The sequence below is a fragment of the Sinorhizobium sp. GQ132 genome, from assembly GCF_059758575.1.
Map to the genome: position 1 here is coordinate 1 of NZ_JCAXDX010000016.1, position 96,201 is coordinate 96,201.

The 96,201-nt window shown below is 59.2% G+C and carries 85 protein-coding genes, 6 pseudogenes and 1 riboswitch; of the genes and pseudogenes, 47 read left to right on the forward strand and 44 right to left on the reverse strand.

Translation table 11 applies throughout. From position 1 onward, the window contains the following. Positions 1-66: 66 nt before the first annotated feature. The 4 genes and pseudogenes from AC6CIG_RS26385 to AC6CIG_RS26400 all read left to right on the forward strand — a co-directional run. A complete protein-coding gene (locus AC6CIG_RS26385) occupies positions 67-480 on the forward strand; it encodes a ribbon-helix-helix domain-containing protein (RefSeq protein ID WP_440854605.1) in 414 nt (137 codons plus the stop codon). Positions 481-511: 31 nt separating this feature from the next. Continuing rightward, complete coding sequence (locus AC6CIG_RS26390; RefSeq protein WP_440854606.1) at positions 512-1,771, forward strand: extracellular catalytic domain type 1 short-chain-length polyhydroxyalkanoate depolymerase; 1,260 nt, start codon at positions 512-514, stop codon at positions 1,769-1,771. Positions 1,772-2,196: 425 nt separating this feature from the next. Beyond that, positions 2,197-3,240: a sensor histidine kinase gene (locus tag AC6CIG_RS26395; protein ID WP_498324096.1), complete on the forward strand. Its 1,044-nt coding sequence runs from the start codon at positions 2,197-2,199 to the stop codon at positions 3,238-3,240. Positions 3,241-3,302: 62 nt separating this feature from the next. Beyond that, positions 3,303-4,051 (forward strand): annotated as a pseudogene (locus AC6CIG_RS26400) (transposase); the annotation flags it as partial. A 179-nt stretch (positions 4,052-4,230) separates the two neighbouring features. Here the strand turns inward: AC6CIG_RS26400 and AC6CIG_RS26405 are convergent. Next, entirely contained in the window at positions 4,231-4,413 is a 183-nt protein-coding gene (locus tag AC6CIG_RS26405; protein WP_498324097.1) for a CsbD family protein, read from the reverse strand. Between AC6CIG_RS26405 and AC6CIG_RS26410 the strand changes: the two are divergent. Further along, positions 4,390-4,488 (forward strand): annotated as a pseudogene (locus AC6CIG_RS26410) (IS481 family transposase); the annotation flags it as partial. The gene AC6CIG_RS26405 and the pseudogene AC6CIG_RS26410 overlap by 24 nt on opposite strands. A gap of 1,247 nt (positions 4,489-5,735) precedes the next feature. Here AC6CIG_RS26410 and AC6CIG_RS26415 read toward each other — a convergent pair. Further along, a complete protein-coding gene (locus AC6CIG_RS26415) occupies positions 5,736-6,914 on the reverse strand; it encodes a low temperature requirement protein A (RefSeq protein WP_440854627.1) in 1,179 nt (392 codons plus the stop codon). A gap of 262 nt (positions 6,915-7,176) precedes the next feature. Here AC6CIG_RS26415 and AC6CIG_RS26420 point away from each other — a divergent pair. Next, positions 7,177-7,784 (forward strand): annotated as a pseudogene (locus tag AC6CIG_RS26420) (tyrosine-type recombinase/integrase); the annotation flags it as partial. Positions 7,785-7,976: 192 nt separating this feature from the next. On the opposite strand, the gene AC6CIG_RS26425 reads toward AC6CIG_RS26420, so the two are convergent. The 6 genes from AC6CIG_RS26425 to AC6CIG_RS26450 all read right to left on the reverse strand — a co-directional run bounded on the left by AC6CIG_RS26425 (position 7,977) and on the right by AC6CIG_RS26450 (position 13,209). Continuing rightward, entirely contained in the window at positions 7,977-8,276 is a 300-nt protein-coding gene (locus tag AC6CIG_RS26425) for a MurR/RpiR family transcriptional regulator (RefSeq protein WP_498324098.1), read from the reverse strand. Between the two features lie 22 nt (positions 8,277-8,298). Further along, the gene (locus AC6CIG_RS26430; RefSeq protein ID WP_498324099.1) at positions 8,299-9,315 is read right to left on the reverse strand and encodes a Gfo/Idh/MocA family oxidoreductase; all 1,017 of its coding nucleotides are present in this window, start codon (positions 9,313-9,315) and stop codon (positions 8,299-8,301) included. 27 nt (positions 9,316-9,342) lie between these two features. Beyond that, positions 9,343-10,137, reverse strand: coding sequence for a TIM barrel protein (locus tag AC6CIG_RS26435; RefSeq protein WP_498324100.1), 795 nt, complete (start codon positions 10,135-10,137; stop codon positions 9,343-9,345). Between the two features lie 82 nt (positions 10,138-10,219). Continuing rightward, positions 10,220-11,008: an ATP-binding cassette domain-containing protein gene (locus tag AC6CIG_RS26440; protein ID WP_440854612.1), complete on the reverse strand. Its 789-nt coding sequence runs from the start codon at positions 11,006-11,008 to the stop codon at positions 10,220-10,222. Next, positions 11,008-12,129: an ABC transporter permease gene (locus AC6CIG_RS26445; RefSeq protein WP_440854613.1), complete on the reverse strand. Its 1,122-nt coding sequence runs from the start codon at positions 12,127-12,129 to the stop codon at positions 11,008-11,010. Before AC6CIG_RS26445 ends, AC6CIG_RS26440 begins: the two co-directional genes overlap by 1 nt. Positions 12,130-12,258: 129 nt before the next feature. After that, the gene (locus AC6CIG_RS26450; protein ID WP_440854614.1) at positions 12,259-13,209 is read right to left on the reverse strand and encodes a sugar ABC transporter substrate-binding protein; all 951 of its coding nucleotides are present in this window, start codon (positions 13,207-13,209) and stop codon (positions 12,259-12,261) included. Between the two features lie 182 nt (positions 13,210-13,391). Here AC6CIG_RS26450 and AC6CIG_RS26455 point away from each other — a divergent pair, with 182 nt between their 5' ends. Both AC6CIG_RS26455 and iolE read left to right on the forward strand, forming a co-directional pair. Continuing rightward, positions 13,392-14,387, forward strand: coding sequence for a LacI family DNA-binding transcriptional regulator (locus AC6CIG_RS26455; RefSeq protein WP_069456430.1), 996 nt, complete (start codon positions 13,392-13,394; stop codon positions 14,385-14,387). Between the two features lie 84 nt (positions 14,388-14,471). Continuing rightward, on the forward strand, positions 14,472-15,386 hold the full coding sequence (gene iolE, locus AC6CIG_RS26460) for a myo-inosose-2 dehydratase (RefSeq protein ID WP_498324101.1): 915 nt from the start codon (positions 14,472-14,474) through the stop codon (positions 15,384-15,386). A 97-nt stretch (positions 15,387-15,483) separates the two neighbouring features. Here iolE and AC6CIG_RS26465 read toward each other — a convergent pair whose 3' ends face one another. From AC6CIG_RS26465 to AC6CIG_RS26510, 10 genes are all read right to left on the reverse strand, one after another. Further along, the gene (locus tag AC6CIG_RS26465; protein WP_498324102.1) at positions 15,484-16,629 is read right to left on the reverse strand and encodes an alpha-hydroxy acid oxidase; all 1,146 of its coding nucleotides are present in this window, start codon (positions 16,627-16,629) and stop codon (positions 15,484-15,486) included. Position 16,630: 1 nt separating this feature from the next. Further along, entirely contained in the window at positions 16,631-17,851 is a 1,221-nt protein-coding gene (locus tag AC6CIG_RS26470) for a hypothetical protein (protein WP_498324144.1), read from the reverse strand. A gap of 112 nt (positions 17,852-17,963) precedes the next feature. After that, a complete protein-coding gene (hutC, locus tag AC6CIG_RS26475) occupies positions 17,964-18,695 on the reverse strand; it encodes a histidine utilization transcriptional repressor HutC (RefSeq protein WP_498324103.1) in 732 nt (243 codons plus the stop codon). Positions 18,696-18,758: 63 nt separating this feature from the next. Continuing rightward, positions 18,759-19,772: a zinc-dependent alcohol dehydrogenase gene (locus AC6CIG_RS26480; RefSeq protein WP_498324104.1), complete on the reverse strand. Its 1,014-nt coding sequence runs from the start codon at positions 19,770-19,772 to the stop codon at positions 18,759-18,761. Positions 19,773-19,775: 3 nt separating this feature from the next. After that, entirely contained in the window at positions 19,776-21,104 is a 1,329-nt protein-coding gene (hisD, locus tag AC6CIG_RS26485; RefSeq protein WP_440854619.1) for a histidinol dehydrogenase, read from the reverse strand. 39 nt (positions 21,105-21,143) lie between these two features. Next, positions 21,144-21,944: an ABC transporter permease gene (locus AC6CIG_RS26490; protein ID WP_100674383.1), complete on the reverse strand. Its 801-nt coding sequence runs from the start codon at positions 21,942-21,944 to the stop codon at positions 21,144-21,146. Further along, a complete protein-coding gene (locus AC6CIG_RS26495; RefSeq protein WP_440854620.1) occupies positions 21,941-22,885 on the reverse strand; it encodes an ABC transporter permease in 945 nt (314 codons plus the stop codon). The genes AC6CIG_RS26490 and AC6CIG_RS26495 overlap by 4 nt, the downstream gene beginning before the upstream one ends. Positions 22,886-22,953: 68 nt before the next feature. Beyond that, complete coding sequence (locus tag AC6CIG_RS26500; protein ID WP_100674381.1) at positions 22,954-24,069, reverse strand: ABC transporter substrate-binding protein; 1,116 nt, start codon at positions 24,067-24,069, stop codon at positions 22,954-22,956. Between the two features lie 33 nt (positions 24,070-24,102). After that, positions 24,103-25,236 carry an ABC transporter ATP-binding protein gene (locus tag AC6CIG_RS26505; protein ID WP_440854621.1) on the reverse strand — a complete coding sequence of 378 codons (1,134 nt, stop codon included), beginning with the start codon at positions 25,234-25,236 and terminating at the stop codon, positions 24,103-24,105. Positions 25,237-25,543: 307 nt separating this feature from the next. Further along, a complete protein-coding gene (locus AC6CIG_RS26510) occupies positions 25,544-26,311 on the reverse strand; it encodes an SDR family NAD(P)-dependent oxidoreductase (protein WP_498324105.1) in 768 nt (255 codons plus the stop codon). A 128-nt stretch (positions 26,312-26,439) separates the two neighbouring features. Here AC6CIG_RS26510 and AC6CIG_RS26515 point away from each other — a divergent pair, with 128 nt between their 5' ends. The 4 genes from AC6CIG_RS26515 to AC6CIG_RS26530 all read left to right on the forward strand — a co-directional run bounded on the left by AC6CIG_RS26515 (position 26,440) and on the right by AC6CIG_RS26530 (position 30,071). Beyond that, positions 26,440-27,552: a histidinol-phosphate transaminase gene (locus AC6CIG_RS26515; RefSeq protein WP_498324106.1), complete on the forward strand. Its 1,113-nt coding sequence runs from the start codon at positions 26,440-26,442 to the stop codon at positions 27,550-27,552. 466 nt (positions 27,553-28,018) lie between these two features. Then, entirely contained in the window at positions 28,019-28,603 is a 585-nt protein-coding gene (locus tag AC6CIG_RS26520; protein ID WP_498324107.1) for a tyrosine phosphatase family protein, read from the forward strand. A gap of 807 nt (positions 28,604-29,410) precedes the next feature. Then, the gene (locus AC6CIG_RS26525) at positions 29,411-29,545 is read left to right on the forward strand and encodes a hypothetical protein (RefSeq protein ID WP_018099206.1); all 135 of its coding nucleotides are present in this window, start codon (positions 29,411-29,413) and stop codon (positions 29,543-29,545) included. 157 nt (positions 29,546-29,702) lie between these two features. Further along, the gene (locus AC6CIG_RS26530) at positions 29,703-30,071 is read left to right on the forward strand and encodes a lysozyme inhibitor LprI family protein (protein WP_498324108.1); all 369 of its coding nucleotides are present in this window, start codon (positions 29,703-29,705) and stop codon (positions 30,069-30,071) included. Positions 30,072-30,683: 612 nt separating this feature from the next. On the opposite strand, the gene AC6CIG_RS26535 is transcribed toward AC6CIG_RS26530, so the two are convergent. The 3 genes from AC6CIG_RS26535 to AC6CIG_RS26545 are packed head-to-tail and all read right to left on the reverse strand — an operon-like array spanning position 30,684 to position 33,553. Further along, positions 30,684-30,998, reverse strand: a complete 315-nt coding sequence (locus tag AC6CIG_RS26535) for an antibiotic biosynthesis monooxygenase (protein WP_018099208.1) — start codon at positions 30,996-30,998, stop codon at positions 30,684-30,686. 40 nt (positions 30,999-31,038) lie between these two features. Then, positions 31,039-32,601 (reverse strand): autoinducer-2 kinase, encoded by a 1,563-nt coding sequence (lsrK, locus tag AC6CIG_RS26540; RefSeq protein WP_498324109.1) that lies wholly within the window; start codon positions 32,599-32,601, stop codon positions 31,039-31,041. A 4-nt stretch (positions 32,602-32,605) separates the two neighbouring features. Further along, entirely contained in the window at positions 32,606-33,553 is a 948-nt protein-coding gene (locus AC6CIG_RS26545) for a sugar-binding transcriptional regulator (RefSeq protein WP_411923993.1), read from the reverse strand. 240 nt (positions 33,554-33,793) lie between these two features. Here AC6CIG_RS26545 and lsrA point away from each other — a divergent pair, with 240 nt between their 5' ends. The 15 genes and pseudogenes from lsrA to AC6CIG_RS26620 form a co-directional block, all read left to right on the forward strand. Then, positions 33,794-35,296 (forward strand): autoinducer 2 ABC transporter ATP-binding protein LsrA, encoded by a 1,503-nt coding sequence (lsrA, locus tag AC6CIG_RS26550; protein ID WP_411923992.1) that lies wholly within the window; start codon positions 33,794-33,796, stop codon positions 35,294-35,296. Then, a complete protein-coding gene (locus tag AC6CIG_RS26555; RefSeq protein ID WP_498324110.1) occupies positions 35,289-36,320 on the forward strand; it encodes an ABC transporter permease subunit in 1,032 nt (343 codons plus the stop codon). Before lsrA ends, AC6CIG_RS26555 begins: the two co-directional genes overlap by 8 nt. Beyond that, positions 36,317-37,330, forward strand: a complete 1,014-nt coding sequence (locus tag AC6CIG_RS26560; RefSeq protein WP_498324111.1) for an ABC transporter permease subunit — start codon at positions 36,317-36,319, stop codon at positions 37,328-37,330. The genes AC6CIG_RS26555 and AC6CIG_RS26560 overlap by 4 nt, the downstream gene beginning before the upstream one ends. 2 nt (positions 37,331-37,332) lie before the next feature. Further along, the gene (gene lsrB / locus AC6CIG_RS26565) at positions 37,333-38,364 is read left to right on the forward strand and encodes an autoinducer 2 ABC transporter substrate-binding protein LsrB (protein ID WP_498324112.1); all 1,032 of its coding nucleotides are present in this window, start codon (positions 37,333-37,335) and stop codon (positions 38,362-38,364) included. Positions 38,365-38,429: 65 nt separating this feature from the next. Further along, positions 38,430-39,680: a class II aldolase/adducin family protein gene (locus tag AC6CIG_RS26570; RefSeq protein WP_498324113.1), complete on the forward strand. Its 1,251-nt coding sequence runs from the start codon at positions 38,430-38,432 to the stop codon at positions 39,678-39,680. A gap of 955 nt (positions 39,681-40,635) precedes the next feature. Next, positions 40,636-41,553, forward strand: coding sequence for a nucleotidyltransferase and HEPN domain-containing protein (locus tag AC6CIG_RS26575; protein WP_498324145.1), 918 nt, complete (start codon positions 40,636-40,638; stop codon positions 41,551-41,553). A gap of 88 nt (positions 41,554-41,641) precedes the next feature. Further along, positions 41,642-41,983: pseudogene (locus AC6CIG_RS26580) on the forward strand (capsular polysaccharide export protein, LipB/KpsS family); the annotation flags it as partial. Positions 41,984-42,409: 426 nt separating this feature from the next. Beyond that, complete coding sequence (locus AC6CIG_RS26585) at positions 42,410-42,616, forward strand: hypothetical protein (RefSeq protein ID WP_498324114.1); 207 nt, start codon at positions 42,410-42,412, stop codon at positions 42,614-42,616. 106 nt (positions 42,617-42,722) lie between these two features. Beyond that, positions 42,723-43,370 (forward strand): class I SAM-dependent methyltransferase, encoded by a 648-nt coding sequence (locus tag AC6CIG_RS26590; RefSeq protein WP_498324115.1) that lies wholly within the window; start codon positions 42,723-42,725, stop codon positions 43,368-43,370. Between the two features lie 90 nt (positions 43,371-43,460). Next, the gene (locus AC6CIG_RS26595; protein ID WP_498324116.1) at positions 43,461-44,417 is read left to right on the forward strand and encodes a class I SAM-dependent methyltransferase; all 957 of its coding nucleotides are present in this window, start codon (positions 43,461-43,463) and stop codon (positions 44,415-44,417) included. Between the two features lie 701 nt (positions 44,418-45,118). Then, positions 45,119-46,417: a capsular polysaccharide export protein, LipB/KpsS family gene (locus tag AC6CIG_RS26600; RefSeq protein ID WP_498324117.1), complete on the forward strand. Its 1,299-nt coding sequence runs from the start codon at positions 45,119-45,121 to the stop codon at positions 46,415-46,417. Between the two features lie 5 nt (positions 46,418-46,422). Continuing rightward, complete coding sequence (locus AC6CIG_RS26605) at positions 46,423-47,193, forward strand: ABC transporter permease (RefSeq protein WP_498324118.1); 771 nt, start codon at positions 46,423-46,425, stop codon at positions 47,191-47,193. Next, the gene (locus AC6CIG_RS26610; RefSeq protein ID WP_498324119.1) at positions 47,190-47,849 is read left to right on the forward strand and encodes an ABC transporter ATP-binding protein; all 660 of its coding nucleotides are present in this window, start codon (positions 47,190-47,192) and stop codon (positions 47,847-47,849) included. The genes AC6CIG_RS26605 and AC6CIG_RS26610 overlap by 4 nt, the downstream gene beginning before the upstream one ends. Further along, complete coding sequence (locus AC6CIG_RS26615) at positions 47,850-49,181, forward strand: KpsE/RkpR family capsule polysaccharide export protein (RefSeq protein WP_498324120.1); 1,332 nt, start codon at positions 47,850-47,852, stop codon at positions 49,179-49,181. A 520-nt stretch (positions 49,182-49,701) separates the two neighbouring features. Continuing rightward, a pseudogene (locus AC6CIG_RS26620) lies at positions 49,702-49,818 on the forward strand (IS5-like element ISRhru5 family transposase); the annotation flags it as partial. An 8-nt stretch (positions 49,819-49,826) separates the two neighbouring features. Here AC6CIG_RS26620 and AC6CIG_RS26625 read toward each other — a convergent pair. Together AC6CIG_RS26625 and AC6CIG_RS26630 are read right to left on the reverse strand one after the other, a co-directional pair. Continuing rightward, positions 49,827-51,254 carry a mannose-1-phosphate guanylyltransferase/mannose-6-phosphate isomerase gene (locus tag AC6CIG_RS26625; protein WP_498324121.1) on the reverse strand — a complete coding sequence of 476 codons (1,428 nt, stop codon included), beginning with the start codon at positions 51,252-51,254 and terminating at the stop codon, positions 49,827-49,829. Then, positions 51,251-52,696 carry a phosphomannomutase gene (locus AC6CIG_RS26630; RefSeq protein WP_498324122.1) on the reverse strand — a complete coding sequence of 482 codons (1,446 nt, stop codon included), beginning with the start codon at positions 52,694-52,696 and terminating at the stop codon, positions 51,251-51,253. Before AC6CIG_RS26630 ends, AC6CIG_RS26625 begins: the two co-directional genes overlap by 4 nt. 230 nt (positions 52,697-52,926) lie before the next feature. Here AC6CIG_RS26630 and AC6CIG_RS26635 point away from each other — a divergent pair, with 230 nt between their 5' ends. Then, complete coding sequence (locus tag AC6CIG_RS26635; protein WP_498324123.1) at positions 52,927-54,489, forward strand: FkbM family methyltransferase; 1,563 nt, start codon at positions 52,927-52,929, stop codon at positions 54,487-54,489. 23 nt (positions 54,490-54,512) lie between these two features. Further along, positions 54,513-54,905, forward strand: a complete 393-nt coding sequence (locus AC6CIG_RS26640) for a hypothetical protein (RefSeq protein ID WP_431141050.1) — start codon at positions 54,513-54,515, stop codon at positions 54,903-54,905. Positions 54,906-54,942: 37 nt separating this feature from the next. On the opposite strand, the pseudogene AC6CIG_RS26645 reads toward AC6CIG_RS26640, so the two are convergent. The 9 genes and pseudogenes from AC6CIG_RS26645 to AC6CIG_RS26685 all read right to left on the reverse strand — a co-directional run. Then, positions 54,943-55,043 (reverse strand): annotated as a pseudogene (locus AC6CIG_RS26645) (transposase); the annotation flags it as partial. Between the two features lie 268 nt (positions 55,044-55,311). Next, complete coding sequence (locus AC6CIG_RS26650) at positions 55,312-56,823, reverse strand: glycosyltransferase family 4 protein (RefSeq protein WP_498324124.1); 1,512 nt, start codon at positions 56,821-56,823, stop codon at positions 55,312-55,314. After that, positions 56,820-58,019, reverse strand: a complete 1,200-nt coding sequence (locus AC6CIG_RS26655) for a glycosyltransferase family 4 protein (RefSeq protein ID WP_498324125.1) — start codon at positions 58,017-58,019, stop codon at positions 56,820-56,822. The genes AC6CIG_RS26650 and AC6CIG_RS26655 overlap by 4 nt, the downstream gene beginning before the upstream one ends. Before the next feature lie 57 nt (positions 58,020-58,076). Further along, a complete protein-coding gene (locus AC6CIG_RS26660; RefSeq protein WP_498324126.1) occupies positions 58,077-59,456 on the reverse strand; it encodes a glycosyltransferase in 1,380 nt (459 codons plus the stop codon). Between the two features lie 147 nt (positions 59,457-59,603). Continuing rightward, on the reverse strand, positions 59,604-60,380 hold the full coding sequence (locus AC6CIG_RS26665; RefSeq protein WP_498324127.1) for an ABC transporter permease: 777 nt from the start codon (positions 60,378-60,380) through the stop codon (positions 59,604-59,606). A gap of 291 nt (positions 60,381-60,671) precedes the next feature. Continuing rightward, the gene (locus tag AC6CIG_RS26670; RefSeq protein WP_498324128.1) at positions 60,672-61,472 is read right to left on the reverse strand and encodes a 3-methyl-2-oxobutanoate hydroxymethyltransferase; all 801 of its coding nucleotides are present in this window, start codon (positions 61,470-61,472) and stop codon (positions 60,672-60,674) included. A gap of 82 nt (positions 61,473-61,554) precedes the next feature. Further along, positions 61,555-62,781, reverse strand: a complete 1,227-nt coding sequence (locus AC6CIG_RS26675; protein WP_498324129.1) for an NAD(P)/FAD-dependent oxidoreductase — start codon at positions 62,779-62,781, stop codon at positions 61,555-61,557. A 290-nt stretch (positions 62,782-63,071) separates the two neighbouring features. Continuing rightward, complete coding sequence (locus AC6CIG_RS26680) at positions 63,072-63,389, reverse strand: MocE family 2Fe-2S type ferredoxin (protein WP_437406696.1); 318 nt, start codon at positions 63,387-63,389, stop codon at positions 63,072-63,074. Positions 63,390-63,433: 44 nt separating this feature from the next. Next, positions 63,434-64,525, reverse strand: coding sequence for a fatty acid desaturase family protein (locus tag AC6CIG_RS26685; protein WP_498324130.1), 1,092 nt, complete (start codon positions 64,523-64,525; stop codon positions 63,434-63,436). Positions 64,526-64,735: 210 nt separating this feature from the next. Here AC6CIG_RS26685 and AC6CIG_RS26690 point away from each other — a divergent pair, with 210 nt between their 5' ends. Together AC6CIG_RS26690 and AC6CIG_RS26695 are read left to right on the forward strand one after the other, a co-directional pair. Next, positions 64,736-65,767 carry a LacI family DNA-binding transcriptional regulator gene (locus tag AC6CIG_RS26690; RefSeq protein ID WP_498324131.1) on the forward strand — a complete coding sequence of 344 codons (1,032 nt, stop codon included), beginning with the start codon at positions 64,736-64,738 and terminating at the stop codon, positions 65,765-65,767. 84 nt (positions 65,768-65,851) lie between these two features. Further along, a complete protein-coding gene (locus tag AC6CIG_RS26695; protein ID WP_498324132.1) occupies positions 65,852-68,848 on the forward strand; it encodes an AsmA family protein in 2,997 nt (998 codons plus the stop codon). A 41-nt stretch (positions 68,849-68,889) separates the two neighbouring features. Here the strand turns inward: AC6CIG_RS26695 and AC6CIG_RS26700 are convergent, their stop codons facing one another. After that, positions 68,890-70,194 (reverse strand): IS110 family RNA-guided transposase, encoded by a 1,305-nt coding sequence (locus tag AC6CIG_RS26700; RefSeq protein ID WP_498324133.1) that lies wholly within the window; start codon positions 70,192-70,194, stop codon positions 68,890-68,892. Positions 70,195-70,912: 718 nt separating this feature from the next. On the opposite strand from AC6CIG_RS26700, the gene AC6CIG_RS26705 reads away from it, so the two are divergent. After that, positions 70,913-71,194, forward strand: a complete 282-nt coding sequence (locus AC6CIG_RS26705) for a type II toxin-antitoxin system RelB/DinJ family antitoxin (protein WP_100674400.1) — start codon at positions 70,913-70,915, stop codon at positions 71,192-71,194. Next, the gene (locus AC6CIG_RS26710) at positions 71,151-71,519 is read left to right on the forward strand and encodes a type II toxin-antitoxin system YafQ family toxin (RefSeq protein ID WP_498324146.1); all 369 of its coding nucleotides are present in this window, start codon (positions 71,151-71,153) and stop codon (positions 71,517-71,519) included. Before AC6CIG_RS26705 ends, AC6CIG_RS26710 begins: the two co-directional genes overlap by 44 nt. A 540-nt stretch (positions 71,520-72,059) precedes the next feature. Here the strand turns inward: AC6CIG_RS26710 and AC6CIG_RS26715 are convergent. Together AC6CIG_RS26715 and AC6CIG_RS26720 are read right to left on the reverse strand one after the other, a co-directional pair. Next, positions 72,060-72,800, reverse strand: coding sequence for a sulfotransferase family 2 domain-containing protein (locus AC6CIG_RS26715; protein ID WP_498324134.1), 741 nt, complete (start codon positions 72,798-72,800; stop codon positions 72,060-72,062). Next, positions 72,778-74,595 (reverse strand): ABC transporter ATP-binding protein, encoded by a 1,818-nt coding sequence (locus AC6CIG_RS26720; RefSeq protein WP_498324135.1) that lies wholly within the window; start codon positions 74,593-74,595, stop codon positions 72,778-72,780. The genes AC6CIG_RS26715 and AC6CIG_RS26720 overlap by 23 nt, the downstream gene beginning before the upstream one ends. Positions 74,596-74,774: 179 nt before the next feature. On the opposite strand from AC6CIG_RS26720, the gene AC6CIG_RS26725 reads away from it, so the two are divergent. Further along, the gene (locus AC6CIG_RS26725; RefSeq protein WP_498324147.1) at positions 74,775-76,106 is read left to right on the forward strand and encodes a polysaccharide pyruvyl transferase family protein; all 1,332 of its coding nucleotides are present in this window, start codon (positions 74,775-74,777) and stop codon (positions 76,104-76,106) included. A 62-nt stretch (positions 76,107-76,168) separates the two neighbouring features. On the opposite strand, the gene AC6CIG_RS26730 is transcribed toward AC6CIG_RS26725, so the two are convergent. The 3 genes from AC6CIG_RS26730 to AC6CIG_RS26740 form a co-directional block, all read right to left on the reverse strand. Further along, the gene (locus AC6CIG_RS26730) at positions 76,169-76,465 is read right to left on the reverse strand and encodes a hypothetical protein (RefSeq protein WP_026169002.1); all 297 of its coding nucleotides are present in this window, start codon (positions 76,463-76,465) and stop codon (positions 76,169-76,171) included. Positions 76,466-76,636: 171 nt separating this feature from the next. Beyond that, positions 76,637-78,670, reverse strand: a complete 2,034-nt coding sequence (locus AC6CIG_RS26735) for an acyltransferase family protein (protein ID WP_498324148.1) — start codon at positions 78,668-78,670, stop codon at positions 76,637-76,639. Between the two features lie 113 nt (positions 78,671-78,783). Beyond that, positions 78,784-79,773 (reverse strand): KpsF/GutQ family sugar-phosphate isomerase, encoded by a 990-nt coding sequence (locus tag AC6CIG_RS26740; protein ID WP_498324136.1) that lies wholly within the window; start codon positions 79,771-79,773, stop codon positions 78,784-78,786. A 278-nt stretch (positions 79,774-80,051) separates the two neighbouring features. Here AC6CIG_RS26740 and AC6CIG_RS26745 point away from each other — a divergent pair, with 278 nt between their 5' ends. Further along, positions 80,052-80,789: a hypothetical protein gene (locus tag AC6CIG_RS26745; protein ID WP_498324137.1), complete on the forward strand. Its 738-nt coding sequence runs from the start codon at positions 80,052-80,054 to the stop codon at positions 80,787-80,789. Here the strand turns inward: AC6CIG_RS26745 and AC6CIG_RS26750 are convergent. Next, complete coding sequence (locus AC6CIG_RS26750; protein ID WP_498324138.1) at positions 80,765-82,258, reverse strand: ArnT family glycosyltransferase; 1,494 nt, start codon at positions 82,256-82,258, stop codon at positions 80,765-80,767. The genes AC6CIG_RS26745 and AC6CIG_RS26750 overlap by 25 nt on opposite strands. Positions 82,259-82,574: 316 nt before the next feature. Here AC6CIG_RS26750 and AC6CIG_RS26755 point away from each other — a divergent pair, with 316 nt between their 5' ends. Beyond that, entirely contained in the window at positions 82,575-83,264 is a 690-nt protein-coding gene (locus tag AC6CIG_RS26755; RefSeq protein ID WP_018098610.1) for an LPS glycosyltransferase, read from the forward strand. Positions 83,265-83,397: 133 nt separating this feature from the next. On the opposite strand, the gene AC6CIG_RS26760 is transcribed toward AC6CIG_RS26755, so the two are convergent. From AC6CIG_RS26760 to AC6CIG_RS26770, 3 genes are all read right to left on the reverse strand, one after another. Then, positions 83,398-84,297, reverse strand: coding sequence for a glycosyl transferase (locus AC6CIG_RS26760; RefSeq protein WP_498324139.1), 900 nt, complete (start codon positions 84,295-84,297; stop codon positions 83,398-83,400). Between the two features lie 63 nt (positions 84,298-84,360). Next, positions 84,361-85,092: a membrane-anchored protein gene (locus tag AC6CIG_RS26765; RefSeq protein ID WP_498324140.1), complete on the reverse strand. Its 732-nt coding sequence runs from the start codon at positions 85,090-85,092 to the stop codon at positions 84,361-84,363. A 39-nt stretch (positions 85,093-85,131) separates the two neighbouring features. Beyond that, complete coding sequence (locus AC6CIG_RS26770) at positions 85,132-85,962, reverse strand: 3-deoxy-manno-octulosonate cytidylyltransferase (protein WP_102762744.1); 831 nt, start codon at positions 85,960-85,962, stop codon at positions 85,132-85,134. A gap of 150 nt (positions 85,963-86,112) precedes the next feature. Here AC6CIG_RS26770 and AC6CIG_RS26775 point away from each other — a divergent pair, with 150 nt between their 5' ends. Both AC6CIG_RS26775 and AC6CIG_RS26780 read left to right on the forward strand, forming a co-directional pair. Beyond that, positions 86,113-87,027, forward strand: coding sequence for a glycosyltransferase family 92 protein (locus AC6CIG_RS26775; protein WP_127711737.1), 915 nt, complete (start codon positions 86,113-86,115; stop codon positions 87,025-87,027). Between the two features lie 57 nt (positions 87,028-87,084). Further along, positions 87,085-88,056 (forward strand): mitochondrial fission ELM1 family protein, encoded by a 972-nt coding sequence (locus AC6CIG_RS26780; RefSeq protein WP_102762742.1) that lies wholly within the window; start codon positions 87,085-87,087, stop codon positions 88,054-88,056. A gap of 20 nt (positions 88,057-88,076) precedes the next feature. Here the strand turns inward: AC6CIG_RS26780 and AC6CIG_RS26785 are convergent, their stop codons facing one another. After that, positions 88,077-88,922, reverse strand: a complete 846-nt coding sequence (locus AC6CIG_RS26785) for a glycosyl transferase (protein ID WP_102762741.1) — start codon at positions 88,920-88,922, stop codon at positions 88,077-88,079. A gap of 556 nt (positions 88,923-89,478) precedes the next feature. Here AC6CIG_RS26785 and AC6CIG_RS26790 point away from each other — a divergent pair. The 7 genes from AC6CIG_RS26790 (at position 89,479) to AC6CIG_RS26820 (ending at position 92,458) form a co-directional block, all read left to right on the forward strand. After that, complete coding sequence (locus AC6CIG_RS26790; RefSeq protein WP_102762740.1) at positions 89,479-89,700, forward strand: heavy-metal-associated domain-containing protein; 222 nt, start codon at positions 89,479-89,481, stop codon at positions 89,698-89,700. A gap of 315 nt (positions 89,701-90,015) precedes the next feature. Then, on the forward strand, positions 90,016-90,213 hold the full coding sequence (locus AC6CIG_RS26795; protein WP_026168999.1) for a hypothetical protein: 198 nt from the start codon (positions 90,016-90,018) through the stop codon (positions 90,211-90,213). Positions 90,214-90,349: 136 nt separating this feature from the next. Beyond that, positions 90,350-90,739: a YbaN family protein gene (locus AC6CIG_RS26800; RefSeq protein WP_498324141.1), complete on the forward strand. Its 390-nt coding sequence runs from the start codon at positions 90,350-90,352 to the stop codon at positions 90,737-90,739. Between the two features lie 323 nt (positions 90,740-91,062). Then, on the forward strand, positions 91,063-91,191 hold the full coding sequence (locus AC6CIG_RS26805; protein WP_268815822.1) for a hypothetical protein: 129 nt from the start codon (positions 91,063-91,065) through the stop codon (positions 91,189-91,191). Beyond that, complete coding sequence (locus AC6CIG_RS26810) at positions 91,188-91,499, forward strand: hypothetical protein (protein WP_498324142.1); 312 nt, start codon at positions 91,188-91,190, stop codon at positions 91,497-91,499. Before AC6CIG_RS26805 ends, AC6CIG_RS26810 begins: the two co-directional genes overlap by 4 nt. A gap of 180 nt (positions 91,500-91,679) precedes the next feature. After that, positions 91,680-91,892 carry a hypothetical protein gene (locus AC6CIG_RS26815; RefSeq protein WP_127711739.1) on the forward strand — a complete coding sequence of 71 codons (213 nt, stop codon included), beginning with the start codon at positions 91,680-91,682 and terminating at the stop codon, positions 91,890-91,892. Positions 91,893-92,272: 380 nt separating this feature from the next. Continuing rightward, positions 92,273-92,458, forward strand: a complete 186-nt coding sequence (locus AC6CIG_RS26820) for an EsV-1-7 cysteine-rich motif-containing protein (protein ID WP_102762801.1) — start codon at positions 92,273-92,275, stop codon at positions 92,456-92,458. Positions 92,459-93,506: 1,048 nt separating this feature from the next. Here the strand turns inward: AC6CIG_RS26820 and AC6CIG_RS26825 are convergent. After that, entirely contained in the window at positions 93,507-94,187 is a 681-nt protein-coding gene (locus tag AC6CIG_RS26825; protein WP_102762736.1) for an energy-coupling factor ABC transporter permease, read from the reverse strand. 48 nt (positions 94,188-94,235) lie between these two features. Then, a riboswitch (cobalamin riboswitch) is annotated at positions 94,236-94,452 on the reverse strand. A 518-nt stretch (positions 94,453-94,970) separates the two neighbouring features. Here AC6CIG_RS26825 and AC6CIG_RS26830 point away from each other — a divergent pair. Together AC6CIG_RS26830 and AC6CIG_RS26835 are read left to right on the forward strand one after the other, a co-directional pair. Next, positions 94,971-95,192, forward strand: coding sequence for a hypothetical protein (locus AC6CIG_RS26830; protein WP_102762735.1), 222 nt, complete (start codon positions 94,971-94,973; stop codon positions 95,190-95,192). Between the two features lie 502 nt (positions 95,193-95,694). Further along, the gene (locus tag AC6CIG_RS26835) at positions 95,695-95,886 is read left to right on the forward strand and encodes a hypothetical protein (RefSeq protein ID WP_498324143.1); all 192 of its coding nucleotides are present in this window, start codon (positions 95,695-95,697) and stop codon (positions 95,884-95,886) included. Positions 95,887-96,201 lie beyond the last annotated feature (315 nt).

Genomic DNA, 96,201 nt, shown 5'->3' on the forward strand with positions numbered 1-96,201 from the left:
CACCAGCTCTTGCAACAGGGCGCAAGAACATCCATATACCATCCACGCAGATGGCAGTTGGATGGCATGAAGGACAATCTCCTACGCGACAAGGGCGGTGAATCGGAGAAGATCACCATCAATCTCGGTTATGTCGATCTCGGTCGCATCGACGTTCTCGTGCAGGAAGGATTCTATTCCAATCGCACCGACTTCATCCGCACGGCGATCCGCAACCAGCTCACGGCCGAGGCCGAGGCCGTCAAGCAGTCGATCGACCGGCACTCGCTGGAACTGGGTTTGCGCGACTACAGCAGAGCCGAACTGGAAGCGCTGAAGGCGGCCGGCGAAAGACTTCACATCAAGGTGGTCGGGCTTGCCCGCATCGCTTCCGACGTCACACCGGAACTTGCTCTGGCAACAATTGAGTCCATTACCGTGCTCGGCGCCCTCCAGGCCAGCACAGAGCTGAAGTCAGCGCTGGCCAAACGCATCCGATAGAAACTGCGACCGGACGAAAAAGGACAACTCCATGAATAACGATTTTGAAACGGCCATGCGCCGCGCCGTACGGTTCACGCGCGCCTTGAACGTCGCCGAGGCGACACGCGTGATCCGGGATGCGCTGGCCGGTCGATCGGTCTCCGATACTCGCACCTCGTCACCGGACATCGCGCCACCGCGTCCAATTCAGCGTTCCACCCCCTTCCCGGTCGATCCGGATGCGGAGATCATTGAGCCACCTACAAGGCCTGAGCCCGACGAGCCCGCCCAAAAGGTCGCCGGTGGTACGTCGTCGCTAAGGTTGCGGAAGCCCTTGCGAGAAACGGTACGGACCTTGCGCGAGGGTCGGTTGGCGCACGGCCTCTTCGGATCGCTACACGACGTCGGCCTGCCGGGCACGGCAAGACAGGTCCGCCAGCCCGTCATTCCCGATGGGGCACAGTTCCTGGCACGATCCTTCACCTGCACCGCGGGCTCGCGAAGCTACCGGCTCTACGTTCCCGCGTCCGCACCCGACCGGCCGCGCGGCCTTGTCGTCATGCTCCATGGCTGTAAGCAGGATCCCGAAGATTTTGCTGCAGGAACCGGTATGAACGCGGTCGCCGAGGCGTACGGTCTGGTGATTGCCTATCCCCGTCAAAGCGGCGCTGACAATGCGTCGTCCTGCTGGAATTGGTTCAGGCCCGCCGACCAGATGCGCGACCGAGGAGAGCCCTCGATAATCGCGGGGATTACCAAGGACATCATGTGGGACTTCGGCCTCGATCGCAGCCGAGTCTTCGTGGCAGGCCTATCGGCAGGGGGAGCAATGGCGGCCGTCATGGGCCAGACCTATCCCGATCTCTATTCAGCCGCGGGGATTCATTCCGGCCTGGCCTATGGATCGGCCAACGACGTCATGTCGGCTTTTTCCTCGATGCGCGGCGATGGCGGTCTTGCATCCGGCCCGAAGCGGCTTGCCAATGGTCACCGGCTCCGGACGATCGTCTTCCAGGGAAGTGCGGATCGGACGGTCCATCCCTCGAACGCCGATCGGATCGTCGCCGCGGCCGCGCCAACTGGCGCGGGATGCGCGGTCCGTAGGGAATCCGGCCGCTCCGCCGGCGGGCGGATCTATACAAGAACCATCGTAGCAGACCCCGGGGGGAACCCGGCGGTCGAATACTGGCTGGTGGAGGGTGCCGGCCATGCCTGGTCCGGCGGCCATCCCTCGGGAACCTATACGGACCCGCACGGTCCGGATGCGTCTTGTCAAATGGTGCGCTTCTTCCTCGATGTACAGGAATGAAGGCACCCGACCGCCGGACGATGAACCCCTGCCGGTATGCTGGTGTGCGGAGCAGTGCGTGACCCCGTCTCGTCTCTTGTTTGGGGACGCTTTGCAGGTGGTTGTGAGGGCCTTTCTGCAGGGCATTCTGAAGAAGTGCAGTCTGTCCGACGTTGCAGCCGTTGATCGCGAGGGTCAGCGGTCGCTTCATCAGCCGCTCGAGTATGAATGGCAAAGACGCCCGACCCCATTAGTGCAAGTCGGCTGTGAGGAGCAGTCATCCCAGGGTTCGTCGCGCACTGAAAATTCGTCAACCGAGAAATAACGCGGCCGGTTATCATCAGGCGTGCTATAGTCCTCTAGTCGAGCCTGCCCTGCTGGGCTTCTCGGCAGTGCTGCCGAGCAATGACTCGCTCCGTGAGTCTTCGGCCCCTGAGGGCCATTTCATGTCAACAACCCCGACTGTGCATTTCGAAGCGGCAAGTACTCTTGCCGTGGTGGTCTCGTCCCACGAACCTCTGCTTTTCCTGTCCGACGACCTGAAAATTATCGCTGCGAGCGCCTCGTTCTGCCGGGCCTTCGACGTCGACCCCACGGCAGTTCCTGGCAAAAAGCTCGGCGAACTCGGACACGGGGAATGGGCGATGCCCAAGCTTGAGTCGCTCCTAAAAGCTACCGCCTCGCGAAGTGCGGACATTCAAGCCTATGAAATAGACCTCAAGCGGCCGAACCACGGCATACGGCAGTTGGTCGTCAATGCACAGACGCTTGATGATGGTGACGTCGAACATATTCGCCTTCTTGTGGCCGTGACGGACGTGACCGATGCGCGCGCAGAAGCGCGACTGAAAGACGACCTGGCCCGCGACAAGGCGATCCTGCTGCAGGAAGTCCAGCACAGGGTCGCAAACAGTCTTCAGATCATTGCAAGCGTTCTGATGCAGAGCGCACGGCGTGTTCAATCGGAGGAAGCGCGCGGCCATCTCCACAACGCCCATCACCGGGTCATGTCGATAGCTGCCCTGCAGCGACAGCTTTCCACGTCTCCCGGCGGCAGCGTCGAACTCCGCACATATTTGAAGCAGCTTTGCCAAAGCCTCGGTGCATCAATGATAGCTGACCCTGGCCGGCTGTCCATTCACGTTTCGGCCGACGACAGCGCAGTGGATGCAGATGTTTCCGTCAGCTTGGGTCTTATCGTCACCGAGTTGGTCATCAATGCCTTGAAACACGCCTTTCCCGACGAGCGGCCCGGCAAAATCCAGATTGACTATCGATCCTCCGGCAGAGACTGGACCCTCGTAGTCGCCGACAACGGCATCGGCATGGCTGCAGGACGCGATGCACCCAAGGCGGGCTTGGGAACCGGCATTGTGGAGGCACTCGTCAAGAACCTGGAAGGCGAGATTACGTTGAGCGATGCAGGCCCCGGCACCATGGTCACAATCGACCATCAAGAAAGCGCTGATCGCCGCGCAGACCTGAATTAGCCCCCGAAAGGCCCGGACATGCTCCCCCACGTAACTAAGTGGGTAGGAGTAATGTCGGTATTATGACTAGCAGCAATTTTAAGATGGAAGTTCTCTCCGGGCCGGAACGTCGGCGGCGCTGGAGCACGGCAGAGAAGCTGGCGATCATCCACGAGACCTACGAGGCGGACGCGACGGTGAGCATCGTGGCCCGCCGTCATGGGATTCAGCCGAACCAGTTGTTCGCGTGGCGCAGGCTGGCGTCTCAAGGCGCGTTGACGGCGACGGCCGCCGAGGAGGAGGTCGTTCCGGCTTCCGAATACCGGGCGCTTCAGGCCCAGGTGAAGGAGTTGCAGCGCCTGCTGGGCAAGAAGACGATGGAGAGCGAAATCCTCAATGAAGCCCTCGAAATCGCCGGAGGCCCAAAAAAACGAATGTTGCGCTCGATCTCTCTTCCGAGGAGAATTTTGGAATGAAGGCCGTCTGCGAAACTCTAGGTGTCGCCCGGTCGAATATCGCTGCGCGTGCCGCAAATTCCCCTTCCAGAGCCAGAGGACGTCCACCACTCCCGGATCGGGAACTGGTGGAGGATATCAAGGCCATCATCGCCGACATGCCCACCTACGGCTATCGGCGTGTCCATGCCATCCTGCGCCGCAATGCCCGGAAAGACGGGCGTTCGTCGCCCAATGCCAAGCGCGTTTACCGGGTCATGAAGCTGCACAATCTGCTGCTGGTGCGCCACACCGGAGCGGCCGATGATCGCCTCCACGACGGTCAGGTCGCTGTCGAACGTTCGAACATCGGATGGTGCTCCGACGACTTCGAGATCGTTCAAGCGCCGGGTCTTCAAAACGCGGTGGACGAGCGTTTCTACCTTGTCGGTCGGCCAATTACATGAGCGATCGTCGAAATCGATGGATGTCTACGAAGGTCGCGCTCATCAGCCGATCGGCCCGAAACCTGTTCCGGCAAGAGCAGGAACAGGTCCTCATCAACCGCGCTTTAATGCTAAGTCTTGTCGACAGCGCGTTTAACAGCGTCCTTTAGCTTTCCCTTGGCTTGCTGGGCACCGCCCTTTGCCTCTTGCGCCGCGCCCTTGGTGCGGAGCGAGTTGTTGTTGGTTGCATCGCCTGCGGCCTGTTTGGCCTTACCAGCGAGCTCATTGGCCGCTACAATTGGCATCGCTCGCATGGCAGCCTAAAGTCCAATACACCAATCAGCAGACTCGGCCTGACCGACGACAACCTTTTGAGGCTCCACACCTAGATGTTTAATCCTGGCATGGGCGTCGCAGCCCGACGCTTCACCCTCAATCCGCTCCACCAGATGCCGGGACTAAACCTATAGAAAGCTTTGGTTACGGCCAAGGCGACCAACATGCTTGCTTGGCCACCTCTACTTCTCATTTTGTATCAACGCCCGTTGGATGCGCAATATAAATCCCACAGACGAAATTCCTCTAAAAGTAATACTTGAAAATAGACTAGACGCAAAGTCGTTCTCTGGTTCTATCTCCGCGCACTTTAGACGACAGGGCGTGCAAATGGCTTACGACTGGGATGGAAAGCGAACACGTCGGCTCCAAATGCTCCGGTTCATGGGAGCTCTGCCTGTACCTGCTCTGCTATTTGGCTCCGCCATTGGGGCACTCCAGTGGATTGATACGGACCGTCAGGCCGTAACGACGGCTCAATTTCGATAGATCTCAAGCGAAGCTGCACCCGTTCAGTTCAGGCTGAAAGGCAGAGGCACGAAGGATCTTCCGTCGCAGCGGCGGCGGAAGGAGGGGAATGATGAATTCAGCTCACACCCTTGATTTTCGACGTAATTTTAGCCGGGCGAGTTGGAGATAATCGGAAGGGCCTTCCTGGACGAACTCCAAAGGCGAGCTTTGCCAGGCAAGTCAGAAGAAGCTGAAGCGCTCACCGCAAAGCGCTGGGCTGTCTTGAGGCGCAGCACGCGTCGGCGAATACGCACTGGTCCTATTTGGGTGCCTGCTCAACAGGCTTCGCACCCATTCAATTGAATGGCGGCGAGGGCTTCCCGCCAAACGAAGAACGCAGGCGCGCTTATAGGAGTGCCGCCGAGTTCACGAAAGTTCAAATCGCTCGACTTCAGCCATCAGATGATCTCCTTCTGGAAGCGGACGTCTGCTTTCGGCCGAGCGGAAGACGGAGTCAAAAAAGCTGCCCTTGGTGCAGCGGCGCCCTGAACCTCGGGGCGAGGCCGTCTGGGATTTCCGCGATCCCAGAACTCGCGGGGGCTTACCCGCGTTACGCCGACGCGCATCGCGATGGCGCAGGCACTGAGCGCTGCGCTCGACTCCTGTCGGTCGGGAAGCTCATTGAAGACCGGCGCCTTGAAGACGGTGCCTGGGGCCGGCACCAATTTACCAAGCAGTAGCGGTAAAACGAAGGAGCTGTGGAGGATGCCCAAGCGTCCGTCTACACCTTCTACACGAAGAGGAAAGTGTGGCAAATTTTAGGGCGCAGCAGAAATGAAAGCCATGGCAATCAAGCGGCGCCGCGCCCCAGGTGCTTCAGCGCGACATACTCCCAGACGGCGACCACGAGCAAAATAGCACCTGATACCGCCTGGATGACGACGTTGGCGACGACAGGCACAAGCGGGAAACTGGCGGCGAGCAGGCCAACGCCAATGGCATGCGAATAGGGCAGGACACGCGAAGACACGCCTTTCATCCACATCGTCCCGGCCAAGAATAAGATCGGCCCGCCGAGCTGAGCCAGCGCGAAATCGTATGTTCCCAGTTGGTAAGGGTGCGCCAGGCTGAAATCTTCTCCGACCGCCGTGAAGACGATGCCGCCCACGATCGGAAGGTGGCCATAGGTGAAGAGATACTGCGCGGTGGTTTGCGGTTTGGACGTGACTTCTGCCTTGTCAGCGGCCCGTTGCTGGCCGTCGTGAAAATAGATCCACCACATGAGAACCGTGGTGAGAAAGGAAAAACAAAGGACCCAGGGCGTGCCCTCAGTCTCGAGGTTGCTGAACGTGTGTTTTCCAATTGTCAGGATGGTCTCGCCAAGTGCGATGATGACAAAAAGAGCGCTGCGTTCAGCTAGGTGTTCCCCGTCGATATCAAGGGTTTCCCGCGGCGAAGCTCCGATAAGTGGCACCCAGTAGCGGACCGTCGGACCTGTATATTCCACAACGAGCGCCACGATCCACAGGACGACGCGCAGATGCGGGTCCAACAGGCCTCCCGTAATCCAGAAGGTGCTCGAAATCGTAAGCCATGCGGTGATCCGGAAAAAGGTCATGAACGAGGCCGGGTCGCCTCTTCGGAATGCATAGAGTGCGAAAAGCGACCGACTGACCTGCATGGCTGAATAGGCGACGGCAAAGAGAAGGCCCATGCCTTTGAAGGCCTCGGGCAGCGCAATCGCCATCACGATGCCGCAGAACATGAGAGTGAAGAGCAGCAGGCGGACCGGTTCGATCTCGGTATCCAGAAGATCCATGACCCACGTCGTATGGATCCATACCCACCAAAGCGCGAAGATGAAGAGCACTGCTTCGGCGGCGATGCCAAGACTGAAATCATCCGAAAGGCTCTCGGAGAGCTGAATCAGGGCAAAAACAAAAACGAGATCGAAAAAGAGTTCAGGAAAGCTCGCCTTCGTCTGATCCGTATTTTCTTTCCGGAGCCAGTGCGGGTGGTTTTCAGCCATGGAACCCTCGTAAGGATGACAAGCAGAGATATATACCGTCTGACCTGCCACCGCCGAGCCTCTAATCGCCGCTGGATCAAAGTTCAGTGGCATGTATGTCCGCGACATTCCAGAAATCGTCTGCTGCTGGATGCGAAGCCGCCGTCCCGCAGCTTCGCATCGGACTTCGGCTGTCCACCCGATAAATCGCTTCCCGAAGTACCATCCGTCTGCTTGAAAGTTGAGCGCTGAGGTGTGGGGGGTGGCTTCTGGGCGGAAGGCTATATCTAGCTGGAACTCGGGCCGCATCATCGGTCAGAAGCCACCATTGAAGCCGAAGGAGGTCTGGGCCATCCGTACCCGCCCTCAGATGTTGAGCGAAGTACGCGACCTGGCGCTGTTCAACCTCGCGATCGACAGCAAATTGCGGGCGAGTGATCTCGTTGCGATCTCAGTTGGTGATGTTTCGATTTTCGGAAGGGTTCGTGACCGGGCGATCAGCATTCAGAAGAAGACCGGCCGACCCGTGCAATTCAAATTGACCGATCAAACGCGGGAGGCTGTCGGCGCATGGATTGAAAGTCGCAGACTCGGGGAACGGGATTACCTGTTTCCGAGCCGCGTGCACACAAAGCCGCATCTGTCGACGCGGCAATATAGCAGGGTTGTCGAGCAGTGGGTGTCGAGCAGTGGGTGTCGAGCATCGGGCTTGATCCGAAACGCTACGGCACGCATTCGATGAGGCGGACGAAGGCGGCACAAATCTACAAGAAGACAGGCAACCTACGCGCCGTCCAGCTCTTGCTAGGCCATAAGAAGCTGGAGAGCACCGTACAATACCTCGGAATCGGGGTGGACCACGCCCTGGCTATCTCTGAGCAAGTTGAATTGTATTGCTCAGTGGCGGCGCTTCGAACAGAGGCGCCGCCATCTGGCCACGCTGAAGGCCAAAGTTCGACCCAACGCTGTCATTCGCCTATAGCGCCCGCAATTTCCGGTGCTGACCCCACAGCGGCCGCTGACCGTTACTCGCGTCGACGAGACAACGTGGCCGCCACAGGGGCCGCGGATACCCAAAGCCCATCAAACACACCCCCTGGTATAGGAGTTCGCAGTTCTCCTTAGATGCTGTTGAAAGAACAACTTGAAATCCCGAAAACTGTCGAAGCCAAGGGCGGTAGCAAGGCGCGTGACCGAGGTGGGGGAGACGGAGCAAACGGCAGCGATCGAACGAGCGCTGCCGAAGGCGATGACATCCGGCCTTGCAAGCGCCAGACGAGCGACCTGCTCGAGTTGTTTGGGAAGCCTAAGGGACCTGGAAGCGAACATGCCCTTGAGCTCCATGACGTCGGTCGGAGGTTTTGTCACCTCGCTCGTTTTCATGACCGCCTCCATCTGCCCTTTATTACAGCGCGATGGCTGCCTTTCGTGAGAAAGACTCAATGCAGGCCAGCGCGATGCTCAGCGCATTGCGCGCATCGATCCCGGTCGGTCCTACGGTGATCTCGCGGCGACGAACGGCTGCTACGAAGGACGCGAGCTGCGCTGTGTAACCGTGGACGAAATGGTCGGTGTCGCGACGCCAGGTGTCGCTCGACACGCCGTTCTTATCGAACAGCGTCATGCTGGAACGACGGACGTCGCCCATGGTCACCATGCCGCCGGAGCCGAAGACCTCGCCGCGGATGTCGTAGCCGTACATCGCGCAGAAGTTCGCCTCCGCGACAGCGATCGAGCCATTGTCAAATCGGATCGTGACGACCGCCGTGTCGTGGAAGCCCTTGTCGGCGAAATCCGGACGAACCAGCGCGTCGGCAACTGCCGTAACCTCGACCGGCTTGGCATTCGGGTTCAGCCAAAGCAGCGTGTCGAAATCGTGGATCAGCGTTTCGTAGAAGATCGTCCACTGCGGAATCCTGGCGGGGTCGGCACCGAACGGACCGGGGTCGCGGGTCAGCGATCGGAGCAACTGAGGGGTACCGATCTTTCCGCCATCGATCGCGGCACGTCCTTCCGAGAAGGCCTGATCCCAGCGGCGGTTGAAACCGACCTGGAGGGGAACGCCGGCTGAGCGTGCCGCCGCGATTGCCCGGTCGGCGTCCTCCAGGGTCAACGCCATCGGCTTCTCGCAAAAGATCGCCTTGCCGGCTTCGGCGGCCTGCACGAGGATGTTCGTATGAAACCGCGCCGGCGTGGCGATGATCACGGCATCGAGTTCCGGATGGGCGAGCAGATCGGCGACATCGGTATAAGAGCTTTCGACTTCGAGCTTCCCGGAAAGAGCGTCCGCAGCCCCTGAGGCGGGATCGGCGATGGCGACGAGCTCGGCGTCGACGAGGCGACGTGCGACGGTCTCACCGTGGAAAGAACCGATGCGGCCGGCACCGATGAGACCGACATTGACGGGTTTGTTCTTGGGCATGGAATTGATCCTGTCACGTTGAAAATGTCAGATGGTGAATGCGGCGCGGAACGCTTCGAGCGCCGCTTCCGGGTCGCCGGCGGCCCAGGCTTCCATCCCGATCGGGCCGGAATAGCCCATCGCATTCAGCGCCTTGGCGATGCCGTTCCAGTTGACCTCGCCGGTACCGGGCTCACAGCGGCCGGGTACGTCGGCCACCTGGACCTCGCCGATCCAAGACAGGCACTTGCGGCAGAGTTCGATCAGGTTGCCCTCGCCAATCTGGGCATGGTAGAGATCGAGATTGAGGCGGAGCCGCGGATGATTGACGCTCGAGACAAGCGCCAGCGTGTCCTCGGCGCGGCCGAAGGGCACACCGGGGTGGTCGACCGGCAGGTTGAGGTTTTCGAGCGTGAAGGTGACGCCTTCGTATTCGGCCATATCCACGATACGGCACAGAGTATCGCGCGCCTTCAGCCACATCGCGCCGGTGACCACTTCGATGGGCTGGACCGGCAGTCCGCGGTCTCCGAGGCCCGTGCCGTGCAGGTTGAGTCGCTGTATGCCGAGCCGTTTTCCCACCTGCGCGGTCTCGCGCGCTGTCCTGAGGAGTTCTGCTGCACCGTCGTCGTCCGTCAGACGGCCGGTCAAATAGCCGTTCATGATCGTGAAGGTCGCGCCGGTCGCTTCCAACTTCTTGAGATCGTGCTCCGGCCAGTTCCAGAGACCGACCCCGAAACCCATTTCTTTCAGGCGCGCGGCGCGCCACTCGATCGGCTTGTCGCGCCAGAGCATTTCCGCGCAGGCTGCGAGGGGGAAGGGAGAAGTCTTGGGAGCACTCATTGGCGTTTTCCGAATTTTGGGTATGACGATGGGTGGAGCGGCGCAAAAGCGCCGCACCGAAAGGCATGCGAGCCGGTTTCGATCAGATCGTTCCGCCGAGCTCTTCCGACAGAGACTGCAGCTCCTTCCCGCCGGCCATCAGGTTTTGCAGTTCGTCGATGCCAATCTCGTTCTTTGCATAGGTTCCAAGCGTCTTGCCGCGATTGAGCACGGTGAAGCGGTTGCCGACGGCATAGGCGTGGCGAACGTTGTGCGTGATGAAGATCACCCCGAGGCCCTTGGCTCGGACCTGGTTGATATACTTCAGCACCATCGACGTCTGGGCGACGCCGAGCGCCGACGTCGGCTCGTCGAGGATCAGCACCTTGGCGCCGAAATAGACCGCGCGGGCGATCGCCACACATTGCCGCTCGCCGCCTGACAACGTGCCAACCGCCTGCTGCGGGTCGCGGACATCGATGCCGATCTTGTGCATCTCGTCGCGGGTCACGTTGTCGGCCTCATCCATGTCCATGCGCTTGAAGGGGCCAAAGCCGGTCAACGGTTCCCGCCCCATGAAGAAGTTGCGGGTCACCGACATCAGCGGGATCATCGCAAGATCCTGGTAGACCGTGGCAATGCCGGCATCGAGTGCGTCGCGAGGGCCGGAAAACACTCGAGGCTGACCCTCGACCAGGAAATCGCCCGAGGTCGGCTTGTGCACGCCGGCAAGTGCGTTGATCAGGGTCGATTTGCCCGCACCATTGTCGCCGAGCAGGCATAGAACCTCGTTGCGGTACACGTTCATGGACACGCCGTTGAGGGCGATGACGGAACCGAAATGCTTGACGAGGTTCCTGACCTCGACGAGGGGCGTCTGAGATGTGCTCATCAGCGTTCCCCCGTGACGCGTTTGCGGATGACGTTGTTGAAGACGACGGCGGTCAGCAGCATGCCGCCGAGGAAAACGAGGTACCAATCCTGGTCGATCGACGTGTAGGTCAGGCCGATTAGCACCATGCCGAAGACGATGGATCCAAAGAACGCGCCGATGGCGGAGCCGTAGCCGCCGGTCAGCAAGCAGCCGCCGATGACAGCCGCGATAATCGCCTCAAATTCTTTCTGAAAGCCGCGGCGGGCGTCCGTCGAGCCGGCATCGAGCACGGTGAGGATGGCGACCAGCGTGGCGCAAAGGGCGGTGACGACGAAGAGCGTTGTTTTGACTCTCGCCACCGGCACACCCGACTTGCGCGCAGCGCGCGGATCGCCACCGGATGCGAAGATCCAGTTGCCGAAGCGCGTTCTCAACAGAACCCAGGTGGCAAGGAGCGCGATGGCAATGAACCACAGGATCTCGACCGGGATGCCGGGCACCCTCGGTGCGCCGTTCGGGAAGGTGTCGATAATGCCGACCTCAGCAAGCCAGGTGAACAATCCGGGGAAGGCATCTCCTGAGAACAGGCGGGCAAGCGGGCTGCCGGCCACTGCTTCCTTCATGCCGCGAAGCTGGGTCGCGCCGCCGCTCGCCCACTTCAGGCCGACCAGCGTCAGGCCGCGCAGGATGAAGAGGAAGGCCAGCGTCACGATGAAGGACGGAAGGCCGGTGCGCATGGTGAGCTGAGCGTTGGTGATGCCGATGAATGCGGCAAAGGCGATGGCGACGAGAATGGCGACGCTGAGCGGCACCTGCCAGACGACCAGCGCCGTGCCGAAGACCAGCCCGGCAAAGGCGACCATCGAGCCGATCGAAAGGTCGAATTCGCCGCCGATCATCAAGAGGGCTGCGCCGATGGCGAGAATGCCGAGCTGGGCGGCCGGGGCCATGAAGTTCATCACACCCGCCAACGTGAACATGGCGGGATTGGCGGTGAGAAGGAAGAAGATCGTCACGAGCACCAGACCGGCTACAGCGCCGAGTTCGGGACGCCGTAGAATTGCGGTCAATGTCGAAACCTTTTTCAGCCGCTCATCGGATCTGGCTACAGACCCGTTCTGTTCGTTGGCTAGCGTCATGGTTCGTTCCTAAAATCTGGGTCGTTGTCCGTTCGCGCGACGACCGCCTGCGACTCGAAGTGTCGCGTTGGCCAAATGCGCGGCGACAGGGGCAGCCCCCGTTCAGGACGGGGGCTGCCAGGCTCCGCCTTAGCGGATACCCTGGGAGGATTTCTCGATTACTTGCGCAGCCGTCTCGGCGGTCACGAAGCTCGGACCAGACGCCACGTTGCCGGCCGGGATCGTTCCGTAGCGCGCATTGAGCGCCAGGAAAGTCACCGGCAGATAGCCCTGCAGAAAAGGCTGCTGATCGACCGCAAACAGCGCCTTACCGTCGACCACGGACTGAAGGAAGCTCGCTGAGAGGTCATAGGAGGCGACCTTCACCTTGTCGCCGGCACCCATCTTCTCCACCACCGCCACGGCCCGCTCGCCGACGAGCGGAGCCGAAAGGCCGAGCACGACATCGATCGACGGGTCGGACGTCAGCGCCGCCTGGATCTTCGATTCGATCTCGGCGGGATCGGAGGTCGTCGGCAGCACCGTGACCTTGCCACCCTCGAAGCCCTGCTCCGTACCGGCACAACGCTGGTCGAGAGCGGCGTTGCCGACTTCCTGGTTGACGCAGAGGACGTGCTTGAGGCCGAGCGACTTCAACTTCTCGCCGACCTTGACACCAGCCGGCGTCTCATCCTGGCCGACATGCAGCTTGATGCCGAGTTTTTCGGCTGCGGAGATGCCGGAGTTCATCGATATGACCGGAATGCCGGCGGCGACGGCCTTCTCGATCGCCGGGCCAAGCGCATCCGGGTCCGGGTTCGAAATGACGATGCCGGCAGGGCTCTGGTTTACGGCAGCTTCGATGAGCTGAGCCATCGCCACCATGTCGAAGGTCTCCGGCGCGCGGTAATCGACCTGGACGTTGCTGTCCTTACCGGCTTGCATGATGCCGTTCTTCACGATCGACCAGAAAGGGTCGGATGCCTGCCCGTGCGTCACGGCGATTATGGTGGGCTCCTGAGCTTTCGCGCTCACGGCCGCCGAGGTGGCGACGCCGAGTACGACCGCGCCGAATGCGAGCTTCTTCAAAAGGGATTTCATTTGTTCCTCCTCATTCGCCGTCCACTCCACAGGATGGCGAGAAAAACGAATGCTACCGGGTGCATTTCTGTTTGCTACCGGGTGCAAACAGGTGCATGTTATCCTCGGATGCCGTAAAAGCAAGCATTCATTTCATCCGAATCAAAAAATGGAATATCCGTTCCATTTCACAGGGAGGCTCTATGCGCAAGCGGGCGACGGCGAGGGAAGTGGCGGATGCCGCCGGTGTCTCGAAGTGGACGGTCATACGGGCTTTCACTCCGGGCGCATCTATCGCGGAGGAAAGCAAACGCAAAGTCCTCGAAGCGGCTGCGGCGCTCAACTACACTCCGAACCTGCTTGCCCGCAGCCTCGCGACCAACTCCACCCATCAGGTGGCTGTGTTCGTCGATGATTTCGCCAATCCTCAGAAATTGCCGTTCCTGGAGACATTGACCGAACGACTGCAGGCCGAGGGGCTGGTCGCCGTGCTCATCAATATCAACACGCACTTCGACCATGTGCACGCACTGCTCCACGCAGACCAGCGCCAGGTCGATGCCGTCATCCTGTTCGGAACGGCATTTCGCAGCGAGACACTGAACGATCTGCAATTCGGCCGGGGGACGCCACCCATGTTCGTGCTGGCGAGAGACAGTCAGATCGAAGGCGTGCCGGCGGTCACATGCGATGCCGAACTGGCGCTGCGGGAGATCGTCGATCATCTCTTCGAAAGAGGATACCGGCGTCCCGGCTTTATGACGGGAGCGACCGTCCTGTCGACGGCGCTGAGACGCCGGCAGCATTTCGTCGATTTCTGGGGGGAGAAGGGCGTGGACGACGTCGCGGTGTTCTCGGCTGAGAAATACAGCGCCGAAGCCGGAGCCGAAGCCGTCCGCGGCTACCTCAAGGAGACCGACCCCGCGGACCGAGTCGACGTCCTGATGTGCGAAAACGACATCTTGGCGCTCGGAGCGATGGATGAGATCCGCGACCGTTTTGGCTTGCGCGTCCCGGAAGACATGGCCGTCGTCGGCTTTGACAACTACGAGCTCTGTGGGTCGTCCGCCTACAGCCTCACTACCTACGAGCAGCCCCGCGACGAAATGGTTGAGGTGATCGTCGGGATTATCACGGGACGGCTGGAGCCCGAGACCGTGACACTGCCGGGCACCCTTGTCGTGCGCAATTCCACATAAGCGGGAGTCATCCGCGAGACCGTTATTTCTCGAATACGGGGAGCGCCCCACCGCTCAAAGAATCCAGCCCATGCGGAGAACAATATGATCCCTCGAAAAGCCATTGCCTTGCCCGCCGGCGTGCGTCTTGCCGTCAGTCCGCTGTCCTGGACCAATGACGTGCTTGAGGACCTTGGCGCCGACATCTCGCTCGAGAGATGCCTGAGCGACGCAGCCGAGACCGGTTACCAAGGCGTCGAACTCGGACGGAAATTCCCACGAGATGCCGCAACATTGCGACCGCTTCTTGCAAGCCATGGCCTCGCCTTGGCGTCCGGCTGGCATTCGGGAGAACTGGCTGAACGCGGCGTCGGCGAAGAAATGAAAGCCGTTGCCCGCCATGCCGAACTTCTGCGCGAGATGGAGTGCAAGGTCATGGTCTATGGCGAGGTCGCGATGATGACACCGGGATCGCCGCTCGATGCACCGATGTCTGAGCGCTTGACTATGCCGAAGACGGAGGTAGTCGCCTATGCCGCCCGGCTCACCGAGTTCGCCAAGCGTCTGGCGGGCGAGTACGATCTCAAACTTGCCTATCACCATCACCTGATGATGGTGGCAGAGACATTCGATGAGATTTCGGACATTTTTGGCAGCACGGGGGAGCAAGCCGGCCTGCTTCTCGACACTGGACATGCTGTCGCCGGCGGCTTTGATTATACCCGCTTGATCGAGCGCTTCGGGGATCGCATCGTCCACATCCATCTGAAGGACGTCCGTGGCCCGGTGCTCCAAAACGTTCAGGCGTGTGACCTGAGCTTCAATGACGGCGTGCGAAGCGGCATGTTCACTGTGCCCGGCGACGGCGTTGTCCATTTCGACCCGATTGCCCGGTTTGTCCGGGAAAATGGCTACCGCGGGTGGCTGGTGGTCGAAGCCGAGCAGGACCCTGCACTAGCCCCGTCGCGGCTGGCCGTCGCCCGCGCTTTCGACCATATCCGGGGCGTCTTTACTGGCTGAACGCATCTTGCCTACGGTGGGGGTTCGTCTCGGCGGCCCGACGACGGCATCCGGCGCTTTCTGCCGTTCGTCGCCGGCAAGCTGCGCAGCTCTCCCGTCATAATTTCGAGACGGCTTCCGCGCCGAGAGCCTTGAGCTGCTCGATCGAGGCAATCCCCATCAGTGCAAGGTTGATCGAAATCTCCCGCTCGAGGATGGCAATCACCTCGGCCACACCCGCCTGCCCCGCGGCCGAGAGGCCATAAGTATAAGCTCGGCCAAGCATCACGCCGTCTGCGCCGAGTGCGATCGCCTTGATGACGTCCGCGCCCCGGAGGATACCGCCGTCAAGCATAAGGCAGAAGTCGATTCCGACGGCGGCGCGAATGCTGGGCAGGGCGCGGATCGTGCTCGGGGCACCGTCGAGTTGACGTCCGCCGTGGTTGGAAATCACCACCCCATCGCAACCGAGATCGCGAGCGCGTACGGCATCAGCGGGCGTGAGAACGCCTTTAATTACGAGCTTGCCCGTCCAGCGTTCGCGTAGCGAGGCGATGTCCTTCCACGACAGCGTCTTGTCAATTCGGCGCGAGAGATTGGCCGCCTGCTCCAGCGCGCCGCGACCGAATTCCGGCCGGTGCTCGATTGCCCTGACCGACGGCATGCCGGCAAGGGCCACCTGTGCGAGCCAGCGCGGCTTCAGCGCGAGGCGGGCGAAGAGGTCCGGCGTCACCCGCGTCAGCGACCGGAAGCCGTTTCGCACGTCCCGTTCGCGAATGCCCGTGATGGCTGTGTCCACCGTTACGAACAGGGTATCGACGCCGGCGTGTTCTGCCGCTTGTAGCAATTCCTCGCAGAGCGAGCGATCCTCCAGCACATAGAGCTGGAAATGCAGCGGTCCGTCCGTGACGGTGCGAAGGTCGGCTAGTGAAGCGATGGAAAAGGTTGATAGGCAGAAGGGGATGCCCGCGGCATGCGCCGCCTGCGCGGCCTTGACCTCGCCCTTGCCGGCATAAAGGCCGAGGAAGCCGACCGGCCCAAGCATGAACGGCAGGGGATGACGTTGCCCAAGATAAGCCGTGGAAAGGTCCTGCGGCTGCGGCTCGACTAGTACCTTCTGGCGCAGGGTTATGCGTGAGAAGTCCGAGCGATTTGCCCGCATCGTCTCCTCCTCGAAGGAGCCGCCGTCTATATAGTCGAAGAAGATCTTCGGCAGCCGCCGTCGGGCGAGATCGCGAAAGTCGTGTATGTTGACCGGCGCCATGTCAGCCGTTGTCCGGATCGATTGTGTCGATGAATCTTGAAATCAAATCGTCTCCCGCAGCCGGCTCGCTTCCGGCCATCACCGCGACGGAGAAGCCTATCAGGGAGGAAATCGCGTTATGAGTCGTTGCGCCGGCCCGTAGGTTCATCACCAGCGTCGGGCAGAGGAAAAGGCCAAGCCGGATGACCCGGCGCCAGTCGGCTGGAAGCATGCCCCGCGCCTTGAGTTCGTGGAGCAGTGGACGCCATAGTGCCTCTGCCTTCACGTCGAGAAGCGCCCGCCTGGCGGGACTTGGCACGAAGTCGGTCGTTACGCGGAGCAGACTACCATCGAGCATTACGCTTGCCTTGTAGTGCTCAGCCGCCATGGCAGGATCGTAGAGCCACAGCGGATGGGCGAGGGTGTTATGGAAGGTCGTCTTCACTTCGGCGAGCAATGTCGGGATGTTCTCGCCGGCAAAGGCGGGATCGAAAAAAGACAAGCGTGCCCTGTCATCGCGCTCCTCGTACCAGACATTCGCGTTGTGGGCATCGCCATGCGCAACCACTCCCCCAGCATCGGTCAGCCGCGAGGGGTTCAGCCGCTCATGAGCGGCATCGAAGAGAGCACCAAGGCTGTCGCGGTATTCGATGCCGTTCACCACAAACCGGCAGCGCGAAAGCGTCTCCCAATCGATCGTTAGGTTCGGAAAGGTAAAGTCCTTGCCGACATAGAAGCTCGCCATTCGCCCGCCCGGATAGGTACCTGCCGACGGGTCGATGAGCCGTTCGTAAAAAAGCCGGTGGATCGGCTCGGCCGCAACCTCTCCGGCATTCACCGGATGCAGCGTATCGAGATAGACCTGAAGCACGGCTTCGCTCAGCCTGCGTTCGGCCTCAACAGCCCTTTCTCTCGCGGCAGCATCGTCATTCAGATCCAGCGCTCGCAGCACATCGGAAAAACGCGGGTCAGTGCGTCGGCGATAGACGAGGATCTGTTCGCCTGGAAGAGTCGACATCAGCAATGGCTGATCTACGGGAAGTCCGGCGCGGGCCAAGATGTCGGCGCGGTAATATTCGCCGCTCATGGCCTCCTCGCCTTCTTCCTGATGGAACTTGAAAAAGAACGCGCCATCTTCGGTATCGAAGAATCCATTGAGGGAATTGAGACTATACTGGTCGTGATTGATCGCGACGTTCTTTGCCTCGATCCTGAAAAGGTCGCGCAGCAGCTCGGCAAGCAACTGTTCCGCCATGCCGTCTCCGGCTTTGGCGATTTTCCTGATTTGCGCGGTGCGGCTCGTGGCCTGGCTCATAGCGTTCTTTCCGAATGGGTCTTTTGGATAGGAACGGCGGTCACTTGCCGCCGTGCAGATAGCGGCTGCCGAGCGAATAACGGCTGCCGACATAGGTGAAGGTATTGACAGTTGCGACGACCGGTCCTGTCCAGGTCTTGCGGTGCAGGACCAGGCAGCAGTCACCCGGGCGAATGTTCAGCAGGCGAGCCTGGTCAGCACTGGCCGGCAGAGCGCTGATGAGGTGCTCCACCTCGGTCAACGGCGTTGCGTTCTGCAGGTAGTCATAAGTGGCGACTGCGGCAAAGTCCTGGTCGACATAGCCAGAAACGAGGTTGGGATTGACGTAGCGCTCCTCGAGCTGGACCGGCAGGTCGTTTTCGAAATGAATGACGACGGAATGGTCGACGGGCTTCACCGCCTCAAACTCGAAGGCGAGCAGAAGCGATGGTTCCGGTCGTGCGATGCGCTCGAGCACGAACACCTCGGCCCGGTGCCGGCTACCGCGTGCTCTGATCTCGGCGATGATGTTGCTGATCTCGATCAACGTCGACTGGGGCCGCGGCGGAGCGACAAAGGTGCCGACGCCCTGAATGCGGCGCAGATGCCCCTCGGAAGTGAGTTCCCGCAGCGCCCGGTGAACGGTCATGCGGGACACGCCGAGTGCCAAGACGAGCTCGTTCTCGGACGGAAGCCGACTGTTGCGCGCCCACTTGCCGCTGCCGATGTTGCCAAGGACGAAGTCCTTCACTTTCGCGTAGAGCGGCGATGCAGAATCTGAAAGCGTATTCATGGTTCACTGCCTCCACCACCGCCTGGAATGAGCCGGCATCCGGAATGACATGACGGACCGGACTTAGCCCGCCACCTCGATGATCGTCTTGAGCGCCTTGCTGTCGCCCCGCAGCAGCCTTTCGTAAGCCTCGGGCACATCGTCGAGCGCCGGCAGCACCTCGATCAAACGTTGCAGCGCGGGTGCGAGATCGACGAGTAACCCGACGCTCTCGGGCAACTCGTCTGCAAAGGCATGGCAGCCGACGAGTGACATCTCCCGCTCCACTAGGATGTTCGGGTCGAAATCGAGCCTGCCGTGGCCAATGCCGACGAGCGCCAGCGCTCCGCCGGCCGACAGGATGTCGAGAGCCCGTGCGATCGCCTGAATGCTGCCGGTGGCATCCAGCGCATAGCGCACCCTTCCGCCGGAAAGTGCTTTTTCGATCACCGCCCTGTCGAGAGCAACGACCGCGCCGCCAGTCACCTCGGCGACAAGAGCGGCTTTGTCGGCGTTCAGATCGGCCAGCAGCAGCGGACCAGCGTGCAACCGGGAGAGAAGAAGGGCGCTCAACCCGCCGATCGTGCCGCAACCGATGACGAGAACCGGTTCGCCGGCCGGAATGGCGAGGCGACGCACGGCATGCAAGGCGACCGCCATCGGTTCGGCCATAGCGGCAACATGGGGCGAAAGCTCAGGATCATGGCGCACGACCAGTCGGGCTGGCAATTGCACCGCCTCGGCAAAACCACCGTCACAGATCTCGCCGACGAAACCCAAGGTCTCGCAGACATTTTTGCGGCCGCTCGTGCAAGCCGGGCAGGTGCCGCACCACATGCGCGAGTCCGCAGAGACGACGTCTCCCCGCACCACGTGGCTGACGCCCTCTCCGATCGCAGTCACGCGACCGCAAAATTCATGGCCTGCCGTCGAGGGTCGGCGCGAGATCCATTGGCCGGTACGGTAGTTGTGAAGGTCGGAACCGCAGATGCCGGCAGCCCTTACTTCAAGGTTGACGAAGCCTGGCGGCGGGGCCGACAGTTCGGCGACCTCCTCCACCCGCAAGTCCTTAGTGTCGTAGAGCCGCACAGCCTTCATAGTTCAGGCGCCCTGCTTCAGATAACGATCGCGCACCGGCGACACGGCAAGCGCATGCGAGGAGAAACCCTCGTAGATCGCCAGATTGTGCGAATGCTTGGCGAATTCCGGATAGGCCGGTGCCGTGACATAGCCGATTGAGCTGCGCTTGACGAAATCACTGACCGACAGCGGGCCGAACGTTCGGGCCCAGCGGCTGGTCGGCAATACGGCGTTCGGCCCAAGCGAAAAGTTGGCGATGCTGACCGGAGTATGGGGACCCATCAGGATTTCGGACGCTTCAGTGATGTGGCCGAGATGAATGAAGGGCTCTTCTGAGAGAAGCTCCAGATGCTCCGGCGCATAGGCGTTTACGAACTCGTAGCTTTCCTCGATGGAAGTGGTGAGAACGATGCCGCCGGTCTTTCCGCTCAGCACGGCCGTTGAGAAGGCGACGCGCTGTTCGGTCATCTTCGCCCAGTGTTCTGGAAGGGCTGCGAGCGCCTCCTCGGCGACGCGGCGGCTGTGGGTAACGAGATAGGCAGAGGAATCCGGGCCATGTTCCGCCTCGATCAGCAGGTCGAGCGCGGCAAGACCGCCATGGACCGTATCATCGGCGAGGATCATCACTTCGGACGGACCGGCGGGAAGACCGGTATCGATGACGCCGGAGAGCAAGCGCTTGGCGGCGACCACCCAAGGGCTGCCGGGACCGACGATCTTCAGCGCCGGCTTGATGGTTTCGGTGCCATAGGCGACGGCAGCAACGGCCTGCGCGCCGCCCACCTTGTAGACGGTTTCGACACCGGCGAGGCGTGCGGCAACCAGCGTCGCAGCATCGACGGAACCGTCCGGTGCCGGCGGCGTGACGATGGCCAGATTGGAGACGCCCGCAACAACGGCCGGGACCGATGTCATCATAGTCACCGACGGGAAGGAACCTTTGCCGCGCGGTACGTAGAGCGCGACCGACTGAATGGGTGTAAAGCGGTCTCCGGCAAATGCGCCGGGACGGATCTCCTTCAGCCACATGGCTTCAGGCTTCTGCTCCTCATGGAATTTGCGGATGTTGTCTATGCCGAATTGAACGGATTCGATCACGCTTGCATCGACCAGCTTGAAGGCCGCATCGAACTCGGCCGCGGTAACCTTCAGATTGGCTTCCGTGACGTCGGCCTTGTCGAGTTCGCGTCCAAATCGTGCAAGCGCCCTGTCACCCTCGGTGCGGACGGCTTCCAGGATCGGCGCGACCTTCTCGATGAAGGCCGATATGTCGGCTTCCGAACGGCGCAGCAGGGCGGCCTTTTCTTCGAGGTTCAGCTTGGAATATTCGTAGAAAGACACGTTGGTCATCGTCTTGTCCTTGTATCTAGCCCTCGCAGGGCCGAAGGGTCATTTCGATTTCAGGAAGATGTCGAGACCGACGAGCCGGTCGAGCAGCGCGATCGCAACACCCGCGCAGGCGATGAACACCACGGAGATGGCGGCCAGGTCGGGCGTGATGATCGAGCGGATGGAATTGTAGATCTGCACCGGCAGCGTCACGCTTCGAGCGTCGACCAGCAGGAGGCTGACCAGAAACTCGTTGAGCGCGAGGATGAACATCAGCAGCGATCCCGTGATCACGCCCGGTAAGACCGCAGGCAGCGTGATGTAGAGGAAGCGTTGCAGCGGCGGCGCTCCGCAATTGGCTGCAGCCAGTTCCAGGTCGGGCGATAGATTGCTGGCACTGGCCGTCACAGCCCAGACCATGAAGGGCAGGTTAATGACGGAGCAGGCGATACCCACCGGCCACAATCGCCCGAGAACGCCTATGTTGCCGAGAACCAGCATCATGCCGATGCCGGAACCGATCAGCGGGATGGTGAACGGCAACAGCAGATAGATCTGGATCGATCGCGCAAACCGCACCCGATATTTGGCCAACGCGATGCCGGCGAGCGTGCCGACCGGGATCGAGACCACGGTGCATATCGTGGCGACGATCAGCGAACGCAGGAACGCCTGCCTGAGGTCACTTGCCTGAGCGATCGCCCCGTACCATTTCAGCGATAGGCCGTCCGGCGGAAAGGTGATGATGTTTCCGGCCGTAAACGAGGCTCCGAGCACCACGACGGTGGGCGCAGACAACATCACAAGCGCAGTAGCAACGAAAGCCCATAGCACGAAGGATTTACTTTTGCTGCCCGTCATTTACGTTCTCCTGTCATGGCGAGCGTGCCTGCGCCGAATACCATGAAAACGACGCCGACGAGCATGGACCCGACCGCAACGAGCATCATTGACAGCGTAGCACCCATGCCCTGATCGGAGGTGCGGAAGAACTGGTCGTAGATCGCGTTGGCGATAAAGTCCTGCGTGCCGCCGCCGAGGATGGCGGGGATAGCGAAGTCGGTGAGCGACAGTGTCATCACGACCAGGCCGGCCCCCACGAGCCCCGGTCGGGAAAGCGGCAGAACGATGTGGCGAAAGGTGCGGGTCCAGCCCGCGCCGAGCGAGGCCGCTGCCGCCTCGAGGTCGCTGGGGATCGCGGTCAGAGCCGGTGCGAGCATCAGCACCGCGAAAGGCAGCATGTACTGAATGAGGCCGAACAGTACCGCAGGGTAGTTGTAGAGCAGCCGTATCGGCTGGACGCCTACGAGACCGAGCGCCTCGTTGACCATGCCCTGATTGCCGAGAATGATGAGCCAGCCATAGGCGCGCACAACCTGTCCGATGAAGAAGGGCAAAAACAACGCAACCAGCAGAAACTTGCGAAGCGTGGACGAGGGCGTGCGCACCATGAGATAAGCATATGGAAACGCGAAGACCAGCGTGATCACGGTCACGATCATCGAACCAATCAGGCTACGGCCTGCCACGGTCGCAAAGAAGCTCTCGGTCAGAACACGCTGATAATTGGTGAGCGTATAGCTTTCCGACATCAGGAAGGTATTGGTATCGAGCGTTCTCAGGCTCGTGTCGCCAATCTGGACGAGGCCGAGCACAAGCAGCCCCACGAGCACAATCGCGGGCATCAGCATGAGATAAGGTAAGCCTCGCTGGAAGCTCGAGGGCCAGACGAAAGCCGCAAGGCGTTCGAGCATATCCATGACGCGCCACGTCAGGGGATATGCGGCACGGGAAGCGCGCATGGCATCGATCCTGTTTCACGAGAGAACGTTGCCCGCCGTGAGAAGGGACGCGGCGGGCACACGAGGCATCAGCCCTGCATGATTTCCTTGAACTTGGCGAACCACTGGCTTTCGTTCTCGACCTGTACCTTGGACGAGATACGGATCAAGTGTTTGAAGTCCTCTTCCGTGGTCGGGTAGGACGGATCGCCCACGAGATCGGCCGGCGGAGTGATGCCGGGGATGACGCCGGGAAGGCCGAGACCGTCGAGCCAGATCTGCTGTGCTTCCTTGGTCAGGGCGTGATCGATGTACTTCTTGGCCCAGTAAAGCTCATTTTCGGGCAGACCCTTCGGGATCCAAAGGCCGTCGGTGTCGAACTTTGCGCCTTCCTCCGGCACGACCCAGGCGATCTCGATGCCGTTCTTCTTGGCTTCGCGCGCATTGGTCGAGATGGTGCAGGCGGCGTCGATCTCGCCCTTCTGGAACCAGGTGGTAAAATCCGGGTCCTCGCCGAGCAGGGGCTGCTGCTCCTTGATCTTCGAGATGAAATCCCAGGCCGGCTGCATGTTGGCCGGAATGTCCTCGAGCTTACCGCCGCCGGCGACCTGGGCCGGGAAGTGGAAGCCGATGCCGTCGTTATACAGCGCGATACGACCCTTGAGCTTGGGGTCGAGAAGATCCTTCCAGGACTTTGGTGCGCCGTTCGGGAAGGCCGACGGGCGATAGGCGAGCACGTAAACATAGCCGTAGGTATTGACGATCGGATAGCCGTCGAGACCGACCGGCTTCGCAAGATCCGTGGCGTTCTTGAGATTCGGCAGGTCCGACAGGTCCTCGGTGACCCCGCGCAGCGCCGACTTTGTCGCGTTCGTGGTCGTATCCCAGTTGATGTGGATCGGCGGGACACGCTTCTGGGCAACAGCGGCCCAGACCTTCGGCTGGATCTCGTTGTCCTCAGTCAGATCGTGACGGACGGCAATCCCGGTCATCTTGGTAAAGCTGTCGGACACGCCAGCCTTGAGCGCATCGACCCAGCTGCCGCCCCAGGCGCGAACGATGATCTCGGCCGGCTTTTCCGGCTCTTGGGCAAAGGCGCGACTGGCGCCGAGCGTCGAGAGGCCCGCCGAGGCGCCGGCCGCGGCGATCGACGCAAGCAGCGTCCGGCGGCGGATCTGCGCGGACAGAAATTTTTCATGCGGCATTAGACATTCTCCTCTGGCTGGACCTTCTCGGGGTCATTTTTGAAAGACATGCATATCCCTGGCATTCCAGCCGAGACGAACCTCGTCGCCCGGACCGAACTGCAAGTGAGATTCTGGATCGTGGTCGAAGACCCGCATCAGCACGCCGGCCAGCCTCGGAACCTGAATTTCGTAAACGACGCGTTCGCCTTCGAAAATGCAATCGACGACCTGGCCGTCGACCACCGTTTCGAGTCCCTCGAGCAGCCTGTCCTTCGGCGCGATGCGGATCTGTTCCGCACGAACAGCGCCGCTGCAGGATATGCCGGTCGCAAGGGCAGCATCGGCAGGGATCCCGACGAGACGCACACCGTTGGCTTCGAACACGGCTCGCGCCGACGTAAGTTCGACAACGTTGCCTTCAATGAAATTGGTCACGCCGATGAAGTTTGCGACGAAAGCATTCGACGGCGTGCGATACGCATCGACCGGCCGGGCCTTTTGCTGAATGGAGCCGCCATCCATGACGATGACCTCGTCGGAAACCACCAGCGCCTCTCGCTGGTCGTGAGTGACATTGATCGTGGTGACGCCGAGCTCTTTTTGGATGCGGCGAAACTCGAGCTGCATCTCCTCGCGCAGCTTGCGATCGAGCGCAGCAAGCGGTTCGTCAAGCAGAAGCAGGTCCGGCTCGAACACCAACGCACGGGCGATAGCGACACGCTGCTGCTGACCGCCGGACAACTCATTGATCCGACGGCCGCCATAGCCGCCGAGGCGCACGAGATCGAGATAGCGCGCGACCTTTTCCGGGATCGTGCGGGCGTCATGGCGTCGCATCTTGAGCGGAAAGGCGACGTTTTCGGCCGCCGTCATATGAGGAAAAAGTGCGAGCTTTTGGAACACCATACCGATGGCGCGCTTGTGCGCCGGCACGGCACTGACCGGCCGCCCATTGATGAAGATCTCACCGTGGGTCGGCCGGTCGAAACCGGCGATCATGCGCAGCAGTGTCGTCTTACCGGATCCGGACGGGCCGAGAATGGTCAGGAACCGCCCCTTCGGGAGGTCGAATGAGGCATTCCTGACAGCGTGAACATCGCCGAAAGCCATGCCGACGTCCTTGACGGAAACAGCGACCGGATTAACGGATCCGGTCGGACGGAGACCAGCAGCAACAACGCCCATTGAATTCCCCTGTCTTGCTCCAACCGATGAGGCCGCGGCGAAGCTTTATTCTATTCGACCCGGCGGGAAAGGCGCTCCACCGGCCCTTACGTCTAGTTGTCTATACATATTGGTACAAGTATCGTCAACCGACATTGCGCATTTTTTGCACTGCAATTCCATATGCCGATTATTTGTGCACATGCGAAAGAAAGGCGCAAAGCCGCTGACAGTTTGGCTAGCGACGGACAGAATGACAAGCAGTCAAGACGGGTCCGTCATACGGTTCGCACCCCACTTGGAGCATTCATGCTGGCTCGCGCACGGTTCAGATCGAGGCGAGATAGCCGCCGTCGACAGGGATACAATGCCCCGTGATATAGGCAGCCGCATCGCTGCAAAGGAAAACCGCGACACCGCCGATATCGCTTTCCCTACCGAAGCGCCGCTGAGGGATTTTTTCCAGCATGCGGGATTGCCAGTCTTCGTCCTCGTAGAAGCTCGCAGTCATGGCGGTACGGAAATAGCCGGGCGCAATGGCGTTGACCCGGATGTTGTGCGCTGCCCACTCGGCTGCCAGGGCACGCGTTACGCCGAGTAGGCCGGACTTCGAGGCGCCGTAGGGTACCGCCGTCGGAATGCCGACATAGGATGTCAGGGAGCAGAGATTGACGATTGCTCCGCCGTTTGCGTCCGCCATGATCCGGCCCGCCGACTGGGCACAGAAGAAGGCGCCCTTCAGATTGGTCGAGACGATCGCTTCCCAGAGCGCCTCGTCTACATCGAAGGAAGGCCGGACATTCTCGAACCCGGCATTGTTGACCAGGATGTCGAGACCGCCCAAACCCTCAGCCGCTGCTCTCGTGACGCTTGCGCAAGCCTCAACGTCGCGCACGTCCTGGGCAAGCGCCACGGCGCGTCTGCCGGCCTTTTCGATCAGGGCCCGGGTCTCAGCCAAGCCCTCTACCGTTCGCGCTGTCACCGCCACGTGCGCACCGGCCTCGGCCAGGGCGCAAGCGATAGACTGCCCTATGCCGCGGCTTGCTCCCGTAACGAGGGCGCGGCGGCCGGAAAGGTCGAAGATCGGGCGGGTCATGACGGGTCCTGTCCTGGTTCCAACCTGGATGACATCATTATCTCGACAACATGTCTATACATATATACAGATCATGAATCCCGGCTTATGAATAGCGCATAGCAAGGGTACCTCATGGAGACGGTAAAATGGCAAACCCTTCAACCCCCATACGGAAAGAAATCCGCTCGATCGCCCGCTATAATGCCGGGCTGACGCTCGAAGAGGTGCGGGCGAAGTACCATGTCGACGAAGTCGCCAAGCTCGGCTCCAACGAGAACCCTCTCGGCCCCTCGCCGGCCTTGCGCGGGCTTTTTCCCGACATCGGCGAACTAGCCCGGCTTTATCCCGATCCGCAGGGCCGCGCGCTCTGCGCCCGCCTGGCTGCCAGCTTCGATGTCGAGAACAATCAGGTTATCCTCGGCAACGGCTCGGAAGATCTGATCGCCGTGATTTGCCGCTCGGTGGTGCGTGCGGGCGACACTGTGGTGACGCTCTATCCATCCTTCCCCCTGCATGAAGACTATACGACCCTGATGGGCGGAAAAGTCGATCGCGTCACCGTGGCACCGGACCTCACCGTCGACATGGACGCGCTTCTCGCCGCGATTGCCCGCAAGCCGCGTATGCTGATGTTCTCGAACCCGATGAACCCGGTCGGCTCATGGCTGACACCGCGCCAACTGGAAAAGGTTGTCGCCGCGCTCGATCCGGAAACGCTCATCGTGGTGGACGAGGCCTATGCGGAATATGCAGCCGGCGTCGACTATCCAAGTGCGGCCGAAGTGCTGAAGGCGACGGGCTTGAACTGGGTCGTGCTACGTACCTTCTCGAAAGCCTACGGACTGGCAGGCCTGCGCATCGGCTATGGTATTGTCAGCGACGGCAGCCTTTGCGATTTTTTCAATCGTGCGCGCACTCCGTTCAACACCAATGCGATCGCCCAGGTATCCGCCCTCACCGCCTTTAATGACACCGATCACCTTCACCGTTCCGTCGAGCTTGCTCTGGTCGAACGCGAACGGATGAAGAATGAACTCGCAACGATGGGCTACCGGATTGCACCATCGAAATGCAATTTTCTGTTCTTCGACGCACGCACAGATGCAACCCGTATGGCCGAAGCACTGCTCCGCCGAGGCGTCATCGTCAAACCCTGGAAACAACCCGGCTTCGAGACGTATATTCGCGTCAGCATCGGCTCGCCTGCGGAAAACGATCACTTCATCGACGCGTTGAAGAAGGCCGAGGCCGCCGGGTGAGGCAGGCGTGAAGCGGAAGGCAAGCGCAGCTTGTCGTGCGGACAAGTGATTCGAACCTTTGTTGGCTTTCGCTCATGCCACATTTCGAGTGCGGTGCATTCAACCCCCCTGCCATATCTCCGCGCGGCCAGTTGGCGTTTCTTGAGCGTGGCCGCGGCGAGTTTTGGCTGGCAGTTCTGATCGCTGCGGCGCGGCGTGATGCCGAGGTAAGGCTGGCCACAGCCTGCACCGGCCTTAAATGGCGCGAGTATCTGGCGGAGCGTTTCGGCAAGTCCGTTCCTTATTTCTAAAGTCGCCGCGACACTGACGAGCGACAGGTCCGGCCGGACTGGATGCGCAAAACAGGTCGCGGTGGGGATTTGGATCCCGCTATCGCGCCGCCCAAACCGATGTATGTGAAATTCGTTGCTTGTCGCTCAGGAGCGCGATCGCGCTGATAGACCGCGGAAGACGGGATTGAACGGATATGGATGTCATTTTCACACCGGAGTTGACAGTTTGCGGGATTGAGGAACTGCCGTGCCAGAGCACACGCAACGTCACCCATGTCCTCTCGCTGATCGATCCCGAATATCCCGAGTTGGACGCCTCCCGGACCTACGGCAAACACCACCGTACCACGCTACGCTTCCACGACATCATTGCGGAGGCGCCTGGGCGGGTGATGCCCCATCCGGACCATGTGGCAGAGATCCTCCGCTTCGGAACGGATTTTCAGTCAAGGCAGGATGCAAATGGCTCAAGCCATCTGCTCGTCCATTGCCATATGGGCGTGTCGCGCTCGACGGCCGCCATGCTGTCACTGATGGCGCAGGCGAACTCAGATGAGTCTGCCGAGGACCTGTTTGCCCGTTTAATCGTGATCCGGCCGCAAGCATGGCCGAATTCGCAGATGATCCGTTTCGCCGACGAGCAACTTGGACGCAAAGGCGACCTGACAGCGGCGCTCGGCCGCCATTATGGCCGGCAAATCAAAAGCCGGCCGCAGTTCACCGAGTGGATGACAACGCTGGGTCGACAGGCCGAGTTGCAAATGGCGGTTCTGAACTGACCGCACATGCGGGGCCACTGGGAACAAGTTAGAGGTTGGAAGGAGCTTTCCTGCCGTTTGCCGGTGTTCCCAGTGAGGTACTGCTGGATATGCCAAGCCGCTGGTTGAGTACTACGACGCAGCTACGTGGGAGGTGCGCTTCAATGCGCGGCTATCTGCCTCATAGAGTTTGGCGCGGAACGAGAAACCGAGCCCCAGCCTGTTTGCGAGAGCAGTGAACCTGCCCCCTCACCCCCGCATCACCGTGATGACCTTGGATGCAGCAGCTGGCCCGCCAGGGCCGAGGCCAAGTGAAATGAGCGTACCAGGCGCAGACGCTTCAGCGTCGAAGCCCGTTCGCGCGCAACTTGACCGGTTAACAGCGCAGCCGCAGGAGGCTTAGCATAGCGCCCCCCGAAGGGCGGAAGCCGGGACCGACTGCGCCCGGCAAGTTGCTCCGTCTCCTCCGAGCTCATTGGCTAGGCTTTGCGTTTAATTGGGCGCTGCCTGAAATAGCTACGGGACGTGAGCATGGCCAAACCCACCCATGGATGGCCATGACCGAGAGGCCAATCGTGGCTTGCCGAGCGCACCAACGCCGTTGATTGGCAGATAGGCAGCAAGGCCCGCCTTTACCGACGCAAAGAAGTTCTGTGTCAGACGTGAACATTGATCCCGGTTAACACAGTCGTGATGCGGAGCCGTCCTGATCTTTCTCGGGAAGGAATGACCAGGCACGAGCCCCGATCTTCACGAACAACTGTCCGCCTTCCCGATCTTCGGGAGGCATTGCCTCGAATTGCTCACATTCGAAACTGCTAATAATGCATGGACAAAGCCGGCGTCGCCTTCCTCGTACTCATCTGCATCCTCGTCGCTCTGGTGGTGAGCATCCTGGGATTCGTCCCAGAAGAGGTGCCAACCGATGTACCGGAGGTGACCCCTCCGACGCCCCCGAGATGAACTAGCTTTCAGGGATGCATGAATCACTCCACTTTGGCGGTTACTCCGGCGGGAGACGGATAAATTTGGCCACTTGATTTGACTAAACTCGTGCGCGAACGTCCTATTCTAGTCACCATCGGTGGCTGTTACAACTGTCGAACGGGAGGAGCTTGCAATGCGTATCCTATTGATCCCCGCCGTGATGCTTATCGGCTCGTTTGGAACTGTTGCTGTCGCAGCCGAAGGCGACGAGGCGTTCGCTACGGCTGACAAGGAACTGAATTCGACGTTCAAGGAAATCGAGGCACGCATTGGCGACGACGCAGGCACGAAAAAGCTGCTTGTCTCCGCCCAAAAGGCGTGGATTTCCTTTCGCGACAACGAGTGTGCATTTCAGACATCAGCCAGTGCGGACGGTAGCGCCTACCCTATGCTCGTTGCTGCCTGCAGAACCGAACTGACGACAGATAGAACGAAGGCGCTGAAGGCTTACCTCAATTGCCAGGAAGGCGATCTTTCCTGCCCGGTACCGTCCGGGCAATAACGTTTAATAGGCGACCACCCTGCGGCATAGTCGGCGGTCATTGGGTAGTTGCGCGTGAGCGTTTGTAGGCGCGCAATGAACCCGGTCTTTCGTGGTTATGAGCTACGCGGCTTACCAGTTGCCCTGCCTGCGTTTGAAATTCGGCAATATGCGGCTACGGCGGGAGGTGGTGAACTCCTCCTCAGGGCCCGGCGAGTGTTCCTCTAATCGAGGTCCGCGATCACAACACCCTGCAAATCACCTATGATTGTAAAGAGCCTGGACTAAGCGACGCTATCGACTGTTCAAGCGGAACTTCGACGCGAGACAAGCCCTGAAAGCGTTTCCACAAGGGTCGTACCTGCTGGTGACGTCGAGAACGGTCGCGAGCATGCCACCGAGCCGGTGCGACGGCGGGATCGTTAGGTCCCGTTTATAATATTGACGGAGTTCGTGCCACCTGCTCCCTGGTGTAATGAAGAAGCGCAATCGCGTAGACCGGCAGAGCCCGCCCAAAACCTTCGGGGCAGTCTCTTCCGTGGAACGTCAGGCAAGTTCATGCCCTTTGGTCACGCTCAATCGCTGAACGAAGTAGTGTCAGCCGTCCGACGAGCTCTGCCGTGTTCCAACCCGCTAGGCTTGGCCCGCGCCGAGAAAATCGGCCATCTCGACATTATAAAAGGTCTTGGTTCGTGGGCCGGCGAGGATCGGGTCAATCCGGCGCACGCATTCCTGGTAGTGTTCGGTTTTGCGGTGCGCGTCCAGCGCCTCGGGCGACTTGAAGACTTCATAGATGACGAAGCTGTGGTCGTCGTCCGGATTGCGCAGGACATCAAAGCGCAGGTTACCGGGCTCCTGGCGCGTGCCTTCGTAGTTTATGCGGAACGCCTCCAGAAACTCTGGGACGTGGCCTTGCTTGACGTTGATGCTGACCATCTGGATGAGCATGTCGTAATTCCTGCTGTGTTGATTGACAGATCTATAAAAGTCAGAGGCCTGGTGCCTTCCACATGGCCGTGGTGACGCCCTCATCTACGAGCTGTCGCTGCAGCGCGTAGGCACGTGCCCAGCGCTCGCCCGCCGCGTCGTAGATAGCCTTATGCTCGAGATTTGGCTCGAAACGCTGGTCCCAGCGCACCCAGCTTTCCGCCGCCTCGACGAAGTTGCGGCGCAGGCCGATGCCGATTGCCGCCGCCGCAGCGCAGCCGAGCGCCGTCGCCTCTTTGATCACGGGCGTGACGACCGGAAGGCCGGTGGCGTTCGAGAGGATCTGCGACCAGTGGGCTGATTTCGACGCGCCGGCCGCAAAGACGATCTTATCCGGCGTTTTGCCGGAAAGCTTGTAGACAGCCGAAAGGTTGCGGGCCGCGACAATCGCCGCGTTCTCCTGAAGGGCGCGAAAGATCGCCGCTTTGCCCGATTTTTCCGGGTCGATGGAAAGGTTCAGAAGCGACGGCGCGGCGTGATACCAGTTGCCATAATGCATGACGTCGGAGAAGACCGGAATGATGCCGTAGGCGCCGACTGGCACGCCGGCTGCTTTCTCCTCCAGGAGCCTGTAGGCATCGCCGCCGGGTCCGGCCGCCGCGAGCTCTTCCGCGCCGAAACTGTCGCGGAACCAGCGCATAACGATGCCGACGAAGAAGCTGATCGCCTCGACCTGGTTGAGGCCCTTGACGACATGCGGATTGATGCGCAGGTTCATAGACGGATCGGAGGCGGACGGGCTGACATTTACCACCTGCTGCCAGAAAGTGCCCCCAAGCACGGCGCAGTCACCTTCATTCACGACACCGATTGCCGCTGCCCCGATCTGGCAGTCGCCACCGCCCATGATCACAGGCGTGCCCGCGGCAATGCCCGTCTCACTAGCCGCCTTTTCGGTGACCCGGCCGATCGCCGTGCCCGGCTCGACGCTTTCCGGGAAGATATCGTCGCGCATGCCGGCCTTGCTCAGCGCCTCAGGCATCCAATCGCGTTTCGTCAGGCTGTAAAGACCGGTCGTCCCGGCGTTGGATGGATCGCTCGCGATAACGCCGGAGAGACGCGCCAGAATCCAGTCGGACAGCATGCTAATCCTGTGGATGCGGTCATAAACGTCCGGTAGGTTGCGCTTCAGCCAGAGCAGGCGCGGCAGGGCGCCGAGCGCGAAGGTCTGCCCGCTCTCGGTATAAAGCGCCCGCTCCAGATCGGCAAAATCGCGCTTCAGGTCGCGCACCTCGCTCACGGCGCGGCTGTCGACGTTGGCGCAGGCCCAGATTTCCCGGCCACTGCGGTCATAGGCGACGATCGCCTCGCGCATACTGGTGGCACTGACTGCACGGATATCGGCGGGTGCAATGCGGGCTTCTGCGATCGCCTGGCGAATGGCGCGCGACAGCAGCGACCAGTTGCCCTCCACATCGAAGTCCATCGAGCCCGGAAAGCGCGGATCGGCCTGGTGCCACCATTCGTGTTGGGCGCTGGCGATCTGAGTGCCGTTTTCGTCGAAGATCACCGCGCGGCCGCTGCCGGTGCCGGCATCAACGGCCAGCATATAGGAAGTCGTCATGGTCTCAGTCCTCGATCTCGATGAGGCCATTCGCGGTCGTCTCGTCAGTTATGAGAATACCGACGAGCTTTCCGCGAAGCGCTGCATGGATGGCCTGTACCTTATGGATGCCACCCGCCGCCGCCACAACCTTTTCCGCGCGCGACAGCGCCGCGAGCTTCACGCCGATCACTCGATCGTGCAGCGGCAACTCGAGTGGCTCTCCGCATTCGTTGTAGAATTGGCAGAGGATATCGCCGACGGCGCCCTTGCGGCGCAGCGGCTCCACCTCGTCGGGGCTCACATAGCCGGAACGCACGACAGTGGAGATGGCCGAAAGTTCGCCGATGCCAACGAGCTGGTAACTCGCGTTGAGCGCCATTTCGAGCAAGTTGGCGACGGCGGGTTCGGATGAGAGGTTGCGCGCGACATCCGGGTCGCGCACGACGAGCGGCGCCGGTACGAGATGAACGCTACTGCCCCAGTTGGCCGTTCGCATGCCGTCAACATAGGTGCCGACGCCGCCGGTCAGGCTGACGAGGCCGATATTGCGCTCGTTGGCGAGATGGCCGAGCCGCTGGATGGTGTTGCTCACGGTCGCGCCCCAACCGACCGCTAGAAGGTCGTCCGGCTGAAGCCGTTGCATGAGAAACTGCGCGGCCGCCTGACCAAGCCGGTCACTCGGATCCTGATCGGGAAGCTGCGGCACCACGTAGGCTTCCAACAGCCCGTAGCGCTCCTTGATCTGCCGCTCGAGCGCCAGGCACCCCTGATATCGCGAGTTTATACGCACCTGGATAATGCCGGAGCGCCGGCCGCTCTCCAAAAGACGCGACACCTTGATGCGCGACATGTTGAGTTTTTCGCCGATCTCATTCTGCGTCAGACCGTCGTTGTAGTAATACCAGGCGATACGGGTGAGGATCTCCTCGTCCGTATCGGCATAGCTCCATTCCCCGTTGTCCGACGCCATGTAAGCGGCTCCCTCGGTCGATCTCTGATCATTTGAATACCAATAAAACTTTTGATACGTCAACGCATCAGGGTCGCGAAAAATTCTTCTTATCTGCAATCTATTGATTCCGACAGGAATTCTGCGGAATTCGCCAGAGAGTCGACCACCTACATGCGGTCATGATGTTGCGGGCATATTGACGACCACAGAGCCATGTGATCACATGACTTAGACAAGTTACATATGAACAGGTGCGGAATGAATGGGAGCACTGTGGCCGGGAGGGTCGCGAAGCTGACGGACATCTGGAAGTCCTACGGTGCCGTTCCGGTGCTGAAAGGCGTCTCGTTCGTTTTGCAGGCGGGAGAGGTTCATGCGCTTCTCGGCGGCAATGGCGCTGGCAAGTCGAGCCTCATGAAAATCATGTCGGGCGTCATTCCGGCCAATGCCGGCGCGATCGAGATCAACGGCCGGGTCCTCACCCATGCATCGCCGGCACTCGCGCAGGAACTCGGGCTCTACCTGGTGCCGCAAGAGGCGCATATCCTTCCCAACCAGAGCGTCCTGGAAAACATCTGCCTCGGCCTGGCCGCCTCTCCCCGCGCACTACGGCCGCGCGTCGAGCAGCTCGTCGCCGAGCTCTCCGTCTCGCTCGACCTCGACGTGCAGGCCGCCGCCCTTGAAATCGCGGAGCGGCAGATTGTCGAAATCCTGCGCGGGCTCGTGCGAGACGCCCGCGTGCTGATACTCGACGAACCGACCTCGGCGCTAACCCCCTTCGAGACCAGCACCCTCTTTCAGCGCGTACGCAAGCTTCAGAGCCAGGGCGTCGGCATCATCTTCATCTCGCACAAATTGCGCGAGATTCGCGAGATCTGCGGCACGATCAGCGTACTGCGCGACGGTGTGATCGTGCTCTGCGGGCCGCTCGACAGCTACAGCGATGCCGAGATTATCGACGCGATGAGCCGGGTGCAGATCGCCGATGATGCCGGCAAGAATCGTGTGGGCCGCAAGGTTTCGCAGATCGGCAAGCCGCGTCTCAGCGTGCGCGACCTCAGCGGCGAAGGGTTCCGCGATATCAGTCTCGACGTGCGGGCCGGCGAAATCCTCGGCCTTGCCGGCGTCGTTGGCGCCGGACGAACGGAGTTCGCCGAAACGCTCTTCGGCCTTCGGCCGCAGACAGCGGGCAGCGTCGTCTTTGATGGAGCGGAACTGAAAAAACGCTCGCCGCGCATATGCATCGACCTCGGCTTAGTCTACCTGCCGGAAGATCGCCAGCAGCACGGCCTTTTCCTTGAAGCACCGCTCTCCTGGAACGTTTCGTCCTACCTCGTGCACCGCCTGCCCTTCTTCCTGCGGCCCGGTGCCGAGAGGAAGGTCTTCGACGGGTTCCGCGCGAGCATGGGCATCAAGTGCACCGGCGCCGACCAGGAGGCGCGCGGTCTTTCGGGCGGCAACCAGCAGAAGGTGCTGCTCGCCAAGTGCCTTTCCGCCCGGCCCAAGGTGCTCATCCTCGATGAGCCCACGCGCGGCGTGGACGTCGCGGCCCGCAACGATATCTACGACCTCATCCGCCAGCTTGCCGCGGACGGCGTCGCCATCATTCTCATTTCATCCGACTTCGACGAAATCGAACAGCTTGCCGACCGGGTCGAGATCATGGCCTTCGGCCAGTCCGGCGGCGAACTCACTGACCAGATCTCGGTTGACGCCATCGCCCGCCTCGCCTTCGGCGCCTCGGAGGGTCGCCATGCTTGATCTCTTTGCCCGCAATCGCGTCGCAACGCTCATCCTGGTGCTCGCCGTCGCCTATGCCGCGATCGGCACGGTCGCTCCGGGCTACCTGTCCGGCGCCACGGCCTCGGTGGTTGTCTCCAACAGCCTCGTCCTGATGCTGATCTCACTCGGGACGATGATCGTCATCGTGACGCGCAATATCGATGTGTCGAGCGGTTCGGTGCTCGGCCTCAGCGCCGCCGTTCTCGGCCTTTCACTCACAGCCGGCGTGAGCTTGCCGCTCGCCATTGCCTTTTGCCTTGCAACCGGTGCTGTCGCCGGGGCCTTCAACGGCCTGATGGTTGCCTATCTCGGCATTCCATCCATCGTCGCCACGCTTGGCACGCTTGGACTTTATCGCGGCATCATGCTTGTGCTGACGGGCGGGCGCTGGATCGAGGACCTGCCGCAGGGTCTAAAGGCGCTCGCCGCCAATCTCGGCTTCGGCTTCTCCATCCTCACGCTTGTTGTGCTCGCACTTGTTGCTCTCGCCTGGATCGTACTGCGCAAGACGCGCTTCGGCCGCAATTTCTACGCGGTCGGCGACAACCGCGCGGCTGCCCACCATCTCGGTGTACCGGTTAAGCTGGTGCAGTTTTCCGCTTTCGTCGCAACGGGCGTCTGCGCCGCCCTCGCCGGCCTCGTCTTCGCCGCACAGATCGGCTTCATCCCAAATCAGGCCGGCAACGGCATCGAACTGAAGGCCATTGCCGTCAATGTGCTCGGAGGCGTGAGCCTTCTCGGAGGCACCGGCTCGGTCGCTGGCGTTTTCACCGCCGTCATCTTTATCACCTCGATCGACAGCGCCCTCGTTTTTTTGAAGATCCCGGCCTATTGGAACGACTTCATTGCAGGCGCGATCCTGCTCTCGGTGTTGCTGCTCGACGGCCGCATCCGCCAGGTTATCGACCGGCGCATCCGTGCCCGCCGCTATCGGCTGCACGAGCGCGGCCCAACACAATCCCGTGAGACGACGACGGCGCGCAATGTGGAGGCAAGCCGATGAAAAAGCTGATCTTCCGCTGGGAGACCGCCCTTTTCGCCATGCTCGTCGCAGAACTTGTCATCTTCGGTCTCGTCAATCCGCGCTTCCTCAATTTCGCGAACCTAATCTACGGCACGTCAGACTTCGTCCAGATCGGCATCGTCGCCCTACCGCTGACCCTTGTCATCATTGCCGGCGGCATCGACGTCTCTTTCGCCTCGGTAATCGGCCTTACCGCTATCATCTTCGGCGTCGCGACGTTCTACGGCGTGCCCCTTCCGCTTTCGATCTTGCTCGCTCTGGTCACCGGCGCGGCCTGCGGGCTCCTCAACGCTGCGGTCATCCACCTGTCGAAGATACAGCCGCTCGTCGTGACGCTCGGCAGCCTCTATCTCTTCCAGGGCACGGCAACCGTTGCTTCCGGTCTCGTCGGCGCGGGCGGCTACGAGGGCATCGGTAACTTTCCGGAGGCCTTCAACGCCTTCGGCTATGCCGAATTCCTTGGGCTGCCGGCACCTATGGCGCTCTTCCTCGCACTCTCGCTCGTGCTCATCGTCCTTCTGCATTTCACTCGCTTCGGCCGCACAGTGTTCCTTTCCGGCCAGTCTGAAAGCGCTGCCCGTTTCGCCGGTATCCCGGTCGGGCGCGTCCAGACGATCACCTATGTCATTACCGGCGTTTCGGCGGCCATCGCCGGCCTCGTGATGTCGGCGTATTTCGGCTCCGCGCGCGTCGACCTCGGTTCGGCGACCCTGCTGCCGGCCGTCACCGCGGCGGTACTTGGCGGCGCCTCCATCTATGGCGGTCAGGGCTCCATCCTCGGCACCCTGCTTGCCACCTTCGTCATCGGTTACCTGCAGCAGGGTTTGCAGGCGGCCGGCGTCCCCAGCCAGATTTCCAGCGCACTTTCGGGAGGGTTGCTGGTTGTCGCGGTCGCATTGCGCCACGCAAGCGCGATGCTGGCCGATTTCATCGCAGTCGCCCGGCAACAGAGACAGAACCGGGCGGCCGTCACTTCAGGAGGAGAATGAGAATGATCAACACCATCATGAAATCCTGCGCCCTCGCCGCGGCGCTTTTGGCCGGCACCATGCTCGCCTCGGGCGCTGCGAATGCGCAAAACCAGATCGCCTTCATCCCCAAGCTGGTGGGTGTCGGCTTCTTCACCTCCGGCGGCGCCGGCGCGGTTAAGGCCGGCGAGGAAGTCGGCGCGAAGGTCACCTATGACGGCCCGACGGAGCCGAGCGTTTCCGGGCAGGTCCAGTTCATCAACAATTTCGTCAACCAGGGCTACAACGCGCTCATCGTCTCCTCCGTCTCTCCGGACGGCCTGTGCCCGGCCCTGAAGCGCGCCATGGAACGCGGCGTACTCGTCATGACCTGGGACAGCGACGTCAACCCGGATTGCCGCAGCTACTATATTAACCAAGGCACGCCTGAGCAGCTTGGCGGCCTTCTGGTCGACATGGCGGCCGAGGGTGTGACGAAGGAAAAGGCCAAGGTCGCCTTCTTCTACTCGAGCCCGACCGTGACCGACCAGAACGCCTGGGCGGAAGCCGCCAAGGCGAAGATTGCCAAGGAGCATCCGGGCTGGGAAATCGTTACCACCCAGTACGGCTACAACGACGCTCAGAAGTCGCTGCAGACGGCCGAAAGCATCCTGCAGACCTATCCTGACCTAGACGCGATCATCGCGCCCGACGCAAACGCCCTGCCGGCAGCCGCGCAGGCTGCGGAAAACCTGAAGCGCGCCGAGGGCGTCACGATCGTCGGCTTCTCCACGCCAAACGTCATGCGGCCCTATATCGAGCGCGGTACCATCCAGCGCTTCGGCCTGTGGGACGTCACGCAGCAGGGCAAGATCTCGGTCTTCGTTGCCGATCACGTCCTGAAGAACGGGCCGATGAAGGTCGGCGAGAAGCTGGAGATCCCCGGCGTCGGCACCGTCGAAGTCTCAGCCAACAAGGTACAAGGCTACGACTACGAAGCCGATGGCAACGGCATCATCCTGCTGCCGGAGCGCACCGTGTTCACCAAGGAAAATATTGGCAACTTCGACTTCTGAGCACGCATAAACGGCGGGCGGTTCCGGCTGCCTGCCGAACTTCATTCATGGACAGGACAATTCGCATGGAAAGCCGCTGGAACGACGAGGACGCAGCACGTTTTGTAGAGGCGGCACGCGCCGCGGGACAGAGCGATGCGCTCGGCCTTCGTATCTATACCTCCCGTATCATCGGCAGCGACCCGGACCTTGTGCTGCACGGCGGCGGCAACACCTCGGTCAAGGTAAGGTCTGACGAGGGCGAGGACCTCATGCACATCAAGGGAAGCGGCTGGGACCTCGACACGATCGAGGCACCGGGCCTGCCCGCCGTGCGCCTCGCGCCTTTGCTCGAAGCTCGCAACACCCCGAAACTCTCCGACCCGGACATGGTCTTACTGTTGCGTGCCAGCCTCATCGAGAAGGACGCGCCGAACCCGTCCGTCGAAGCGCTACTGCACGCCTTCATACCCTTTGCCTATGTCGACCACACGCATGCGACAGCGGTCCTCGCGCTCGCCGACCAACCGAACATGCGCGACACCGTTCGCCGCATCTATGGCGATCGCCTCGCCTATGTGCCTTATGTGATGCCCGGTTTCGATCTTTCCATCGCCGCCGACCGCATTTATCGCAACCATTCCGGTTGCGAGGGTCTCTGGCTGGAAAATCACGGCCTCTTCACCTTCGCAAACGATGCCCGTGCTTCTTATGAGCTGATGATCGAATTCGTAACACTGGCGGAGCAGGAACTCGCCCGCGCCGGCGTGGCGTTGACGGGCCCCCAGCCCAATGACGGCGAGAGAGACGAGGCGCTTGCTGCGCGGCTGGAAAAAGCACTGATGCGTGAAGCGTCGCCTTTCGCAAAGGGCGTCTTCCTCGATTACCGTTCGACCGAAGCGATCCGCGAACTCACATCGAACCCGAACGTTGAGGCGATCAGTCTGCGCGGCACGGTCACGCCAGACCACGTAATCCGCATCAAGCCCTGGCCGATGATCATCGGGGCGGATGCCGATGAACCCGCAATCGAGAGCGCATTAGCCGCTTATGCGGACCGCTACAGGGCCTACTTTGAGAAAAACGCGACCCGCGCCAACGAGCAGAAACGGATACTGGACGTCTATCCACGCGTCGTTCTGGTGCTTGGCAAAGGCATGTTCGCAATCGGCGCGAATGCCAAGGCGGCCAAGATCGGCGGAGATCTCTGCGAACAGGCAGCAAGGGCAATCTACGCCGCGGAAGCCTATGGCTGTTTCACTCCGATCAGCGAAGCCGACCTCTTCGACATGGAGTACTGGTCGCTGGAACAGGCCAAGTTGAAAATCGCGGTATAGCATGTGGCCGCACCAATCTTCGGGCCGAAGTGGCACGATTAATGTTCTCGCCTTCCCCGAAGAGAGATCGACTGCTCCGTCCCTGGAGCACCGATCGCATACTTCAAGCTATAAGAGGTGATGGTCTCCGAACCAATTTGATGGTTGCACCTCCGTGATCGAAGGCCCCAATCCGGGCACCGATCTGATCGACGTGGCCGAGCCAAGAAAATCGAGAACCTGCGTGTTGCCCGCTGGGAGAAGTCACCCGCTATCTTGCCTCATACAGCCTGGCGCGGAACGACGAAACCGAGCGCCAGCCTGTTTGCGAGCAGTGAACCTGCTCTCCCGCAGCACCGTGATGACCTGCGATGCAGCAGCTGGCCCGCCAGGGCCACGGCAAGTGAAATGAGCGTACCAGGCGCAGACGCTTCAGCGTCGAAGCCAGTTCGCGCGCAACTTGACCGGTTAACAGCGCAGCCGCAGGAGGCTTAGCATAGCGCCGCCCGAAGGGCGGAAGCCGGGACCGACTGCGCCCGGCAAGTTGCTCCGCTTGGCGGCCCAAGTCCACCCTTCGTCTAGGCTGCACTAACAATCTTGCAACGTCTGTAATGATCGTAGCGCCCGCCATTCGTTCCTGATTGTTCAAGACGCTGTGACCGATGCGGCGATCGTCACCCTTGGCTCAGCTTCAGTTCGGGTGCGCGAACTGACGCGCCCATTCGGGCGCAACGCCCGAGGCTAAGTTGACACTTCTTTTCTGCCCTCCAAGCATCCGAAGACGTCCGAGAACAGCATCGCGGTATCGCGGCGATCGCCAGTGGCAGCGTTCAACCTCTCGCTCGGCGACAGCCGCGATTCCGGCATGGCCAACACGATTTTACGGGTATGCACAAGAGTGACCGCGATCTACAGTAGTTGTGATTCATTCAGTGGTTTCAAGGGAATGTCCGAAGAGAAGCGCGCACAGTCGTCGATGAGATCGCGTCTCGAACACCTGCCGGAGAAGAAGCAGCGCGAGCTCGCTCGTATTGTGGAAGTCATTCACGAGGAGTTTGAAGACGCGCTGAAGGGCGGGACGAGCGATTTCAAGAAGCGCGGTCGTATTCTCAAAATCATTCTGTTTGGTTCTTACGCCCGCGGGACTTGGGTCGACGAGCCACACACGAAGAAAGGCTACAAATCCGATTACGACCTCTTGGCCGTGGTAAATGATCGGCGGCTGACGGATTTTGCCACCTACTGGTCAAAGGCGCAGGATCGCCTAATGCATCTGTCGGAGGTTCAGACGCCGGTGAGCCTCATTGTTCATTCGCGCCGGGAGGTGAACACGGCCTTATACGAAGGACAATATTTCTTCGTTGACATCCGGCGCGATGGCATCGTGCTCTACGAACTGGACGACGAGCCGCTGGCGGAACCGAAACCACTGTCTTCCGCCCATGCCCTTAGGGTTGCACGGGAGCATTTCGAAAGACAATGCGCGAGTGCGAAATACTTTTGTCGGCTGGCTGGGTATGCAATCTCAGACGAACAGCGAAATCACGCTGCCTTCAACTTGCATCAGGCAGTGGAGGCAGCCTACTCCTGCTTACTCCTAACGCTGACAAACTACAGTCCGCCATCCCACAATCTTAAATTCTTGCGCGGGCTGGCCGAGGATCACGAGCGCCGGCTGATCGAGGCATGGCCTCGTGAACAGCACCGCTTTACGACCTGGTACAACATTCTAAACGAAGCCTATGTAAAAGCGCGCTATTCGAGGCATTTCGAAATAACCGAGGAGGCGCTTAGCTGGCTACACGAGCAAACCGAACACCTCATCCGCCTGGTTGAGATGATTTGCACCGAACGACTCGGAGAGCTTGAACGGACGACCGTCCGAGGCGAATAATTTGTGACAGCCAGCAACCGCATGAGACTGGCGGATCGACCGCGGTGCATGTAGAGAGCAGTCTTGCTTTTTCGGATCCAAGGCGCCGATGGCGGTAAAGCGACGACAAAGGGAACACTTCGCCACTATTTCCTCCCACACCGGAGCTGGTGACGATTTTTGCCGTCCAGATCGTAGAATGGAAGAGAGAGCCTTTCGAACAATATTTTCCGGACAGGCACTTCCACTTCCTCCCGATGGATGTCGGCGAGCGCGTGTTCGAGCGTGTCTGGAAGCCGCGAATCCTGGCCGAGAAGGCGCCGAGATTCTCGCCTGGGGCCCGGAGCTGCCGGGCGCACTGGATGCGCTGGCAAAGGCGCGGAACATTCCTGTCACCTTTATAGAAGACGGATTCCCCACGCTTCCGGAAAGGCGACGAACCCGCCCGATTGGTCCACTTTCACCGCGGCAAAGTGCGTCTCGTGTGTCTACCACCGATGAGAGATTGACATGAGCGAACACGAAGGCGCCGGCGAGGGCCATGCAGTACCGGGTCGGGACCTCTTGGACTGCGGCACCGTGCACCGCTTTGGATCTCTCGGACTGTACAGCGGTAAGTCGCGGCGCTGCGGCCACGAATGAGGCCATGGTTGCATGCGGCTCGAGCAGATATTGATGTTTGGTCGAAACTGAGCCGCCTGAAGCAGATCCCTAATGCGGTTCGTAGGCGCAGCTAGCAACGTCCCGTACCATGGCCGATGCTGGAATTCTTGATCTCGTCACGCCCGGACGCATACCCAAAATATTATAGGCCCGACCTGTTTCACGATATGTGAAAGAGATCTAATGTACGAACATACCACATCGGGAGGGGCATATGAGATTTGCGTTCAGTCTTTCTCTCGCCGCAATCGGCGTTTCATTTCTATTACCGAGCGACGGCTACAAAGCCGCGCTTCTTATTTCGAGTAGTGTGCTTGTGTTTTTTACAATTCGGGACCCGAAACCTGCATTGGCAAAGGATCGCGAGGCGAGTGAGCCAAGTTTGGAATACGACGAAGATCCGAGTTACGACGCCAACTGATCCACGCCGCTCGGTTAGCGAATGACGGCACGAGCACCTTGCCACTGTGGTGAAGTTGCGTAGTATGCCCGGTGAGAGATCGAGCCAGGAACGAGAAAGACGCCGCATGAAAGTCAAATCATTGATGCAGCAATATTGGGACAAGATCGGCGCTGATCCTAAGGCAAACTGGCACATCGCCCACATCGATGACGACGAAGCGTTTTTCGCATCCGGCAAGAAGGACATCCAGAAGATATTCAATGGCAAGTTGGACGCCCTCTCGTCCGGTTCTCTTGTTCTGGACATTGGGTGTGGCCGCGGAAGGCTTGCGCGCGCCTTGGCCGAACTCAGAAGTGATGTAAGGGTCTTCGGCGTAGATGTTGCTCCGTCGATGATACAAAGCGCTATTTTGAGCAATGCCCACATCAAGAACGCCAGTTTTTGCGTTGGCGACGGGGATTCCTTGGCCATCTTCCCGGACGAGGTCTTCGACTGCGCCTACAGCTACATCGTGTTTCAGCACCTCCCGCGCCACGTCGTCGGGCAATATATCTCTGAAGCGGCTCGGGTGTTAAAGCCTGGAGGGAAGCTGATATTTCAGGTGCAGCAGAGAGACGAGCCGATGATGATCGATCCCGTTTGGAACGATTTCCGCACAATTAGATACTACACCAATGAACAAGCCGCTGCCTTGGTGCAACCTCCACTTTCCGCCACGAAAATCAGGGGAAAGGGTCACGACCTATTCATCGAATGTCAGAAAAATAGCTAGCTTCCTGATGCCTGCCGGAGCGCCTCAGCGATTCCCAGCGCCTACGCAACGCTCCGAGAGTTTCGTGGAAGACGGGAGGGATCCGAGAAAATGAACATCTGCCCAATCTGTTCCGCCGCATCCGAGTTCAAGGAATTTAGAGGAAGACCGGCCGAGCAGTGTCCAAATTGCTCCAGCCTGGAGAGGACAAGAACCGTCTATCTCTGCCTAATGATGAAAGGCCGCTTACCGCAAATTGGGACTGCTAGCTTCGATCGCAGTATCCACCACTTTGCCCCAGAACGATCACTTTACAACGAGCTCTCAGCGCACGGGAAAAACGGACAATATCGGTGCTACGATTTCTCACCTGAAATTTATAAGTTCGCCAATGGCCGCATCAAACGGCACGATCTTTGTGACCGGGATGCTAACCGCGACCTCGCGATGGCAGACATCATTCTGCACAACCACGTCTTGGAGCATCTGCCGACCGATTTCCGTCACGTCCTCGACGACCTGAATAGCCGGCTCGCGCCCGGAGGAATACACGTCTTCACCTTGCCTACAAAGGGTGGCAAGTACGACGAAGATCTGTCGCCGAATCTGGCGCCAGAGGAGAGGAAGAGGCGGTTCGCGCAAGAGGACCATGTAAGGATCTTCGGCCGCGACGACGCCCTAGAGATGATCGGTGAAGCTCTCGGCCGTAACGGATCGGTCTTCCGCCTGAACCACTACATCACACCGGCCATGGCATCCGTCTTTGGTGTTAGAAACTCCTACGATATCGACGCCAGGGGCGGCGTCGGCGGCAGCACAGTATTTTACTACGAGAGGGCAGCCGTCGGAGTGGAGGGCACTGCCTTCCCCCGCCGGCAAAGTGCTATGACGAAAGCTGGCCTTGCCGAGCTTTTGATCGAGCTTATCGATGCGCGCATCGCAGAAACCGGCGGGACCGGCACGTCAAAAAGGTCCTCATCTGAAATCGCTCGTCAAACGATCGATCTCTTGGTTGACCGGATAGGGTCACCCGATTTCTACAGGAATTTGGAAGAGGCCGCCGAATAGGCGGCCTCGCACCTCATTGCGTTAGCTCACGACGCTCAAGGAGCGTGAGCCCGAGGTGAAACCCGAGTGGGCCAAACCCGCTAAGAAGGTCTGAGCGGACGACAACGACAGAGCCATTGATAATTTGATAGTTTTCGTTGGGCACACCATAACAGAGGCTTGGCACAGGTATTCACACGTGGACCACCAAGATGGCCTCGGCGCAGGTCATGGCAACAGTTGACCAATTCCATATGCGGACGGCTTCCACTTGCGAGTGTTGTTTACAGATATTTTTGATCCGCGCTTCCAAATGTGCGGCCTTTGGTTTGCCACAGGCGGGACAGGCGCAGTCTCATCGGCCTCTTTGAATGGCCTGGTGTCGCTTTCCGCTGCGGCGATCAACAAATCGCTTTAGCGCCAGTTCCAACTGCTGGATTTCCCGCTGTGGCTAAATCTTTCCGAGAACTCGCCTAATGCAGCCATGTAAAAGCACCCATTCGAGACACGTCGGTATAGCCGAGGAGGCGCTTGGCTGGCTCTCTCGAACAAACCGGACACCTCTTCCGCCTCGTCGATGATTTGCAAGGAACGACTGGCGGAGCTCGAGCGGGCGCCCATTCGGGGCGGATAACTTGTGACAAGCAGCGGTCGCTTGAGACTGGCGGATTTATCGCAGCCCATGTAGATAGCAGTCTTGCTCTGATGGATCCAAGGCGCCGATGGCGGTAATGCAACGACAGACAGAAGACTTCGCCAGCATTTCCTCCGTTCCGACACCGGGGCCGGTGCCGACCTTTGCCGTCCAGATCATCGGATGGAAGAGAGAGACTTTTAAGGGGTATTTCCCCGACAGGCACTTCCGCTTCCTCCCGATGAATGTCGGCGAGCGAGAGTTTGAGCGCGTCTGGAAGCCGCGAATCCTGGCCGAGAAGGACGCCGAGATTCTCGCCTGGGGCCCGGAGCTGCCGGGCGCACTGGAGGCTCTGGCGAAAGCGCGGAACATTCCCGTTACCTTCATAGAGGACGGTTTCCTACGTTCGGTCCGACCAAGTGCCAGCCGCACGCCTCCCTTGTCCCTGGCGCTCGACAGCAGGGCGCTTTATTTCGATTGCCGGCGTCCCTCCGACCTCGAAGTACTGCTATCGACCCATGATTTCGAAGCGGATGCGGCTCTGCTGGAGCGCGCGCGCGCCGGCATCGTGCTTCTCACCGAGAGTGGCATTAGCAAATATAATGCCACGCGTCAGCGCACCGCCGAGGACGTCTACGGCGAGAAGTCGCGCAAGCGGGTGCTGGTGGTCGGCCAGGTGGAGGACGATGCTTCGATCCGCTACGGCTGTCTCAGCCGCATGACCAACAACGACCTGGTGCGGCTTGCGGCCTCCGAGCAAGCGGACGCCCAGATCCTCTACAAGCCGCATCCGGACGTGCTGAGCCGCGCCCGCCCGGCAAGGTCCGACCCCGCCGACGTGGCGCATCTTTGCGAGGTGGTGACCGAGAGCCTGCCGCTGGCCGAGGCGCTGCGCACCGTCGACCACGTCTATACGATCACCTCGCTTGCAGGCTTCGAGGCGCTCCTGCGCGGCATCAGGGTTACGACCGCCGGCTGTCCCTTCTATGCCGGATGGGGCCTGACGGACGACCGCCAGCCGAACCCGCGCCGCGGGCGGCACTTAAGCATTGAAGCGCTTTTCGCCGGCGCCTATCTGCTCTATCCTCGCTACTTCGATCCCGAGACTGGAGAGCAAACCTCATTCGAAGCGACCGTGACCGCGATCAGAAGACAGCTCGACGAGCCGCAAGGCCTTCGCCCGCGCCGGCCGCAATGGCGCGCCTGGGGCCCTTACGGCCTTCTCGGCTGGCGCCATCTGCTGACCGCCTTCGTCACGCCGGCGATCCGCAAGATCGGCAGTGACCGCGATGTCGAAGACTTCAAGTCCGACCCGATCCGCTTTTTCCGCACCCTTTCCGAGCGGAAGTACCGGATCATCGGCCGCATACTCTATCCGTTCGGGTGACTGACATGGGCTATCTCACCACCCATTTCCGCGTCGTCGGCGCACTTCTGGTTCGCGAAATGGCGACGCGCTTCGGCTCCAAGCCTGGCGGCTATGTCTGGGCCCTGCTCGATCCGGCGGCCCACATCCTGCTGATGACGGTAATCTTCCAGGCGATCGCCCGCGCGCCGGCGCTCGGCACCAGCTTCGCGCTCTTCTTCGCCACCGGCTATATCGCCTTCCAGTTCTACCAGGCGATGACGGGGTACCTGAACGCAGCGGTCAAGGCCAACAAGGCGCTGCTCAGCTACCCGAATGTCGCGCCGATCGACACCATCGTCGCCCGCTTCGTGTTGCAGATGGGCACGACATCGCTTGTCGCCTTCATCGTGCTCGGCACGATCGTCGCCACAATGCGCGTCGACACGAACATCCACTGGCCCTCGATCCTCGAAGCGGTCGGGCTCGCCTGCCTCTTCGGCCTTGGCGTGGCCATGGTCAATTGCGTACTGTTCCTTAGATATCCGCTCTACGAGCAGGTCTTCAGCATCGTCAACCGGCCGCTCTTCCTGATCTCAGGCGTCTTCTTTCTGCCCGACTCGATCCCCGCGCCGTATCGCGATCTCGTGCTCATCAATCCGCTCGTCCACGTCATCATGGGCTTTCGCCAGGGTTTCTATCCGGAATATCGGGCGATCGGCCTCGATATGACCTATCTCTACGGAATCGCATTTCTGACATTGTTTGCCGGAATGCTGGTTTTCACCCTTTCCAGAAAGACGCTGAGAAACGAATGATCCGGTTCGAGCAGGCAACGAAATATGCCCGCACCAAAGGCATCAAGAAGCCGATCATCGAGGACGCATCGCTGACGCTGAACCGCGGAAAGAGCGTCGGCCTGCTCGGCCGCAACGGCGCCGGAAAATCGACATTGCTGCGCCTGATCGCCGGCGCCATCAAGCTCGACAAGGGCCGAATCATCCGCCGGGGCAAGATTTCCTGGCCGCTTGGCTTCGCCGGCAGCTTTCAGCCATCCATGACGGGCGAACAGAATGTGCGCTTCGTCGCCCGCATCTACGGCGTCGATACCGAGCAACTGATCGGATATGTCGAGGATTTCGCCGAGCTCGGCCCCTTCTTCAAGGCGCCGGTCGGCACCTATTCCTCCGGCATGAAGGCGCGCCTGGCCTTCGGCTTGAGCATGGGCGTCAACTTCGACTATTATCTCGTCGACGAAATCACCGCCGTTGGTGACTCAAATTTTAGGAAAAAGTGCCAGGCTGTCTTCGAGACCAAGCTGCAGGAATCTGACATTATCATGGTTTCGCACAGCACAGGTACGATCCGCGACTATTGCGATTGCGGCGTGGTGCTAGAAAAAGGCAAGATGACCTATTATGAGAATGTGGAAGACGCGATCCGCGCGCATGACAAGAATATGAAGGAAAGCTAAATGGCGGCAAGCAAGGACGCGGCAGTGAACAAGCCTGACCCCGCGCAGGCCGCCGACAAGCCGAACAGCGCCAAGGCCACGGCGAAAAGCAAGGGCATCGCGGTCCTCGAGGGACTTCTCGGCAAAGAGAGCGCACCTGTCATCCCGTTGCCGGGGCGCAAGGTCGAGCCACCCAAAAAGGCCGGCTGGCAGCTGAAGTGGCCAAGAAAGCTGCGCTGGCGCCACGCCATTATCGGCGCATCTTTCCTTGGGCTCGTCGCCGTACCGGCGACGCTCGCCTCGCTCTACATGGCCTTCATCGCCGCCGACCAGTATCATAGTACCGCCTCCTTCGCCGTGCGCAGCATCGAAGGCGGCGTTTCGAGCGATATCCTCGGCATGTTCACGCAGGCCTCGGGCGGCAGCACCGTTTCGGACAGCTATATTCTCATGGACTATATCCTGAGCGAACGCATGGCCGCGGATGCCGACCGGCGGTTCAAGCTCGAAGAGGTCTACGCCACCCGCGGGCTCGACTATTTCTACGGCATCGGCTCCGATCTGCCGATCGAGGACAAACTTGCCTACTGGCGCGATATGGTGAAGGTTAATTTCGACCACGCCTCCGGTATCATGCAGGTGACCGTCAAGGCCTTCGAACCGAAACAGGCGCAGGAGATCGCAAAGTTCATCGTCGACCAGAGCGACAATCTCGTAAACAGCCTCTCCCTTTCCGCGCGCAACGACGTGCTGCGCGCCGCGCAGGATGAGGTGCTTGCCGGGGAAGCGCGCCTTTCAAAAGCGCGCGCGGGACTGCGCGGCTACCGTGACAAATCGCAGGAGATCAGCCCGGAAGAGGGCGCGAAACTCGCCGTTCAGCTCATCGGCTCATTGGAGCAGCAACTCACGCAGCTCAATGCTGATCTCGCCACAGCAAAAAGCCAAATGAGCGAAGGCACGCCGCGCATCCGCGTGCTCAAAACCCGCATCGAAAGCCTGGAACAGCAACTCGCAGTGGAACGCCAACGGCTGGGCGCGGGCGAAAAGAACCCTTCAGCTGCAGACGACCCCAGCTCTCCAGATGTCGCCGGCCGAATCGCCGAGTTCGAGGAACTCGAGACAGAGCGCGAATTCGCTGAGCGTGCGTATACCGCAGCTTTGGCCTCCCTTGAGAAGGCCCGCATCGACGCGAACAACCGCCAACGCTACCTCGCGCTTTTCATTGAACCTACGCTTTCGCAGATGGCGCAGTATCCCAGCCGGATGTTGAATGCGTTTCTCGTGATGCTCGCGCTGCTCTTTGTCTGGGGCGTCGGTGTAATGGGCTACTATAATGTCCGGGATCGGGCATAGCGGCATAGCGGTGTCAGCATGAGAAATAAGATTCGCGACAGGACATCTGGCGGATCGTTCCGGAGCAATCTGAGCCGCTAGACTTAGACTAAGACTAAGACTAGGTGTTTGATCCCAGGCTTTGATTGGGCATCCTTGTCTTCCGAATCAAAGGATGCGCTATTGGCCAGGTTCTTCATGGGAGCATCAAGGACGCGGCTCCTTTGCGGAAGTCGACCGGCTGGCACGACACATAGACCACCACACCCGAAGCAATCATGCCTTGCGAACCGCCTGCAGAACCTTCACCAGGTGATCGGGGTCAAAATCGCCGCCGACGCGCACCATTATATCTGCAATGACAATATCTACCCAGCCGCTGCTTACCGTTTCAACGCGCGCGAACTTGATCTGCTTGCCAGTTCCCTCCGTCAGGGGCGCAACAACAAGGTCTGGCTCGCCACTGGCTATACTAATGCGGGCGAAGCAGAACTGAAAAGCAAGGCTCCCCTTCAGCTCCTCGTTCTACAGTTAGCGAAATCTGATCGAGCGTTTTTTCAACGAACTCAAACAATGCAGAGGTATAGCTACTCACGATGACAAAGACGCTCGGAACTTCCTCGCAACCATAAAGCTGATCGCAACACGGTCGTTTTGAGTCTCGCGCTAGGTCCGACCGAACTCGTCAGCCATCCGGATAATGTCATCCTCGCCAAGATGGGAGCCGGTCTGGACCTCAATCAGTTCGAGCATGATCTTCCCCGGATTGGCGAGGCGGTGAATTTCACCGAGTGGTACATAGACAGATTCGTTCTCCCGGAGAACCGCTACCATCTCACCCACCGTAACCTCTGCGGTCCCTTTGACTACGATCCAATGCTCCGAGCGATGATGGTGCTTTTGAAGAGACAGTTTCCTGCCGGGCAAAACGAAAATACGCTTCACTTGGAAACGATCACCTACGAGGACAGAAGTATACCCCCCCCACGGGCGGTAGCACGTCGGGTGGGATTCAGTGAGCCGTGCGGTCGAAGGCGCGGCTTCGAGACGCTTGACGATCTTCCCCACGTCTTGGCTATCTTCCATCCGGCCGATATACACCGCGTCTTCGCTAGCTATGACAACCACGTTCTCAAGGCCGCTTACTACAAGATGCGGTCCATGTGACATTACCAAGGAGCTTCGCGTGTCCACCAAGGTGGTATTGGCTGAAGCGACGTTCTCGTGCTCATCCTGCGTACCGGCTTTCCACACGGAATCCCAGCTACCGAGATCGGACCACTGGAAAGCAGACTGAACTACAGCGGCATTGGACGTCTTTTCCATGACGGCATAATCGATCGAGATATTCGTGCTCTTCTCGAAAGCCATGCGGTCGAGACGCAGGAAATCGGAATCTTTCGCGGCGGCGGAAACCGACAAGTTCGCTGCCTCCAGCACTTCCGAGGCAAACGCTTGTAACTCTGCTAGTAGAACCGGCGCGGCAAACATGAACATGCCGGAGTTCCAATAGAAACCACCGGCAGAGAGCATCTCAACTGCAGTCTTCCTCGCGGGCTTCTCGATGAAACGCTTAACCGCGTGAGCACCACTCGGGAGAATGTCGCCAGCCTCTATGTAGCCATAACCTGTCGCCGGCTCAGTGGGAGTGATTCCAAAGGTCACAAGCTTGCCATCTTCCGCCGCAGCAAGTGCAGTCGAATTTGCGCTGTGATAGGCCTCATCCAGATCAACCTCGTGATCCGAGGCGAGGACTTGGACTATAGCGCCGTCACCAAATAATTTCGTTGCTACGACAGTCGCGGCCGCGATCGCCGGAGCCGTGTTGCGCGCGACGGGTTCGAGCACGATGCTGCTTAGATTGCTACCAAGCTCGCGAGCTTGTTCCGCGACAAGGAATCGAAATTCCTCGTTCGTAACGACAATCGCGGGCTCGTAGATCGCAGGATCCGAGACCCGTTCCAGCGTGCTCTGAAAAAGCGTTCGACTGCCAATGAAGCGAATGAACTGTTTTGGTGCTGCCGCCCGGGAAAGCGGCCAAAGCCGCGTGCCTTTTCCTCCCGCCATGATCAGCGGAACGATTTTCTTGGTCAATTATCGCCTCCTTCGGAAACACTCCCCTTGACACTTACCCAATGCCTCAGTCGATCGAGGCCAATGCCAAGCAACGTCATCGCCGCAGTTTCCGTCGCGGCCTCCACATAACAACGCATCTCTGGCGCATTACCGGAGGGCCGAAAATGAATGATACTGTTGTCCACCAGAGCCACACGAACTCCATCGACATCATTTCTCGACGACACGTCGCCTGCATCTCTCAGGAAGAGGGCAAGGTTAGCCTCTGATGCTCGCAAGTGATCAATTAGGCGAATACAATCCTCAGTCGGGAAATTCTCCAACCGGTCAGACGCCGTGATCGGCAGATTGTACGATCGCGCGATCGTAGATAGCGGCTCTTTCCGAGAGGCGATGAGCGACACGGCGACCAAAATCGGCAGCATGCAATCACGCGTAGGTAGCGGATCGATCACATGTCCGCGCACACTGCACGCGCTTGCCGTCAACAATCCGCCATTCGCCTCGAACCCGACCACCCGCTCCTTACCCGCGGCGAGAGCTTCTTTCATGCCGGCGATCACGAAGGGAGAGCCGACCCGAGTCCGCCTGACGGGGACACCCAATGCTTCGATCCCTGAGTTGGAAGTCACGGGGGTAACGACCACATCGGCACACAGGAACTGTGCGGCCATTACACCGAGGAGGTCGCCGCGCAAGGGAATGCCGCGTTCATCGGCGACGAGCGGCCGGTCACCATCGCCATCGGCAGATACGATAGCATCCAAGCCATACAACTTTGCCCAATCGGCCAAGAGCACGAGCGTCTCATTGGAGACCGCTTCAGTATCCACTGGTATGAATGTCGCCGAGCGACCGAGGGGCACGACCCTTGCCCCGTAATGGGCAAGGACCTCGGCGATGAAATCGCCGGCCACCGTACTGTGCTGATAAACACCGATCTTCAGCCCGCTCAAGGCTCCAACGGGCAACAAGCCTATGTTTCGCTGATAGAACAGATCGAGGCATTTGCCAGCGTGGTCTTGGTTGGCGAGACCCTGATCAACGCACGCTTTTGTTGTAAGTGCATTAGCGGTTAACTGTGTGATTGCATCCTCATCCGACTTTTCGATCTCTCCATCGGGGTTGTAGAACTTAATCCCGTTTCGATCAGCGGGAATATGAGAACCGGTCACCATCAAGCTCGCGGCGCCTTTTTTCATACTGTAATGCGCGAGCGCCGGCGTTGGTGCTGTCCCGCAATCGCATATCTCGAAACCGACATCCTTGAGCACCTCGACACAGATCGCGGCAATTGCAGGACTGGAATCACGGAAGTCGCGCCCGACGAAGATGGGATCACCCACCTTGGCCTTGCCGCTCTCGATCAAGTATCGACCGAATGCAGTTGCATAGATCGATGCCCCGCCCGCGACGAGGTCGACTGATAAGCCACGTAGGCCGCTTGTTCCAAACTTCATAGCATCCGACTGCCTATAATAAGATGTGGTTCTCTTACATTGCCGACGATTTGGGCGCAATCGCCGCCCCGTCATGTCCGGCGAAATGAGAAAGTGCCCCTAACGAAGCGCAGAGTTGACCCCCCGCGTTGTTGGGGGAGGACTAGTTGGGGGAGGACTAGCGACGATTGCGGATGGCTTGTTCTACTGTTAAGCAAATGCCATCCGAAGTGCAGGAGTGAGTAAAGAGATTGGACGCTGACGGCAATCGCACCAAAATCGCTATAGATGGGGCCACCTACGATCTGATTACGCCTCATCGCGCTATTGACTATATCCAAAAGAAAATCTCCGAGACCGGCGAACCATATGAATTGCAAATGTTGCGAGATATGGCGTCGCGGATTACCGCCGGCGATCTTGTTCTCGACATCGGCGCCAATATAGGTAACCACACGCTTTATCTGGCGGCCGTATCCAAGTGTCGTGTCATCGCTTTTGAACCCAACAAGGAACTTACCGACGCGCTTCAATCTTCGGTCATCGCAAACTCACTTGAAGGCATGATCGACGTTCGTCAGTGTGGCGTCGGAGCAACCAGCAATCGCGCATTTTTCAAGAAATCAGCACCCGAAAATCTGGGCAGCCAAGGACTACAGACAGGTAGTGGGGATATCGAGATCATCACCATAGATAGCCTGAATCTGGATAGGCCAATCAAGGCGATGAAAATCGATGTCGAAGGCATGGAACCCGATGTGCTCACCGGTGCGCGAGAAACGATCTCGCGGGATCGACCAGCCATCTACGCCGAGTGCCACGATAGTACAGTCTACAAATCAATAACAGCTATGTTAGATGGCTTGGGCTATGTTTACATGGAGACCTTTAATTCAACGCCCACGCTTCTTTTCGTACACCGTGACAATCTCACGTTTGAGGAGCTCTGTGCGCACATAAACAACCGTCAACGCGCAAACGAATACCGCCTGCGCGGGCGGCTGAAGCGCGCCCAGGAGCCAACGCCCTCTCCCACTCCACTCATCAGATCACAACAAGTCAGGGCGAGCATCCGTCCGCAAGTTGCACAAGAAAGGCAGTTGGTTACTCCAGACAAGTTTAGCGAGTACTCGGGGCTTTTAATCACATGCGACGACCCTGCCAAAATCGAGCTGTACCTTGCCCCTCGGGCCGAAGCCTCGTTGAGATCTGGTCAATCCAAACTCAAAATTAGCTGCCGAAAGGAAGTAGACAAAGCGCTGCTTTCCGTGGGCAGCTTCAGCAAAAAGGTTTCAATTAGCTTCATGAGTGGGAACCCGTCTGTTCAAATCGGTAACTGCGGCGGTCTTGAGATAAATATGACGCTCTATGGTGACTCCTGCGTTTCGATTGGGGACAACACTACTTGCAACTCAGCTAACATCATAGCTGCGGATTCTGATGTGGTGATCGGAAGGGATTGCATGCTCTCTCATAACATCGTTCTCCAATCCTGTGATCAGCACGGCATCATTGACCTTTCCTCGATGGAAATCATCAACACGAAAAGGGGTATCGAAATAGAAGATCATGTTTGGCTGGGCAAAGGCTGCTTCGTCTGCGCAGGAGTAAGGATCGGCAAAGGTGCGATCGCAGCCGCGATGGCGACTGTAACGAGGAATGTTCAGGCGTTCTCACTAGTGGCGGGATGTCCAGCGGGGGTGATCAATACGAATGTGACCTGGACGCGACAGCTCAATGAAATCGATAACCGCACGAGTTCATTTATACTCCGCAATACCTCAAGGACTGGAAATAAACACACGAATGGCTAACATTGAGATCCGGGAGACAAAGAGTGGCGATTATCGACCTGATTAGCGATCTTGAAAATGCTAACGACGGCCAGCGTTCACTCGATGCAGCGATTGGCCTCTTGTTGGGGTGGAAGCGCAAGGTGGAATACGTAAAAACAGACGGCAACGGAGAGCCCGTTCGGAAGGTCTTTTGGATTGTACCGTCCGGTGACGATCCCGGAAGGGTTCCTTACTTTACCACCTCCATCGAAGATGCCTTTCTTCTGGCCAAAACCATTTCACCGGGACATGTTGGCGGAGTTAGCTGGGATGAGAACGGCCGAGGTACAGCCCTGGTTGGTGGCGGTCCATATTGCGAAGCGGCCACCCCCGCTTTGGCGCTGTGCGTGGCTGCACTGAAAATGAAGCTGAGAAAAGAAGGAGCTGAAGAGTAGCGGTCAGGGTTCTCGCGAGTCTGTTTTTCCAAGCACATTTCGAATGCCATTGGTAGAAGGTCGCGTCGGGACACCGTATTTTCGGCACAGGTCAACAGCTGAAGGTCCGGCCTGATGCTCCCTCAAAATCCCGTTTATCTGCTCGTCGCTGGTATGGAACGCCTGATTCTCTGTGGATCTCTTGCTGCGGTCATCGCCGAGTTCACCTCGCACACGCAGAAAGCCGGCCCGTCGACGCCCAGGCTTGGACCTGCACACCTCCCCCGCCCGCTCCGCGGCGCGCGGCTTCGCCCTAGCGAAACAGCAGCCTTCGGACAAGCCTCGCCGAAGATGACTACCGAGCGATGTCGTTGAGAGCGAAAGGACGAGCGCCGGTTGCTTGGCAATGCTCTAGCTTCAATCCGCATTAAGCCGCCTGACCGGGCCTGCAGGCGTCCGTATCGGACTGCATCATAAGCCCTTGCTTCCCAGTACTTTTGCCTGAAATGACGTTCAAGAAGGGGACGCCGGTGTTATCATGCAAGTAGTTCTCGACAATGTGCTTAAACGCGTTCGCACCTAACTCTTGTCTTAGTCCACCATCCTCGAGCAACGCCTCACAGACTTCGATCAACCTACGGTAATTACCGGGTTCCACAAGAACACCTGTCTTTCCGTCGATAATCGTTTCACATATCCCGCCAACGGCAAAGCTGACCACCGCTTTTCTTGCCAGGCCAGCTTCAAGGGGAACTCTGCCAAAAGGTTCTTTCCAGCGAACCGGGATTAGAACGAATTTGCTAGTTTTCATTAACTTAAAAAGGTCTCGCCGACCGACATAGTTAGCGAACTTAATGGATTTTTGGAGGTTGTTCTTCTTAGTGAACTCTTCAATTGAGCGCTTGATGCGGTCGCCTCGGCCGGCGAAGGTGATTCTGACATGCGGGTTAGCGGCCAACCACTTCGCAGCTTGTTTTACAAACTGAAGTTGGCCTTTGGCCTCGTTCAACATCCCGACGACCAGAATATCATTGCGCGGAGCCTCAGCCACGCCGCGACAATAGTCCATAATTTCCTCGAAATCCCCAGCAGGGTTCGGCACCCGATGAATGTTTGCATTAGTCCCAAGAACTCGTCGAATGTTGCGAGCCAGAAAGTGACTGGTGACAATCACATCGTTATAGGAGGCCAGTGCTTGCGACCGCGTCCTCTGCACCAGCTCGAGGTGCATGCGGTGGATCTTTTCTCGGAAACCAAGACGCTTACTGTCTACGGAGGCGCAGCTGAAGGAACATGCCCCGCAAAAGTTCTCACCCACCATCATAGTCTGGTTGTGTCGAGCACAATTGAACCTGTTGTCGCGGACAATAGCCACCTTCTCCGATATGTGGCGTCCTGCGATGGCTCCTAACATTATGCTCCTTGTGTTGTCGGCGACCAACTTGCGGCATTTCGTTGCCTGCAACACCGCCTTGAGGGAGACAGCCCGAAAATCACTTTCGTCCACGAGAAAGTCGTGTTGCACTCCCCCACTTGGCTTAGCGCCGAGCTCGAGGAAGAAAGCTCCCGCGCGCGCTGCCAAATGCTTTGGCTTCAACAGGTCCTTCGCCGGTATCGCGTATTTCAGAGCCTGCTTGTATATTGGATTTTTCAAACGGTAGCTGTGCCGGTGACGCGAAAGTGAATTAAAGGGCCATGCGGCTGCGTCCGGCATCCCCAGGATCGTCATACCTGCCAAGGAATAGAGATGCGGCTCCGTGAATTCTGGATCAAAGAAAACAACAAGAACTGAAGATCGGAATGATTCGTCGGCCGCACTGAGTGCATTGTGAAGACTTACTTCTGCGCCACCGAATGATCTTGGAGGATAACGATCAGATAAAACAACAATCTCCTTGTTTGCAATTACGTTCCTTACCTCGGGCGTTAACAAAATCATGCCAGCGCCCCCAGCAGGTTCTCCGCAACTCGGTCCCAAGTGTAATCTTCCTTGATCTTTCGGCGAGCCTCTTGAACGATGCTATCCATCGCGTCTTCATCAGCTATCAAATCGGCTAAACGCACACTGTTGAGCTTGCTGTCATCGGCTTGCGGGTTGATGGTAGTCTTACCATCTTCTGCGAAGTCAGCCATACCGTGTACTCCGGTAGTGAGGCACACGGCCCCAGCCGCGCAATATTCCAGCATAGAGATGCCGAAACCTTCAAAACCCCCTGTCTTACGATCATAGCCAGACATTAAGAACCCGAAGTCGGCTGCCTCCAATACCTGCCATTTTTTCTCGTCATCCGCTTCGTCGTAAAACCTTACGACGGCACCTAAGCGCCCAGCGAGTGTCTCAAGTTCATGTCTCAGCGGCCCTTGGCCCATTATGACGACTTGAAAGCCGGTTGCCGCGCCCATCTCGATCAGACGGTCAACGTTCTTGTGGGGAACCAAGCGACCAACATACGCGATCATCGGGCTTTCATTCAGTCCTAGGCGGATTCTTCTCCGGGCTTTCGACTTCGCGCGATAGACTGGTGTTTGGCGAACGAGATGATCCAGCGCGGCCTTAGGAATACCGCAGCCGATCACCGTAGGCTTAATGCCCGGAGCGATTGCACGGGCGATGTTGGCAGTAAACAAACTATTGGTGACGACCCCACCCGCTTCATCAAGTGTCCGGACTAACCGTCCAGCCAAGCTATTTGATGGCATCGGCGCTGGCGATTCACCGTCAATCGCTCCGGAAAATTGGCTGGTTAGCTCAGTTCCATGAACCATTACGGCGGTTGGTACCCCGAGCAGTTTGCCGACATACGCCGCCGCAGGGCCGTAGTAGAACGGATGGAATGCCACCACACCGTCCAATCCATAAGATTTGATGATTTTCTTCATCAAGTCAATGATGCGCTCATCTTCCAAATCGGATCCCTCGCCGGCGCGAAGTGATTGATCGGATTCCCAATCCTCATAGATGTTGAAGTTCACAGTACGCCGACCAAAATGTAGCCCTTTTGGTCCCAGATAAACACACTCGGATACCATCGGCTTCAATGCGTGCGTCACCTCATACGCCAGCGTGGAGACTCCCCCCATCTTGGGAAACGAGTCCACAGAGCACACTAGAAGTCGGGGCTTTTCCTTGATCATTCCATCTCCTTTAACATCGATAGTGCGACCCGCCCGCTACAAGACGGAGAATGTCGGTTACGCGACGTCAAAAAATTTCTGCCGCACATTAGAAAGATCCTGCCCATCAGACTGCGCTAGGATCGCTTCTAGCTTCTTGAAGTGTTCGTCCCATCCCCACGGCTGGAACCTTGACGTTGCCTCAAGCATTTGTTGGTATTCGCGCTGATCAAAACACTTTGTCAAGAGTTGGATCAGGTCATCGGCGCTTCCAGGTCGAAAGAAGCGAGCCTGATGTTGTGTGACCTCCCTATGTGCCGGTACATCGCTGGCAATAACGGGGGTACCCGCACTTAGACTCTCAGCCAAAGGCATACCCCAACCCTCGACATGAGCCGCCGAAACATAGGCTCTCGCAGACGCCACTTTCTCGCCGATTTCCCGATCATTTGCACCCGAAATGATTTGTACTCTCGATGTTTGATCAGCCATTTTATGGAGTTCCGATTGCTCGGCGCCCGAAAGCCACCCAGTTCGTCCAAAGATTGTCAGCTTCTCGTTCCCCACCAGTTCAGGGTGCGCCTCACAGAACTCAAGCCAGCAGCGCACCAACCATAAATAGTTCTTCCGAGGTTCGATCGTCCCGATTGAAACAAACCCGCTGCGACCATCAGCGGCAACATCACCGCCACCATGCGCGAGTGTACCGATTTCTAAAACCGCGGCGCCCTTAATGTTGGTTCGCTTGGAGAGTTCTCCGGCCGTGAAGAGGGAGTTGGTCAGCACAATGTTCGCGTTCCGCTCGACGTTGGCTATCCTTGTGAGGTGCTTATCCAGCTCCCCCTCTCGGAAAAGATCGGGATGCGAAACCGGTAAGAGGTCATGGATATAGATCGCAATTTTGATGCCACAAACAGTGCGCAAGCGGTTGAGCATATGGGACTTATTCAGCCCAGAGTGACCAACATTGATATACCAAGTTTCCCCTTGCATCGGCGCGCGCCCCAACCAAACAACTGCTGATGAGGGAAAAAACAGGCGCTTTAGAAGCTCGAGTAGCAGCACTGTTCGCCTAAGGTTTGCGGACTGAGGCGCTGAACCAACGGAGGCGGTTGTCGAAAGAAAAGCGGTTAGGAACGCTTCCCGTATCCTCCCGTTCCTCAGGGCTTCTAGAAACTTCGATACACACCGCTCCGCGTCTAATCTTCGACCCCATGCGGCGAAGCGCGTCGGCACCATGGTCGCAGCACCATTCGTTCCATTCCAACGTTTAGCTGCAAAGTCGAGCAACTCCCGACTAACATCCGACGGAACAATTGCCAGGCGCTCGCCGATCTGCGTTACAAGATCGGCTCCGTTTACGTGCAGATACTTGGCGTACTCAAACTCAACGCGATCAATGCCAGTGGGGGACTGGGCACGAACCCTTTCGAGGAGGCGCGTCACATCAAGATACATTAGGAGGTTTCTACCAGAGTATGAAGAAACAGGCTTTTTCGAGCAATACGCATAGCGCTTGCGTGACAATGGGCATAGCTCTTTTCCGAATCCGGCTCTAGTTAAAGTTTTTTCACAGCTCATCCAGCAAAGCTTCACGCCGCCTCCCTAACTCCTATCTTCCCGGATCTCTCGCATCGACGCCGTCAGCAGCAGAAGCCCCAACACGAAGCAGATTAAGGCAAATTCCACAACATACACCGTGTCCAACGCGTCAGCGCGGTATTCCGGGTAGATGCTTGCCCGGAACCACATGATGACGTGCACCAGCGGGTTGTAGAGGAGGAAATCGCGGAAGGGGTTCGGCAGTGATTCCGGCAGGAAGAAGACGCCGGAAACCATGAAGAGTGGGCGGTTGATGATGCCGAAGATCTGTTCGTAGAGCGGGAAACGGGCGAACATCACGATGTTGATCGTGCCGATGCCGAGGCCGAGCAGCGCGGCGGCGCCCGCGGCCTCGATCATGCCGGCGAGGTTCATCGGCTGGGTGACGCCGCCGTGTTCGAGGATCATCGCGAGGATCAGGATCGTCACCAGCGTATCGGTCATCAGCTGCAGGATGAAGCGCGAGACGATCGCATCGAAAGGGGTGACGATGGGGTAGGAGAAGAGCGCCTTGTTGGCCTTCACCGTGCCGGCCATGAAGGCCGACATGCGCTGATAGAAGGCGAAGGGCAGATAGCCGCTGGCGAAGAACAGCGGGAAGCTCAGGCCGAGAGCCGGCATTCTCGCGATTACCCGAAAGATCAGCGTCATCAGCGCGACATGGGCCACCGGGTCGAAGATCGCCCAGAGATAGCCTCCCGGCTTCGAGCCGAAGCGCGTCGACATCTCGCGCACGATGAGCGCCGCCGTCACTCGGAGATGCTGTTGGATGAGATTCACGTCCGACCCTAAGTGAATTGCGTTGATGGAATGTTCGCTGCCCCTCATCCGCCTGCCGGCACCTTCTCACCGCGGCGGGGAGAAGGGACTCGCGGCATGCTTCCAGTCCCTCGCCCCGCCTGCGGGCAGAGGTCGGGGTGAGGTGCGGCGCCCGCATCTTGCCGCCATATTCCACAAACCGCTCTTGCTGGCAAATCTTTGGCGCTCTCCCTCACCAGACAAAAAAGACCGCCTCGATCTTTTTCGGTCGAGGCGGCCAGGCGGCCCCACTGGGAGGTGAGCTCGTCTTGCTCAGCGCCCGCCTTCGAGTTCGCTCAGGAAAGCGCTAAGCTCCTTCTCCTCAATACCGACAAGATGGTTTTTTTCCGGATAGGCGCCGGAGCGGACGTCAAAAGCGAATTCGGAGAAGGCGGCGATGCGCTCCTGCTGCAGGCGGTCATATTCGGCGGCGAAGTTGCGATAGGTCTTGGCGTGGCGCGGATAATGGCCGCGATTGGCGCCGAGCACGTCCTCCGCAAAGAGATATTGCGCGTCGCAGCCCGTCCCCGCTCCCATCGAAAGCATCAGCATCGAGCTGCGCGCGCTGACCGCGGCGGCGACTTCGCCGGGCACCACCTCGATCTCGGCGGCAAAGGCGCCCGCCTCTTCCAGCGCTTTCGTCTGGCGCCAGATCTCGAGCGCGCTTGCGGCCGTCTTGCCGACGGCGCGAAAGCCGCCGGTCCAGGTGGCCTTGGAAGGGATCAGCCCGACATGGCCGCAGACGGGAATGCCCTCCTCGCGCATGCGCCTCACCGTCGAGAGGCTCGCGGCGCAGTAGACGGCGTCGCCGCCCGCCTTCAGCGCCTGAAAGGCGGCGCGGATATAATCCTCCGCGGTGACATAGTCGCCATATTCGAGGCCGGGAAAGGCGAAGACGGAAGGGGCCGCCTCGCGAAATTCGGGGCCGAGCAGCGCCGGCGGGACAGAGACGAGATCGATGCGCGCCTTCTCCGCAGCCTCCGCCTCTTCCACCGTCATGACCCGGAGCATGGTGAGCTGGCGCTTCCCTTTCATCGACAGGAGATCGGCAACGGTCGGGCGGCGGTTTTTCATCTGATATCTCCGGTAGAGCGCTTCCAGGAAAGTGAGCAGCGGTTTCCCGTCCGCAAGTGCGTCGTTTCAAAGAACAGGTCAGTCAGGCCGCCAGCAGCTTCTTGAGCCTGGTTTCGGGCGAGGCAAGTGCCAGCGGGTTCGGCTTTGCCCCGGCGGCGATCAGCATTTCGGCAAGGCGGATATCGCGGGCGACGGCATTGCCGGGGCCGATGCCGCTTGCGGCGATCAGCCGTCCTTCGCCATCCAGATGAAAGAGGATGAAGGCCCCCTCCTCCATGTCGCGCCGGACGGTCGCTTGCGCACCGTCGGCAAGCCCCGCGATCTGCAGGGTGAACTCGTACTGATCCGACCAGAACCACGGCACACTGGCCATGGTTTTTCCCGCGCCCGTCAGATTGGCGGCAGCGAGCGCGCCCTGGTCCTGGGCATTGCGCCAGGCTTCGAGCCGCACCCGCCGGCCGCCATAATGGGGCAGAGGGAAGGAGCAGCAGTCGCCGGCGGCATAGATGTCGGGGTCCGACGTGCAGAGCCTCTCGTCGACGGCAATGCCGTTTTCGATCGCAAGTCCGGCCGCCTCCGCAAGTTCGGTGTTCGGCACCGCGCCGATGCCGACGACGATCAGGTCGGCCTCGATGTCGACTCCGTCGGCAAGCAGCAGGCGTGCGCCGTCTCCGGCTTCGTCGATCGCCGCGATTTGTGCGCCGCAGATGATCTCCACGCCTTCCCGCCTGTGCCGCTCGGCGACAAAAGCGGCAATCTCCTCCGGTACTCCGCGCGAGAGAACGCGCGGCAGGCCCTCGACAAGCACGACTTCGGCGCCGAGCCTGCGCGCAGTCGCGGCAAGCTCCAGGCCGATGAAGCCGCCGCCGATGACGGCGAGCTTCGCGCCGGGTATGAGCGCGGCGCGGATCGCCAGCGCATCGGCATGCGTCCTCAGCATGCGGATGCGTCCGGCATTTTCCGGCACGCAGGGTAAAGCGCGCGGCCGGGCGCCTGTGGCAAGAAGCAAGCGGTCATAATCGAGCGATCGTCCATCCGAGAGCGTGACGGCTTTGTGCACGCGGTCGATGCTCTCCGCCGTGACGCCGGTCAGCACCGCAATCCGCGCTTCCTCGTAGCGTGCAGCAGCCGCGATGAATTTCGGCAGCGAGGCTTCCGCAAGCCCGTCCTTGGAAAGCGGCGGCCGCTCATAGGGAAGATGCGGTTCGGCGCCGATGAGCGTGATCTCGCCGCCGAAGCCCTTTTCCCGGAGGGCAAAAGCTGCCCGCGCGCCACATTCGCCGGCACCGATGATAACAATATGCGTCATGCTCTCCTCCTTCCATTTGCGACCGATTTCTTTGAGTACGGGACACTCTCGGTCTTTACCGGTGCCATGCTCGGGCTTCACCAAAGTCGTCATCGTCAGGCTTGATCCGAGGATCCATTCACGAGCCGCCGAAACTCAAAACCAGCCGAGGTCACGCGCAGTCCCTCTGCACGCCCCACCCCAGCCACGCCGTCCGGCTGGAATGCCTCGAGTGTGGACCCTCGGGACAATTCGACGGAAGATGACCGGAGGAAGGTCAATTGCAGAGGCATTCCAAAATCTGAACAGACCTAAGAAAGCCCGATGAACACGCTCCCCGCCTCCACCTTGACCGGATAGGTCCTGAGGTTGATGCAGACCGGCGCGCCCCTGGCCTGGCCGGTCTTGTAGTTGAAGCGGCCGTTATGCTTCGGACATTCGATGATGTCGCCCATCACCAGGCCGTCGGCGAGATGGATCTGCTCGTGGGTGCAGAGCCCGTCGGTCGCAAAATACTCGTCGTCCGGGCTGCGATAGACGGCAAATGTGCGTCCCTCGTGATCGAAACGGACGACGTCTTCCTCGTCGATCTCTTCGGCCGCACAGACCTCGACCCAGTTCGAGCTCATCTCTTTCCTCCATTCGATGGTTTGCTGCGATCGCCCGCGCCGCCTCACTCCGCGGCAGGAACGAGCCGGTCGTTGTGGAACTCTTCGCGATAGGGCTTTGCCGTCGGCGGCAGTTCGCGCTTCAGGAAGTAATCCTCGTTGCGCAGCTGCCGCAGGAATGCCGGGATCATTTCACGGTAGCCGTGCAGGATCGAAGGATTGGCCGCCGGCAGGTCGTGGCTGATCATGGCGTGCAGCTTCGGCAGCGCGTGATAGGGCACCATCGGGAACATGTGGTGCTCCACATGATAGTTCATGTTCCAGTAGACGAAGCGGCTGACCGGATTCATGTAGACCGTGCGGCTGTTCAGCCGGTGGTCGGTCACGTTGTCGGCAAGGCCGCCATGCTGCAGAAGCCCGGTCAGCACGTGATGCCAGGCGCCGTAGAGCCGCGGCAGGCCGATGAGCATCAAGGGCAGGATCGAGCCGAGATAGAGCGAAAGGCCGATGGTCGCCAGATAGATGGCAAGCCATATGCGGGCGACGCGGATCGCCTTCGGCTGCTCCATTTCCGGAATGAACGTCTTTTCGGCGGCGCTGATCACGCCGAAGGCGTTTCTGGCCATGTCGGTCATGGCATGCCAGACGTCGATGATGCCGAAGAAATTGAGGACCAGGCGGACGAGATCCGGCGGCCGCATGACGGCGATTTCCGGGTCGCGGCCGACGATGACGGTATCGGTATGATGGCGGGTATGGCTCCAGCGCCAGGTGACCGGATTGCGCATGATCATGAAGCAGGCGATCTGGTAGACGGCGTCGTTCATCCACATCGTCTTGAAGGCCGTGCCATGGCCGCATTCGTGCCAGCGGCTATCGGAAGCGGAACCGTAAAGGACGCCATAGGCGAGGAAAAAGGGAACCGCCCACCAGCTGCCCCAGAAATAGACGCCGAGGCCGCCGAAAAGAACCATGCTGCCGAGCCAGATCGCGGTGTCGCGGATGGCGGGGCCGTCCTCCCGCTTCATCAGCTCCTTCATCCGCTTGCGCGGAATGTCGGTGTGATACCATTCGGCCGCGGCAAGGCCGCTTGCAACCGCCGTCTCGGCATCGCGGCCGAGCAGGCTGTAATCGCGCTTCGTCGCAACTGTCATCATCCCTGCCTCCCCTGCAGCGCCGCGCCTCCCATGGAGAGCGCAGATGCGGCTGCAGCCTTTTGAACCGGCGCCACTCCCGACCGGCGCCTCCATTCGATGAAGCGAGGATAGGTTGACTTCCTGCGGTTCTCAATGCAGTCATGATATATTCTCTCAAATCCTATCAGCGTGACAACCTCAGGGATGAGGGAATAGTTTCAGGGAGGAGACATGACGAAGAGGCCGACGATCGCGGATCTCGCCCGAGCCTCCGGTGTGAGCGTCGCAACGGTCGACCGGGTGCTGAATGGCCGCCATCCGGTGCGCGAGGAAACGGCACGCCGCGTCTATGATGCGGCGAAGACCATCGGCTATCACGCGGTCGGCCTGCTGCGCCAAAGGGTCTTCGAGGATCTGCCGCAATACCGGCTCGGCTTTCTCCTGCAAAAGCCGGAGCAGTCGTTCTACAAGGCCCTGGCAAAGGAGATCGAAAACGCGGCGCTCTCGGTGACGCATGTCCGCGCAATTTCGCAGGTGGATTTCGTCGCGAGCTCCACGCCCGGCGCCATCGTCGAAAAGCTGAAGGCGATCGCCGCGCGCAATCAGGCGATCGCGCTGGTGTCGCCCGATTACCCGGCCGTGACTGCGGCAATCGAGGAACTGAAGGAGCGCGGCATCCCCGTCTTCGCCCTCCTGTCGGAATTCGCCGCCGGCGTGCGCGAAGGCTATATCGGTTTGAACAATCAGAAAGTCGGCCGGACGGCTGCCTGGATGATCGCCAAGGCGGCCAAGCGGCCGGGAAAGGTTGCGGCCTTCGTCGGCAGCCACCGTTTCCATGGGCACGAACTCCGCGAGATCGGCTTTCGCTCCTATTTTCGCGAGAACGCACCCGATTTCGAGGTCCTCGACACGATGGTGAACCTCGACACGCCCGAGATCACCCACGAGGCGACGCTCGATCTCTTGCAGCGCCATCCGGATCTCTTGGGCTTTTACGTCTGCGGCGGCGGCATGGAAGGGGCCATCTCGGCGATCCGCGAGGAAAAGCTCGGGGGCAAGCTGCTCGCCGTCGTCAACGAGCTGACGCCGGAATCGCGCGCGGCCTTGGCGGACGAAACGGTGCTGATGGCGGTCTCGACGCCCGTTCCGGCTTTGGCCCGGGAAACGGTGGGCCTCATGATCGGCGCGATCGACCGGGGCGCTTCGAGCGTGCCCGGCCAGACTTTCCTGCCTTTCGACATCTATACGTCGGAAAATATCTGACGCCGCAGTCGCGAAGACGTTTGCGAATTCGCGCTTTCTGGAAAACGATAGCGAATCAATAGCTTTTACAACCAGGAGAAAGCGATGCGGCGCTTCATTCTTAGTCTTCTGGGCGTTGCCGCGCTCGCCGTCACTGCAATCGCCATTCTGCCGAGGCTGGTTTCCAGCGACTGGATGCGGGCCGAACTCGGCCGGCAATTGTCGGCTGCGACCGGCAGTTCGATCGCGTTCAACGGTCCTGTGAAACTTTCGGCATTTCCCTATCTTGCAGTCGTCGCGGAAAACGTGACCCTCTCGGCCGAAGCCGAAGGGATAACCGCCGAATTTGCGGAGGTCGCCGGTTCGGTGGCGCTTTCCTCGCTCTGGTCGGACCGGCTGCGTATCAAGCAGATCGCGCTCGACCGTCCCGTCATCGTCCTCAACGAGAAGGCGCCGGGCGACGCAACGCCGGCTCCCCGTGGCGGCGATGAGATTGGTTCCGGCGACCCGCTCCCCGCGCTCGTCGCCTTCCTTGAGCGAAGCGCGATCGAATCGGTCTCCATTACCTCCGGCACGTTCGTACGGCGAAGCGCAGCCAACCCCGAGGAGGTCGTTTCCGATATCGAGCTCACGCTCACGGCGCCCGATATCGACGACGTGTTCTCTCTTTCCGCATCCGCCCGCATGGGGGGGCGGAACTACGAAACGAGCTTCACCATCTCGACCCTGCGGTCGCTGCTCGAGCGCCAGCCCGCCGATGTCACCCTTGCCGTGGAAGCGGATCCCGCTTCCGCGCCGGGCATGTCGAGCCTGGAAGCAAGCGGACAGGTCACCCTGAACGCCAATGGCAGCTATCAGATAAAAGGCGGCGAAGTGGAAGCCGGCGAACAGGCCTTCGGCCTGAACGCGCTCTTCGTCCCCGGGGAGCGTGCGCGCTTTCTCGTCGATCTCGAAGCCGACCGGCTCGACCTGACGCCGTTCCTGGACGCCGCGCCGCAAACGTCGCAGTCGGGAGCGCCGGCCGCGGACACGGCCGGACGGGCGAATTTGCAGTTCTTGGCCGGCTTCGATGCCGACATGAGCATCAACGCGGCCGCTTTGACCATCGGAGAAATTTCAGCGACGGACGTTTCCTTTGTGGCCGCACTCAAGAATGGGGAACTGGCTGCCGAGCTCGGGCATTTGGGGATCGATGCCGGCAGCCTTGCCGCGAGCGTCGCGACCGACGTCCGGGCCGACGTCCCGGTCTTCCGGGGCCGTCTCGCAAGCAAGGGGCTCGACATAGCCAGGCTTTCCGCCCTCGCCGGCCAAACCGTCCCGCTTTCCGGAGCCCTGACGATCGACGCCGGCTTTGCCTTTCGCGGCCTTCATGCGCAAGACATCAGAAAGACGGCCGATCTCACGGGAACGATCGGCCTTCGCGATGCGGCCTATACCCTGCCCGGCATTGCCGATGAGACGATGCGCGAGGTGAAGGCGAAGAAGATCACGGCCCGGATCGAAAGCCTCGCGAAGCCGGTGCGCGTGGCCGGCCGCCTGGAGTGGCGCAGGAAACCGGTCGACGTCGATCTGCAAATCCCCGCCGCCGATACGATCCTCGCCGGCAATCTCGCCGCCGAGGGGGTCCCCCTCAGGCTTCAGGTGAAAATGCCCGACGCAAACCTGTCGCTCGACGGCAAGGCTGCTCTGCCGGGCACCTATGCGGGAAAGCTCGGTTTTTCCACCGCCGACCTCTCAGCTTTCCTCGCCGGCCTCGGGCAGAGCGGTGCCGAGAGCGTCGGTCCGCTGGCCTTCAACGGGCATGTCGATGCGGGCCCGACGAGTGTTTCCTTTAAAAAGGCGACCATCTCCGTCAACGGCGTCGAAGGCGCGGGCAGCGGCTCTGTCGAATTTGCGACACCGTTGAAGATCACGACTGCCCTGAACTTCGACGAGCTGGACCTTGCGCGGCTGGCCGGGGCGCAGTCCCCCGCGCCGCAGGCAAAGGCGCCGAAAGGGGCCGAACCTGCCGACGCTCCGCTGGATCTCTCTTCGCTCCGTTCGGTCGATGCAACCGTCCAGCTCAATGCCAAAAAGCTCGGCTACGGCAAGGTCTTTGCCGGACCGGTTGCCACCAGTCTCGTCGTCTCCGACGGCGTTGCAAGCCTGACGCTGCCCGAAAGCCCGTTCTATGGCGGTCATATCGTCGCGAGCCTCAAGGCCGACGGCACCCAACCCGAGCCCTCGATCGCTCTACAGGCCTCCATCTCCGGAGCATCGGCCGCACCACTTTTGACGGACATGGCGGGCTTCAGATATCTCGAAGGTGCATTGAAAGCCCGGTTCGACGTAACCGGGGCGGGCGGCACGACCGGGGCGCTTGCGAAGTCGCTGCAGGGCACGGCGGATGTCGCCTTTTCCGATGGCGCCATTCGCGGCATCGACATTGCCGACGTCTACAACAATCTCGTGAGGCTGATGTCGTCAGGTTTCAAGCAGGACGACGGCACAGCGACGACATTCACGGAGCTTGCGGCATCCTTTGCCATCGAAGGCGGCGTTGCCCGCACCGAAGACATCAAGCTCGTTGGCCCGCTGGTCCGCATGAGCGGCAACGGTGCGGCCGATCTTGCGGAACGCACTCTGAATTTCCGGCTCGAGCCCCGCCTCGTCGCGTCTCTCCAGGGCCAGGGCGCCGAGATTTCCACCGACGGCATCGGCGTCCCCGTCGTGCTCGAAGGCAGCTTCGCCGCACCCCGCATCTATCCGGACCTTTCGGACCTGCTGAAGAATCCCGATGCCGCATTGGCAAAGCTTAAGGATTTCGGGCTGCCGATCGATAAGTTGCCGATTGGCGACCTCGTTAACGGAGGCGGTGCGGGTGGCTCCGTTAAGGATCTGCTTGGCGGCGCCCTGAATAAGGCTCTAGAACAAGAAGAACAGCAGCTCTCGATTGAAGAGATTATTGGCGGCGGTACAGCGCCCAGGCCCGACAACGCGGCTGGGGAAATTCCGGTGAACGAGGAGCCCGCAACCGCCGAGCAACCGGGAGTCGGAACTGACATGCCCGGTGATGAGGCGGACGGTTCGATGGAGAGCCTGTTCAAAAAGCTCCTACGCTAGCCGACCCTTCCTGCAAATTCTCCGGCATTCCTAAGAAACAATCAGGCGGGCATTGGCGTGGGCTGTAGGACATACCCAAGCGACTTTGCCCTCCGCTCGAGATTAGTCAGGATGCGTCGGCGGTAATTGTCCTCGTAGTGGGAGGCTCCCGGATCGCTGTATTCCATACCGTGCCGCAGGGCGTTGTAGAACAAGACGGCGATTTTGCGAGCCGTGGCAGTGACCGCCTTGGCCTTGCCGACACGAGCCGACAGACGCCGATAGAATGCCCCCAACGCGGTCTGCGTGCGCCCGACCGCAACCGCAGCAAGCCGCAGTAGCGCCGCGGCCCGGCTACCAGATCGTCGGGTCCGTGACGACAACACTTTGCCGCCGGAGATTTTGTTGCTTGGTGAGAGGCATAACCAGGAGGTGAAGTGCTTGGCACTCGGCCAGGCCGAGAGGTTGGTCCCGCACTCTCCGACCAATTTGAGCGTCAGATAAGGCCCGAGCCCGTGAATCTGAGTGACATCGCAGCCGAGCAAGCCGTACAGGGCGGCGCGAACATCGAAGGCTGGGTCATTGGACTGCTTCTGCGTTGTCCGTACGGGCGGCGGTTTGCCTACCGGGGTGGACGAGACCTGCCGCAGCCGTTTCAATACAGCCTCGATGCGCACGTCGCAGAGCGCCACTTTGGCTTGGTAGACGTCGTACAACTCCAGCGCCTGGGTCAGGGCAAAGATGTGCTCTTCGCGATCATTGCCGACGAGCGCGTGACGGATCGTCTCCGCAGACGCATGGCAGCGTGGGTCGCGATAGGACGCCAGAACCATCGGATCGCGCTCACCGGCGACAATCGCACGGATGATGGCCATGCCGGTGACACCGGTGATGTCTGCCACCACGTGGTGGAGCTGCAGATTCATTTGCGTCAGCGCTTTTTGCATGTGCTGGATGTGCGAGGCAGCGTAATCGAGCAAACGTTCACGCTGACGTAGATAGGCGCGCATGACCGCCACTTCGCCCTTCAGCCGGAAGCTGGCCCTGAGCAATCCATATTCATGCAAACGCTGCAGCCATTGGGCGTCGCTGATATCGGTCTTGCGGCCTGGCACGTGCTTGGCATCGCGGGCGTTGACCACTATGACCTCAAAGCCACGCTGATCGAGTATCTCGAAGACCGGAATCCAGTAGACCCCCGTGGACTCCATCGCGACCGTGCGCACGCCACACGTCGTGAACCAGTCCGCCAACCGATGCAGATCGCCGGTGAAGGTGCCAAAACTGCGCACCGGCTCGGAAGCTTGGTCGGGCCCGACTGCGGCCACGTGCATCGTCGCACCGATGTCGATTGCAGCAGCATTCAAGTGAGTAGGGAAATATCCCGCCTGCTGCGAGACTTCTTTGTTCGAGACATGGCAGGCTCTCCTATCCGGTTGTCGAACGGAGGGGCTGGGCTGTGCTAAAAGATCAAATTCCTAACCGGGATCGCCGACAACGGCGTCACCACTCTCAAGTGCGCAGCAGCCCATGGACCACGTTAGGTAACGGGGTGAAATGCCACCAAAATGCCGACGGCCACTCCCCTCCAGCGCTCACACTAGCACACCGTTTCTATCCCCGCAGGCGGGGCACCCCCCGCGAAAGGTTAGGTAGCAAAAACCAACCAGACCTGAAGTGGCATCCCGACTACCCTGGTTTGGTGAGAACCGAGCCTAGAATGGGCGTAGCCTGGGAGTTGAGGCAGAAGCGGGGCCGCCTTGACTGACAGGCTGGAGCAGATTGAAAGGGAGCGGGCGCGCGGACATCTTAGACCAGTCGTAGGCAGCTATATCCCGCATCTTGGCGAGATCGAGCACCGTCAGCCTTCGGCACTCTGGCGACAGCAGGAAATGCTGGCCCCCCTCGGCGTGTCTTCGGGGTTCGCCATGGCTCAATCCCTCCGCGATCCAAAGGGATACGACGCCTATTTCGGGCGAGTGTGGGGCAACAATCATAGTGCCCCAGTTCGATCGACCCACCACGGAGCTTGAATATGTTGCTCAGTTGGGCTACATACATGTCAAGCTCGAAAAGGAGGCAAAAATGGCTGCAAACGCATATGTACGCGCCCGCATTGAACCTTCGGTGAAGGATAGCGCCGCCTTGGTACTCGATAGTCTCGGACTGACCACCTCGGATATCATCCGAATCGTTTTGACCAGGATCGCCCGAGATAAAGCGCTTCCCGTCGAATTGACCCGGCCGAACGCCAAAACAATTGCTGCGATGGAGGAAGCAAGGGCCATCAAGGCGGGTCACGGCAAGCATTTTGATACTGCTGATGAAATGTTTGAGTCACTCGAGGGACCCAAGGTTGTCAAGTGATAAGAAACGAGCGAAGTCCGCTTCCAGCAAGCGGGCTTCGCTTCCGCGGCAATCAAGTCATACCAAACAGTTTCAAAAAGATTGGGAGCGCCTTTCTAGGTCCGGCCGATATGATATGGTCGCACTGAAGAAAGTCGTGGGGTTGATCGTAGACAAGGATGGCCCTCTGCCGGCGGAACTGAAAGACCACGAGCTGACGGGTGATTGGAAAGATCATCGAGAGTGTCATATCGGCGGTGATTTTCTCCTCATCTACACGTTAGACGAAAGAAAGAACCTGGTTGTGTTCGTAACCGCTGGGACACACGCCGAGCTCTTTGAATGAAACACTCGCTTGGACGGCTCCCACGCGGCCTACCTCGCTCTATTTCAATCGTTTTGCCCAACGGCTGCTGTGTCGCAGCCACAGGCAACCTATCAGCGCTACCAATGCCAATCCGATCTTTTCGATGGCCGAAATTTTAAAGCTTTAAACATCTCGAGGGCGCATGAAAGCCGAATTCGACATTCGACGTCGGTGCCGGCGTCACGACCAAGACTCTAGCCAAATCGCTACAGAGAACCGCCAAATGTAGGATTGTCGGATGGAGACATCCGCGGCATCGACACCGCTAACGTCTACAACAACTGGCAAGCGGAGGCCCCGAGGCAAGTGACGGGGCCGATGGTTCGATGGAGGGGTATTCAAGCGGCTCCTCCGGTAGTCGACGCGACTGAAGCTCTTGCCAGCCGAATCGAGCCGCAGGGTGCCCGCGGTTAGAGCCAGAAAAATAGACTAGCGCAGCGATTTTCCCTCGGAATGGCCGAGAACGATAGGTTATTGCCCCTTCCGCGATTCGGCGAAAAGCGGAAATGGTCTAATGGTCTAATCGGGGAAACGATACATGAAATGTTCGATCTCGGCGCCGAACAGCCGCGCGACGCGTTCGCGATCGCCTGGTTGATAATAGTTGCGAATGTCCGGTCTCGTCGGGTTCGCCTTAGCCCTGGTCAGAAACCGGTCGTTAAACGGCAGTCCAAGCCTGTCGCATACGATACGCAGATCATCCGAGAGCCGCTCCTGCCGGCCGACGAAATCCACGACGACCTCGTCGTTTCTTGTGTAGAGTTGCCAGGATCTCCAGTTAATACTTTCACGCTCCGCCGCTCCCTCCTCGATCAAACGGAGCATTTCGGAGAAATTCGGCCGCGTCGTCGCTTTCCTGTAATGCCAATTGTAAAGAGAGACGGCCCTTTCGAACGGATTCCGCACGAAGCAGAATTTGAAGTAGTTTTTCCAGGCTGCGGAATCGAAGGCCTCGATTTCGCTGGCGCTTGAATGATCCGAAAGCCTGCCCGCAAAACGCCGACTGAGGGCGGCCCCGGCCAGCGAATCAACACTGTGGTTGCGGACAAGGGTTTTCGCGATCTCGAGCGGAGGAAGATGGCGGAACATGGCGATCAGCGCCAGCCGATTGGCTTTCGCTCCATTTGCAAGCGCGTCCTTCCAGGACCCAAGTTGCAGGTCCCAGGGTCCGAATTCGCGCGCGAGGTAGGCAGAGACCGCACTGCCGGCCGTTTTCGGTACGTGGATGAAAATGAACTTATGGCGATGGGATATGATCATTGCCTTGCCCGACGGATTCCAAGAAACTGCCCTGGATGTTGTGGAGACGAGCGTATATGCCGTCCGGACGGCGCGCGAGCTCCTCATGCGCTCCCTCCTCCACGACCATGCCATCCCTCATCACGACGATCTTGTGGGCATTGACGACAGTGGAAAGCCGGTGCGCGATGACGATTACGGTGCGGCCGCTCATCGCCTGGTCCAGCGCTTTCTGGACAGCCGCTTCGGACTCCGTATCAAGGGCCGAAGTTGCCTCGTCCAGCAGCAGAATGGGGGCGTCGCGGACGAGCGCCCGGGCGATCGACAGGCGCTGCCGCTGGCCGCCGGAAAGCGTCATGCCTTGCTCGCCGACGGGCGTGTCGTAGCCCTGCGGCTGCGCCAGGATGAAATCATGCGCATAGGCAAGCCGGGCCGCTTCCTCTACTTCCGCGTCCGTCGCGTCGGGCCGGCCGTAACGGATGTTGTCGCGGATCGAACCTTCGAACAGATAGGGCTGCTGCGAGACATAGGCGAGACCGGCCCGGAGCGACTGTTTGGTGACGCCGGCGATATTCTGCCCGTCGATCAGGATCTCGCCCGACTGTGGATCGTAAAAGCGCGGGATCAGGCTGATGATCGTCGACTTGCCGGCACCCGACGGGCCAACGAGCGCGGTCGTCTTGCCACCTTCCGCCAGGAAACTAACTCCCTTAAGGACCTCCTCGCCATTCCCATAGGAGAACCGCACGTCCCGAAACTCGACGCTCGCTTCGCTGAACGCCAGTTGACTCGCACCGGGTAGGTCCCGTTGATGCGGAACCGTGTCCAAAATTTCGTAGAGCATGCGGGCGTTGACGGCAGCGCGCTCCAGCGACACTTGCAGGCGAGCGAGGCGCCGCACCGGGTCGTAAGCCAAGAGAAGCGCCGTTACAAAGGCGAACAAGGCACCCGGGGCCACGTTGCTGTAGATGGTGCGGAAAGCCGCATAGGCAAGCACGCCCGAAATTGCCAGGCCTGCAAAGGTCTCCGTCAACGGCGCCGTCCGTTCGCTCAAGCGCGCGATGCGGTTGGCGCGGTTCTCCGCGCCCTTGATGATCCCCTCGACCTTGCGGCCCAACTCGTCCTCCATCGTGAAGGCTTTGACGATGGAAATGCCCTGAATGGTTTCCTGCATCGCGCCTAGTACGCGGCTGTTGGCCTCGACCGCTTCGCGCGTCGCCAGACGCAGCCGCCTGGAAATGTAGCGAAGCCCAAGGAGCAACGGAGGGGCCCCCACGAGGGTGATGAGCGAGAGCAGCCAGTCCTTGCTGATCATGACGCCGATAAGGCCGACCAAGGTCAGGACATCGCGTGCGACCGAGGTGACCGTCATATTGAGCACGTCGCGAATGCCGGAGATGTTCTGGTTGATCTTGGCGGTGAGGTGCGTCGAGCGCTTTTCCTGGAAAAAGCCAATGCTCAACGCCATCAGATGCGTATAAAGCCGGCGCTTATAGCGTGCGACAATATTGTTGCCGATTTTCGATAGAGCGACGGCTTGCCCATAAGTCGCCAGGCCTCTCAGCACAAAGGCAGCAAATATCGAGAAACAGACGAGTAGAACGACGTCGCCGCGCTTGTTGGCGAAAGCTTCGTTGACCACCGTTTCACTGATCCAAGCGGTGAAGGCCGTCGTTGCAGCCACGATCATAAGACAGGCAATGGCAAAAGCGTAGCCGCGGATATGGTCGCGGCCGTTTTCGGCAATGACACGCTTGAGGATCCCAGTGATCGTTTCGGAATCGACCTCGCGTTCTTTTCGATTCTTGACGCTCAAATAGCCCCCTGCAACCACTCATGGCGTGCTGTGCACTGCGCGGCCCGGTCTCTATAGTGCCTTGATGCCGCTTTGGCGAGTCTTCGGCAAAGCCGAACGGCTCGGCTTTCTTGATGTCGGACCGTATTTTGTGCACTTATACGGCAACCATCATTCTGAACTCATCGAAAGCACGAAAATTGTTCGAGGGGATAAAGTCCGCCATACATTGGCGGTTCGCCAAAAAACTGAGGAATTCAAATCCTGACAGAGCTGCAAGGCACTTGGTGCTGGCAGCTACAGGACGCGGGGCAGACGTTTCCAGAGCCAGGCGCGCTGTGGGATTCCTCGTGGCAGACAAAAGGTACTCGGACGCTCGCACGATTTGCCGGGAGCAGATATCGACAGGCGACCCATCCGGCTTTTGGCGGCATTACGAGAGCTTCGTCGACGAGCTCGCAAGGTCCTGCCGACAGCAAGACGTGCCTGGTTCGAAAATCAAGATCGCTCTGTTCAACGACACAGACTTCAGGGTGAATATCGGATGCCGGCTGACAAGCCAGGGGCTCAAGCAACAGGTTCTAGATGCGTTTCCGGACGCCGAGATCACATCCATCGGTTTCAATTTCTCAGCCTTCAGAAAGGAGTTCCCGAAGCCCGCATCCGCTGAAGGATTTGGACTCTCGGACATTGAAACCCGGCTTTCTGCCGCATATGGCGAAGACGCTGTTGACCATATAGCGGCCGCCGATTTTGTGATCCTTCAGCCGGAGGGATCGTTGGACCACAGGACAACGGCTGAAGGGCTTGCAACATTTTTCACGCCTATTCTTACCGCCAGGACGTTAGGCAAGCCATTTGCTATATTGAACGGAACGATACCTATCTACGAAGGCGAACGATCGGACTATCTCAAAGGGCTCTTTCGCGAACTCGGCCATGTGGTGGCCGCACGCGACGAAATCTCGGCGGAGCATTACGGGATTGAATTTCTGGTGGATGCCGCATTCCTCCGAATATCGCCAGCACCTGTGGCCGAACGCGACGGTTGCCTGATAACCACCGGCGCCAGAAACAACGCCGAAGAAGACGTTGAAATCCTAAAGGCTGCACTGAAGGTCTGCGAGGCGCTGAAGCTTCGGCCTGTCGTTCTTACGCACGCAGTTGAACGCTTCTCTCTATATGAGGCAGAGATCATTGGCCGTGGCGGCATTTTTGCTGACACGGCCAGTATAGAATATGCTGCCGAGACGATCTCAAAATGCCGTCTGCACATCGGCGGGCGATATCATATGGCGATCTTCAGTATCCTCTGTAACGTTCCTTCTCTCCTCTTCGACGTTCAAACACACAAAAACCAGTGGCTGGAGCGCTACTCTCCTCTGATAACGCTTGTGCATCCGCACACCGACCTCGATGCCGCGGCAGCCGCGATGCTGAGTGGTGGCGTATCGCAGGGACATCCGGGATCAACGGCCGCGGAGAAATACGTTCATTTCCTGAAACGCGCTATGGCTGAGCAGCCGCTATAGCCGGTCCCCGGCGGGACTAGCCGCTGCCGCGGCGGGCGGCCATTGACAGCGCTTGTTCCGAACTATCGCCATTGGCGGTAATGCGAGGCAGATAGCGGCCTACCCGTAATCGGCGAGATCGTGGTCGTCCGCCCCTCCACCGCCCAGTTCAGAATTGCATTTGCCTCGGCATGCATCTTTGCCCTGATCTCGGCCCTTTCCACCTCACTGGAGACGAATTGCAGCGGTATACGTTCAAGTGCGCTGAGAACGTCCTGCTTGAGGTCGGCATCGGGATCGTCCCTGAGCCTTTTGGTTGCAAGGACTTTCACCAGAAACTCAAGGGTCGCGACCCGCAATCCGTCATCTTCGAATGGCAAACTTCCGCCCCCCGGTGATTGCACCTTGACTGGAGATTAACAGCGGGGATTGTCAGTGGCAATTGGGGTTTACAGTATACGAAATATAAGAATGATCGCGGCGCAGTATCCAAAGTTTCCTGGGTGACGGAGAACTGTCTCACGTGCGGACGAGTACCGGCCGCTGCCGGCTCAGCGATTCGAAACCTGGACACTCTCCCGCATTCTGCTCAACACCGGACCAAAGACTGCCGATAGGCTTTCCGCACCTTTCGCCGACAGGTGATCTCCGTCCTTATAGAGAACGGTGCCCTCTCGCATGACATGACACCTGGAGGCGTCGCAGATTGCGCGCATCGGATCGACGACCAAAGCTCCGCTCGATCTGGCCGCATCCGCCAAAACTCGCCGCGACAAGGCTTGCCGCCGGTTCGTGTATTCAAGAGAAGGAGCTATATCGAGCGAGCGTCCAGACGCAGCCGCTCGTGCGAGGGCCTCCGGAACGTCGTATCCCATCTCCGGCACATCCATCACCAGAACAGCCTTCGATCCCTGCCGAGCGAGCCTGGTCAAAGTCGCATCAAGTCCCTTCCTGACCGGAATAGACCAATCGGTCCGGGAGGGTACGACGCGAGGGTCAAAGAAAATCCCCTGACCCGGAAGCTCGTCTCGGTGGACGTACTTGGGCCAATAGCCCACCATGAAAATGAAGGCGAACTTTCTCTTCTCGATCAGCGACATCACTGCGGAATTGTGATCGATGCACCTCTTGACCGCCCCCGGAGGACCGAAATCCGTATCTGGCAAGGGCGGGCACGATCCACGCCCGACGAACATGCCCGATAAACCCATTTGGCGAGCGGCAATGTCAATAGCAGGAGCGATCGCAGCGGCATGAGAATCTCCCCATACGAGGAACCGCGGCTCGCCCGCAGTCTCGAGCCCGACGCGGCAGATCTCCCCTCTCCTTATCTGAACCGGTGTCAGACCTTCCCCATTTGAATCGGTGAAACACCGCTTGGAGGAGAATGGGCTCTCATCATAGGTGGCCTGGTAGAGCGTTCGGGCGTTTTCGGGCAATCTTTGGGGAATGCCTTCCAAATCATTGACGATGAAACCGAAGGCGACCGCAGAAGAAATAGCAGCGCTACTCACGCCGACGATCGCGACGCGCGAGGATGCCAGCACGCCATACCGCGCGGGCTGCTCTACGAACCTCCATGAAATGTATGCGAGCGCGAAGGACATCGCCACGGCGGTCAGCGCCCAACCGGTTGTCAGTTCGTGGCCAAGGCCATAGCGCAAGAACACGATTACGGGCCAATGCCAGAGGTAGAGGGAGTATGAGATGCGTCCGATGAAGACCGAAACGGGATTACCCAGTAAGCCCGCTATCGCTCCGCCTCGACAATGTGCGTGGATCACAAGGGCCGTACCGAGGCAGGGCACTGCGGCATAAATACCAGGAAAGGGCGTATCGGGAGAATAGCCGAAAACGGCCAGGGAAACGGCCAGCAGCCCGAGTGCCGCCAAAGCCTGGGAGCCGCGAGGCCCATAATTCGACGCGGGAGCAATGGCAACAAGGACCCCGATCAGCAACTCCCAAACGCGAAAATGCAGCAAGTAGAATGCTTTTTCCGGCGAGTGCACGATCCCCCAAGTGCTTGCCCCGAAGGACAAGAGCGCCGCCGTCAAAACGATTGCGGGAATGTGCTTACGTGCGAATTTGAAGGCAAGGAAAACCGCGATGGGAAAAATCAGGTAAAACTGCTCTTCCACAGACAGGGACCAGGTATGAAGCAATGGCTTCATTTCTGACGAGAGATCGAAATAGCCGCTCTCGCTGCGGAACAGGATGTTCGAAGTGAATACGGCAGCAGCTTGGACGCTATCGCCGAAATACCGAAACTCCTGCGGCATCAGCAAAAACCATGCCGCAACGGCCGAAACGGCAATCATCGAGAACAATGCCGGGAAGATGCGTCTCATCCTCCGAACGTAGAACGCCCAAAAACTGAAGCTGCCACGCTCGAGGTCGGCCAGGATGATCCTGGCCATGAAATAGCCGGACAACACAAAAAAGACGTCGACCCCGACGAATCCGCCGGAGAACGAATTGAAGCCTGCGTGAAAGAGGAGCACAGGCAGGATCGCGACAGCTCTCAAACCGTCCAGGTCCGGGCGATACTCGAAGTCTCGGTGGATTACTGCCAAGCGAATTCCCATTTCCGTGATCGACTGCCAAGCCAATGTGGCATTTGACGTCCACGTTAGATTATACGGTGTGCTCCCCCTCGGAAGCTGGCTCGTCAACCATCTCCGGGCCGCACTATTTGTCTTCAGGCAACGCCGGCACGCAGAAGATCGTGGACGTGCAAGATGCCCGACGGCCGGCCAAAATCATCGACCAGAAACAGCACCGTGATCTTTTGCGATTGCATCATTTCCATTGCCGCACTTGCCAGCATTCCAGTCGTAATCACGCGAGGCATATGCGACATCACGGTCTCGACCGTGAGGAGCAAAAGATCTTGTGACATATGGCGCCGCAAATCGCCGTCGGTAATGACACCGACAAGCTCACCGTCGCTACCAACGACGCCGACGACCCCGAAACCCTTCGAGGACATCTGGATGACCGCTTCGCTCATCGGGCTGCCGATCGGCAAAAGTGGCACAGCCTCGCCCGTATGAGCCAGCTCATGGGCGAGCAGCAACTGCGAGCCGAGCTTCCCGCCCGGATGAAAGGTCTTGAAGTCCTCGGCCGAAAACCCTCTGCGCTCGAGCAAGGCTATTGCGAGAGCATCCCCCACCGCCAACTGCAGCATTGCAGACGTGGTCGGGGCTAGACCATGAGGGCATGCCTCCGGCACTTTCGGCAGGACGAGCGGGATCGTGGAGTTGCGAGCGATTGTGCTGCCGGAATTCGACGTGACGGAAATGACCGGAACGTTGAAGCGCTTGGCGTAGGTGAGGACGTTCCCGAGTTCCACGGTCTCACCGGACCATGAAAGCAGAATAAGCAGATCCTGCGCGGTGATCATGCCGAGATCGCCGTGACTTGCTTCCGTCGGATGCACGAAATAGGCGGATGTTCCGGTAGAAGCAAGCGTCGCGGCGATCTTGCGTCCGATGTGCCCGCTCTTGCCAACACCCGCAACAACGACCCGCCCACGCTGGGAGGCGACGAGTTCGACGGCGTCGACAACACTACGGCGCAAGGCCGCATCACCCTCCAGACAGGCCGCCAGGGCATTGATCCCGTCGGCGGCAGTGGCGATCGTACGACTGATCGAAGCCAGTATTGGGTCACTTACAACCACGTTCATTTCTCGTCTGCCCGTAATTATCGACGACCGGTGCTAACGGCGTCGCTTACCGTTGAATCCTTCGAAATCAAACCAAGATGGCTAAATTGTGCGATGCACGGGTATTTCCACGCTTTCTGAAGCGTGGCGACAGATTACTGAAAGAGTTGCAATACCGGCTCACCCGCTTCTAGGCGAAGAACCGGCGGCGAATGGACACGTAGGCTGGCTTGTGCGAGACATAAGATGTCAGTCCCTTAAGTGAATCTCGCCTGCCTACCTGGTCAATGGAACTCGCTATGACGGTTGAAGCTGAAGCGCTTGAAAAACTGCGAGAAAAGCACCGCCGCTGGCTCTCGCGACTTGGCATTATCGATAAGCCGTGGCTCATTCTCGGTTCCGCGCCGTCCCCCACGATTCCGCCGGACCTGATTGGGTATTGCGCACGCGTCGACGTCAATAACGCAGGCAAGACGGCCAATGCACTGGGTCTCCCACCCGCCGATTTGACGTTTCGAAAGCGCAAGAAATCGTGGGAAGAGCATCCCTATGTAAGAACGACAGGTCTTCTATGGCTTCATACGAAGTCTATCTGGGTGATGTACCTGAAACTTCTGGCAATGCCGCACGTTCGCTACAAGAGCCTGATGCGCGCCACCAAAGCTGAGCGCGAGGCAATCGTCGACGCCGTGAGCGGCGGACTTCCCGCCGATATTGGCGAAGTCGGCAAGGTGACGAACGGAGTTGCCGCGCTATGCTACGCGCTTTTCATGGGAGTCCCGTCCGTGACACTTGCGGGCTTCTCAGTCACCACGATGGGCCATTCCTACGACGACAAGGGGAGAATTCGCCGGCAAATTGCCGAAGACACCTTCGTTCTGACGCGTTTGAGAGATCGAGGAAATGTCTTTACGACCGAGCTGGAGCTTTCTGAGAATATCGGCCTTCCCTTGGTTCGCGAAAGAGGCGACATCACGCCCAACATCGGCAGCCCGATCGAACCGGATCAGCGTCAGCGGACGTCCGCCCAAACATAGGCAAACGTGTATACGTCGCCCGGGCGTCCGGCGTTGTAAGGAACCGAGACTATCGTCGGCTTCGAGCCGGCAATCGTTGCGGGCATGAGCTGCAGTTGAGCCGAAATGCGAGGCGGAATCTCTTCTCGTCCCCTGCGTTCGGGCGACCAGGCCGCCAAAATTCGGCCTGCCGGAAGACGTCTTTCCGCCTCCTGAGAAATTCCCGCCAGGATGATCGGCGTGTCGGGAAACTGAATTCTGAGGTTACCCGCCACGATGCTGTCGTCGACCAAGATGGCGACCGGCGGCGGGCCGGGCTCAGCGCGCACAACCTGGGCGAACCCGTTAAAGGGCGTATGTGCGAAGGAATAGTCGCCGATCATCGGACCGACGAAAACCCTTGCCCAAAGCATCACGATTACGCCGACGGAGAGGACGCCCGCGATCGAAAGAAGTGCAGGCACACGACGGGCAGGGTCCAGGCCGGCGGCATCGATTTTCAGCATCAGATAAAGTGGAAGAAGCGCAGTAAAAAGCGCCAACCACTTCGCACGGATGTGGGTCGCATCCATTGCAACGACGATAATCGCTATGATGAGGAAGCAGGCGAGAATCATCCTGCCGACGACCCTCGTCCATAGGCTCTCGGCGCGAAGGATCTTCCCGAGATCCGCGTAGAAGACCAACCCGAAGACGGCAAGGGTCAGGGCGACGCCCTTGAGGCTTGCAACTGCGAGCGAAACAAGCCCTTGGATCGCGTGCGGCAGCAGCGCGCTGTCCGCCCCCTCCTTCATTTCAGCGACAGTGACACCAGTCGCATGTCCAAGATTATTGACAACCCAATAGGCATGGGGTGCGACGATCACCGCGCACACCGCAACTGAAGCGAGCACGCGCCAGTCAAAGAGATATTTGCGCAGCTTTGCCTCTGGCAGGATGGCGAGCAATGCCGCCGCCGGGAGGATCACGAAATTGTATTTCGAAAGTGCCCCAAGCCCCACGGCAACGCCGACTAGCAGGTAATTGCCAAGGTTCGGTGGGTTCTTCAGAGCGCGGAAAAAGCCGTAGAGGAACAGCGACACCGCAAAAAGCGCGGCGACGGTGTGGGACAAGTCGCGCTGTGACAGAAGGAAAACCGGTGGCAGTGTCAGGACGCCTAGTACCGCCACTGCCGGACCGAGCCGACTACTGGAGAGGACACCGGCAGTGAGCCCGTAGAACAGAAGGAAGAGGAACAGAAGACCGTTCTTTACGATGGTCAGCGACGCGACGGAGATACCAAATAGGGCCACCACTCCATATTGAAGCCAATTGTAGAAGGGCGGCTGGGCTCCGTATCCGAGCAGCAGATATTGTGAGAGCAGTGCTTGCTCGGATTCGTCGATCTCGAGCGAGTCCGGGCGCAGGATTTTCAGGATGATGCTGAGCAGGCAATAACCGGCAATCAGAACGTATAAGAAATCCGGTCTTCGAACCAGGAGGCTGCGCATTCCTCTCCCCATCGTCCCTGCCCTGCTGGTGGCAATATCGCGGACCAGCGACAAGCTACTAGGCGAAGTTCGCAGGAATTGCCAGAGGCCCGATCGAGGACCGCGAACCACCAAACACATCGTTTCGCTTCATCAGGACGAGACAATGGGGCCGGAAAGCGGTCGCTGCCGGCGAGAGAACGTTATCCGTTACACGAGGCTTCACGGCGCCGCCTTTTTTGGCTACACCTGAAAGCTGCTTATACGCAAATAAGTGAGTTTGAGTCGTTTCGCGGCTGCCAAGCGCGCTTGAAGCCTACCTGTCATCGGAGGTTTAATGACGGAAAGTGCTCATATTTACATCGGCTTCGACAGCAAGGAAGTCGTCGCCTATCATGTTCTTTGCCAAAGTATTTTGGAAAAGAGCTCCATCCCGGTCACGTTCACGCCGATATCCCTGAACAACGTCGACAGGATTTTCACGCGCGAGCGGAATCCTCTCCAATCTACAGAGTTTTCCTTTTCCAGATTCCTCGTGCCTTATCTAAGCCGGTATGAGGGTTGGTCCCTTTTCGCTGATTGCGACATGCTGATGCGGACTGATATCGCCCAGTTGTGGGAACTGAGAGACGATCGCTACGCAGCGATGTGCGTAAAACACGACTACGTTCCGAAAGTCGAGACGAAGTTTCTGGGCCAGGTCCAAACGAAGTACGAAAAGAAGAACTGGTCGAGCGTGATCCTGTTCAACAATGCCAAGTGCCGAAAGCTCGATTTGGATTACGTCAATACCGCTACCGGGCTGGAGCTGCATCAGTTCAAGTGGCTGGATTCCGACGACCTGATCGGCGAACTGCCCGCGAGCTGGAATTGGCTTGTAAACGAGTACGAATATTCGCCGGATGCAAAGCTCGTCCATTTCACCGATGGCGGACCTTACTTCGACGAATATAAGAACGATGACTACGCCGAGGAATGGTTCGCTGCACGTGATCGTGTTCTTCATGTAACGCAGCGCTCGGCTTAATCGCTCGACACCCATAAGCCATTTTCATCGGGGGGCGGTTACCCGTCCCTTCGTCGCCTCACGTGCCGATGCGCCGGCGATGCACTTTCGTCAGAGAACCACTTGGCGATGGAGTATCACTGGCGTTGGAGCATCACTGGGCGAAACTTGCGTCGTAGCCGAACCCCATTCCGACAAGGGCCGAGACCGGCGAGTGGTTTACGACCTCAATGCCGCTTTCGGCGGCTATGCTGCGTGCCATGACCAAATGATCGACGATCCGCTTTTGGGCCACGACGATTCCCGAATAGGCCTTGTCGGTTGTTTCGTAGTACCTCGGTTCATCGGCATTACTGAGATCTATCCCCACAAAACCGATCGAGCGGGGCCTCCAGTCGACGGCAAACTGTGCGGCTGAAACCGCGACCGAGCCTGCCTGGAAAATGCCGGCCAAGGGGTCTTCGGAAAAGCCGACGTCGCCGTCCTCGCTCAGCCGCACATACGGCAGCTTGCGCAGTTCCGCGGTGTCCCGACGTGCTACCCCGTACGGCTTTCGCACGTTATCGATCAATACGACCGGCCTGTCCCGCAGCCATGTGCCATCCAGCTCGCAGATCGCCCTTATGACGCTCACGGACAGCAGACAGACGCACCCGGCAGGAATCCGCTTCACGAGATCGAAGTGTCTCCATACGAACCGTTCGTCTTCGATTGCTATCGCCAGAGGCTTTGCTATCACGCTGGGGAAAAGGTGCAACGCGCCGTTCAAGAGAAGGCACGAAGACCCGTCTGCGCGGGTCAGATCGCATTGCGCGACCGAGGGGCCGGAGCCGACGATAAGCACATTGGACGGCCTTTCTTCCAAGGCGCGCGAGGGGCTCGTGAGACGTCCTACCAACTCGCCGCGATACTGGATCGTGCCGTCTCGATCAGGGCTTGCAAGTTCGAGCTTTAATCCGGGAAACCAGTCTTGGACATGCGCCCTGGAACGACCCAGGAGAAGCCGAACGGCGATCTTGATGCAGGAACGTGAAAAGGGGCGATTTGAAATCATTGATTTCTCTTACGCAGGCGTTGAGCGAGCAAAACGACGACACAGGGGCAAATATGCAAAGTACTAGCGGCTTGCGCCGCTCCACAACGGAATGCCTAATTCTTCCGAAACCGGGGGATCCGCCGTGTAGATCGGGCGGCCCTCACTCATCAGCTTGGAAACAAGGACTTTATCCATCTGAACATGAAGACGCGTCAAACCCGTTGCGTTGTAGACGTGACCGCTCGAGTTCGGGTTTATTCCCGTAATGATGACCGCGGGTGCTCCGTTGTACAGGGCAAAAAGAACCGCATTCATTCCGTTCGAGCACTTGGAATCGGCGTCGATCTCAAGGGACCGCAAGTCAGCCACACGATCCAGCAGCGCCATTCGCTCGTATCGATCAACGATTTCCAGTCGATCGTATTTATAGTCGAACGCCCGCAAACCTTCCTCCAGGCGTGCGCGATCGTCCTTGCGCCAGAGAAATACGTAGAGCGTCCCTGTACGCTGCCCTTTCAGGACGCGCCTCACCTCGATGGCGTTGGGGGTGGTACCTTCGACCTGGTTAAACATCATCATCGTGATGTCAGGCGCATCGACGCCCCACTTGCCGATGACCGATTGCGAGCCGTTCACGGTAATGATCCTGAAGCTGCCGTCCAATCCCGCCGGCCTGTGGGAGACGGGCGCGGATCCGACAACCACGACGGGGCTGTCGAACCGAAACGGGGCAGCCGGCGGATCCGGGCGCAGTATACGGTACTTCAGATTTCGATATATGCGCTTACGCGCATCGGAAATCCATGACCCCATTTATCCTCACCACAAATCGATATCAGAAATTCGATGCTGCTATGCTTTGGTCTTCTTTAGGAACTTCGGCTTCAGCCGACGTAAAAATTCGTCAATGGACCGAAACGCGTTTGTCAGGGAAATCAATTTGTCCACTTGCGCATCGGTCTGGCTCAGACGCAGCGACAGGACCTCTGCGATCGTCGCGGAGATTTCGGCTGCGGGCAGCTCCGGGAAGCGGGAGGCAAGCGTCATGTAACTGTTGGCCGGCCTGGAGCCATGCATCGTCAGCTTGCCGACACGCGCGAAGAGGCGCAGGAAGACCTGCTCGAAAGTCCAGTCGTGGACGTTCACAACCCGCCACTTGTCGCTTCGCTTCGCCGAGAACCCTGCAAGAACGATTTCAGCCGGAAGCGACTGGTTCACGAGCCACAGGGCCATGGCGAAGCCGCTCGTGGCGACCTTGTCCTTCGGGTAAAAGTCTGCGCAGAAGCCGACCAGATCCAGGTGGCCGGTGGGCGTGCCCAGGTAATCCGCGCTTGTGTTCAGCCTCTCGATCTCCGCCAGCCGGATGTTCATGATGCCCAGGAACTTCTGGGGCGCGAGCAGCTTGACGACGTCGGCGACCTCGTTTCGATATACGATGTTGGCGCCTCGTGGCTGAGCGCGCGATATCAGGAGGGAGTTGCCGGAAAATTGTTCATCGAGGATTTTGTAAACCTTGTTGAAGAACACGAAGAGGGCCGTCCCAGGGTATTCCTCCTGGAGTTCCTTCACGCTTACCTCGTCACTGTTGGCAACGAGGACAACGTGTGAAAACCTGGAAAACAGGGCCCGCCATTGCTCAGGCGTCGCCAAATTCTCCGTCGCTCCCGAAGCGGGAAAGTCCATGCCTGCTCGTCCCAACCCTGGCGTGCTTTGAGCCCGCGGCCTCTCGATGTTGCCAAGCCTGGATTCCAAGTTCGGCTCCCACCCTCTATAAAGGCGATGTATTCGAAGTAGAAGCCACCGGCTCGATGTTTTTAAAACCAAGGGATGTATATGTTCAAAATAAAGGCTGAGCGACATCTTACGAGAGAACTTGCGATCACTCCTCCGCCGGGCGACCGCGGCCGGCAAGGGATCGCGATCGTCGCCTGCGTGAAGAACGAAGCCAGCTACATCGAGGAATGGGTGCGTTTTCACCGAGGCGTCGGCGTTCGCCATTTCTGCCTCTACGATGACGGCTCGACCGATGGGACGTTCGATATCCTGCAACGGGTTTTGGCCCGCGAGGAACTGACCGTCGTGCCCTGGAAGATGCGTATGCGGGACGAAAGAAGCGGTGAGTTCCTGAACGGGCAGACGATCGCTTTCGCCCATGCGATCCTGAATTTTGGCAGCCGCTTCGAGCGTATGGCGTTCATCGACGTCGATGAGTTTCTCCTGCCGAAAAACGGGCGAACACTGGAGGACGCCTTGCGAGGAGCAGGTGACTTTCCCAACATCTCGTTGCCTTGGCACATGTTCGGCCATAGCGGTCATATTTCGCGACCGGCAGGGCCTGTGTGCCTCAACTATAAAATGCGCGTCTCCGACCCCATGCGGCAGAGCCTCGACGCAAGCAACTTCAAATGCATCGTCGATCCGGTCGAAGTCACGAAAGTGGGCGTGCATCACTTCGAAACAAGGTCCCACGGCGACAGGACGGCGAATGATTCGGGGAAAGTGGCATCGCGACGAGGGCGGAAGGCTGCCGATTTTTACTCCGCCGAGTTCATTCAGCTCAATCACTATTATGCGAAGTCGATGGAGGAGCTGAAGGAAAAGACGGAAAGAGGCTGGTCCTTCGACGGATCTGCAGAGAAATACCGGAACAAGGTGTCGGCCACGATCAAGTATATCGAAGCGAACGTTGTCGAAGACCGCAGCATGCTCGAATTCGTCGAAGAGAACGGGATCGACCTCGGCCGGTGATTTGAAGCCGCGCGAGGCGCGGGCGAAAGAAAACAAGCGTCACATCGGAGCTCAGCTTTGCAAGACAACGTCGATAGAATGGTGAAAACGCCCAGCACGAACTGTGTGTGGGCTGTGGCGGAAAGCAAGGCGGGAACGCTTACGCAGTGCCTCGGCGTTGGAAAGGAGTTCCATCAGGAACCGGTGGTAAAGCTGATCAGTCGGACTCGCGGCCTGAGAAAGCTGTTCGAACCCAGACTGTTTCGCAAAAGGGAACCGCGTCCCGAGCTCGTGATCTCCTGCGGTTTCCGCGCTGAACCGGCGGTCCTCGACATCAAAGCGGCCTATGGCGGCAAGCCTCTCACCGTCCATCTCCAACGCCCGCGCATCGAAGGATATGATCTCGTTTTCGTCTCTCGTCACGATTGGGTCGAGGAACTGGACCGGCGGGCGAACTATCATTCGATGGTCGGAGTACCGCATCAGATTACCTGGGCGCGACTGGCGCCTCTCAGAGATGCCGCACGCAGACGATTGTCGCCGGACGGACGCCCAATAGCCGCCGTCTTCGTCGGCGGCTCGAATGGCGCATATGTCTACGACGAGAGAACTCACCGGAACATAAAGGGTGCGATCGAGCAGTTGGACAAAGAGGGCTGGCGCGTCGTCGTGTCGGTTTCACGCAGATCCGAAGACCACACGCAGCAGGCTCTGTCAGCACTGAACAGCGCCAACATCGCGGTCTGGGACAGACGAAGCGAGAACCCTTATCTCGACTACATGGCCGCCGCCGACGCGTTCGTCATCGCAAAGGACTCGATCACGATGCCGTGCGAGGCTCTGGCCACGGGCAAGCCGGTCTACACACTGGATTTGACCCCCGTCGAGGGGCCGCGGCTGGAGAAGTTCGAGCGCTATCACCGGGACCTGCATGAAACGCTGCAGCTGACCCGGCCGTTTAAGGGAAGGATCGAACCCTACAGCTACGAACCCCTCGATGAGACGCGCCGCATCGCCTCGGTAATCCGTTCCCGGATCACCCGCCCGTAAGGCCTACGGGGGCTGCACGGTCATTCCCGCCAGTGCTCCGCCACCCAGGGCGTCGGACGGATATAGTGTCGCAAGTATTGTAGCGCGCCCTTATCCTTCCTTCGCTTCGCATCGAAGACGCCCGCTATGTGTTTGAACGCTGTCTCGTGGGGGCGCTTCGTTCCGTATCGGCCTTCTATTGCGTGCTGTGGCTGCAGACCGCGCGGAAAAATAACGACACGTGCCTCATGCGGCAGATTTGGCGCAAAGAAGTAATTGAGTGGAAATGGCCAGCGGCAGTCCTGACGAAAATGAAGAACCCATTTTCTTGGAAAGAACGTTATCCCGCCAGGCGCGTTGCGGCTCACGAAGCGCTGCTCATACCGGTATTCGTCGGCGACGCCCTGTGGGTCGGAGCGGAACTTGTCCTGCAGCGGCGCGAGTTTGCCAACGGGAAAGCGGAAGAGGGACGTTTGCCCAAGACGTTCAAAGGGGGTGGTTTGGTTTCTCGCCAGAATTACGTCATCCGCCCGCCCTGTCTCGAAGAAAACGTCCAGCGATGACACGATCACGAGATCCAGATCGAGAAAAAGCACTGGCCCCCTCAGTTTTCCCAGGGTCGGCCCCCATAGCCGCGCCTTGGGCCATATGCCTCTCGTGTTGGTCGGCATGCGCTCTACATCGAGTGGAGGCAAGTCTTCGCAAAGTATCGCCGGGTTCAGACCTGCGCGATTATCGGTAAAACAGGTGAAGGTAAAAGGCGGCGTGATGTTGCGAGCAACCATCGCGTACAGCCTGTTAATAAAGGGAGCCCCATATTTTGTGCCCCAATTGATGCAGATGACTTGCTTGACGCCGCCACTTGCTGCCAAAACGCTTGTAGTCATTTGCTCCGTTCCCTGCACATGTCCTGCAGCCGTCGATCCTCAATCCGCTCGCAGGCGTGCCGAACTGGGCACAAAGAGTGAATAAGCGCGACCATCGTGACCCTATTACTTGCAAGCCGCGCCTTCGCCAAGGCGCTGGCAGCTCGAAATTCGCCAATACATCCACGCAGAAGTGACGAGCAGCTGCCGCGCCTGGTTCGATGTTTACAAGTGATTTCTCGCCGTCAACGCGGGCGTTGCACCAAATGATACTGTCCAGTTCGTGGCTGGAAATCGACGCTGGAGTATCCAATCTCAGCTCCGTCGAGTTCACCGGAAAGCCGCCTTGTCGCGTTGGAGCAGCAGCTCGCGACCGGCTGTGGACCTTAACGGCCGCTTTGGGGCACAGCGTTACCTTCAATCGGCCGCATTGCATCGATTTTCCTTTCCTTGGCTCGCCGGTTCTGGTTCCGGCCACCATCAGCAGAGGTACACAGACAGAATTGTAGAGCACACCCTGACCTTGCCATCGTTGGAATCTCCACATTCAGTCAAGTCAGATCAAAGGAGACTTTCGATGCATCACCTCATCGTAGAAGACATGACCTGCGGACATTGCGCCGCCACGGTCGAGAAGGCCGTCAAAGCCGCCGACCCGCAGGCCAAGGTGGCCGTCAATCTCGAGGCGAAAACCGCCTCGATCGAATCCGGGATCGGATCCGATGTATTCATCGCTGCGATTGAAGATGCTGGTTACCGGGCGTCCTTCAAGAAGTCCTGCTGCAGCCATGTCGATTGATATACAGGCAACCGAAACAATCGAAACGCAGCTGTGACGGAATTCAAAGCACGCCCAGTCGGCGCGGAATTTGACTCGGCTGGACGAGAGCGAGAGGGCGGCAGACCCGGAGGAGATCGCTCCGACATGCTGCAAGGTTGGCGACTTCAACGTTCGCCATCCCTCTGGTCGAGAAGAGTTCCGTCAGAGTGCCCTGAGATAATTGCATGGAATCACGGAATCACGAGCGCGTGGAAGAAAAAGGCCCACAACGGGAGCCTTGTCATGTGATTGGATTTTCGGTTTGATCGACACCGGCAACACAGGGGCAGCTCGATGACTTACCTCGAAGAAGAATCAGAACGCGGAATTCAGCTCTTCATGGCTGAATACGCGGTTAACCGGGAAGATGCCCTTCGTCTCATCGTTCGAGACTGGCTAGGCAGTCACGGTTATCTCGCCTTAACCGAAGATGAATCAGAACTCGGCAAAGACACCGCATTCGACGACACGGAGACGCTCGGCGGTGCTTAGAGCAGCGACGCGCTTTTCTCCGTCACTCCTGTATGTTGAGAAATAAAGCAGCTTTCTCCCTCCAATCCGGAGCTTTATTTTCGTCTCGGCGGGAAAACGCATTGCCGGCATTTGGCAGCTGACCGGAAGAAGGTAGATGAATCTTTCCATGCGACTTGCACTTCTCAGCCTCGCGTGGGTGATGGTCGGGCTCGGCATCGCCGGAATCTTCCTCCCGCTGCTACCAACGACGCCTTTCCTCCTCCTGGCGGTATGGTTGTTTTCACGCTCCTCGCCGCGCCTTGCGAAATGGCTGATGGACCACCCATTGCTAGGGCCGCCGTTACGTGACTGGCGGGAAGAAGGTGCAATCTCACGTCGTGCCAAGATATCTGCAATTTTGCTGATGAGCTTGGCGCTCGTCTATTTGTGGGTTGCGTTCGAACCACCGGCAACCGTTTTGCTCGTGGTTGCGGGGATCATGCTCACATGCGGTGCCTTCATCGTGTCCCGTCCCGAACCGCCAAACAAGCCAAACAAGCGATGAGCTCAGCAGCATGCCCCCGCACTACCTTTTTCGAAACGTCGTTTTGTGGGCAATGCGCGCCGGCCGGCAGTGATGAATGTGATCGCTCCTAAGGAACAAGTGCGGCAGCGCTATTGACCCCAGGAAAGAGGCGGCCCAATTCACTGGACGCCCTAACACATAAGGCGTCGCGGAAGGGTCAGTCCGGGAATTCTTTGGACTTGGTGACCCGGTGTTGCATCTGCCGCTCCCCGAAAGAGACACGGTAATGAAGCGTTTTTACTGGGCTTAAGGTTGTCTTCTTGCTTGTGTGCAATCGCACAACAGGAGACCCGAAGGCCCGAATGACAGACTCGGAAATGCGCGCCATCGTCCAAGCCAGCTTCATGGTGCTCCAGAAGTTGATCGTCGAAGTTGCCGCAACGGTTCTGCTTGGATCGACGCCTTCCATGATGACCTCACCTCAGAAATGAAGAAGGTCGAGGAACGGCAGAAACACCGTGCAGATACCGAGCGCGCCGCAACATCACGGATGCTGATCGAAGGCGTACCGTTTTTTCTCTGGGGCCCGGCGAGGCAATTCGCAAAGCGGCACCAAGACCGGGGGAGCTCGTTAATCCAGTCTGCCTGGCTGATCGAAGAAGAACGTCGCTCATCAAGCTCGCGCTTCGCCACCAGCGCCACCGGCATGAGAGCTGCCGGCGTTCGCTGGATCCCGGCCGTTGCCCCAGCTGTTGTTGCCCCGGAGGCTCCGGGGATGGCCTCTTTGAAGCTGCTTTAGCCATGCAGCCAATAACGGACGAGATGTTGATCGGATCACTGCTTATGTTCATCCGTGCCGTTAATTTTCGCGACTCGCGATCGCCGTTCTTCGGTTTACAATGCTCTTGCGCCGCAGGATTTACCCGGGCGCCCTGCGGAGGAGCTTCCGCTATTGCGCCCCTAGAGAGGAGATCGGTTAATGACCTCTCAGTTCCATGCAATCGATCCCAGGATTCTCACTCCGAGCGATATCGAATTGTTGCAGAGCCTGTTCGACGAGGAGATCAAAGCCAGAAGAATGACCTATGATTGTCCTGAGGCGGCCGATCTGGCAGCCAGGCTGATAGAGGTTTATCAAAGTGGCGTCAGGGACAAGGCGAGCATACGCGAAATGCTCAAACCTGCAGCCTAGGGCGAACTAGGTTTCAAACGCAGTTAGGCCGCCCCTCGGCGCGTGTCGCCCTCCGAAGGCGGAATGAACACGACGGCCACACTTCTCGATCCACAGCGAGGGCAGCGAAGGCGACTGGCGAGCATCGCCAGCGGAAAGTCCCTGCCCCGCGTCGCGACCAGCGTCAGCATGTCGAGATCATAAGTCCAAGTGCACTGGCGAACGGATTTCATGCCTTCGCGGTTACCGAATGCACATCGCGCTTTGAGTTGCCAACCGAGGCTGAATGCATCGCCAATTGTCTCGACCATGGCGATGAGATAATGTAAGAACAAAAGAAGAACAATCAACCGATGCTCGAACTCCCCAAATTTGGGGAGGCGACCACAGGAGGTCGTCCTTTGAGTGACGAACTGGGCGCGAAGCCTCACTACGATCTCGGGCCGTACGTCCACGACTGCGAGCATCCGGGCTGCACCAGATGGGGCAGCTTTGGCTTCGCCGTCGATCGGGCGGAGCCGCACTGGTTCTGCTCTGAGCATCAGCCGGAATGGAAGTCGCGCCATGAGGCACAGCCCCGGCGTTGACTTGGAACCCAACACCCGCTGGGCCTGTTCGGACGGTATCGGGTATCTGCGGCTCGCGGAGCGAAGAACAGATCCGCGGCGCAGCGCACGCTGCGCCGCGAGTGATTTTCGCATTTGGGTGAACCGAAGGGAAACGGCGGGCGGCCAGGTTCAGCAGCCAAAGCACCCTTGAGGAATTCCGGCCGAAGCTCAGATGTTCACGCTGTGGAAACAAGAGCAACAATGGTAGGGAGCTCGGCAGGCTTGACCGGATGTATAATCGGTACCGCATAGAAATGGAATTTGATGAGCTATGGCATGCGGCGCGCTCGCAAAGCGACATGACGAAGCGCGCAAGCCCGACAATGGAGGTGTTTCCGGACAAGCCTGGGCCGGTCATCCGCAACAACGCCTATGACCAGCGCGAACTGATGAACCCGACCGGGGGCATGCCCTCGCCGCCGACGGTTACGCCTGGGACGTGTAGTGTCGTTTCCGCCGCCATCGTCGTCGCCCGGCCACTATCCTTGCCAGCCTTCGCCGAGCGCCTCTTTCGGTTGCTGGCCGTCAAGGTGCCGATTCCGAAGACTTGCGGCCAAGTCCTTGCTCGCACTCCAAGCGATATCTCAGTATCTCGCGGAGACGCCGCATCTCCAGTCTCTCCACAGGCATCCCGTTCCTTCCTCGTCACGTCGAAGGAGAGACTTCACACCAGCAGAACACCCACGCCAGATGCTTTCCGGTGGGAGCGGCATCATCTTGGAATCAGGGGGCGACTATTTCTCGGAATCGGGGGGCGAGATCATTTCGGAATCAGGGGGCGGATTGCCTCGGAATTTGCATCATATCCGACAACCTCATATCCGAGCTGGGCTTGAGTCTGAGGTCTGCAATTTCCGTGCCCATGCCTGAAAATAGATCGGGTCAAAATCGAAATGCCCAATTGAATGACCGATTTTGCGAGCCAGGCGTAGCGGTGGTTACCGGCCCAGTCCGCCGCAGTTCGTGACGTACGGCGCAAGCGGTCCAGCCCGCTTGCGCCTAAAGATGCCTATGGCGTTGATCTTGTTCAGACCGCCTGATGCAATCTAATATTGAACATAGGACCGCGACTGTAGCGGTCGAGCGCCTTTGCACCGGCGAGAACACCCAGATCGATCAGAGGCTCCAGCAGGATAACGCCCATATAGGCAACACCGAAGGAGCTGACGGCCGCGAGGTTTTCGACGCTGAAGCCGTGGCCATACAGGGCCCAGAAGGCGACCCAAGCAACAATACCACTCTGATAGGCCGTGGAAAGCGCCAAAGCTTGCCCGTACTTCAGGTCCACATACGCGGTCCGGGCCGGAATGATCCGCTCGGCGAACAGACTGACCGCCCAAAGGGGCACCAGCAATGTTGTTACGTTCATGCCATATTGCGGCAAATCAAAGGGTGCAAAGAAAAGCCCTTGAAGAAGCAGCCCGGCTGCAAGGCCGATCGCGGCGGCGCCTGCACCAAACAGTAGAAGAAGGGTTGATCCGAGGATAAGGTGGACTTCCGAGACGCCTACAGGATGGTGCGGCAGAACTTCGAAAAAGCAGAAGACCAAAGCCGTTGTGACGATACTGCGTAACGCGAGCGCGCCCGCACCACCGTCGTTGCGAATACTGTCAGTCGCCAACTTGGCGGTGAGCCCGAAAGCCCCTGCGGCAGTGGCATAACTCAACATAATTTTGGCGCCGTCCACGACGCCTGGTTCGATATGCATGTGCTCTCCTTTCCGCACCCACCGTGCGGCATGGCAGTTGTTGAGGCGCATCGCCCGAATCTGATGGCAGGTCTCCTGGCTTGCGGGTCGTAGCTTGGTCCGCCTTATCAGCCGATCCACGGGCCAATGGCATCTCTGGACTTTGCTCGCCGCTCACAGTTGCGGGGGCAGCCACGGTTTTGGCCCCCTAGGGGTCGTCCTCACCGTATTCCCTTTTCATCCGCCTTCCCTCCAGTCGGGCGGAACCATCATCTGAACTGTTATGCTCGCGCCGGCCAAAACACAATGAAGAATGTTCGAAAGCCAGTGCTGTCAAAGGTCCCGCATTTGTCCGCTGGGCCATCCGTTCTCCACCTTGCGCCGAAAGATGATCACGCTCTGCTCAAGTCCGAAAAGAAGTGCAAGAGCCTAGAAGCGGCTGCAAAAGCCTAAGTGCGCGAGCATCAGAAATTCTCCGCCATCGTCTGAACATTTCAAATCACCGCGACTCGATTGCCGGCAGCTCTTCGACGCTCGGCTGCGGTCTCTCGCCGGCTACCACCTTCACCAGTTCGGCCTTGGAATAGGTCCACACGACCGGGCGCCAGGCGAAGAGCGCGTCTGGCGAGATCCGTGCAGATGCAAGCGGGCTAAGCCACACTGGTTAATGGCGGCCGGCGCTCGTCCAGCCTAAACTGACATCGGTCGCTCTAGCCCCTCGCAGGCGGCCGGGAGGCTCGTCACCGGCCGCAGCCCTTGACGAGCCTCGCCATCGATCCACATTGATGGAAATGGGACTGAGACATGGACGATAGCGAACCGAAATGCGCCGGCCGAAACGAGCCGGCTTCTGGCCTCTCAGATATCGCGGCGCACTGCGCGGCTTCAAATTTGATGGACTTTGCAGCGCAGCTCGCAGGCCTGGCCGAGGACCTCAAAGCCCTAGCAGCAAGGCCTATTAAGCCCATACCGGCGTTTGCCGAGCCCGACGATCAGCATGAAGGCGAATTCCCCGGCATTATCTAAAAATCGAGCCCCAAGACAGTAACGCGGCAACAAGCACGTACATGGTAGCTCATCCCCTAACATGAGCTCAGCGGTTTCTATAGGCCTGTCATAGGGGTGCTGGGCTGGGGCCTGAAGTGACGAAGTAAGATTGGCGGGTACATCCAGTGTCACGCCATCGACGGCAAGACGCGGGTGGTGACGCCGAATTATCTTGTGTCTGATCATACTCGACCGAGGGCGAACGTATGTCGGCCGCGGTAACCACAAGCCGCCTGCACAACGGCATCACGTCGGTTTCGGAGTTGATAAGTTCACCATAAATCTCGATGGCAGCGTTTTCGGAGACAGCATCTTGGCCAAGAGACGTCGCCGCAACCACCTGGCCTCAACTTCACTGCAGATCTTCCGCGCCGGCCACTCATCAGCCATCCCGATCAGGCAATAAGTATTACTTAGTTATTTCTTGCTTAATTAGACTTAAGTAGCATATTCTGACCTCCTTCGCTTTGGGAGGAGCAAGATGGTAGAACGCGTTGAAGCCGATAAGATTTCCAAGCAAACTTCTACTAAGATATGGAACATTCACGTTTTTTGCCGGCGGGAACGCTTGCCTCACGAGGAGGAAAAGCGCCTGACCGGCCTTTTTGGCGATTTCGCTGAGGCTTCGGAGTTGCTTCACAATGCCAAGCGCGCGCCGAGGTGGCGGTACTGAGATGTTGGTGACCACCGGGGTGCGCATCGTACACAGGAGTAGGTGGTAAGATTGGGGGGAATGGCCGACCGCTGCAGACAGTACGCTGCCAGCGTATTTGTGCCGGCAGGTGGCAAATCTCGACTGAGATGCCTACGACGAACCCCAAACAACTCGCAGATAAGCACAGCACCAGATTAGTCGTCGGCGAGCTCGTTGCCCGTTGCGCGGCTAACCTTGTCCGTAGCGTTTGGATGTCTCAAGCCATCGCCCTAGTCTAGTGCCCATCCATAAACAGCAAGTATTTGGAATTATTGCGGAAAACGCGCTTTTTGT

Excerpts from the sequence above, each read along its gene's own strand:
- AC6CIG_RS26385 (WP_440854605.1), top strand. The coding sequence starts at position 67 with ATGAAGGACAATCTCCTACGCGACAAGGGCGGTGAATCGGAGAAGATC.
- AC6CIG_RS26390 (WP_440854606.1), top strand. The coding sequence starts at position 512 with ATGAATAACGATTTTGAAACGGCCATGCGCCGCGCCGTACGGTTCACG.
- AC6CIG_RS26395 (WP_498324096.1), top strand. The coding sequence starts at position 2,197 with ATGTCAACAACCCCGACTGTGCATTTCGAAGCGGCAAGTACTCTTGCC.
- AC6CIG_RS26405 (WP_498324097.1), bottom strand. The coding sequence starts at position 4,413 with ATGCGAGCGATGCCAATTGTAGCGGCCAATGAGCTCGCTGGTAAGGCC.
- AC6CIG_RS26415 (WP_440854627.1), bottom strand. The coding sequence starts at position 6,914 with ATGGCTGAAAACCACCCGCACTGGCTCCGGAAAGAAAATACGGATCAG.
- AC6CIG_RS26425 (WP_498324098.1), bottom strand. The coding sequence starts at position 8,276 with ATGAAAACGAGCGAGGTGACAAAACCTCCGACCGACGTCATGGAGCTC.
- AC6CIG_RS26430 (WP_498324099.1), bottom strand. The coding sequence starts at position 9,315 with ATGCCCAAGAACAAACCCGTCAATGTCGGTCTCATCGGTGCCGGCCGC.
- AC6CIG_RS26435 (WP_498324100.1), bottom strand. The coding sequence starts at position 10,137 with ATGAGTGCTCCCAAGACTTCTCCCTTCCCCCTCGCAGCCTGCGCGGAA.
- AC6CIG_RS26440 (WP_440854612.1), bottom strand. The coding sequence starts at position 11,008 with ATGAGCACATCTCAGACGCCCCTCGTCGAGGTCAGGAACCTCGTCAAG.
- AC6CIG_RS26445 (WP_440854613.1), bottom strand. The coding sequence starts at position 12,129 with ATGACGCTAGCCAACGAACAGAACGGGTCTGTAGCCAGATCCGATGAG.
- AC6CIG_RS26450 (WP_440854614.1), bottom strand. The coding sequence starts at position 13,209 with ATGAAATCCCTTTTGAAGAAGCTCGCATTCGGCGCGGTCGTACTCGGC.
- AC6CIG_RS26455 (WP_069456430.1), top strand. The coding sequence starts at position 13,392 with ATGCGCAAGCGGGCGACGGCGAGGGAAGTGGCGGATGCCGCCGGTGTC.
- iolE (WP_498324101.1), top strand. The coding sequence starts at position 14,472 with ATGATCCCTCGAAAAGCCATTGCCTTGCCCGCCGGCGTGCGTCTTGCC.
- AC6CIG_RS26465 (WP_498324102.1), bottom strand. The coding sequence starts at position 16,629 with ATGGCGCCGGTCAACATACACGACTTTCGCGATCTCGCCCGACGGCGG.
- hutC (WP_498324103.1), bottom strand. The coding sequence starts at position 18,695 with ATGAATACGCTTTCAGATTCTGCATCGCCGCTCTACGCGAAAGTGAAG.
- AC6CIG_RS26480 (WP_498324104.1), bottom strand. The coding sequence starts at position 19,772 with ATGAAGGCTGTGCGGCTCTACGACACTAAGGACTTGCGGGTGGAGGAG.
- hisD (WP_440854619.1), bottom strand. The coding sequence starts at position 21,104 with ATGACCAACGTGTCTTTCTACGAATATTCCAAGCTGAACCTCGAAGAA.
- AC6CIG_RS26490 (WP_100674383.1), bottom strand. The coding sequence starts at position 21,944 with ATGACGGGCAGCAAAAGTAAATCCTTCGTGCTATGGGCTTTCGTTGCT.
- AC6CIG_RS26495 (WP_440854620.1), bottom strand. The coding sequence starts at position 22,885 with ATGCGCGCTTCCCGTGCCGCATATCCCCTGACGTGGCGCGTCATGGAT.
- AC6CIG_RS26500 (WP_100674381.1), bottom strand. The coding sequence starts at position 24,069 with ATGCCGCATGAAAAATTTCTGTCCGCGCAGATCCGCCGCCGGACGCTG.
- AC6CIG_RS26505 (WP_440854621.1), bottom strand. The coding sequence starts at position 25,236 with ATGGGCGTTGTTGCTGCTGGTCTCCGTCCGACCGGATCCGTTAATCCG.
- AC6CIG_RS26510 (WP_498324105.1), bottom strand. The coding sequence starts at position 26,311 with ATGACCCGCCCGATCTTCGACCTTTCCGGCCGCCGCGCCCTCGTTACG.
- AC6CIG_RS26515 (WP_498324106.1), top strand. The coding sequence starts at position 26,440 with ATGGCAAACCCTTCAACCCCCATACGGAAAGAAATCCGCTCGATCGCC.
- AC6CIG_RS26520 (WP_498324107.1), top strand. The coding sequence starts at position 28,019 with ATGGATGTCATTTTCACACCGGAGTTGACAGTTTGCGGGATTGAGGAA.
- AC6CIG_RS26525 (WP_018099206.1), top strand. The coding sequence starts at position 29,411 with ATGGACAAAGCCGGCGTCGCCTTCCTCGTACTCATCTGCATCCTCGTC.
- AC6CIG_RS26530 (WP_498324108.1), top strand. The coding sequence starts at position 29,703 with ATGCGTATCCTATTGATCCCCGCCGTGATGCTTATCGGCTCGTTTGGA.
- AC6CIG_RS26535 (WP_018099208.1), bottom strand. The coding sequence starts at position 30,998 with ATGCTCATCCAGATGGTCAGCATCAACGTCAAGCAAGGCCACGTCCCA.
- lsrK (WP_498324109.1), bottom strand. The coding sequence starts at position 32,601 with ATGACGACTTCCTATATGCTGGCCGTTGATGCCGGCACCGGCAGCGGC.
- AC6CIG_RS26545 (WP_411923993.1), bottom strand. The coding sequence starts at position 33,553 with ATGGCGTCGGACAACGGGGAATGGAGCTATGCCGATACGGACGAGGAG.
- lsrA (WP_411923992.1), top strand. The coding sequence starts at position 33,794 with ATGAATGGGAGCACTGTGGCCGGGAGGGTCGCGAAGCTGACGGACATC.
- AC6CIG_RS26555 (WP_498324110.1), top strand. The coding sequence starts at position 35,289 with ATGCTTGATCTCTTTGCCCGCAATCGCGTCGCAACGCTCATCCTGGTG.
- AC6CIG_RS26560 (WP_498324111.1), top strand. The coding sequence starts at position 36,317 with ATGAAAAAGCTGATCTTCCGCTGGGAGACCGCCCTTTTCGCCATGCTC.
- lsrB (WP_498324112.1), top strand. The coding sequence starts at position 37,333 with ATGATCAACACCATCATGAAATCCTGCGCCCTCGCCGCGGCGCTTTTG.
- AC6CIG_RS26570 (WP_498324113.1), top strand. The coding sequence starts at position 38,430 with ATGGAAAGCCGCTGGAACGACGAGGACGCAGCACGTTTTGTAGAGGCG.
- AC6CIG_RS26575 (WP_498324145.1), top strand. The coding sequence starts at position 40,636 with ATGAGATCGCGTCTCGAACACCTGCCGGAGAAGAAGCAGCGCGAGCTC.
- AC6CIG_RS26585 (WP_498324114.1), top strand. The coding sequence starts at position 42,410 with ATGAGATTTGCGTTCAGTCTTTCTCTCGCCGCAATCGGCGTTTCATTT.
- AC6CIG_RS26590 (WP_498324115.1), top strand. The coding sequence starts at position 42,723 with ATGAAAGTCAAATCATTGATGCAGCAATATTGGGACAAGATCGGCGCT.
- AC6CIG_RS26595 (WP_498324116.1), top strand. The coding sequence starts at position 43,461 with ATGAACATCTGCCCAATCTGTTCCGCCGCATCCGAGTTCAAGGAATTT.
- AC6CIG_RS26600 (WP_498324117.1), top strand. The coding sequence starts at position 45,119 with ATGGCGGTAATGCAACGACAGACAGAAGACTTCGCCAGCATTTCCTCC.
- AC6CIG_RS26605 (WP_498324118.1), top strand. The coding sequence starts at position 46,423 with ATGGGCTATCTCACCACCCATTTCCGCGTCGTCGGCGCACTTCTGGTT.
- AC6CIG_RS26610 (WP_498324119.1), top strand. The coding sequence starts at position 47,190 with ATGATCCGGTTCGAGCAGGCAACGAAATATGCCCGCACCAAAGGCATC.
- AC6CIG_RS26615 (WP_498324120.1), top strand. The coding sequence starts at position 47,850 with ATGGCGGCAAGCAAGGACGCGGCAGTGAACAAGCCTGACCCCGCGCAG.
- AC6CIG_RS26630 (WP_498324122.1), bottom strand. The coding sequence starts at position 52,696 with ATGAAGTTTGGAACAAGCGGCCTACGTGGCTTATCAGTCGACCTCGTC.
- AC6CIG_RS26650 (WP_498324124.1), bottom strand. The coding sequence starts at position 56,823 with ATGATTTTGTTAACGCCCGAGGTAAGGAACGTAATTGCAAACAAGGAG.
- AC6CIG_RS26655 (WP_498324125.1), bottom strand. The coding sequence starts at position 58,019 with ATGATCAAGGAAAAGCCCCGACTTCTAGTGTGCTCTGTGGACTCGTTT.
- AC6CIG_RS26660 (WP_498324126.1), bottom strand. The coding sequence starts at position 59,456 with ATGTATCTTGATGTGACGCGCCTCCTCGAAAGGGTTCGTGCCCAGTCC.
- AC6CIG_RS26670 (WP_498324128.1), bottom strand. The coding sequence starts at position 61,472 with ATGAAAAACCGCCGCCCGACCGTTGCCGATCTCCTGTCGATGAAAGGG.
- AC6CIG_RS26675 (WP_498324129.1), bottom strand. The coding sequence starts at position 62,781 with ATGACGCATATTGTTATCATCGGTGCCGGCGAATGTGGCGCGCGGGCA.
- AC6CIG_RS26680 (WP_437406696.1), bottom strand. The coding sequence starts at position 63,389 with ATGAGCTCGAACTGGGTCGAGGTCTGTGCGGCCGAAGAGATCGACGAG.
- AC6CIG_RS26685 (WP_498324130.1), bottom strand. The coding sequence starts at position 64,525 with ATGATGACAGTTGCGACGAAGCGCGATTACAGCCTGCTCGGCCGCGAT.
- AC6CIG_RS26690 (WP_498324131.1), top strand. The coding sequence starts at position 64,736 with ATGACGAAGAGGCCGACGATCGCGGATCTCGCCCGAGCCTCCGGTGTG.
- AC6CIG_RS26695 (WP_498324132.1), top strand. The coding sequence starts at position 65,852 with ATGCGGCGCTTCATTCTTAGTCTTCTGGGCGTTGCCGCGCTCGCCGTC.
- AC6CIG_RS26705 (WP_100674400.1), top strand. The coding sequence starts at position 70,913 with ATGGCTGCAAACGCATATGTACGCGCCCGCATTGAACCTTCGGTGAAG.
- AC6CIG_RS26710 (WP_498324146.1), top strand. The coding sequence starts at position 71,151 with ATGAAATGTTTGAGTCACTCGAGGGACCCAAGGTTGTCAAGTGATAAG.
- AC6CIG_RS26715 (WP_498324134.1), bottom strand. The coding sequence starts at position 72,800 with ATGATCATATCCCATCGCCATAAGTTCATTTTCATCCACGTACCGAAA.
- AC6CIG_RS26735 (WP_498324148.1), bottom strand. The coding sequence starts at position 78,670 with ATGGGAATTCGCTTGGCAGTAATCCACCGAGACTTCGAGTATCGCCCG.
- AC6CIG_RS26740 (WP_498324136.1), bottom strand. The coding sequence starts at position 79,773 with ATGAACGTGGTTGTAAGTGACCCAATACTGGCTTCGATCAGTCGTACG.
- AC6CIG_RS26745 (WP_498324137.1), top strand. The coding sequence starts at position 80,052 with ATGACGGTTGAAGCTGAAGCGCTTGAAAAACTGCGAGAAAAGCACCGC.
- AC6CIG_RS26750 (WP_498324138.1), bottom strand. The coding sequence starts at position 82,258 with ATGCGCAGCCTCCTGGTTCGAAGACCGGATTTCTTATACGTTCTGATT.
- AC6CIG_RS26755 (WP_018098610.1), top strand. The coding sequence starts at position 82,575 with ATGACGGAAAGTGCTCATATTTACATCGGCTTCGACAGCAAGGAAGTC.
- AC6CIG_RS26760 (WP_498324139.1), bottom strand. The coding sequence starts at position 84,297 with ATGATTTCAAATCGCCCCTTTTCACGTTCCTGCATCAAGATCGCCGTT.
- AC6CIG_RS26765 (WP_498324140.1), bottom strand. The coding sequence starts at position 85,092 with ATGGGGTCATGGATTTCCGATGCGCGTAAGCGCATATATCGAAATCTG.
- AC6CIG_RS26770 (WP_102762744.1), bottom strand. The coding sequence starts at position 85,962 with ATGGACTTTCCCGCTTCGGGAGCGACGGAGAATTTGGCGACGCCTGAG.
- AC6CIG_RS26775 (WP_127711737.1), top strand. The coding sequence starts at position 86,113 with ATGTTCAAAATAAAGGCTGAGCGACATCTTACGAGAGAACTTGCGATC.
- AC6CIG_RS26785 (WP_102762741.1), bottom strand. The coding sequence starts at position 88,922 with ATGACTACAAGCGTTTTGGCAGCAAGTGGCGGCGTCAAGCAAGTCATC.
- AC6CIG_RS26790 (WP_102762740.1), top strand. The coding sequence starts at position 89,479 with ATGCATCACCTCATCGTAGAAGACATGACCTGCGGACATTGCGCCGCC.
- AC6CIG_RS26795 (WP_026168999.1), top strand. The coding sequence starts at position 90,016 with ATGACTTACCTCGAAGAAGAATCAGAACGCGGAATTCAGCTCTTCATG.
- AC6CIG_RS26800 (WP_498324141.1), top strand. The coding sequence starts at position 90,350 with ATGAATCTTTCCATGCGACTTGCACTTCTCAGCCTCGCGTGGGTGATG.
- AC6CIG_RS26805 (WP_268815822.1), top strand. The coding sequence starts at position 91,063 with ATGACAGACTCGGAAATGCGCGCCATCGTCCAAGCCAGCTTCATGGTG.
- AC6CIG_RS26810 (WP_498324142.1), top strand. The coding sequence starts at position 91,188 with ATGAAGAAGGTCGAGGAACGGCAGAAACACCGTGCAGATACCGAGCGC.
- AC6CIG_RS26815 (WP_127711739.1), top strand. The coding sequence starts at position 91,680 with ATGACCTCTCAGTTCCATGCAATCGATCCCAGGATTCTCACTCCGAGC.
- AC6CIG_RS26825 (WP_102762736.1), bottom strand. The coding sequence starts at position 94,187 with ATGCATATCGAACCAGGCGTCGTGGACGGCGCCAAAATTATGTTGAGT.
- AC6CIG_RS26830 (WP_102762735.1), top strand. The coding sequence starts at position 94,971 with ATGGACGATAGCGAACCGAAATGCGCCGGCCGAAACGAGCCGGCTTCT.
- AC6CIG_RS26835 (WP_498324143.1), top strand. The coding sequence starts at position 95,695 with ATGGTAGAACGCGTTGAAGCCGATAAGATTTCCAAGCAAACTTCTACT.